Source organism: Thalassotalea sp. Sam97 (assembly GCF_041379765.1).
GTDB classification, from domain to species: domain Bacteria; phylum Pseudomonadota; class Gammaproteobacteria; order Enterobacterales; family Alteromonadaceae; genus Thalassotalea_A; species Thalassotalea_A maritima.
Genome location: NZ_CP166919.1, coordinates 1729392 through 1844734 on the forward strand (window position 1 = coordinate 1729392; position 115343 = coordinate 1844734).

Here is a 115343-nt window from a genome sequence, read left to right on the forward strand (position 1 = left end):
AAAAACAAAAAGCCTCGCAATGCGAGGCTTTTTGTCTTCAGCGTTGATGATCGGTTATGCCTTTTTGACAAACTTAGCCGTTATCATCATCTCGCCTGCACCATCGACTTTACAGTCAAGTTCATGGTCTTTTTTATCAAGAACACGCCTAACAACCGCTTTTGTGCCGATCTTAAGTACCAAAGAGCTGCCTTTAACCTTAAGGTCTTTTACAAAGGTAACTTTATCACCATCTTGTAACAAGGTGCCGTTGGCATCATAAACAGTTGGCTTGTCTTCGTCGACAACCACCTCTGACGGGTTCCATTCATGACCGCATTCAGGGCAGATAAGTTGATCTTGATCCGGGTATACGAACTCGGATTCACATTTTGGGCAAGGAGGAAATGACATAAATTTTTAAAGGATTGCTTTCGAGACTCTAATGGTAAACCCTTTATCATAAATTTACGAGGACTTTTATCGCTTGGCAAGCCGACGATATCACCTTGCATAATACCTGAACTCGGCCTACCTAAGACAATAATCAATACTTAGCTATTCAATTTACAATCATAATGTTGTTTAAGATATTGGGCAAACTGACTGGTGATATCTTCTTGAACCTCTTCAATAGTCAGGCTATCACTAAATTGCGAAGCAATTGTTGCCACATCTAACTGCTGTGGAATACAAATGGCGGTTTGTTGATTGTGTTGTAAACGTCGGTAACTGCCTCGCGTGGTGTATGCACGTTGCTCATAATCACTTGCTAATTCGTTAACCGAAAAATGACTAATATTAGCCGTTTTGCTGGCAAGATAGCCTTCGACGATGCCTTGGATATAAATTTGGCACATTTGCTCTTGATCAGGCGCACGACACAGCGTGCGTGCGCCATCACTTATTGCAGTCAACGGATAACATGTGAGCGCTAAGCTAACGAGTAGAGTGGTGTGTCTCATAATAAATCTCCCTGGTTGATTGTTGTGATATTTTTATCATCCAACCACCCCACAATGCTGCCAAGATAGATGATATCAATACGCCAAGTTTTACTTGGTCATAATAAATCGAATCGGCTCCTTCAAATGCTAACGAACCAATAAATAAACTCATGGTAAAACCAATACCGCATAATACCGACACGCCATATAGTTGCATCCAATTTGAACCACGCGGTAACTTAGCCAGCCCCAACTTAATCACCAACCAACACGCGCCGAATACCCCCAACTGCTTACCGATAAACAGACCAGCAATAATCCCTAAGGTCATCGGGTGTAGCAGATGTTCAACGCTGATCCCGTGTAAGCTTATCCCCGCATTAGCAAACGCGAATATTGGTAAGATGGCAAAAGCAACCCATGGTTGTACGGTATGTTCCATATGCAATAACATCGGCTTGCCCCATTTATTGTTCACATTTAACGGTACAAACAAGGCGATGACAAACCCGGCTAATGTTGCATGAACCCCTGATTTGAGTACCGCTACCCACACCATTAAGCCAATAAGCAAATACGCTCGCTGACGGGCGACGTTGTGACGATTACAGAAAAACAACAGCACTAACCCCAGTGCCGCTATTAACAGTGACGTTGTCGATAGATCTTGAGAATAAAATAACGCAATGATGATAATGGCACCAATATCATCGAATATTGCGACCGATAATAAAAATAACTTTAACGATAATGGAACTTGCTTGGCGAATAAGCTGAATATACCTAATGCAAAGGCAATATCGGTCGCCGATGGCACTGCCCAGCCCGCTATCGATTCTGGATTTTGCCAGTTAAACCCCAGATACATAAGTGCCGGAAATATAATACCCGCAAAGGCTGCAACCGCCGGCAAAACGATTTGATCTTTGCTTGATAAATGGCCCTCAATGATTTCCCGTTTGACTTCAAGACCGATTAAAAAGAAAAAAATTGCCATAAGCCCATCATTAATCCACAACAGTGATGGCTTAGCGATGGCAAACTCGCCTACTTTGATGGCAATGGGAAAATTGAGAAAGTCTTTATATAAGTCGCTCAGCCCCGTATTAGCAACAATCATTGCCATTAAAGAGGCTAAAACCAATAACACCCCACCTGCGGCGTCATGGTTAACCATTTGTCGGAAATCTTTTTTAGTCATACATCTCCTACGTTAAGCAAACAACGATTTTATACAGTACGAAACTTTGCTATAAATTAATATTCGAATTATACGTATTTCAACATCGATAAAATCGAATTAGAATTTTTGCTATAAAACAATAACTCACGGCGGCTAAAACGATGAAGCAACTAAATTATAATCATTTACATTACTTTTATCTGATTGCAAAAGAAGGCAGCATTGCCTCAGCCAGTAAACGCTTGCATCTAACCCCACAAACACTTAGCGGCCAATTGTCGACCTTAGAAAGTTACTTGGGTAGACGCTTATTCGATCGCCACGGAAAACGTTTATTGTTAAATGATCAGGGGAAAAAGGTGTACGCATACGCCGATGACATATTTAGCCTCGGCAATGAGCTATTACAAAGCCTTGAACCAGATCATCAACATCAAAAACTGACTTTTGCCGTTGGCGTAACCGACGTATTACCCAAGGCACTTATTTATGAGGTGCTCAAACCAGCGTTTGAACAGGATTTTGCAATAAAAATGATCTGTCGGGAGGGTCGACTAAAACAATTGTTAGCCGACTTAGCGCTGAATAAAATTGATGTCATTTTATCTGACAGTCCTATACCCGTAGGCCATAAGGTTAAAGCCTACAGTTTCAAAGCGATTGATAGTGGTATCAGCTTTTATGTTGCCAACAACCAACTCACATCGCTAAAAGGTGATTTCCCACAGAATCTACAGCACCAAAAATTATTAATACCAGGGGCACAATCATCACTTAAAAACGCGTTATTATCATGGCTTGATGATAAACAACTGTCACCTAACATCATTGCTGAGTTTGATGACAGTGCGTTGATCAATATCTTTGGTCAAGCAGGGTTTGGCATTTTTTGCACCCCGACATTAGTAGAGCAATACATAGTAAATAGCTATCCTGTAACAGTCATAGGCCGAACAGAAGAGATTGGTGAGCAACTATATATCATAAGCAACAAACGCAAAGTGACGCACCCTGCTCTTGCAGCCATTAAGCAACAGTTTTATCAAAATGATCACCCATCGTCTTAAATAACAACGTCGTTGGCTATGGCAGTTTTAACCGATGCTAAACTTGCCTGTTATAAGGTATTAGTCATTGCATCACAGCTGCTATGAGATAAGTCGTCGTTGCATGCTGGGGATGAGCCAAATCAGCATAAATACGATAAAGCCACACATTAACAACGCAACTTGTGCTGGAATAGGTAGCGGCAGTTGTTGTACAACACCGACCAACACGGCACTGCCTGCCATTTGTAAAAAGCCTAACATTGCTGATGCTGTGCCCGCTTTTTCTGCAAAAGGCGCGAGTGCTTGACCAGCACAGGTGCCCATCAGTAACGAAAAACCAACTGAGCTGAACATGACTGGGATCATAAATGCCCAGGCCTCCTTAATACTAAGTAAACCGTACATTAATATGCCGCCGAACATAAGCACGGTAAAAGCAATATGTAAGGTGAACGCAACCCCCCAGCGTGTCAGTAACTTGGGTGCTGTTAGACAAGCGATAATATTAACAACGGCATTTAAACTGAACCAAAAAATAAACTCATCTTGGTTTTGCTGCAAAGCCACCATTAGCCACGCTGGTGAGCTACTCACATAAGCGATGATCACCGCCATTGCCAACATGACAGCTAACGCGTGAAATACAAACATACGGTCTGTTATGACACTTTTATAGCGAGCCATAGAAAATAACGTAACCTGTGTAGGCTGTTTAGTGGAATTCGTCTCTTTTAAAAACAACGCAACTAAGGTACCCGCTCCAACCGCATAAGCTGCCATAAACGAAAACGTACTGCGCCAGCCGTACTCATGTGCTAACCAACCACCTAAAATAGGTGCTAGCGCTGGAATGCAACATATGACACCATTGAGATAGCTGTACATCATGCCACTTTGTACGGCATCAAAGCGGTCTCGTACAATGGCAAATGCACTGACAACAATGGCGCACGTACCTAAGCCATGCACAAACCTAGCAAATAAATGCCAACTTACGGTGTCGGCAGCAACGCAGGCCAAACAAGCAATAAAGTAAATAACAATGCCAATCATAGCGATTGGCTTTCGGCCGTATTTATCGGCAAGTGGTCCAGCAATTAACTGACCACAGCCCATCGCCAATAAAAAGCCACTGACGCTCCATTGCAATGTAGTTAGGCTAGTTTGTAAGTCGTTGGCCATGTCAGGCATAGCAGGCAAGAATATATCAATGGCTAACGGACTAAATACCACCATTAACATCAACACAGGTAAAAATGACAACATAAGGATTGTTTCTCAGCATATATACTTGATGCGCTCACGTAAGTGTAGGCTTTCAAGCGAAAAAAAACGGAGCCTAAGCTCTAATGCCGATCAGTTAGGCATTATTAAAAGGATCAGTTGAACGATCCGCACAGTATGTAAAAATCCGATAAACATCGTTTATCGGATTTTTTTATGCACGTATCTCAGGCTCTAGACATCATCAACAACTTCAAGCCCAATCAAGTTGAAACATTGGCAGACATGCTGCCGTTAAAACTCATCGAAGAGGCCTATCAGCTTTCGGATACTGTGACGCTGAGAAAGCGAAAGTTAACTTTAGAATCTATGGCATGGTTACTTGTCGGTATGGCTATTTATAACGACAAGTCTATGGCAGATGTAGTAAACATGCTTGATATTGTTGATAGAGAAGGTAAGCCTTTTGTTGCTCCAAGCGCGCTCACTCAACGTCGAAAGGATTTAGGAGAGGCGGCTGCCAAAGCTTTGTTTGAATGTACGGGACGTCATTGGTATGAACATGCAAAATTACCGACGTGGAATGGGCTAACGTTGTTAGGCGTAGACGGGGTAGTTTGGCGGACAGAAGATACGCCACAGAATAATGAATCCTTCCTTAAGCCAACTAACCGTGATGGTCTTGAAACCCAGTATCCACAAGTACGTATGGTCTGCCAAATGGAATTAAGCAGTCATTTAATTACCGGCAGCGCATTTGATTGTTATAGCGTGAATGAAATGGTACTGGCCCAGCAATTAATTGAAACGACACCAGATAATAGTCTGACCCTATTTGACCGTGGTTTTTACTCGCTTGGCTTGCTGCACAAATGGCAAACAACGGGGACTGAACGCCATTGGCTTATACCGTTAAAAAAGAATACTCAATATGAAGTTATACGTAAGTTAGGTCGTCAGGATAAGCTTATCAAACTGACAAGCAATCCCCGAGCGAGAAAACTATTTCCTGAGTTACCAAAAGAGCTTATTGTCCGACTGATATCCAGAACGGTAAAGGGAAAGCAATATGATGTGCTTACATCCATGGTTGACCCTATGCGCTATCCTAGTGCGGACATAGCCGATTTATATAGTCATCGATGGGAAATTGAACTTGGCTACAGGGAGCAGAAGCAATATATGCTTGGCAACAGATTGACATTGAGAAGTCGTCTACCCGAACTCGTCAAACAGGAGCTCTGGGGCGTACTGTTAACCTATAACCTCATTCGGTATCAAATGGTCCAGATGTGCTACAGTCTCAAAGGCGACTATTTACCGTATCAGCTCAGCTTTAATGGCGCGCTTGCTCATATTATGAGATTGCTAGTCGGTCTTCCTTACTCATCGCCAGGCGCAGTTCCACAGCACCTTAAAAGCTTCTATAGTATGGCTGGAAGCCTCATATTAGAACCGAGGAGACAAAGAACATTCCCAAGGAGTGTAAAAAAACGACCTAGTCGTTATCCTAGAAAAAACAATGCCGCTCACCTTAAGTGAACGGCATTAGAGCCTAAGCTCCGTTTTTTCATTTCATCGCTAGTGTGACACTAGCTCTTTTTTCGGTTCATAGGTAAACGTTAACGTCTGCTTGTCTTTGCCAACATCGACTCGGGCGATCCCCCCCTGCATCAACTCTCCGAACAACAGTTCGTTAGCCAATTGCTTTTTGACCTTCTCTTGAATCAATCGCGCCATCGGACGAGCACCCATCGACTTATCATAGCCATGCTCTGCTAACCAAGCCCGAGCACCATCGCTAATTTCAAGCGAGACACCTTTGGTATCTAACTGGGCTTGAAGCTCAACAATGAATTTATCAACGACTTGCTCAATAACACGACTGTGCAGGTGGTTAAACCAAATAATCGAATCCAAGCGATTACGAAACTCTGGCGAGAACACACGATTGATCTCACTCATCGCATCATGAGAATGATCTTGTTGTTGAAAACCTATTGATTTTCTCGTTGTCTCTTGTACACCAGCATTAGTCGTCAGCACCAAAATAACGTTACGGAAATCGGCCTTACGACCATTGTTATCCGTTAATGTACCGTGATCCATGACTTGCAATAAGATATTGTAAATATCGGAATGCGCTTTTTCGATTTCATCCAATAATACGACCGAATGTGGGTGCTTAATGACGGCATCGGTAAGCAAGCCACCTTGTTCATAGCCAACATAACCTGGTGGTGCACCAATTAAACGTGATACCGCGTGTTTTTCCATGTACTCCGACATATCAAATCGCAGTAGTTCGATCCCCATTTGCTTGGCTAACTGCTTTGTTACTTCGGTTTTACCAACACCAGTTGGCCCAGAGAATAAAAACGAGCCTATCGGCTTGTCTTCCTGACCTAAACCTGCGCGGTTTAAGCGGATCACCGAAGTTAAACCATCGATTGCTTCGTTTTGACCGAAAACCACCATTTTTAAATTGCGATCGATGTTCATCAAATTATCTTTCTCAGTCGACGATACCGATTTTTCCGGAATTCGAGCAATGTGCGCAACAACGGTTTCAATGTCGGTAACATCAATATCTCGTTTGCGTTTATCTGCCGCGAGTAATTGTTGTTTCGCGCCCGCTTCATCGATAACATCAATAGCTTTATCAGGTAAAAAACGATCGTTAATATATTTACTCGACAACTCAGCAGCCGCTCGTAATGCACTGTTGCTGTATTTCACACCGTGGTGCTGTTCATACTTTTCTTTCAAACCTTGCAAGATCTTTGTGGTCTCATCGATACTCGGTTCCACCACATCAATCTTTTGAAAACGACGCGCTAAAGCACGATCTTTCTCAAAAATACTGGCAAATTCTTGATACGTCGTCGAGCCCATACAGCGCAACTTACCTGATGATAGCAATGGTTTGATTAGATTTGACGCGTCCATCATGCCACCTGATGCAGCGCCTGCACCAATGATGGTATGGATTTCATCGATGAACAGAATCGCGTGCTTATCTTTTTCCAATTCTTTTAACAACGATTTGAATCGTTTTTCAAAATCGCCTCGGTATTTGGTGCCTGCTAATAAGGCCCCCATATCGAGAGAGTAAATGGTAGCGTCGCTTAACACTTCCGGCGCCTTACCTTCAACAATTTGTTTGGCTAGCCCTTCGGCAATGGCTGTTTTACCAACACCAGCCTCACCAACTAATAACGGGTTGTTCTTACGCCGGCGTGACAATACCTGAACGGTGCGCTCAAGCTCTTGGGTTCGACCAATCATGGGATCGATTTCGCCATTTTTTGCTAAAACGTTTAGGTTCGACGCATAGGTTTCGATGCTTTTCGCTTCTTCAGCGTTATTGGTACCTTGCTGCTCAATAGCCGATACCGGATCATCTGATGGTGTGTTTTTGGAAATGCCGTGAGAAATATAATTAACGATATCAAGTCGAGTGATACTCGACTTTTTCAGAAAGTAAGCTGCTTGAGATTCTTGTTCGGAAAAAATCGCCACCAGTACATTAGCGCCGTTTACTTCCGATTTGCCAGATGACTGCACATGAAATACGGCACGTTGTAGCACACGCTGAAAGCCAAGCGTTGGTTGTGTCTCGCGCTCTTCGTCACCAGCTGGGATCACGGGGGTTGTCTCACTGATAAAGTTAAGCAATTCCGTTTTTAGCTTCGAAATATCGCCACCACATGCATCTATGGCTTCAACAGCCTCGGGGTTTTCCAGCAACGCCAACAACAAATGCTCCACCGTCATAAATTCATGACGTGAATCCTTTGCTTGACGAAACGCTAAATTCAGCGATATTTCTAAATCTTTATTCAACATAGGCGTACTCCTGATACTACCAACCTGTAATAAACATTCCTTTGTCACACGCGCATTTTGCTGCTGTGCTTGAAATGTTGTTACATCCTATCATTTGACGTTATACCTTTTCCATCGTACACATTAACGGGTGCTGGTGCTCTCGTGCATAACCTGCAACTTGATCCACCTTAGTTTCCGCAACATCGGCAGTAAAAATGCCACAACTTGCTTTACCCTTATAATGTATTGTAAGCATGATTTGTGTGGCTTGATCACTATCCATGTTAAAAAATCGTGTCAAAACATCTACAACAAAGTCCATTGGCGTGTAATCGTCGTTCAACAAAATTACTCGGTACATCGATGGACGCTTTATATCTTGCTGTTCATCTTCCAGTAATTGTTGATCTGTGCCAATGTCTTCTTTGACCTTTCCCATACTTTACTATAGCCCTATGTTTCGCTTATGGAGAACAGTTTTTTCAAAAATTATTAAAAAAAACCAATAATTTATCTTGACTAATTACACAGATTATCTAAATTTTTACATATGGCTACTTTTTAGCCATAACTTGTGGATTTCACTGCGAATATCACAAGAACGATCTATACAGCGCTCGTTGCCGTCTCACGTTGGCAATTATACGCTAGCCAGATCGTAAATCATAACAAAATACCAAATGGGAAAGAAGGAAGTTAGAAGTATGGCACACGGCACAGTAAAATGGTTTAACAATGCCAAAGGGTTCGGTTTTATTCGTCCGGAGGACGGTGGCGAGGACATTTTTGCTCACTACTCGACGATTCAAATGGACGGATACAGAACGCTTAAGGCAGGACAACCTGTCGATTACGAATTAAACCATGGTCCAAAAGGCCAACATGCAGCAAGTATTACTCCTGTTGAAAATGAGTAAGTAACACCGATTGGGCAATGCAAATTAAGCGTAGCGCTTAATTTGTGCCCTTCCCAATAACCTTTCAGTGCGATTTTCTCGTGCAAGCATGTCTCTAACCGCTCGTCTTTTGCAAACGCTGTTTATACCACACGTTTATTTATGCCGAAAAATACCTTGTATTAACGCCTTGCGACAACGCATGCAAATGGTGCTAGCTTAAATCGTGGTGCGTAGATATTATTTGAACTAGGACGCAGCATAACTGCTGATCATATGACATAAAAAAAGCTGAGATCAGTCTCAGCTTTTTACCATTTCGCTACCTTTTACATAGATATCTAACAACATCGTATGTCGTCAAATATCCGCGCCAGTTGGCTAGATAGAATTAAAGTGATGCGATTGCGTCGTTAAACGTTTTACTAGGACGCATTGCCTGTGATGCTAACGCATCATTTGGCTTGTAATAGCCAGCAATATCTTTCGACTCACCTTGTGCTGAGTTCAATTCTTCAACGATGCGCGCTTCGTTTGCTGTTAATGTTTCAGCAAGTGGTGCAAAGCGTGATTTTAGCTCTGCATCAACATCTTGTGCCGCTAACTCTTGCGCCCAGTACATCGTTAGATAGAAGTGTGAACCACGGTTGTCAATTTGGCCTAACTTACGTGCCGGTGATTTGTTTTCAGCTAAGAAAGTCGCCGTTGCAGCATCCAGTGTATCTGCTAACACCTGGGCTTTTTTATTGCCATTTACATTGGCTAAATGCTCAAATGATGCAGCCAATGCTAAGAACTCACCTAACGAATCCCAACGCAAGTAGTTTTCTTTTTCAAACTGTTGTACGTGTTTAGGTGCAGATCCGCCAGCGCCTGTTTCAAATAAACCACCACCGTTCATTAATGGCACGATAGACAGCATTTTCGCCGACGTACCAAGTTCTAAGATTGGGAATAAATCAGTAAGGTAGTCACGTAAAACGTTACCGGTTACTGAAATCGTATCTTCACCATTTTTCATGCGTTCTAACGAGAACATGGTTGCTTCAACTGGTGCAAGAATACGAATATCTAAACCATCCGTATCGTGATTTGGCAAGTATGCGTTTACCTTTTTGATTAACTGTGCATCGTGAGCACGCGCTTCGTTTAACCAAAATACCGCAGGCGTGTTGCTTAAGCGAGCTCGATTAACCGCTAATTTTACCCAATCTTGAATTGGTGCATCTTTTACCTGACACATGCGCCAGATATCGCCTTGCTCAACATCGTGCTGCATTAGCACATTACCGTGCTCGTCTTCAACGCGCATAGTACCGCTTGCTGCTACTTGGAATGTTTTATCGTGTGAACCGTACTCTTCAGCTTTTTTGGCCATCAAACCAACGTTAGGGATAGTACCCATGGTACGTGGATCAAACGCGCCGTGCTCTTTACAAAAATCAATCGTCGCTTGATACACACCGGCGTAACAACGGTCAGGAATTACAGCAACAGTGTCTTGCAATTCGTCGTTTTTATTCCACATACAACCTGATGAACGGATCATAGCAGGCATTGACGCATCAATGATCACGTCAGATGGTACATGCAAGTTGGTGATCCCTTTGTGTGAATTTACCATCGCTAAATCTGGGCGTTGCTCGTATAGCGCTGCGAAATCCGCTTCAATTTCAGCTTGTTTTTCAGCTGGCAATTCACCAATCTTAGCAAATACATCGCCAATACCGTTGTTTACATCAACACCTAATTGTTCAAATAATTCTGCGTGTTTTTGTAAAACATCTTGATAGAAAACCGATACACAATGACCAAAGATAATCGGATCCGATACCTTCATCATGGTTGCTTTCATGTGCAATGAAAATAGAATACCTTGTTGCTTAGCAACGTCAATTTGCTCTGCTAAGAACGCGCGAAGTTTATTCTTATTCATACAAGATGAGTCGATGATTTCGCCATCTTCTAAGGCTAAGTCTGCTTTAAGCACTGTATCGTTGCCGTTAACATCACGATGAATGATGTTCACTTTTGTCGCATTGTCAATCGTCACCGATTGCTCTGAACCAAAAAAGTCGCCCTCAGTCATGCTCGCAACGTGCGACTTTGAGTCACTTTGCCACTCACCCATTGAGTGCGGATTGTTTTTGGCGTACTGTTTTACCGAAGCCGGTGCACGGCGATCCGAGTTACCTTCACGAAGTACCGGGTTTACCGCAGAGCCAAGCACTTTTGCGTACTGTGCCTTAATTGCTGCTTGTTCGTCGTTCTTTGGCTCTTCAGGGAAATTAGGTAACGCGTAACCTTGTTGTTGCAATTCTTTAATGGCTGCTTGCAATTGTGGAATAGACGCACTGATGTTTGGCAGTTTAATGATGTTCGCTTCAGGCTGCTTTGCTAACTCACCAAGTTCTGCAAGTGCGTCAGAGACACGTTGCTCTTCTGTTAAGTACTCAGGGAAGTGCGCTAAAATACGACCCGCTAAAGAAATATCTTTGGTTGATACATCAACACCAGCAGTCGAAGCATAGGCTTGCACGATAGGTAGAAACGAGTGAGTCGCCAGTGCTGGCGCTTCATCAGTGATGGTATAAATGATGTTAGAATGTTCCGTAGTCATGTGATTTCCTATTTGTTCTAGTCACCTAAACAAGTGACGGCATTCTTATAATGTCCTAAACAACATGATCCTGACAGATAATGCCGAAGCTCTGTCGCTTAGTTGGAATCTTGTTAGTGGCGAGGCAACTATACTGTATTGATGCGACACATCAACTCGTACCAGTCACTGTTGCCACGCTTTAGCGTAACGCTAATTTTATAGTACTTTGAAGACTATACAATGAATTTAAAGAGCATTTATTCTAATTAAATCCGACCGCTAGTATATCAACATCAATACAATTAACCTAGTCATGTAAGTGATATACACTATTCATTCTACTTATCTTATGAATATGTCATAATGATGGCTAGTCACAATTTGCAACTGTACCTATGCTCTATTAATAATGATTATGGGCCGCCTGGTACAGCATTGATTTAAGCCACTTTAGCAAGTCACGTTGATTTCTACATTAATGAATAGATCAAAACCTCAACACAGTAATCGAAACTCGACTTCGTCTTTTCGCATCAATAAAAAACAGCCCCGTAAACCGGGACAAGGTTATGGTAGCGACACCACCAGGGCACCCAAGTCAAAACAACACGGTAAGCAAAGCGATTCAAGGCCGCCCATTACCGAACAGATTGTCGTGCTTTTTAACAAGCCGTTTGACGTACTGACTCAGTTTAGTGACGATCAACATCGTAAAACGTTAAAAGATTTTATCGATGTTAAAGATGTCTACGCCGCTGGACGGTTAGACAAAGACTCTGAAGGCTTACTGGTGTTAACCAACGATGGTAAGCTACAACACAAATTAGCCAACCCTAAGCACGACAAACAAAAAATCTATTGGGTTCAAGTAGAAGGTGATGTTGATGATGAGGCCATCAGTGCTCTGCAACATGGGGTTACACTCAAAGACGGCCCAACGAAACCCGCCAAAGTACAACGGATTTCTGAACCAACTATCTGGCAACGCATACCGCCAATACGTGAGCGAAAAAATATTCCCACGACGTGGCTAGAGATCACGTTAAGTGAAGGTAGGAATCGACAAGTCAGGCGTATGACGGCCCATGTGGGCTTTCCAACTTTGCGCTTAATTAGAAAAAGTGTCGGTCATTATCAGCTGGGCGATCTGCAACCAGGACAGTATCGTATTATCCGTAAACAATTAGCCGATAAAATTCGTTGATAAATCAAAAGGCAGGCCATGTCCCAATTTAAACCAAACGCCACTATCGCAGCCATCATTCATTGCAATAACAAGTTTTTACTTGTTGAAGAAATTGATAATGGCAAACGCGTACTCAACCAACCTGCAGGGCATATGGAAGCCGGTGAAAGTATTGTTCAAACCTTTGAACGAGAAGTACGCGAGGAAACCGGATTACAACTTACTGCCGATAGCTTGTCAGGCATTTACTACAATCACCGTGCTGATCTTGATATTTACTATTTGCGCTTTGCCTTTGTGGTAGAGCTCGCCGAGCAAGTTCAGGGCACACCAGAAGACAGTGATATCATCACCACGCACTGGTTAAGCTACCAAGAAATCATCGACAGAGCGGACGAAATGCGAAGTATCATGGTTAAAAAATGCATCGATGATTACCTTACAGGGCAGCGTTATCCACTCGATATTCTAAAAAATCATTTATAGTGTTAACCGGTCGATTTAACATCACTTTGCGTTGTTGACGCATTAATAGGCCCATAACAAACAACTTTACGAAAATTAACATAGAAACCTAGAAAATTTAATGTCGTTTTAAGCTTTGTATGTTAAAATGCGCGCCATTTTTACTAGCCGTGGAACTATATCTCCTTGAACAGCGACTCAAATACAGATAACAGCCAAATTAAAGTTATCGTCGGTATGTCCGGCGGTGTTGATTCATCCGTTTCTGCCTACTTGCTTAAACAGCAAGGCTATCAGGTAGAAGGCCTTTTCATGAAAAACTGGGAAGAAGATGACGACGATGAATACTGTGCTGCAGCAGAAGACCTAAAAGACGCGCAACTTGTTTGCGATAAGTTAGGGATTGAATTGCACACCATTAATTTCGCTGCTGAATACTGGGATAACGTCTTTGAATATTTCCTTGAGGAATACAAAGCCGGTCGCACACCAAATCCTGACATCATGTGTAATAAGGAAATTAAGTTCAAGGCATTTTTAGAATTTGCTTGTGAAGACTTAGGCGCGGATTACATTGCGACTGGTCATTACGTGCAACGTCGTCAAAACGACAACGGCCAATATGAAATGCTACGTGGTCTGGATAACAACAAAGACCAGAGTTACTTCTTATATACCTTAAGTCATGAGCAAGTCGCCCGCACTCTATTTCCAGTAGGTCATATTGAAAAGCCAGAAGTTCGTGCAATCGCTGAACGTGAAGGTCTTGTGACCCACGATAAAAAGGACTCGACTGGTATTTGTTTTATTGGCGAGCGCAAGTTCCGCGATTTCTTAGGTCGTTATTTACCAGCGCAACCTGGTAAAATTGAAACGGCTGAAGGCAAAGAAGTTGGTGAACACCAAGGATTGATGTACCACACGTTAGGTCAACGCAAAGGCTTATTAATTGGTGGTATGGCGGATGCCGGTGACGAACCATGGTACGTTGTCGATAAAGACTTAAAACGTAACGTGTTAATCGTTGGCCAAGGTAAAAATCACCCACGCTTATTCTCAACCGGATTAATCGCTTCACAGCTTCACTGGGTTGATCGTCAAGCTGTGAACATCGGCCAAAGTTTTAGCTGTACAGTAAAAACGCGCTATCGCCAAGCCGATGTGGCGTGTACCGTAACACGCGTTGATGAACAAAACTACCGCGTAATGTTTGACCAGCCGCAAAGCTCAGTAACACCAGGTCAATCAGTGGTATTTTATCAAAATGAGGTTTGTCTTGGTGGTGGTATCATCGACACCTTGATCCGCGAATAAATATAAATAACAACATAAAATCGGACGCAATGAGTATTGAACAACAATCGTTAACGTTTGCAGCAATATGTCAAGCTGCAGCAATGGTACAAGGTATTGCTCGTAAAAATCATTTAAATGACGAGCAGTTTGCTCTGATGCTGAACAGTATCATCAACACCTCGCCTGATAACACACTTGATGTCTATGGTGGTGACGTAGCGAACCTAACTGACGGCCTAAAACTGATTGCCAGTCAGTTAGGTGATACTAATGCGGCAAAAGACCCTGAAATCACTCGCTATATTGTCAGCATCTTAAATATTGAACGCCGCTTAGCTCGTAACAAGCGGGTGATGCAACAACTTGGTGAACGTATAGAACAGTGCCAGCGTCAGCTACAACATTATGCGATTGACTCTGATGTGATGCAAAATGCATTTGCTAGCATCTATACCGATCTCATCAGTCCGCTTGCTCCGCCTATTCAGGTAGCGGGCGAACCAACAATTTTAAAACAACAAGGCAACCAACACCGAATTCGCGCACTGTTACTCGCAGCAGTTCGTGCAGCGGTATTATGGCGCCAAGTTGGTGGTAAGCGACGTACCATACTATTTAGTCGCCGCAAGTTCGTCGCTGCGGCACAACAACTCTTAAAATATTAATATCAACCTATCATTTTTGGGATAACCTATGGAACTTTCAAGTATTAGTGCAATTTCACCGGTAGACGGTCGCTATGGTAGCAAAGTTAAGGCCTTGCGCCCTATCTTCAGCGAATTCGGTCTGATCAAATACCGTGTCACAGTTGAAGTGCGCTGGTTACAAAAACTTGCTCAAACGGCTGAAATTGCTGAAGTACCAGCTTTTTCTGACGAAGCAAATGCCGTATTAAACGCCATTGTCGAGAACTTCTCTGAACAAGACGCTGCGCGTGTTAAAGAAATTGAAGCGACCACCAATCACGATGTGAAAGCGGTTGAATATTTATTAAAAGAAAAAGTTGCTAACAACGCTGAGCTTGCTGCGGTATCTGAGTTCATTCACTTTGCTTGTACCTCGGAAGATATCAATAACCTATCTCATGCGTTAATGCTTAAAGAAGCACGCGAGCAAGTTATTTTACCCGTTATGGACGAAGTTCTAGCTGCGTTGAAAAAACTGGCACTAGAGTACCAATCAATTCCAATGATGGCACGTACTCATGGTCAGCCAGCTAGCCCTACAACCATGGGTAAAGAAATGGCCAACGTTTACGTACGCTTATTACGTCAACGCGATCAAATCGCTAACGTTGAGCTATTAGGTAAGATCAATGGTGCAGTCGGTAACTACAACGCGCACTTATCAGCATACCCAGAAGTAAACTGGCACGAGTTCTCGGAATCATTCGTAACATCACTAGGTATTACCTGGAATGCGTTTACCACACAAATCGAGCCACACGATTACATCGCTGAATTATTTGACGCGGTAGCGCGTTTTAATACCATATTAATCGATTTTGATCGTGATATTTGGGCATACATCGCCCTTGGTCACTTCAAACAAAAAACGGTTGCTGGTGAAATTGGTTCTTCAACCATGCCACACAAAGTTAACCCGATTGATTTTGAAAACTCAGAGGGTAACTTAGGTATCGCTAACGCCCTATTCGCTCACCTAGCGCAAAAGCTACCTGTTTCTCGCTGGCAGCGTGACCTGACTGACTCAACGGTACTTCGTAACCTAGGTGTTGGTTTTGCACACTCTTTAATTTCTTACCAAGCGACGTTGAAGGGTATTAGCAAGTTAGAAGTTAACGAGAAGTCATTAGCAACTGAGCTGGATCAAAACTGGGAACTGTTAGCTGAGCCAATTCAAACAGTAATGCGCCGTTACGGTATTGAAAAGCCATACGAGAAACTAAAAGAACTTACTCGTGGTAAACGTGTTGATGCTGACTCTATGCGTGCATTTATCGATACCCTAGATATGCCACAAGACGCTAAAGATGAGCTGAAAAAGCTAACACCTGCTAGCTACATCGGTCGTGCAATCGAGTTTATCGCTGAAATCTAAGCATTAATTAAACGCCCGTTCGCGGCAAACTATGTAAAAGCCCAGCAAATGCTGTAATGCCGTTCACTTAAGGTGAGCGGCATTGTTTTTTCTAGGATAACGACTAGGTCGTTTTTTTACACTCCTTGGGAATGTTCTTTGTCTTCTCGGTTCTAATATGAGGCTTCCAGCCATACTATAGAAGCTTTTAAGGTGCTGTGGAACTGCGCCTGGCGATGAGTAAGGAAGACCGACTAGCAATCTCATAATATGAGCAAGCGCGCCATTAAAGCTGAGCTGATACGGTAAATAGTCGCCTTTGAGACTGTAGCACATCTGGACCATTTGATACCGAATGAGGTTATAGGTTAACAGTACGCCCCAGAGCTCCTGTTTGACGAGTTCGGGTAGACGACTTCTCAATGTCAATCTGTTGCCAAGCATATATTGCTTCTGCTCCCTGTAGCCAATTTCAATTTCCCATCGATGACTATATAAATCGGCTATGTCCGCACTAGGATAGCGCATAGGGTCAACCATGGATGTAAGCACATCATATTGCTTTCCCTTTACCGTTCTGGATATCAGTCGGACAATAAGCTCTTTTGGTAACTCAGGAAATAGTTTTCTCGCTCGGGGATTGCTTGTCAGTTTGATAAGCTTATCCTGACGACCTAACTTACGTATAACTTCATATTGAGTATTCTTTTTTAACGGTATAAGCCAATGGCGTTCAGTCCCCGTTGTTTGCCATTTGTGCAGCAAGCCAAGCGAGTAAAAACCACGGTCAAATAGGGTCAGACTATTATCTGGTGTCGTTTCAATTAATTGCTGGGCCAGTACCATTTCATTCACGCTATAACAATCAAATGCGCTGCCGGTAATTAAATGACTGCTTAATTCCATTTGGCAGACCATACGTACTTGTGGATACTGGGTTTCAAGACCATCACGGTTAGTTGGCTTAAGGAAGGATTCATTATTCTGTGGCGTATCTTCTGTCCGCCAAACTACCCCGTCTACGCCTAACAACGTTAGCCCATTCCACGTCGGTAATTTTGCATGTTCATACCAATGACGTCCCGTACATTCAAACAAAGCTTTGGCAGCCGCCTCTCCTAAATCCTTTCGACGTTGAGTGAGCGCGCTTGGAGCAACAAAAGGCTTACCTTCTCTATCAACAATATCAAGCATGTTTACTACATCTGCCATAGACTTGTCGTTATAAATAGCCATACCGACAAGTAACCATGCCATAGATTCTAAAGTTAACTTTCGCTTTCTCAGCGTCACAGTATCCGAAAGCTGATAGGCCTCTTCGATGAGTTTTAACGGCAGCATGTCTGCCAATGTTTCAACTTGATTGGGCTTGAAGTTGTTGATGATGTCTAGAGCCTGAGATACGTGCATAAAAAAATCCGATAAACGATGTTTATCGGATTTTTACATACTGTGCGGATCGTTCAACTGATCCTTTTAATAATGCCTAACTGATCGGCATTACAGCAAATGCTGGGCTTTTTTTTCATAACGTAAATGATTCTTAGTAACGGTACAAACCGAACATCAGTATGGTTTATAAAATATTGATGACATTAAATATTTTCAATGATAATGTAACTTTGTACAAACATTATACAGGGAGGTTTACCTTGAAAAAATTTATAATGACACTAACATCCGTCGCCGTTTTATCTGCTTGTACAAGCGCGACGCATCAAGTCGTTAATACGCCAATTAGCAATACTCCAACGGTTAGTAAAAGCATTTCGCAAGAAAGCGTGAAAGGATTAAAGCGAGTAGTCGCAATCGGTCGATTCTCCGATGAAACGAAACGTGGTAATACATTTCTTTTAGACCAAGATAATAATCGAATAGGCAAGCAAGCGTCCGATATATTGTCATCGAGACTGACGGATAGCGGACAGTTTTTAATGCTTGAACGTTCGGATTTAAATGCTTTGATAGCGGAAAACCAACTTGAAGGTAATGAATATGAAGCTGTTGGCGCTGATTATTTGATCATAGGCTCAGTATCAGAATTTGGTCGTTCAACAGAAAGTGATGTTGGGGTTTTCTCACGTAATAAAGTGCAAAAAGCAAACGTCACAGTAAACGTCCGCCTTGTCGACACGAAGACCTCACAAATAATTTTCTCTGAAGAGGCTTCTGGCGCAGCAACCTCTGAAGCTAACAGAGTACTTGGTGTCGGGAAGCGTGCAGGTTACGATACCTCCCTTGATGATGCAGCCTTATCAGCGGCAATATCCAAGCTTGTTTCAAATCTAATGGAAAATCTTATGGATGCTCCATGGCAAGCCTACCTTCTCGATCACCAAGAAGGCCAATATTTTTTATCCGGAGGTGAAGCTCAAGGTGTTCGCTTAAACGATACATTTAGAGTTTTAACGAAAGGTAAGAAAATCAAAAACCCTCAAACAGGGATGCTTATAGAGATGCCTGGTAAAGAAACCGCTCGCATTAAGGTGGTAGGCTTTGCTGGACAAGGGACGAACGCTCTATCTATAACCTCTCTTGAATCGGGCAATATCGACAATAATCAATTGTCAAACTACATCGTTCGTGAACTATAGGGAATTCAAATGAAGCCATTAAACATCATAATCGCATGCCTTTTTCTATTCACGTTGTGTTCATGTAGTTCTCATTATCGAAGTGTTAACCAAGTTAACGATCAGGCTTTACTTCAACTGTCAGGTAATTTTCTTAATACAGAGTTATCCATTGATGGCGGAGACAACGTGATCATTGATGAAAAGGTAAAAATTTACGAGCTAAATGATAAGCAAGTTGTTGAATTTCCAATTAGTACCGGAAAACATAGTGTAAAAATATTCAAGGATGGCTTAATGATCGTGAATCGAGTTTTTTACAGCAGTAACGGGAATGTATTTGAGGTAGTTGTACCATGAAACAAAGATTAATTTATACCATCGCCATAACATTATTTATTACCGGTTTATCGGGATGTAAATCAACAATGTATCATTGGGGTGACTATTCTAACACTTTCTATAACTTAAAAAATGAACCTACTGACGAAACAAGATCTCAGCATAAATCGGAGCTACGTAAGATAATAGAAATCGCAAAGCAAAAGAAAAAGAAAGTCCCACCGAGCATCCATTTTGAATTAGCTTTACTTGAACTGGCAGATGGTGAACAAGAAAAAGCCATTTCGTTGTTGAATACGGAAAAAGTGTTATTTCCAGAGTCGACGACCGCGGTTGACATGGCGTTAAAGGAGATTGAGAAATCATGAAAAAGTTTTTGACCATTATAACGGTAATTTTTCTGTCCGGTTGTCAAGCAACCATCACTAAAAACGAAGCTTTCCCTAAGTTGTATAGTGAGAAACCAAAAACAATTTTAGTTGTTCCAGCAGTAAACAATACCACTGCAGCAGATGCTGCTGAGTTGTATTCGACAACAATTGCTCAGCCGTTAAGTGAAGCTGGTTATTATGTTGTTTCGATACCATTTGTTGAGCACTTTTTGCAACGTGAAGGAATATCTGATGGAGAACAAGCTAAGCAAATTCCTCCTGAGAAATTTTTACAGTTATTTGGTGCCGATGCTGTTTTATTCGTAAATATAAACTCATGGGATACAAACTACTATATAACCGGTGGCAATGTTACGGTTTCAGCAAAATTCGAATTAATATCAACGAAAACGAACAATATGTTATGGCAATATGATGACATCATCGTTCATGATACGTCCGGAAATTCAGGCAACCTGCTCGTCGATGTCATTTCAACAGCATTAACAACAGCTTTGGTCGATTACGTGCCAATAGCTAGACAGGTTAACAGTCAAATCGTATCTTCACTACCAGTTGGGCAATATCACCCTAGACATGGTAAGGACAATAACGACTCAGGTATCGTTGCATCCAAAGTAACTAACTAACGAAGGTTTCTAATATTCTCAGAAAGGTCGAATTTCTAATTCGGCCTTTTTTATGCCAAGTAATTTTCTATTGATTTAAATAATATATTATCGGTGATACTAGGCCGATAGGAAGCTATAATAGCCAGCAAACTTTTGTTTACCTTATTATTATGAAATTACACTTGAACGACCTAACTCCTGAGCTATTCCTAGAAAAATATTGGCAAAAACAACCTCTCATCATCAAAGGTGCATTTCCAGATTTTGTCGATCCTATCGATGCCAATGAACTGGCAGGTTTGGCGATGGAAGAATTTATTGAATCACGTATTATTGCCAACAAAGACAATCAATGGCAGGTTAAGCACGGTCCATTTGAAGACTTTAGTGAATTTGGCGATAACAACTGGACCTTGCTGGTTCAAGCCGTAAATAACTGGTTCGCTGGGGTTAACGATCTTATTACACCATTTATGTTTGTACCGAAATGGCGTATCGATGATGTTATGGTAAGTTTTTCTACCCCAGGTGGTGGCGTTGGCCCACACTTAGATCAATATGATGTGTTTATTATTCAAGGTGAAGGCAAGCGACGCTGGCGTGTTGGTAAGCCAGATGACACCTTACAGCAGTTGTTACCACACGAAGATTTAAAACAAGTAAGTGACTTCGAGGCGATTATTGATGAAATTACCGAGCCAGGTGATTTACTTTACATACCACCGAATCACCCGCATGATGGTGTTGCAATCGATAACTCCTTAAATTATTCCGTGGGCTTTCAAGCACCGAATGCTCAAGAGCTCACATCGGGCTTTGCCGATCATTTACTGGATAATAATCTTTTTGAGCAGCGCTTCGATGACAGCGCGCGTATTGCGACAAAAACCCCACATATTTTAACTAGCGACGATATTAAACTTCTGACCAATGTTATGGTCGATGCATTGCAACATAACGATATTGTTGCTGACTTTCTTGGTAAGCAACTAACCAATGTTCACCATACGCTGAATCTATTGATCCCGACAGAACCACTATCCTTTGCGCTTATTTTGGACATATTGCAAGCTGGCGAAGAGCTCAATGCCGTCCTTGGATCAAAAGCATTGATTATTAACCAAGATACCTTTAAGCGTTTATATATCAACGGTGAGTCATTTGAGTTGTACGACGAAACCATAGAACTTGCTGAAAAATTAGCACAAACGGCGCCCCTGAACGCAGAAAACCTAGAAAGTTCGCTTGATTCGTTGAAAAATCAACAACTGTTAACTAGTGTTATAAATAAGGGGCTGTGGTCTTTCGAGTAGGTGTTTGCCTATTCTGAGTGAAATTTCTAAACGCTCAATCGCCAGTATCGTATAGGTAAATACTGGCGTTGAGTTTAGCAAAAATATTTTACATCCATTGCCTCGCACAGTTAACCGATGAATGTATCGATGGGGCAAACAATGTCTTACCAGATAAAAGTAGTCAATTGGGAAGACGCAGAGCAGCAACTAAAAACCGTTCGTGAAAAAGTATTCGTCTATGAGCGACGTATTCCACGTCATGTCGAGTTTGATAGGCGTGATCGTCGAGCCTTCCATGTATTGGTCATCGATAAAAAAAGCCAAGAGCCCATTGCAACAGGACGCATTACTAAACAAGGTGAAATATCCCGTGTTTGCGTGGTGATCTCGCAACGCAAATCCCCAGTAGGCCAAGAAGTTATTGCCACATTACTCGATATCGCTCGCAAAAATAACTTAAAAGAAGTGTTTATCAACAGCTCTCTTGATGCTGTTGATTATTTCGCGAAACATAATTTCCAGCCGGTCGGCGGTGTGTTTATGGAAGCGGGTTTGCCAAGACAGCGAATGATGTGCGATTTGGCCGATGCAAACATTAAGCGCTTTTACCTATCGCACTAAGCAAGCTGGTAAAAGCGCTGATTTATAGTTTTGTAGACTAACTCGGTTAGTTATTGTTCTTGCCAAAGGCGCTCATCATCAAATAATTGATATAAACCCTCCGCGCGACTGATCAAATAATGTGCGTACTGCATTTGTGCAGGCTCTTTCGCCGTTTGACGAATGCTCTCAGCTTGTAATTGCCATTTCATAGAAAAGTTACGCAGCGCTTCTCGAGCATCTGCTGCTGCGCTGGCACTGATATGGTCACAAGGCACATCACCGCTGATCACCCAAACTTTTTCTTTATTCATAGTTTGTAAACGCCAAACCGCAACAAGAGGTGCGATATAACGACTATCTTCAGGTGCGACACTTTCGGTAACAACACCTTTTTCGGCTAAGTAACGAGTGGCTTTTTGGTATTGCTCACGCACCCATTCAGCGCGTTGCTCTTCAGTTAACTGTGGTGACTGTGTTGTATCTGTCATGGTAGTACTTCTCTATCTATCTTATTATTTATATCGTCATAAAACACACTAAGCGCATGTAAATCACGTTATTTTTAGGTAAAACAATATGGCGGAATTAGCCAGTAAACACAAGTGTTAAGTGTTTGTATGGTTATTTTTACAACGAAACAGAAATATTCGAGAAAAAAACTACAATTTGAGACAGAAATCTACTGCGCCGTCTAGAGTCTTTCGTTTGAAAATGCTATGTTTGCGCCTCATTAGAAAACAGCCGTTATGGTCGTTTGATTTGCTCCATAACAACAAGACATATCGTGGGAGAATACGTTGTCAGTATTTAACTTAACAGACTTTGATCATCATGAGCAAGTGGTCTACTGCACCGATGAACAAACCGGTTTGAAAGCGATTATCGCCGTTCACAATACCAACCTTGGCCCTGCTGCAGGTGGTTGTCGATTCTGGGATTACCAAAATGAGGAAGACGCATTAAAAGACGTATTGCGTTTATCTCGTGGCATGACATACAAAAACGCCATGGCCGGTTTAAAGCTAGGCGGTGGTAAGGCCGTTATCATCGGCAACCCAAAGCAACTAAAATCGACCGAGTTATTTGAAGCGTTTGGCCGCGCTGTTAATCGTTTAGGTGGTCGTTACTACACTGCCGAAGACGTAAATATTACGACTGCCGATATGGCGATCGTTAATACTGTCACTGACTACGTGTCAGGCCTTGAAGGTAAAAGTGGTAACCCTGGGCCATTTACTGCACTAGGAACATTCTTAGGTATTAAGGCTGCGGTTAAGTACAAGCTTGGCAAAGATGATTTAACCGGTATCAAAGTGGCCGTTCAAGGTTTAGGCTCTGTTGGTTACTCGTTGTGCGAAAAGCTTCACGCTGCCGGTGCGTCGCTGATTGTCACTGACATCAACCCAGAAACCTTAGCTAAGGCAGAAAAGGAATTGAACGCGACTGTTGTGGGCCTCGATGAAATCTACAGCCAAGATGTTGACGTATTTTCTCCGTGTGCATTAGGTGCAAGCATTAACGACAGTACCATCAACCAATTGAAAGCAAGCATTGTTGCAGGTTGCGCCAATAACCAACTCGCCGAAGCTCGTCATGATAAAGCGTTGGCGGACTTAGGTATTTTGTATGCCCCTGATTACGTAATCAATGCTGGTGGTATCATTAATGTTGCGCTTGAAATTTATCCAGAGCCGTACTGTGCAGACGCTGCAACACGCCTTGTTGAAAACATTTACAACACCCTAATGGATGTATTTGTCAAAGCTGGTGAACTTAATCGCCCAACGGGTGAAGTGGCTGATGAAATGGCACGTGAAATCATTGCAACAGGCCACAAGTAATCTCGAAATGCTTTTGTAAAAAGCGTTGGTGAATACGCCGCTATAAAAAGGGAGCTCAGGCTCCCTTTTTGATTGTATCGTTTCAATACTAAACTTTATTACTTCACCAATATATTAAAAGCGTCGTTCTTAGTTTCAGGTTAACTTCCTAAACCTTGGCTGTTACCTTCATAGTCCAACAACATTGATAGACCAGAGTATGTGATCTATGCTGTGCATTAATCTAAATGGCTAAGTAGTGCTTGCAATGGGTGACGAAGTTGTTTTTGACCAAAGCGCTTCACTTGTGAGCGACAAGAAAACCCGGTTGCCAATTGATAATGACTGTCACCTGAGCTAATTGGTTGCTGCCAACTTAATTCATACAGGCCTTTAGAGTTTTGTTGATTTTGAACTTCATGACCATACGTACCAGCCATTCCGCAGCACCCCACGGCTACAGGGGTTAACTGCAGGCCAAAAAATTCAAAAATTCGCTGCCAATCTTGCTCTGATGACACCAATGCGGTTTTTTCAGTACAGTGACTGAATAACTGATAACTCGGAACCGACTTAGTCGATTGCTGTACTAACTCAGGTAAAATTGAGGTTATCCATTCATGCGCGAGTAGGACATTGAAGTCGCCTCGTCGCTCACCGAGCACTTGCTTATACTCGTCTCGATAGCAGAGCACCAAGGACGCATCGCAACCAATCATGGTGACCTTCAGCTTGGCTAGCTGATTAAGTAACTGTGCCGAATTTTCTGCTGTTTTCGCAAATTTTTTCAAAAAACCTTTGACATGTTCCGGTTTACCATTCGGCATAAATGGCATAAGCATCGGCTCAAAACCGAGTTTTTTAACTAACAACATGAGATCGCTGACAACATTGGCGTCATAAAAACTCGTGAACGGATCTTGAACAATCACGACCAGTTTAGCGCGTTCAAGCTCGGACATGGCTTGCAACGTTTGCAAGTCAAAGCGAGGGTAGTTGGTGCTTTTTAGTTGTTTCGCAAGTGTTGGCTTTGATAGTAGCGGCGTATCGACATAGCCCAATACATGCTTAGCAAATACCTTAAACACCCCGTTATCAATGGCAAAGTTGACCAGTGACGGCGCGAACGCTAATTTGGGCGCCAGCGTTTCAATATTAGCGACCACGTGATCTTTTGCAGGTCTTAAGTAGCGCGAATAATAAACTTCACTGAATTTTGCTTTAAATTCGGGTACATCGACTTTAACCGGACATTGGCTGGCACAGGCTTTACATGCCAAACAGCCATTCATGACTTCCATCACTTCGGTGCTAAAGTCATATTGACCAACTTTACCTTTTAAACTGTTCACAGTGCGCAGAGCGAGACTTTTTACGCTACTGTGCGATTGTTGGGAAAGTTCGTTAAAGTCGCTGCCTTTTGCTGCTAACTGGCGCAGCCACTCACGCATCAACCCCGCCCTTCCTTTAGGGCTATGACGACGATCACCGGTAATTTTACTCGATGGGCACATAGGCGATTTAGGATCGAAGTTAAAACACAAACCATTGCCGTTGCAATTGGTTGCAGCAGGCACGCTGTCACGCATTTGAATGGGTATTTGGCGATCAAAGGTAGCACGCTTAGTCGCATCAACGCTCACTAAGGGATCAGTCGACTCTATCGGTGTACATATTTTTCCAGGGTTCATTTTATTTTTAGGATCAAAGGCGGTTTTTATCACCCGCAATTGATGAAATAACTCTTCACCAAAAAATGTTGGTCCGTATTCACTACGATAGCCTTTTCCATGCTCGCCCCACATTAACCCGCCATATTTCGCGGTAAGAGCAACCACTTGATCAGAGATTTCGCGCATAACTTGCTCTTGTTTGGGATCGCATAAATCGAGAGCTGGACGAACATGTAAAACACCGGCATCGACATGACCAAACATGCCGTAATTTAAGTGATAACTGTCTAATAATTGACGAAACTCAAGAATAAAATCGGCAAGGTTTTCAGGTGGTACAGCGGTGTCTTCGGCAAAAGCAATCGGTTTAGCCCGCCCTTCTGTTGCGCCTAATAAGCCGACCGCCTTTTTACGCATGCCATACAAACGATTGATACTGGCTAAATCATAGGTATATTGATAACCAATAACACCAAAGTCGCGCTCCTCAACACAGCTGTCTAAGTGCCGTTGAAGTTTATCAATTGCATCAGCAACTTCTTGCTCGCTATCACCGGCGTATTCGACGATATTTAAGCCATCCATGGTTTTACCTGGCACGTCGGTAATAAGAGCTTTTACCGAGTGCCAAACAACGTCGCTTTTCGCTAGGTTCAATACCCGACTATCTATAGTTTCAACCGACAAGGCATCCGCTTTGACTAATTCTGGGGCATGGCGTAATGCTGACTCAAAACTTTCGTACTTAATATTAAGTAGTGCCCGCACCTTTGGAATTGGCGTAATATTCAATTTTGCTTCAGCAACAATCGCCAAGCTCCCCTCAGAGCCGGTGATAAGGCGGCCAATATCAAAACGGCTTAAATCGTCATTAAACACATTTTCTAAATCATAGCCGGTTAAAAAGCGATTTAATCTTGGAAATTTGGCGATGATTTTTTCACGATTTTCAAAGCATGCCTGGTAAGCGGTATTAAGAATATTTTGCTTATATGATGAAGCCGGTTCATGTCGGCTTACAGCGTCACTGCCAACCGCTTCCGTAGTTAGCTCTTCACCATTAGCCAAAACACAGCGTAATCCTAAGACGTGATCCGATGTTTTACCATAGACTAGAGAGCCTTGCCCTGATGCATCGGTATTGATCATGCCACCGATCGTCGCACGATTACTGGTCGATAAGTCCGGTGAAAAAAAGAAGCCTAACGGCTTTAAAAACGCATTCAGTTGATCTTTTACCACACCAGCTTGTACCCGAACCCAGTGTTCTTCACTGTTGACCTCGATGATCTGTTTCATATGACGTGATAAGTCAATGACAATACCCGGTGTTAAACTTTGACCATTGGTGCCGGTGCCACCGCCACGCGCACTAAATTGAATATCAACGAACTCATCTGTATTGGCGACCTGTGTTGCGATTTTAATGTCTTCGACCGATTTAGGGTGAATAACCGCTTGTGGGATCTGTTGATATACACTGTTGTCGGTAGCGACAGCTAATCGACTACTGTAATCGCAGCTTACATCACCAGAAAAGCCCTGCTTGATAATGGTTTTAAGGTACTTTTGATATATTGGTTGGCTAATATCGGAAATTTCAATTCGAGGTAACATGACTACGTAGCCTTTGAAAACGTGTAGGCGCTAATAATGCTAAATTTTACTCTTAAAAACAATGGCTTTATACCCGTATATTCGCTGATTGGATCATTTTAAAGCAAATTGTCTAAGCCATAATTAAATGCGTGACGAATTTATGGGTTAGTACTTAAATGTTATAAGTGATGAGTAGAATAATTAACGGATAGACAAAAAAGGCGCTCAATGAGCGCCTTCTATGATAATTTACAGATTATTTGTTTTGCTCTGCCAAATATAACCAGGTATCAAGAACGGTATCTGGGTTTAACGATACTGAGTCAATACCTTGGTCAACTAACCAAGCAGCAAAGTCTTTGTGATCTGACGGCCCTTGACCACAAATCCCTACATATTTACCACGCTCTTTACACGCTTTGATGGCCATTTCAAGTAGCACCTTAATGGCCGGATTGCGCTCATCAAACAAATGTGCAATTAAACCTGAATCACGATCAAGCCCTAAGGTTAATTGCGTTAAATCATTTGAACCAATAGAGAATCCATCAAAATGATCTAAGAATTGGTTGGCAAGTAAGGCATTAGATGGGAGCTCACACATCATGATCACTTTAAGATCGTTTTGACCGCGCTCTAAGCCATTTTCAGCCAAAATGGCAATGACCTGCTCCGCTTCCTCAAGGGTTCGAACAAATGGGATCATGATCTCCACGTTTGTTAAACCCATATCATTACGAACGCGTTTGATGGCTTCACATTCCATTTTAAAGCACTCACGAAAATCATCAGAAATATAACGTGATGCGCCGCGATAGCCAATCATAGGGTTTTCTTCTTCTGGCTCATAAATATCGCCGCCGACCAAGTTCGCGTATTCATTTGACTTAAAGTCAGACATACGAACGATAACTCGCTCTGGCGCAAACGCTGCCGCTAATGTCGCTATACCTTCTGTTAGCTTACTGACAAAAAACTCACGTGGGGTTTCATAACCCGCCATAATATCTTTGATTTCTTCTTGCAAGTCAGCAGATTCGTTTTCAAAGTTTAATAGTGCCTTAGGGTGCACACCGATCATTTTATTAATGACAAACTCAACACGTGCTAAGCCAATGCCTGCATGTGGTAATCGAGAAAAACTAAAGGCACGATCAGGATTACCAACGTTCATCATGACTTTAATAGGAACATTCGGCATGTCATCGATTTGCGATGTGGCGACGGTGAAATCCAACTGACCTTCGTAAATAAAACCGGTGTCACCTTCGGCACAAGATACCGTGACATCGCAGCCATCAGCAATTTTAGCCGTGGCATCGCCACAGCCGACGACTGCAGGAATGCCCATTTCACGGGCAATAATGGCCGCATGACACGTACGTCCACCACGATTTGTAACAATCGCCGAAGCACGTTTCATGATGGGTTCCCAATCAGGATCGGTCATATCCGTAACCAGCACGTCACCTGGTTGCACATTATCCATTTCGTCGATTGAATTAAGGATCTTAACCGTACCTTTGCCAATTTTGTTGCCAATTGCGCGACCTTCAACAATGACGTTTGACTTGTCTTGTAACTTAAATTGTTCAATTACATTGGCACTTTCACGAGAGCGAACGGTTTCAGGACGTGCTTGGACAATATACAACTTGCCATCGAGGCCGTCTTTTGCCCATTCAATATCCATAGGTCGTTGATAATGGTTTTCAATGATGACTGCTTGTTTGGCAAGCTCTTGTACTTCCTCATCGGTGATTGAGAAAGTATTCGAAACCGATTCATCGACATCAACAACATTCACTTGCTTGCCGTGCTCTTGGCTATCTGCGTACACCATTTTTATGGCTTTTGAACCAATATTACGGCGTAATACCGCTGGTCGCCCTGCACTTAAGGTTGGCTTATGTACGTAAAATTCATCTGGGTTTACTGCACCTTGCACCACCATTTCACCTAAACCAAAGCTTGATGTGATGAAAACAACGTCGTCAAAACCTGACTCTGTATCGATGGTGAACATAACACCGCTTGAGGCGATATCTGAACGTACCATGCGTTGAATACCAGCAGATAACGCAACACCTCGGTGGTCATAGCCCGAGTGCACGCGATAAGAAATAGCACGATCATTAAACAATGAGGCAAATACGTGTTTGATAGCGACTAATATGGCGTCTAAGCCGCGCACATTAAGGAACGTTTCTTGTTGGCCGGCAAACGACGCGTCTGGCATATCCTCAGCAGTGGCTGAAGAACGCACAGCAAATGATGCTTGGTCACCATGCTCTCCTGCAAGATGCTGATAAGCATGCTCAATATCCGCTTGCATCTGAGGTAGGAACGGCGTATCGATAATCCATTGACGAATTTTTGCGCCACATTCGGTTAAAGCTTGGATGTTATCAACATCAAGGGTATCTAGCTCAGCGTGAATTTTTTCATTTATTCCTGACTGCTCTAAAAATTCGTTAAACGCAAAGGCAGTTGTTGCAAAACCACCCGGTACCTGAACGCCAACATTAGCCAAATTTGAGATCATTTCTCCTAATGACGCGTTTTTACCACCGACTCGGTCGACATCACTCATACCAAGATCTTGGTACCAAAGTACATTTTCCTGCACGTTGTTCTCCTAACAAGAAAGTTCTAGTTGTAATAACGGGTATTTTTTACTTTTGTTTATTGAAATAAACCAGTAATTTACCTCTTAAATTCATCGACATTCTACACCGATAAGCGATAAACTAAAACCCATGATGTAAGTTTTTATTTTGAGTTACAAGGTTAATCTAAACATGCGCGCTGCATTTTATATATCTGATGGCACAGCCATTACTTCTGAAGTTTTTGGACACGCGTTGTTGTCGCTTTTTCCTGTTGAATTTGAACACATTACCATTCCCTTTGTAGAACGCGTTGAAAAAGCGGAGCAAGTAAAAAAGCAAATCAATTTAACCGCAAAGCGTACAGGACAAAAACCCTTTGTATTTTATACCTTTGTCACGTCTGAGATACGAGAGATCATCGACTCTAGCGATGCTATTATTTATAACTTCTTAGAGCATTTTGTTAGCCCGATTGAACGTGAGCTCGGCATTAGCGCTAAACCTAAATCTCACCGTACGCATTCTATCCACGAAAACAGTTACGATTACCGAATTGACGCAGTAAACTTTGCGCTCGCTAACGACGACGGCAGTAAAATAACCGATTATGAACACGCCGACGTGATCATCGTTGGCGTGTCAAGATCGGGAAAAACACCGTCCTCTCTGTATCTAGCCCTGCAATACGGGATTAAAGCGGCAAATTACCCATTTACCGAAGATGACATGGAAGATCTCAAACTTCCTGCATTTTTAAAAAAACACAAAAAGAAACTCTTTGGTTTAACCATAGATCCAAACCGTTTGCATGAAATACGCGATGGCAGAATGGCCAACTCCAAATATTCATCGGCACGGCAATGTCGTATGGAAATTAGAGAAGTAGAGAAATTATTTAAAAAAGAAAAAATCCCCTACATCAATACCACAAAGTTCTCAGTTGAAGAAATTTCCGCCAAAATCATCGCCGATACAGGCTTACAGCGTTATAAATACTAAAATATTGTTAACTGTACTGATTTAGTCATCATTATTATAAGAAAACGGTTTCAATAAGCGCTGTTTTTTCTTATATTTGCTGCATTGACATGAAGTGGTACAAATACATGACTTTAAAAACTGACGAATTGCGTACATCGCTTATCGATCATTTGATATCGCCGGCTCAATTAGCCCGCGATATTCCGTTAAGTGACAGCACGGCGCAATTCATCATCAACGCCAGGCACGATATTGAGCAGATCATTTGCGGCAAAGACAAGCGACTATTGGTTGTTATCGGCCCCTGCTCGATCCACGACCCGCAAGCCGCGTTAGATTATGCTGAAAAGCTTAAAGCTCTACAGCAGAAATACAAAAACGAATTGTACATCGTTATGCGAGTGTACTTTGAAAAACCGCGTACCACGGTCGGTTGGAAAGGCTTGATCAGTGATCCTGACTTGGACAAATCGTTCAATGTGGAAAAAGGTCTGCATCTTGCCCGCGATTTACTGGTGAAAATTAATGATATGGGATTGCCTGCCGCTACCGAATTTCTCGATATGGTTACCGGTCAATATATCTCTGATTTGATCAGTTGGGGCGCAATTGGTGCACGTACCACCGAATCACAAGTACACCGCGAGCTCGCCTCGGCTTTATCATGCCCTGTTGGCTTTAAAAATGGTACCGACGGCAATATCAAAATTGCCATTGATGCAATTCACGCATCACAGGTACCTCATGTATTGTACTCACCGGATAAAACCGGACAGATGTGTATTTACCGTACAACCGGTAATCCGTATGCGCACGTCATTTTACGCGGTGGTAAAAAGCCTAACTATTTTAAAAACGATATCGATAACACCTGTAAAAAGCTAGCACAAGCGAACATTACACCAAGTGTTATGGTTGACTGCTCACATGGTAATAGTGAAAAAGATCATTTAAAGCAACATAATGTCGCAACTGAGCTAGCCGAGCAAATTAAGGAAGGTTCACATGGTATTTTTGGCGTGATGATTGAAAGCTTTTTGGTTGAGGGTAAACAAAACGTTATTAATCCAAACGATTTAACCTATGGACAAAGCATCACCGATGCCTGCGTTAATTTAACCCAAAGCGAAACCATGCTCGATATTTTGCAACAAGCTGTTCAAATAAGAACGCAATAGATATTTCAGTTCAGCTTAAAATAACGTAAAAAACCACTGCTTTGGCAGTGGTTTTTTATTATAAAGATAACTAATTTCTAAACCGTTAGCTTCAATTTGCGAGAAGCTAATCCCGCTAGACCTAATAAAAACATTGCAATAGTTGAAGGCTCTGGAACGCCAGTCTTTGGGTCGCCACCGCCAGAATAATAAGTATATTCAACTTTAGCGTAACCTTTTAAGCTTGTATGAGGATCAATATCAGTCAATAGATTCACTCCTGGACCAAAATCTATTTTGAATGTAATTTGACCATCCGCTAAAAACTCGTTTGTTTTAATTGAGCCTAGACTCATGTCAATCCAAAATTCTTTAGCATACAATCCATTACCGTGTGAATCCTTACCTAAATAGTAGCTTTTAATTGGATTTACAGTATACCCTTTATCATTGGAGTAGTTTGTACCTCCACTAACATGCTCGGTAAGCCCATAGTATTGGTCATCTATAAAAACTGTAACGTTCTCGTCGACAACATTGGCGTCGAGATCGCCCATCACAAAGACTTTCAAAAATGAATCGGTATCATCTGCCCTATCGTCAATGTTAAACGTAAAAATAAAGTCTTCACCTTTGGTCTCTTGATGTTTTGATGCAGATACCATTTTAGGTTGAGGATCAGAAGTAATCATTTCTGCGTTAGCAAACGTTCCTGCGCAGCAAAGTACAGAAAAAAATGCCATTTTTATAAAATACATATTCATTTTCATGCCTTTTTACTCTTTAATGAGTCGGTTTATTCATGTGTTTGTTTCGATATAAATCAACACGCAAGATACAAGCCAATAAATTTTTACTTTTTAGAACAGCAACTTATGACAACATCAACTAGTAAAAAACAAGTTTTGTAAAGGTTCTCGACAGGAGAAAAGAGAAAGAAAGAGAAAGGACGCAGCTAAACAGAAACAATCTACAGCTACTAGATAAATATAACTAGCAGCTCTCGAATCCAGAAAACATTAGATATTATTTTCGTTTCTTACCAAGCTTTACAATGCCGTAAGCTAAAGCAGCACCAATCGCCATGGTAACTGCCAAGGGCATAAACCACATAAAAAAGGTTTCAAAAACACGCTGCCAAACCAAACCTTGTTCATTATAAAAAACATCATTGGCTGCTCGGTATACTTCTAGGGCCGTTGAAATAATGGCTAAAATCAAAGCCACAATTAAGGCGAAGTTAATTTGTTTGCGCATAACAAATCCTATCGTTGTAATTGACGTAATAGGCCTTCGCTGGCGTCCTCGATTAAATCAAGTACCAACTCAAAGCCGCGACTGCCGCCATAATACGGATCTGGCACTTCCTGCTCAACAAAATTTTCACTGTAATCAAGAAATAAACGTACTTTATGATGGTGTTCTTCAGGTGCCATCGCTAACAAGTTCTTCATATTATCCGTATCCATCGCTAGTATGAGTGAAAATTGCCCAAAATCTTCAACAAGCACTTTGCGTGCACGAATACCTTTGAAGTTATAACCGCGTTCACATCCAGCTTTTTGCGCTCTTGGATCGGGTTGTTCACCTTGATGAGCGCCTAACGTGCCTGCTGAATCAATCGTTACATCAATACCATACTCAAATGCTTTTTGACGAAAAACCGCTTCAGCTGATGGGGAACGACATATATTACCCATACACACAAACAGTACGGAATCAATTTTGTTATTATTAATATTATCAGACACTTACAAGAACCCTGTTCAATAAAAACACTAACTAACCTGCTAAAACCTTAACTTATTTTGGGGTAAATGCATACTTCTTTGGCGTATTTTTGGCGTATTTTTGGCGTACAAGACTTAAATAAATCTAAACAGATGGGCCAATATCAAGGTAAATCCCTGGCAAGGCTGTTTTGAAGATCACGCAAAGTAAAAAACGATTTGAAACAAATGTATCTGAATAGCCATTAACACAATGAAAAGCTATATAACGAGCGCGTCGGCGCTACCTGTGGATCTATTCATAGAGATATAAGAGCAGGCTCTTATTAACTCTATTGGGGTGTCGGTATCCATTCAAAACTTAAAGTGGATTTAATAAGGGCTTTGGATTAAAGATTTCACCCGACCGAGCCTGCCGTTCAATGTTATACGCTTCACGATTCGCGTTAGTAATTGCGAAATCATTTGCCGTTAGGTGGTGCAAATAACTATGTCACAACAGTTTTTGCACATACTTTCATCAATCAGGATGTATAAATTCCCTGTATATCTAAACACTTACGTTAAAAACCAACTTGTTACTATTACAGTTTTTTACATAAATTTTACATGCCCAGCATTGTTTAAATATCAAACAACACATATGATGCGGGCCTTGATTACTCGAGGATTGATAATGCTATGCGACATTCTTTAGTTGCCCTTACAATGGTTTCTGCAATCACAGGATGTGGGGGTGGAGATAGTTCTTCAAATGAGGACGTTAATAGCCCATTGAATAAGGCACCCGTTATACAAAAAATACCGGATCAAAGTTTTCATGAGAAATCGAGCCACACGATTATTGCAAATGCGAACGATCCTGATGGCAGTATAGTATCATACCAATGGGAAGTTATTAGTGGCCCTAGTATCACGCTTGCGGGCAACGATTCGAATCAAGTTACCATAACTATTGGTAATATCGATATTGATCAAAAAGTCACTTTGAAGTTATCAGTAACTGACAATGACAATCAAACCACAACGATAAATGTAAATGTAACCATATCAGCTTTTCCAATCGCAGTATTTGACGAAGAAAGGTTTGGTGAGATGGAGTTAGGATAGTGAAACGTTTAAGCTTACTTATTGCTTTAGCATTGGCAGGAACTGTAAATGCAGAAGAAATTAAAGAATTCAATAAAGGTGATATCGCTACAGCGGCAGACTTCAACAAAAACTTTAAAGTTTTGCATAAAGCTACCCAAGAAAACAAAGCTGCAATTGAGGCAAATAGAGACGACATTGCAATGTTGATTGACGAGGTTTCACAGGTCAATGCATTAGCTCAAGCTAACGCTTCATTTATACTGGTCAACAGCGATGGTGAAAAGATTGCTAATGTGCTTTTAGCAAGAGGTAGAGGTGGAAGGATTTATACTGACGACTTCATGGCGGATCTCGATGGCAATTATATTGAGTCATCATTTACAGATATTAAATATTTGGACAGTGATTGTAGCGAAGCGGTAGTATCAGAGCAGACATTTGGATTACAGAGATATTTGAATCTTTTCGGTTATGTCTTCACTGAAATTAATAATAGTCAAGTTTTTGTATTGAACGGTTCTACTGAAACTGTTAGCCCAAATACATTGTATCATTGGGTAGCAGAGTATGATCCTGAGGCAGAAACTGATATTGCTTATTGTAGACAAATTCCTCACTGGGATATCGAGTCGGGTTATTTAAAATTGACTCCTATTAGTCCACCTGATTTCTTAACATTGCGTGATGATGGGTACGGGTACGTAATTGCTCCGGGCCATTATATTAAGGCTAAATAACATTTTGAACGCCCCTGTAACACAATCTGTGTAACTAACTGATTTATATGTAATCTGTAATTCGGTCTTCAAATTCAATGATAAAGCGATTTGAGGCCGATTACAATTTCGAACTGGCATCGTCCACTTTTTCCATGCCTATTCAATAAACCCGCAAATATGTAGTGGTCAAGTTAAATTGGCCACGGTTTCATATTACCATGCCTGCATATAAAGTACCTAGACAGACAACGTCCACAATTCCAAAGTAATCTATTGATAAGGCAAGCATTTATAGTTTTTTTTAAAACGAAAATGCTTTCAAAAAGTATCAGAATTCTTATACTTAGTAAAGAAACCAAAATTTTAATCAGTTATTAAAAGGAAGGTGTTTATGGGGTTGTTCAATTTCTTGTTTGGTGGGATTTCTAGCTCTACTGATGTTGGTACAACAGGCTCTGTTGATATTACTAGTTCATCGGAGCCTAGCGTTAATATTGACGGTACGCCGATGGTAGGCTCGGTTGATATTAACGGTAACCCTTATGGTGTGACATCGGTAGATGATAGCTTGAATTCTTCGTGCTCAATTGACGATTCGTTTTCATCTATTGATAGTTCGAGTAGTTTTGATGACTCTTTTAGCTCTTTTGATTCAGGTTGCTCAGGCTTTGACGATTGGTAAAAATTTTAAATTTTTTTAATTTCAGCATAATTTTATGCAAGTTAAAAACAGCACTTAACTTATCATCTCCTTATCGAGCTGAAGGCAAAAGGTATCTGGGGCGCGCCTAATTAATTATCCCAGCAATGCCTTAAAAACGGACTGCCAAGGTCAGCGAGATACGCAGGGTTAACAAGGACAAGGAAGTACACGGTTAGCCAATATTAATCCCCTGTTTGACGTCGCAGGTACTTTTCGGAGATGAAAATATGACTATAAATAGCACCTAATTCCCCTCGTAAGTCGCTAGTTACCTTTAGGACTTTAAACTAAAGGTAACAACTATGAGCGACACAATAGAGTTTTACAAAAATTACTCTCGCCGAAGCAAATCCCCTTGGGATGATGCTGCGCGAGTGGCTATGCTGTGGCAACCAGAATCGAAACAAGGCATTTACTTGCATCTTGGCGCTTTTGGTATTAACGGGATTGGTTTAAGTAAAGCGTTTCAAGAAAAAATGCCAGATGGCTTACAATGCCAATACCTGGTATTCGAGCGTTTAGACATCGTCATGCATGTATTTGCAGAAGAAATACAGCAATACTGTATCGATAATGTGTCTACCAAAGATTTCAAAGAAGTGTTTTTGCTTAACCAAGATGCGTTCTTTAACGACGTATCCAAGTCCTATTGGGCGTTAGCATACAATAATTATGTAAAACAAATTAACTTCGAATAATCATCGAGAAAACTTACAGGAGCCATCATTGGCTCCTTTTTAATGAAACTGCATTAATTTCCAGTCCGGCATATATATATAAATAACTGGATATTACTTTCTCGCTGCTGCAAGCGGGGGCCTTATTTAGGCACTACTAAAAACTAGGTACGCAGAACCCTGGTCACTAGAGCGGTCTCGGCGGTACGCTGTTATTCGTTCCCCCAGTTATAAACGGACATAGATTAAAATCAGAGAACATCGAAATAAGCCGCTTGTTAGCGGCTTATTTCATTTAGTCTGCAATGTTGATAAAGCTTTTTACCAAAACTTGTTGTAGAGAATCGAAATGAGTTCTTTGCTATAAATGTATTTGATTGACTGTGAAAAAAACTCACGATCCAAATCATTCTCTGGCTTGTCAATCAGTTTGTTGTTTACCCTCTCGGCATCTTTAACAAATCGCCTTCTATGAGAAAATATAAGCACTTTGTTGAAGTTTTCTCCAGAATCAATGGCTCGTTTATAGCGCCTCAACAAATCTAAACGATGGATTATCGTCTTACTTGAGCATTCAACTTCAATGGCGACAACCTCGCCAGAATTATTGTCATCGTCCGACACTTGATAACAAATGGCATCGACCCGCCTTCTTTTTCCCTTTGAGTCTTTTACCTGCTCACGTTCCGTAATGAAGAAGGCATACTTACCTTGTTGAACACCTATAGCCACAATTGCTTGAGCAATGAGGTCATGGGTTACTGATTTTGGATTGATGGTACTTGGCTTGATATTGTATTTTAGATGTTCATTATGAAGCTCTTTCAACATTCGTACCGCTTTGGGCTTTAATAGAAAAATTCTTTTATCTCGTGTTGCATAGGTTGCAACTTCATTAATGACATCATCTTTAACTAATCGTTTGACCATTCGATTAACAACAGAACGGTCAACGTCCCAAAGCAACTCAATCACAGAGACCGACGTAAAACCAAAGCGATAAATCCAATCTAGCAAAGAGTATTGCTTCGCATTGTGGCGTGCTTGTGTCGAATTCGACTTTTGATATTTTTGCTGAAGCAGCTCAAGCCGGAGAAATTGATGGCAGCGTTAACCCTGCCACCGTCGTTAAAAATCCGAACGCCAAAATTACAAAATCTCGACTGACTCTTGAGCAGTTTACACAAATCGTTAAACATCAGAAGTATCTTCCGCATAAATACAGCTACTTATTAGCATTAGTAACTGCACAGAGACGCACAGATTTAGCGTTGCTACGCAAACAAAAAGGAACAGACTGGGAAGAAAAATATAAAGCTTACAGAGATAACCTTAATCACTTTATAAAAATCGGTGAAGACTACGGCTCTTTTGCAAGCTTAGTTGAACATGCACCCTACTCGTTTATTGACGGCGACTACTTGCATATATTTCAAATTAAAACCGGCAAGTTAATTAAAATTCCAATGGCACTAAAATTAGATGCGCAGGGGTTATCCATTGCCGATATAGTCGATAAGGCTATGCATTGTGATGAATCAGACTTTGTGCTTCACCACACAACAGCCAGAACCACAAACAAAGTAGGCGACCCGCTTCATCCCGACTCAATTTCACGTTCCTTTAAACGCGCTCGAGTTGATGCAAACATTGAGTGGCAAGGTCGCCCTGCCACATTTCATGAAATTAGATCATTAGCTGAGCGTTTATATCGCGAGCAAGGCGTCGATACTCGACTGCTATGCGGCCATTCTCAACAGAAAATGACCGACAGATACAACGATTTACGCGGGAGTGATTGGAAAACCATAACGATTCAGTAATAGTTTTAATCAAATTACAAGTTTACATGACAGTAAGATATATCAGATTTACTTACCCAGGTTATATTTGTTAGTGGCTCATAGTTAAAATCATTACCATCATACAAACTTTTTCCTCCAAAGAAGTAGCCAGCACTAGACTTTACTAATTTTCCTTTCCACATCACTTTTACTCTATCTCCCGATAACTGCTCCACAAAACCCATTTTGTTATCGTATGAACATATGCCTTGCCCTATGGTATAAGCATTATCCAAACGATTCTCCCAAAGTTTTTCAGCTCTAGCCTTAGCATCGAAATAATCTTGATTTTTTTTAATGAACTCTTGGCGCTCTTTTTCTTTCAAGTCTCTTTTTGCCTTAGTTTCGGTTTTGGCATATTCAAGAGCATCATTCAAATGAGATTGAATTGCCATATCCAAGAATGGTTCACTGATATATATAACATACAAATTTTTATCGGCACCAGTAGAAAAGGCTATCGATTCTTTAAATTTTCCACCATCTAAACAGGAATAAGTAGCCCTAGTTCCGAGAAAGAGACCGCGCTTTCTTCCCAACAACTTGTACGTATATGTGTTTATTCCATCATATCCCTTACCTCGATAGAATATATGTTCACCTAATGTACTGATTCTTTCTCCTGTATCCAGATCCTTATAAAGTACTCCTGAACCAGGAATATATTTTTTTAAGAACTCTAATTGATTATCATTAACACCATATAAATAAGGGTTAAACTTACCTTGTATATATGGGATTTCTATATCTTCATGATTTGAAAAAAATGATGAACAGCTATTTTTCATAGCACGAAATAAATTACTTTCTATATCCCACCTACCAATAGGCCCATAACCATCAAGTTCATTTGTCTTAATAACTTTGAAATTACCGTATATTGAAGATTTTTCCTCTACAGTAACACCTAGTTGTTCAGCTAGCTGTAAATGGAATTCTTCAAATGAATTACTGTTAGGGTAATCATACGTAAGCATACTTTTTTTGGGTTGAACGGGGGGAGATTGTTGTGGCTTCGTAGAAGAACATGATGTTAAAAATGCCAGCATACAAACCGATAAAGACAGATTATATTTCATACTTATTTCCATATATTATTTGAAGAAAGCATGCTACCTAAATTTCATGCTTCTTTCTATAACTTAATTTGATAGTTTACAAGTAACAAAAACTTTGGATATAGGTAGGATATAATTTAGGGAAAGCTCTACAGCCCCTGTAAAATAAGGGGTTGCATTACTGTTCTGAGATACCCATACACACAAAGAGCACGGAATCGATATCGTTATTATTCATGTTATTCTCCAGTTAACCCACTCTCTTATTGTTATTAAAGACAAACCTCCGTCAATATCTGATAAAGGTTTGGTAAAGGATTTTAGTGTCTAATTGATTATCCGCTAGTAGTTACCTTAGCCTTATCTATCAGCTAAGCCAAGTACAACATAGGCGTTATTTACGGATTATTTTAGCCGATACCTCACCGCCACAATGTTAATAAAATGTAAAATAAACAGTGACTTTCCATTATTTTGCCGTACACTGAATTCACTTGCTGTTACATTTTGTTACAAGTGTATTCGTGTGAATACTAGCAAGCACCATCCCAATAACACAGGAGACAATCAAGTGGCGTTAAAAACATTGATAAAAACTACGTTAGCTTTGGCAATCTGTTCAAGTTTTTCAGCACAAGCTGTTGACGACAGATATATAGTCCAAGTCGACAATAACAATAAAGGTGTCGTCAAGGCACTTGCTAAGCAACTTGGCGGTGATATTAAACTGGATGCAAATGGCTTTTTTGTAGCTAAATTTGTTGGCAAAGATCTGCAGACTGTACAAGGGTTACTGAACAACCCTCATGTTAAATTGGTCGAAGAAGACTTACGTCGCTACCCGACAGCGTTATATAACGATGACTTGGGCGATGCGATGCAACAGCAGCTTACGCCGTATGCTGTTTACCAATCAAAAGCTGATCAGTTGGGCTTTAATAGCCAAGCCGGTATGAAAGTTTGTGTGATTGATTCTGGCCTTGATCGCTCTAATCCTGACTTTAATTGGGGTGCAATAACCGGTGACAACGATATTGGCACCGGTAATTGGGATGAAAACGGTGGCCCGCACGGCACCCATGTTGCGGGTACTGTCGGTGCTGCTGACAATAACATTGGTGTCGTTGGTATGGCACCAGGTGTTGATATGCATATCATCAAAGTTTTTAATGCTGAAGGCTGGGGTTATTCTTCAGATTTAGCGCATGCCACCGATTTATGTGCTCAAGCTGGCGCTAATATTGTTTCAATGAGTCTTGGTGGTGGTGGCGCGAATAGCACCGAATCAAATGCCTTCGCCAACTTTGTTGCCAATGGTGGTTTAGTGGTTGCGGCCGCGGGCAATGATGGAAACAGCGTTCGTAGTTACCCTGCTGGTTATGAGTCGGTAATGATGATCGGAGCAAACGATGCCGATAATAACATTGCTACATTCTCACAATTTCCATCTTGTGAGTCAGGGCGTGGCAAACGAGCAACGTTTAACGACAGTATTTGTGTTGAGGTAACCGCCGGTGGTGTTGATACCTTGTCAACTTACCCTGCTGGTATGGCAACCGCGTCTAATGTTAGCGCCGATGCACAAGCATATGCATCAGCTGCCATGGAAAATTCTGGCTCAGCGTCCGGCAATACCTATTTTATGGGCACCGCCGAAGCCACAGATAGTAGCGCTAACGGCAAAATTTGTGTAATAGACCGCGGTAACATTAGCTTTCATGACAAAGTGCTTAATTGTGAAAACTCAGGTGGTTTAGGCGCGATCATCATCAACAACGAGCCTGGTATGTTATATGGCACATTAGGTGAGCCTAACAATACGACGATCCCTACCGTAGGTACCGACTTAGCCGATCGTGATGGACTCGTTAATGCAATATCTGCATCGGTATCCATTAGTAACAGTGATTATGGCTACATGAGCGGTACATCGATGGCAACACCTGCCGTATCGGGTATTGCTGCGTTAGTATGGTCAAACCACAACGCCTGTACGGGTAGCGATATTCGCAATGCGTTAAAGCAATCAGCTTCAGACGCGGGTGATGCCGGTCATGATGTTAAATTTGGTTATGGTATTGTCGATGCCGTAGCGGCAGATGCTTATTTAACCGCTAATGGTTGTGGTACAACGCCAGATCCTGATCCAGAGCCTGAACCGGAGCCGTGTAAAGGTAACGGGCCTAAGTGTCAATAGCACGAAATATGCGGGATAACGACTAAGTTATGTCGCAAATGATATAAATGGAGCTTTGGCTATGGCCTTAATAAGCTCCTTTTTTTCGCCTAGCTTACTATCTAAGTTATTATCTGAATTCAACACAGTGAAAGAAGCATTGCTCACGGTGATTTATAACAATGTCTATCAAGTTGGCCTCTATTAATAACACAGTTTCCTATAAAGCCTTGGCTTATAAAAACATTGATCCATCAGAATAAACAACGAATGTCATCAATATCACCAATCGCATCTTTATAAAGGGCTTGTTGCCGCTCGGCTTCCGTTAAAATACCAACAAAAGGGGTTTTGCGCCTGTAGCGTCGCATTTTTTCTGTATCGGCACTGATCTCTTGCAAGAACAATTTGCGATCATCTTTTAGCTCTAAAATGCTTAGCCAAGTGATGTAGGCTCCATAGCGTATTTTTCCCGTTTCTAAGTAATGCACTAAGTTTGCTTGACGCTATCGATAAGCTCGGGATGGTTTAATAGCTTGTTAGCAATCGCAATGTGCAATATGAGGATTTGTTTATCAATATAGGTATCTTTTATGCCCGTTTTTTTTATCTGGTAAGCTTTGTTTCGTTTTAAACGATGACGCTGCATCATTCCCCCTTAATCCAGTTAGATGTTATCGACAACCCAAGAATACGCTACCATACGCTATTTAGTGGAACTCACGAGATGATGAGTTGATGACTAACTTGTCGCTGATATCGGTTAATTTCCCTGCAATAACATGAATAACATTGCCATCGCGTTCTAGTACCCCTTTCACCTGTAAAACCTTCCCCTGCAGGAAAGCTTTTTTCTGTGCTCTTGCTGTTGCAGACCAAATCACGACATTGATATTACCCGTATCATCTTCCAAAGTGACAAATGTCACCCCGCTTGCAGTTGCTGGCGATTGCTTGCCTGTAACCAAACCAACAACGGTAACTAAGGATTTATGAGCTTTACTACGTAAATTTTGTGATCGCGTAACGTGTGTAAAAGGATAAGATTCAGACAATATGGTGATCGGGTGTTTATTCAATGTTAGTCCTGTTGAAGCATAATCTTCAATCACATTGGCCATATCATCAGGGGCAAAAAGGCAACCTTGAATATATTCTTCTTTGTCTTTATCTAGGAGATTGTTTTTTGCTAATTGCATCGTTGCCAATAACGGTAACTCATTATCTTTGTTCATTATCGCCCAACGGGTTTGATAACGATTACCAGCGATAGATTTAAAAGCATCGCTGCTGGCCAATTTCTCCATATCACCTTGATTTAAACGCAACGCTTTTATTTGCAGCATGCTCTTGTACCCCTGTTGTGGCCGAGCGGACAAAATACAACTAATCCCTTGTTTAGAAAGCCCTTTAACCAAACAAAAGCCTAACTGAATAGCATGCCCACAATGGTTACGCGTTACTTTTTTATGGTTATTTTCTACTAAAACATGCTCATAATTGGACTGATTGATGCAAACGGGCAATACGGTTATATTATGTCGCTTAGCATCTTGCACTAACTGCGAGGCACTATAAAACCCCATAGGTAAACTGTTTAAAATAGCGGTGTAAAAGGCGGCTGGATAATAGGTTTTAAGCCATGCAGAAACATACGCTAAAACCGCGAATGAAGCGGAGTGACTTTCGGGAAAACCATATTCTCCAAAACCACAGATTTGCTCAAACAAGCGTTCAGCAAAAGCACGTTGATACCCCCTATTGAGCATGCCTGTAATAAGCTTATCTTTAAACGGCATAAGCTTGCCAGTTTTCTTCCAATTCGCCATTGCCCGGCGTAACTGATCCGCTTCACCGCCACTAAAGCCAGCAGCTACCATAGCAAGTTTGATAACTTGCTCTTGAAAAATTGGCACACCTAATGTGCGCTCTAACACCGATTTAACCTCTGAAGAAGGATATTGCACGGCTTCTTGACCATTTCGCCGCTTTAAAAACGGATGAACCATGTCACCTTGTATGGGACCTGGGCGAACAATGGCTATTTGGATCACCAAGTCATAGTAAGTACGAGGCTTAAGCCTTGGTAGCATACTCATTTGCGCTCTTGACTCAATTTGAAACACACCTACCGTATCTGCCTTTTGTAACATTGCATACACGTTTTCATCATCCGCCATACGGGTGATATCGGCTATAGAGAGTTGACGATTATAATGTTTAGCAATCATGGCAAAGCACTTTTGAATAGCACTTAACATACCTAAGGCTAAAATATCCACCTTGAGTAATCCTAAGGTTTCTAAGTCATCTTTATCCCATTGAATGACCGTGCGCTCTGCCATAGCAGCATTTTCGACAGGGACTAATTCATATAACGGTCCGGCAGAGATGACAAAACCACCGACATGCTGTGATAAATGTCGCGGAAACGATAAAATATCTTCCACCAAGGTGATAAAGTTATGACTCTGCTTACTATTTGGCTCAAGGCCTAACTCGATAAGCTGGTTTTTCCAGGGCTGAGATTTATCACGGCGATTGATGTTTTTGATAAAAAACTCCAGTTGTGTATTGTGCATACCAAGGGCTTTACCGACATCACGAATCGCACTTTTTAATCGATAGCTGATAACCGTCGCCGCAATCGCAGTTCGCTCACGACCATACTTTTGGTAAATATATTGAATAACTTCTTCACGCCGTTGATGTTCAAAATCGACATCAATATCCGGAGGTTCATTACGTTCTTTCGATATAAAACGTTCAAATAAAACTGATATTTGCCGAGGATCAACGGCGGTGATCTGCAAACAATAACACACCACCGAATTAGCTGCAGAGCCTCGACCTTGATAAAGGATCCCTTGCTGCTGAGCAAATTGCACAACATCATGAATGGTTAAAAAGAAATAGGCGTAATCCAACTCTTCAATTAAACTTAATTCTTTGTCGATAATCGCTTGAATGGTGTCAGGTACGCCATCAGGAAAACGAACATTCGCACCTTGCTCCGTTAGTTTACGTAAGTATTGCATCGCCGTTAAGTTCTTTGGCACCAACTCGTTAGGATACTCGTAACGTAAACTCGCTAAATCAAAATGACATAAACCAGCTATATTTAGGGATTCATCTAACCAAGCTTTAGGGAAAAGTTTTTGTAATTTATCTTCACTTCGTAAGCTTCGCTCGGCATTAGCTTGTAACTTTTGGCCAAGTTGTTGCACCGTGTTTCCAGCTGCAATGGCAGATAATGTGTGCTGTAGTTTTAAACGTGATGGACAATGCATCAAAACACCACCACACGCTGTAATGGGCAAAGAAAGTTGCTCGCTTAATTGCTGACAATAGCGTCGATATTGCCCATCTTGTGATTGCAAATGTCGCGTAAAGCCAATCCATAATCGATCTTGATGATATTTTTTAAGCCATGGCCCCCAATGATTATCTTGCTCGTGCTGCTCAGGTAACCATAGGACTAAGCAATGCTTCACCGACATAAGGTCCCATTCAGATAACTGATACCCACCTTTTTCACTGCGGCGCCGAGCATTCGTGATAACACGGCATAGTTCAGCATAAGCTTTACGATCCGGAGCAAGCATGACAATACGTAACGTTGGCATACAAAACAAGCTACCAACGATAAGCTTAATATCAAGTTTTTGTGTTTTGATTTCACTATACGCACGAACCACACCAGCAATCGAACATTCGTCGGTTATCGCTAATGCTTGATAGCCTATTGAGCTCGCTTTAACGATCAACTCTTGGGGATGTGATGCGCCTTGCAAAAAAGAGAAATTACTTTGACAAAAAAGTTCAGCATACCCCATTAGCTAAACACTCCATGCACAAACCATTCATGCTCTGGCGTACGATATACCCACAACCACTGACCTTTGCAGGTTACAGCGACGAAATAATCCCGACACACCATATCATCATCCCACCAACCACTGACAATGCGTTCTGGGCCATGCTCAATACTGACATGCTCGTGCAGAGGTAAAGGGCTATTAAGTAACAATAAGGGGCGTAAGCTGGCATCCAATTGCGGTAATATTGTTGTCTGTGAAAGCTGAGGTTTGTTACTTTTCTTGATACCTTGCGGGACATTATGGTGAGTTAATGAGTTAGTTCGTTGCAATGGCTCACCATATTGTAATGCCTGCTCTGGACGATGATCATCGACAACGTTTATCCCGCGTACACTAGCCTGCCCAAGTTTTGCCGACAATCTAGATACCAAGTCAGCAACAGATACACTAGCGTGTTTGTGTTGAAGTAAATCCATTACTTGGTAATCATTGCCATGCACCTGTAATACTCGCACCTCAATCGCAATAATGGGCGCAGGCAAATACACGGATTGCAGTCGTAACTCACTTAAGGCTAACCATTTGTCAGCGCGATACTCCCCCTTAGCACTGTGAATATCAATACATAAAGGGGGGTGCTCAACATCGCGAAAATGTAGCATCAGTTGCAACTGATGACAGCATTGATCACGCAATGACAAAAAGCGTTGTAAAAGCCGGTAGACTTTTTCTAGCGGCTTTTGTAAACGTTGACAATTTGTTACCTCAAACCATAAATCAAGATGATGTTGAAACGTTTCATCTGGGTGATAAAACGTGACCGGATGTTGTAACTGTCCTGTCAATTGACCAATATAATTAACGAGTTCGATATCAAAGCGCTTGGCTATTTCGCTTAAAGACAGACCCAGCAGTTGAGACATATGGGAAATACCCAGCCGTTGCAAGGACTGTAATGTGGAACTCGCTAACCCAGTGAGGGTTAATGGTAGTTGTGCCAATTTTTGTTCAATGAGATGTTTATCATCACTGATTAAAGCGGCATTATGTTTCGCTAGCAAGATAGCGCTGTATACCGAATAGCCACAGGCATAGTGAAAACGAACGCTCATTGCCTCTAAATGCTCAGATATAGCTTCCCAGTAGCGTGCCAAATCATGATATAAGGTCAACATATTGGAGACTTTCAGTAAAATGCCATCAGGAGGATATACACAAATATCAGCACTCAATAAATACAGCCAACGAGCAATTCGTGTTAAACGTTGATACTCAAGATCTCGATTATAAGGGATTACTTGGAGATTTTGCGCTAAAGTAGCGGCACTGCCTAGCCCCATCCCCAGTTGAATGCCCTTCTCATGTGCCATATTATTTGCTTGTAACACATGATATTTTTTTTCATCAACAATAATAATCGGCGTTTGCTCGTTATTCGCATATAAGCTATCGAGCTGTAAACTAGGGAAATGTAAATACAACCAAAGCGTCATGACACGATTTTTTTTAGATCTGGAAAATAAACAATATTGTTTTGCTCAACCGGCTTACATAAATGTGGCCAATAATGCGCCATATTGACGATAAATGGCGCCGACGGCCAACCTCGTTTACGTTTATTAATCACTACTTGCAAACCCTGGCGATGCGCAAACAAAGACAGGCTCAAGTCAACGGGTAACGCGATATTGTCTTGCTTTGAGGTGCGCAAAATAAGTTGCCGACAACCGCCTTCTTCTGCAGCCATTTGCAAACGCTTTAACTGATGGATCTGGATAGCTTGTTCATGCCAAAGTAAAACATCAGAGCAACAGCCACTTTTTAAACATTGCTCTGCCGCCCACATAGCTTGATGGTGTTCATCAACATGAATAGACAATATACGCTCTAAATCAATACCCGCTTGCTCTAACAAACCGGCATTTAAGATGCCTGGCGAGTTTATATATACTAATAGCTGTTCATTTTGTGCTTGTTGCCATAAGGGCATCAACAAACGTAGCTCGCCAATACCTCGAGGAGATATCAGCTCAATGACACCAGATTTAACAAAGCCACCACCTAATTGCCGATCAAGCTCAACATAGCCTGTTGATTGTAAATCAGTTGCCAATAATGGTTCTTTTTTGGCTGACCAAAGTAGCTGCTTTTCTTTAAGACGTTCTATTATATTGTTCATAACCACACCAACTGTATATTTATACAGTATAGTTTTGTATGTTTATCAAATCAAGCGTCTCAAAAGAGGTTGCCGTATATCATGGGCCGTTTATGGTTTAAGTTTATCCGTCCATAATCGTAGGAGATAATAAAAAAACGCGGCCGTTTAATGCCGCGTTAGATTTTAGTGATCAAGATAAAAACATATGTTCTACATGGCGCGCAAAGCAAAGTAACGTGCTATGCCAGAATTGCTAAGCATTAAGCTTGGTTAACGCAACGCGCTAAGACGCTAATCACTGTCTTTTAACGTCAACCTTGCCGCTTCAACAACGGCAGAAATGGAACGTTTTTCCACTAACTTATGCGTTTCATGATCCGGTATTTCACCACGGTGACGATTAACAATAACGCCAGCTAAACAACCTGCCTTGAGTCCAGAGCTAGCGCACATGGTCAACAAGGTGGCGGATTCCATTTCATAGTTAAGCACCCCCATCGCTTGCCATTCTTTGGCTGAGCCGACAAAACGACTGAGCACGCGCCCCGAAAACGTATCGTAACGTTCTTGTCCTGGATAAAAGGTATCGCTTGATGCGGTAACACCAACATGCACATCGGCCTGTTGCTTTGCCGCCGTTATCATATGCTGACAAATATAAAAATCCGCAACGGCGGGAAACTCCAATGGAGCAAAGTGTTGACTGGCGCCATCGAGCCTGACGGAGCCTGTGGTGACGATAATATCTCCAACGTTAATCTCGGGCTGAATAGCCCCTGTTGTACCAATACGCAGAAATGAACGCACACCAATTTGCGCAAGTTCCTCCACGGCAATGGATGTTGATGGGCCACCGATACCTGTCGAGCAAACCACCACAGCTTTGCCATCTAAGCTACCCTTGTACAAGGTATATTCACGCTGAGCAATGATAAATTGAGGATCATCTAAATAAGAAGCGATACGTTCGACGCGATTAGGATCACCGGGAAGAATAGCGAGTGTTGCACCATCAATATCTTTTTGGCTAACACCTAAATGAAACACAGCGTCTGTCATTGTTATCTCCATTGCTAGGTATGATAACTAGAGTGTAGACGCTGTCACTGATATGATTAATTTTTACGGGCAAGTTTCGCCAATTTTTTGTTGATGGCATCGGCAAATTGCCACGGGTAAAGTAACTGTCCTGTTAAATTTTGATTAGGGAAAATAATCAAACAAAGATCATCCTCTTCCATGCCCGGTAACCAGCGTTGTTGAATTTCGTCCAATGTCAACTTAAGTGGCTGACAATGATCCCATTCATCGGTTGCCCAACCTTGTGCTGTTTCTTTTGTCGGCCAAAAAGGGACCAAGTCTTCCCCTTCTTCGGTTAACATAACAGCGCCATGCTCATCCGTTAATATCCACGCTTCACGCTCGGTCATCAATTGTTGCATGAACAACTCATAACGTTGCGTATCTGTTAAATTTAAACTGTATTTATCAATGGTAACCATAATTGCCTTACTTATTGATACGACAAGCACTTGCTTGCGCGAGTTTTTCTAATAACACTTCAGTATCTTGCCAACCAATACACGCATCAGTAATACTTTGACCGTATGTCAGCGCTTTATTATCGACCAAATCTTGGCGACCTTCCACTAAATGACTCTCGACCATCACACCAAAAATGGACTGGTTACCGTCTTTGATTTGTTGGCAAATATCATCACAAACTAACATTTGATTTTCAAACTTCTTGTTTGAATTCGCATGACTAAAATCGACCATAACCTTCTCAGAAAGCCCAGCTTTACTCAGTTGTTCAGTAATTTTATTAACATGCTCTTTGCTGTAATTAGGCTCCTTGCCACCACGCAAGATAATATGACAGTCACTATTACCTTTAGTTTCAACAATCGCTGAATGGCCAAGTTTGGTCACCGACAAGAAATGATGCGGTGCACTCGCCGCCCCAATTGCGTCGATAGCAATCTTTATCGTGCCGTCGGTACCATTTTTAAAACCAACTGGACACGACAAGCCTGATGCTAACTCGCGATGCACTTGCGATTCTGTTGTACGCGCGCCAATCGCTCCCCAGCACATTAAATCAGCCATGTACTGCGGGGTGATCATATCTAAATATTCGCCAGCAGTTGGTAAGCCCATATCATTCAAATCGAGCAGTAACTTACGGCCTTTGCGCAGACCTTCGTTTATTTTAAAACTACCGTCTAAATTTGGATCATTAATCAGCCCTTTCCAGCCGACCGTAGTACGTGGTTTTTCAAAGTACACTCGCATAACGATTTCTAAACTATCTTTGTACTTATTGCGCAATTTATTTAAGCGCGAGCCATATTCCAACGCAGCAATCGGATCGTGAATCGAACAAGGACCGATAACAACCAATAGGCGGTCGTCTTTGTTATTCAAAATGTCGCTAATCGCTTGGCGTGCCTGAAACACACTTTCAGAAATTTTTTCGTTATTACGATAACGTTCAAGTAATGCAACGGGTGGGAGAAGTTCTTTAAGACGTGAAATTCTAACGTCATCGGTTTGGTGTAGCATAATTATTATTATTGAAGTAAAGAATATTCCTAATCTAACAAGCTTTGTAATAAATGCAACGCAATTTTTCAGTAAATACTCTAATTGCATTACCTGTAATCAATGATATCCGCATACTATCTCGCAACAGAATCATTTAGCCCATAAAAAGACTTTTAGAAAATGAACATTCTCGTCATAAAACTACTGTAAACGAGCAAATCTGACCTATAGTTAAAACACAAAATCCATTAACAATACCATGCGAGCTATGCCTGCAAAAGATTTGCCTCTAATTGATCTGCATCGACATCTCGACGGCAATATTCGCCCGAACACCATATGGGATCTTGCCCATAAAAACGGAATAGCGTTACCTGCTGATAATCTTGATGCGCTAATGCCGCATATCACCATTGAAGATAAAGCCAATGATTTACTGGAATTTTTAAAAAAATTAGATTGGGGTGTTAAAGTCTTAAAGACTCTCGATGACGTAAAACAAGTCGCATACGAAAATGTTGAAGATTTAACCAAAGCTGGCATTGACTACGCTGAGTTACGTTTTTCCCCTCATTATATGGGCATGACTCACAAGCTAAACACCCAAGATGTTGTCGCCGCGATTATCGATGGCGTAGATCTTGCTCGCAAAGACTTTACTGTGAACGTGAATCTAATTGGCATTTTGTCACGAACTTTTGGTACTCACCATTGTCAATTGGAGCTGGATGCCCTGCTCGCTCACAAAGACAAGTTAGTTGCCATAGATCTTGCTGGAGATGAGTTAAATCAACCAGCAGAGTGTTTTGTTGAACACTTTAAACAAGTTGCTAACGCCAATCTCAATGTGACTATCCACGCTGGTGAAGCCGATGGCCCACAAAGTGTATGGAAAGCCATTGAAATGCTGGGTGCTGAGCGAATTGGCCATGGTGTTAATAGCTATAAAGATCCTAAGCTTATGGCTTATTTAGCAAAAAATAATATATGTCTTGAAGTGTGTCTCACATCAAATTATCAAACCGGCACTATTCGGAGCATTGCTGATCATCCGATACACACATTCATCAATAACGATATCAAAGTTTGTCTCAATACTGATGATCCCGGTGTCGAGGGGATTGAACTTGCCCACGAGTACGACATGGCAAGGCAACACCTTGGATTGACCGATAGTGAACTTCGCCAATTACAACTTAACTCTTTAGCCGCAGCGTTTCTTTCTGACTATGAACGAAAGCAACTGCTGCACAATAAACAAACCATTTAATACACATCAATTAGGAATCTACTATGGCCACACCACATATTGAAGCAAGCAAAGGTGACATTGCAGAAACCGTACTGTTACCAGGGGATCCGCTACGAGCTAAATTTATTGCCGATAACTTCTTAGAAGACGTTGTGCAATTTAATGGCGTGCGCAACATGCTTGGTTTTACCGGCACGTACAAAGGCAAACGCGTTTCTGTTATGGGCTCTGGTATGGGTATTCCATCGGCATCGATCTACGCAACAGAGCTATACAAATTTTATGATGTTGAGAATATTATCCGTATTGGGAGTTGCGGCGCAGTACGAGATGACGTCAATGTACGAGACGTGATTATTGGTATGGGCGCGAGTACCGATTCTAAGTGTAATCGCATGCGTTTTAATGATCACGACTTTGCCGCGGTTGCGGACTATGGCCTACTCAAAAATGTTGTTCAAGCAGCCCAAAATCATAACATCGATGTTAAAGTGGGTAATATTTTCAGTGCCGATCTATTTTATGCGCCAAATTTTGAGTTTTTCCATACCATGGCAAAACTCGGTATTCTCGGGGTTGAAATGGAAGGCGCAGGCTTATACGGCGCAGCTGCAGAATATGGTAAAAAAGCCCTGTGTGTTGCAACAGTAAGCGATCATATCATTCGTGGTGAAGAACTTTCAGCGGCAGAGCGACAAACCACATTCAAAGAAATGATGATCATGACCCTTGAATCGTTATTACTAGAGTAACGATTCAAGCAAAGCATCAAAAATTAAGGTTAATAAGTAGACTTTCAACGTTAAGTGAGTCTAAGCCCTTATAAACAAAGCCGGTTAAATAACCGGCTTTGTTTTTATAGCATTTGCAGTATCGAGTAGTTTCTTGGCAATCCAAGGCTTGTACATTAATTGATGTGTATTTATTTCGAAAACACCAATTCTCCAGGTTATGTAAACAGCGGTTAGCCAAGTTTGGATGCGAACGAGGTGCCATATTCAGGTGCGTCAACGCCAAACAACTCAGCTATTGTCGCACCAATATCGGCAAAGGTATCCCTCTCACCTAAATCAATGGATGGCATATTCCGTTTATAAGCCATCACCGGTACATATTCACGTGTATGATCCGAGCCGTGCCAAGTTGGATCACAGCCATGATCAGCCGTTAAAAACACATAATCATCATCCGTTAATTTATCACCAATATCGGTTAATCGAGTATCTAAATACTCTAAGGCCTTACCATACCCAACAGGATCGCGGCGATGACCATAGTCTTGGTCAAAATTCACTAAATTAGTGAAAATTAACGTGTTATCCGGTTGTGATATGAGTTGTTCAATACTGGTATTCACCAAATCTTCCAGACCGGTTGCCTTAAACTTTTCACTGATCCCTTGATGCGCAAAAATATCGGCGATTTTGCCAACGCTGACCACCTTACCGCCACTATCGACAATTTTATCCAGCACTGTTGGCGACGGGGGCAAGATTGAGTAGTCGCGACGATTGCCTGTTCGTTGAAAATCACTACTATTGCTACCAACAAACGGTCTAGCGATCACTCTACCAATGTTGAGATCCAACTCAGTCAGCAACTCCCTAACTTGTTCACAATACGTATACAGGTTATCGAGGCCAAATGACTCTTCGTGAGCGGCAATTTGAAAGACGCTATCAGCAGAGGTATAACAAATTGGTACACCACTGCTCATATGCTCCTCGCCTAAATTGGCAATAATCGTTGTTCCCGACGCATGACAATTACCAAGACAACCGTTAATACCGGTTTTGTCGTAAATTTTTTGCAATAAATCTTCTGGAAACGAGTTTTCTTTATCCCTAAAGTACCCCCACTCAAACAGCACGGGCACCCCCATCATTTCCCAGTGACCACTAGGGGTATCTTTGCCTGAGCTAATTTCTGCGGCATAACCGTAAGCGCCGGTTACTGGTCTAACACAGTTTACGGCAGGTGCTTGTTTTCCAGCAGCGATAGCTGCATTGATCAAACCAAGTTTGGATAATGTTGGTAAATTGAGTTTACGTCCTGAGTCTTTATAAAACTCATCCGCTAAATTCGCGAATGTATTACTGCCTACATCACCGAACTTTTCGGCATCGGGAGCTGCCCCAAGACCAAAACCATCAACGACCAAAATTAATGCACGTGTCATGATATCCCCTTATATTTGTCGCGTCGTTAAAACTTTTTAACAAAGCCGCGCAACGACATTTACCAGTTTGTAACTTTAGTATAGAAGCTTATGTTAAATCGTACGGAAAAAGACTTTTTCCTCCACTATTACTAGTTTTTAAGCCAAAATAAGCAATACTTTCTTCATACGAAAACATTTGAGATTCTGTGGTGTCTATCAACAATTTGACCATTATTGCAATCGTTGGCGCATCTGCATCCGGCAAATCTTTATTTGCTGAAACCATTTACAATGAGCTAACCGAAGAGCTTGGTACAAGCTCAATGACGATCATCAAAGAAGACTCATATTATCGCTGTCAAAATCACCTTTCGATGGAAGAACGTGTCAAAACCAACTATGACCACCCCAAAGCATTTGAGCACGAATTATTAGCTCATCACTTGTTTCAACTCAGTGAAGGTCATTCAATTGAAGTACCGACGTATGATTACAAACGTCACACCCGTAGTAAAGAAGTTGAAATCGTAAACCCAGCAAAAGTGGTGTTGGTTGAGGGGATCTTACTGCTTACTGATAAGCAGTTACGTAATCGTTTTGATATTAATATTTTCATGGACACACCTTTGGATGTGTGTCTAATTCGTCGCATTAAACGTGACCTCGAAGAGCGAGGTCGCGATCTCGATTCTGTGGTCAATCAATACCAGAAAACTGTGCGACCAATGTATTACCGATACATCGAGCCATCAAAAGAGCACGCTGATATCGTAATAACCAAAGGGGGCCGTAATCGTATGGCGCTCGAGTTAATTAAGTCAAAAATTCGCGAACTTGCGAATTAAACATTTGTGTTTAACAACCCATAGGTGCAATTATGGATTTTGATACATTACGTGGTGTTTTAGGGGTGGTGGTCATTTTGGCCGTTGCGTTTTTAGCAAGCTCCAACAAAAAGAACATCAATTGGCGTACCGTTATTGGTGCATTAGCGATTCAAATAACGTTAGCTGCTCTTGTTTTATACAGTGACACAGGACGTGGCATACTGGAAGCCGTATCTGGTGCTGTCGGTAGTATTATCGACTATTCTGCCGCCGGTATCGCCTTCCTATTTGGTGGCTTAGGTACTGATGCGATGTTCGCCAATGGCGTAGGCTTTGTATTTGCGATCCGCGTTCTACCGGTAATTGTGTTCTTTTCATCTTTGATAGCCGTGCTTTACTACCTCGGCATCATGGATAAAATCGTAACCGTATTAGGTGGCGCGCTAGCTAAACTTTTGAAAACATCGGACCCAGAGTCATTATCAGCGACAGCGAACATTTTCGTTGGTCAAACAGAAGCGCCACTTGTGGTTCGTCCGTTCTTACCAACCATGACTCGCTCTGAATTATTCGCGGTTATGACCGGTGGCTTAGCATCCGTTGCTGGTGCTGTATTGGTTGGTTACGCCGGTATGGGCGTAGAGCTAAAATATTTGATCGCTGCATCGTTCATGGCGGCTCCTGGCGGTCTACTAATGGCAAAACTTATCATGCCTGAGACTGGCGAGCCAAAGAATGAACTATCTGAGCTTGATGAAGTTGAGTTAGACAAGAAACCTGTTAACGTAATCGACGCAGCCGCTGAAGGTGCCTCTAAAGGTATGATGTTAGCGCTAAACGTTGGTGCGATGTTAATGGCATTCGTCGCTCTTATTGCCTTGTTAAACGGTCTTATCGGCTGGGTTGGTGGCTTCTTTGGTGCTGAAAACTTAACTTTAGAAATGATCTTAGGTTATGTGCTGCAACCGGTTGCGTGGATCTTGGGTGTTCCATGGGATGAAGCATTCAGAGCCGGTAGCTTCCTTGGCCAGAAGATTGTTGTAAACGAGTTTGTTGCTTATGTTGACTTTATTAAATACAAAGCAGACTTAAGCGCAGGTACACAAGCCATCATCACTTTTGCTCTGTGTGGTTTTGCAAACTTATCGTCAATTGCGATATTACTCGGTGGTCTAGGTACTCTAGCACCAAATCGTCGTCACGATATCGCGCAAATGGGTATGAAAGCCGTATTTGCTGCAACCCTAGCAAACTTAATGAGTGCTGCAATCGCTGGTGTGTTTATTTCACTAGCCTAATTAAATACAAACCCCGTCCTTGGACGGGGTTTCTTTTTTTGAGGTGTATATGACTGAGCAAACAATGCAAGATATAGCCAAACAAGCAATTAGCTACATGGACTTAACCACATTAAATGATACCGATACCGATGAGATTGTCGCCAATCTTTGTCAGCAAGCTCGCACACCTGCAGGTAATACAGCCGCTATCTGTATTTACCCTCGTTTTATTCCGGCCGCAAAGAAAAACTTAGCCGGCACAGGTATTAAAATTGCCACAGTGACTAACTTCCCTCATGGTAACGATGATATCGATATCGCTGTTACCGAAACCAAGGCGGCTGTCGTCTACGGTGCGGATGAAGTGGATGTGGTATTTCCATATCGTGCGTTTATGGCCGGTGATGAGCAAATCGGTTTCGATCTCGTAAAAGCCTGTAAACAAGCATGCCCTGACAATGTTATTTTAAAAGTCATTATTGAAACGGGTGAATTAAAGGATCCTGATCTGATCAAAAAAGCCAGCGAAATCTCAATTAACGCCGGTGCTGATTTTATTAAGACCTCTACAGGTAAAGTACCTGTTAATGCCACACCAGAAGCTGCTCGCATCATGATGCAAGCCATCGCCGACAATAAGCCAAGCGTGGGTTTTAAACCTGCTGGTGGCGTACGGACAACCGAAGAAGCAAAAATCTATTTAGATATGGCCCGTGAAATATTAGGTGATGACTGGTTGCAAGCTGGTAAATTTCGCTTTGGTGCGAGTAGCCTGTTAAACAACTTATTGGCAACCTTAGGACACAGTGAGATCAAAGAAAGCCAAGGCTACTAAAAGCGCAACATTGCATAAGACAGCCGTCATCACAAGGTAAACTCCGTTATCACATTAACAGATGACAGACCTTGGTAACAATGACTGTCAAAACTTATCTAAGCCCGCTACAATGCGGGCTTACTTTTCATAAGCGCAACCGCACAAGGCTATGGCACAACTATACTTTTATTATTCGACCATGAACGCTGGTAAGTCGACGTCACTGTTACAATCGGCGTACAACTACCAAGAACGTGGGATGAACGCCCTGATCTTTACCGCAAAAATAGACGACAGACTAGCGCAAGGCAAAGTCAGTTCTCGTATCGGTTTAAGCTCTGATGCCTTAGTATTTGACGAGCAAACCAACCTATATCAGGTTGTCGATAGATCACACACAAAACAGCCTGTTCATTGTATTTTAATTGATGAATCACAATTTTTATCTAAGCAGCAAGTAAAACAGCTTTCAGATATTGTTGATTATCTTAATATTCCGGTACTGGCTTACGGGATCCGCACCGATTTTCTTGGCCAAACTTTTGACGGCAGTGCCGCACTATTGGCATGGGCAGATAAACTTATTGAGCTGAAAACTGTTTGTCATTGTGGCAAAAAAGCCAATTTCGTTATTCGCCGTGATGAAAATGGTCAAGTTGTCCTTGAGGGCAGTAAAGTGCAAATCGGTGGTAACGATATGTACGAAGCATTATGCCGACGTCATTTTAAAGCGGCCGTTTGGGAAAAATCCGAATAAGCTACAGAAAAGCTCATAACGGCAACACATAAACAGCCTATTGCTCTGCGCACTGACGAAATAAATATTGATATGTTAATATCTGACTCACAATAAAAACAAAACAGAGTTAGTACGTGAAAAAATTAGTTAGTGTGATTACCGCCAGCCTACTTGTTGTTGGCTGCAACGGTGCAGAACAAAATCACAAGCAAGGCCAAGAACAAGACAACCCAAGCGCCTCATCGGCAACGTCTGTGACTATCGCGAGCAGCATTAAGCCGAAAAACATTATTATGGTCGTCGCTGATGGCATGGGCTACGCCTATCCGGTTGCTTATCGATACTGGCAAGATAACCCCACTACAGAGCATGTTGAAACAACCATCTTTGATCGCACATTAGTTGGCAGTTCCAGTACCTACCCATTAGCGGACAGCAAAACGTCATCATCGACTGAACGTGCAAAAGACAAGGTTTACGTCACCGACTCGGCCGCAAGCGCAACCTCTCTTGCGACAGGCGTAAAAACATTCAATGGTGCAATAGGTGTGGATATTAACGGCCAACCCCTGCCCACCGTATTGGAAGTAGCAAAATCCCTGAATATGAAAACGGGGGTTGTCGCCACATCGCAAATTGTTCACGCAACCCCGGCATCCTATATTGCGAAAAATGACAGTCGACGCAATTACAACGCCATCGCCGATGATTTTTTTGACTTACGAGTCAACGGTCAACTCAAAGCAGATGTTATGTTAGGTGGGGGTAGTGATTATTTTATTCGCCAAGACCGAAATCTTGTTGAAGCGTTTATGCAACACGACTATCGCCATTTAACCAACTTACAACAATTGAATACGGTTACAAACAACGAGAAATTATTGGGGTTGTTTGCGCCGATTGCCCTAAAGCCAAATATCAATAGTCCCGTTAAAAATCCGTTATTAGAGATGAGTAAAGCAGCGATAACTGCCCTTCAGAACGAGCAAGGCTTCTTTCTCGTAATTGAAGCATCACAAGTTGACTGGGGTGGTCACGCAAATGATATTGCCTATGCGATGGGTGAAATGCATGATTTGGCATTAACCATGGAGTACTTATATCAATACAGCCAACAGGATAATGATACCTTAGTGATAATGACGGCCGACCATGAAACAGGTGGCTTTAGTATCGCGGCAAATGGTCGTTACCAATTTAAGCCTCATTACCTCAATAACATCACTGCAAGCCCTAAATCGTTAGCAAATCAACTGGCAAATAACAGTATCGATAACGATATCTTACAGCAAAAACTTGGTTTTACTTTGGATGACAGTGAACGTAATCACCTGCCCACGCTACAACTTGAAAACCAACAGCAAGCCCAGCAACAACAATGGCCAAGCGAAAAACAACAACGTGATCTTAGTGATCGTTATTATAATTTCATTAAAGAAGTTATAGACAATCGTACTAACGCGGGGTGGACCACCTCCGGCCATACTGCGGTCGATGTGCCGGTTTTCGCATTTGGCCCTGGTGCACATACTTTCATCGGCCATCAAGACAACATTGATATCGCGGCAAAAATTTTTAACCACCTAAACAATTAAGCTCAGATATGGCGAAAACTTAATTTGAGCACTCAGCTTGAAAACTCGTTATTTTTTAATTACGTGGCTCAGAGCCTGAGCCACGTAATTAAAAACACAAATTTCCTATACCATATAACTCGCATGACTTCATGTATTCAATCGTCTACTCATGATCTTTTATACGACTTTATGTGACTAAAAATAGACAATTACTCAACACGGAATAGCCAATATAGCAACCACATTTTCACATCGTAAAGGGGATACGGATGTGCAAACAACAAAAGGCTATCGCATCAGTGTTCGGGATCTTCGTTAGGGGTGTGTGACGAGCATACCGTCGAAATAGCCCACTCCCTATCAGCAAACTGCTCATTTAGGGCGCCCTTACCCGCTATCCATACGAACCAACTGCCATCACGATTTGGGCTAACATACCCCAAATATAGCCCTTCTTTATTATATATTTTAATATCTGCTCCATTATCAGATACCGCAAGGGAGCAGCTGTCAGAAGCCGATGCAAAGCTCGTTGTACATAAAGTGAGTACCATTGCCAAGATTATATTCTTCATTACGCTCCTCAATTCACCGTTAAGACAACCGGAATTTCTCTAACAATCGCGACTTGATCGGCGTTGATCAATAATCTAAAAACAATCGTATGACTTTTCTCGTCATCAAAGTCGCCCTTACTGAAGGTGACATCAAAGCGAATGGTATCACCAGGATTTACATTTTCGATCGGCGTACCTGACAGTGCCAAAGGCATATCTGTTGGCCTTATACTTTTTATGGTATTTGCAAAGTCACCGACAGCAACCATAGATACCGTAATATTGCTTTCTATGCTGTTCACGGCAGAGAGTATCGCGTCAACAATCTCATCACTGTTGCGAGATAGGCTAAAAGACTCGCCGCCCGTATCATTTGCAATACGTACAACATCCTCAACCTCACCTCCTGACTGCAAACCAAACACCCTTAACCCACGAGAGCGCAACGTTGACAGCGTTTCAGTGTAGCCTGCGCCCGGATAACTGACATTGTCATCGGAATTGTGAAACATCGCATCAGTTGCTAAAAATATGATGGGCAGGGCCCCCGAACGCCAGCCGACAACGCTTTTCGATGTTTGATATAACGCTTCAAGTTGGCTTTCAGGAAAGTCGCTACCGCCTAGAGTTGCTAAATTATTTAAGGCTGCCGTAACTAAGGAATAATCACTGGTTAACGCCTGATCGAGACGATATTCATAATCTTTTTCGGTTCCATATGGCGCTATCGGGAAGTCACTGAAGCTTGATAAACCGATATGAACGTTTTTACCCGCGCTTGCGAACGCTTGCATTAGATCGTTGGCTTTACTTCGAAACGTTGCAATATCATCATCATAGCTCCCCGACACATCAACAACAAACACCACGTCAACCATATCAAACACACTGGTATCACTTGGGAAGGTTATCTCCACCGTTTGCGTGATTTCATCAATGTCGAGAGGAACCGAAACAGATAATGGCGTATCTTTACTGATTTCAACACTTTCTAAACTATCGATCGCTGCTTGAATTGCGCCTTCAACATTAAGTCTTGCCCCCTGATTGACATGGATTTCATTTTCTTGGGCCGTTAAAGAACGAGTGAATACCGTACTTTGATCATCAGTTAAGGTTACCTTGTTGGTTATCGGCAACGCCGACTGGCGCAGCAAATTTTTAATTTGACCAGGTATCAGGTTGGGGTTTATCGATTGCATTAACGCAACGGTTGCTGTGACCAAAGGAGCAGCATAAGACGTGCCTTGAATCTCAACTAGCGAACTATTTTCAAAGCCTACAATCGTGCCACTTGCTGCGATATCTACGTTGCTACCAAAATTCGAGTAACTCGAACGCTTAACATCAGCGACGACACTGCTATCAAAACAAGAATCCGTAAAACTGGTTGCCTCTGCATCATCTTCCGCTAGCGCATCAGTATAGTTTCCACCAGCACTATGCGCGCCCACCACAATCAACTGTTCACTGGTAAATGACGAAGGAATACGGTTGAGTTGATCACCAGAATCGGTAGCTCCATTCCCAGCTGAACTGACGATGACCACGTGCGGGTGATCTTTTTCTAACACCGCAAAAAAATTATTTAAGGCTATGTTATACGAATCGAATTGGACTTGGTTAACAATATTATTTCGAACAAATGCACCACTACATGTCAGTGGCCCATCACTGATTTCATCAATCGAAATAGCTCCGTCGCTGTTGATGTCTTCAGCGACCTGACGGTGAATGCCCCAACTCCAGTTTATAACCGTCGCACCGTTTTTAATCATTTCTAGGGTGCTGTTAAACGGGTCGCCACCTTGAATTTGAACATTGACCCCACCATGATGTTTTGCCACTGCCGCGACAAGTCCCGCATTACCCGCATCGCCGAGCTGGCCAATCATAATACCCGCAACATTACTGCCATGATTACCTATTTCAGGGCTACCCACAGAACTTGGCTGCTGAACACTATACACCGTAATATTTGACAAATCTGTGCGATTATTTTTTGTGTAACGTGAAAAATCAGGCAAGGTGAAGTCAATACCCTGCTCTCTAACACCAATGGCTGCAAAGTAAGGTAATATTTTTGCTGCTTCATAACCAACTTTTTCCGCATACAGCGTGGCTCCTTCCTCTACTCTGTTTCTATCTCGCTGCTCAGCAATGTCGGGGTCTTTACTCCAATCGATGGCATCAGGTTGCAATACATTCTCTATTCGCACATTGTCTACGGTTGGATCAGCCAATAACGTTTGCCTTAATGCCATTATTTCATCGATTGTGGTCGCATTAGTTGAAATTTGCCAATACCTTAAGGGGGAATACATGCCGATGATGTTACCGTTAACTAACGATGCAAGCCTTTCTGCGGTTGCCAATGTGTTATGCTCTGGCAATAACGTCACTATGAGGTATTCTAATACATACAAAGTCCCCGCGGCATCACTAACAACCGCTGCTGGGTCATACTTAACAAGGCCGTCATTTGTTGCACTAAAGAACACATCATTGGATACCGAAGCACCATCTTTGACATTCAGTGGCCCAGACGTCATGCTTGTCGTCACCGTAAATTCAAGTACATTCGAGTCGATTAAATCAGGCGTTATTACCTCACCTGATAAAGTAATTTTAGTATCGGCTGACACCTTGTCATTCACAACAATGGTAATCTTTTCACCAACCGTACCGAATTCTGGCGATATCGAAGTAATAAAAAATGTCTTTAAATTATTCACACTGACGTTAACACTATCCGAGGCGCTGGCGCCGTCATTGTCAGTGACGGTTAAACGAAACGTCAATAGCTCTTGTGACACCACTTCTGGGGCCGCAAATGTAGGTTGGGCAATGGTATCATCGGAAAGAGTAACCAAATTACCAGCAGTCTGAGTCCACTGATAGGAACGAATAGAGCCATCCAAATCATTGCCCGCTCCCATCAGTGTAACCTTGGTATTTTCATTTACAACTTGGTCCAAACCGGCGTCCGCTGTAGGTAATTTATTGATGTGTAAAATAGAAATATCGACATTATCTGATGCAACGCCTCCGTCATTATCGGTTACTGTTAATGTGAATGATAATGTTTCGTTCGCAACAACATCTGGCGCGGTAAACGTGATATTTGCAGAGGTTGTATCCGACAACAACACCGATGTCCCGGATACCTGTTGCCAGAGATAGCTGGCAATGGCGCCATCTTCATCTGTACCGACTCCGGACAGTGAAACGACAGTATTTTCATCAACGACTTGATCGTCACCCGCATTCGCCGTCGGTAATTGATTGACCTGGCGAACGAAAACATTAATTGTATCCGACGCCGTAGCGCCATCATTATCGGTAACAGTTAAACTAAATGTTAAGGTTTCGTCCGCTGATACATCTGGCGCAGTGAAACTTGAGGACGCATTCGTGTTATCAGATAACGCCACAGAGGTACCCGCAGTCTGGGTCCAGCTGTAACTCGAAATAGAGCCATCTTCATCTGAAGCTGTGCCAGACAAAGATACTGATGCGTTTTCAGTGACAGTTTGATCAACTCCTGCGTTTACGGTAGGCGCTTTATTTGTTTGCCCACCGCCACCAGATCCCCCTCCGGAACCACCGCCAGAGCCCTCGTCCCCCCCTCCACCTCCACAAGCAGACAAAGAGAGTACGAGCCATAATGACACAAGCCATTTCGTGCGTTTGAATTTAAACCCAGTCATCCTATTCCTTTGTTACTATTAGTAAGAATTTTAGGAACACCAACACTCAAATTCTTTTGTATGTCTATAAATTTAAGGACAAATTTCTGATCATGTCCATTTTCTATAGGCAACTCGACTGGTTAAAGAGAGGTATTTGTAATACCGCTACCAACGATTAAGTAGCAAGTCATTAAAACGCTAAGAGCTCGATTATATAAGGCCTTGATAGACAACACCTTGTTCATGAAATGTCAAAAAATGTTACTTTTGAAATATCTCATTACCATTTACAGCGTTCTATTTTTAACGTAAAAACGCTATAACTTTTAATACGTTACGATCAGAATACAAAATCCCATCATGTGAATGATTAAATTTTTATAAACGGATATAAAAAAAGACCTTGTCACATCAAACTTTAATGTGAAAAGGCCCTTTCTATAACATTAATTTATTTACAATATCTTGATTCTGCCGCTATGTATGTACTTCTGGCTTTGCCGCTGCCACAGCTTCTGGTTGTTTTTTTAGTGACATTCGCAATACAACAAAACCAATAACACCGGATAACAGTGAGCCGACGATGATACCTAACCGCTCATCGAACAGCTTGGTAAAGTTAACCGAATCAAATGACAACGACCCAATGAATAAACTCATGGTAAAACCAATCCCACACAAGGCAGACGTCCCATAAAGTACTTTGTAATTCATGCCGTTAGGAAGTTCGGTTAATTTCATCTTGACCGCCAACCAGCAAAAGCCAAAAACCCCAACTTGCTTACCAATAAGCAAACCTAAGGCAATACCGATTGGCACTGGGTGTAATACATTATCCATGGTTATCCCGGTTAAATTTAATCCTGCATTGGCAAAGGCGAATACGGGTAAAACAAAGAATGCCACAACCGAATGTAAATCATGCTCCAATGACTTTAATGGCGAATAATTGGGTCTTGTATTCGATTTTAGAGGAATAAACAGCGCCAGTAACACGCCGGCTAAGGTCGCATGAACACCCGATTTTAACATCGAAACCCACATAATAAGCCCAATCACAATATACAAGCTACGTGCTTCCACTTTACGGTTATTAAGCAACGCTAAAATCGGTACACAGGCTGCGACAATCATTAAGCTGGTCATTGAAATATCGTCGGTATAAAACGCTGCAATAATAATAATGGCGCCAATATCGTCGAATATAGCCAACGAGGTTAAAAATATCTTTACCGTTGCTGGTACACGAGAGCCAAGTAATGACAACACACCTAATGCAAAGGCGATATCGGTTGCCGCTGGTATTGCCCACCCTTGAACGGCTTGCGGATCATCGTAGTTAAAATACACATACACCAGCGCAGGTACCAACATACCACCTATGGCGCCAACCCCTGGCAGAATAATATTTTTTTTATCAGACAGCTCGCCTTCAACAAGTTCGCGCTTTAATTCTAAACCTACAAGGAAGAAGAAAATCGCCATCAAACCATCATTAATCCATAGCAATAACGGTTTCGCGACTTCCAATGGACCAACCCGAACCTCAACCGGGGTATTCAAAAACAAATCATAATAGGTGGACAAGGCGGTATTGGCACAAATCATCGCCAATATAGCGGCTAGCATAAGAATAATACCACCAGCAGATTCCAGTTTGAAAAAACCGGTTATGTAGTTCTGTTCTGTTTTCATAGAGCTCCGAAATGATTATTAGCAGTGATTTATGTTGCCACAATCACCTTATTTTTCTCTGTTATAAAAGATTTGATATTAAAAATCAAAGCAATGCCGCATTGTTTGCACGAAATACGAACAACTATGTCACATAAAATAACATTATTAACATATTCATAAAGAACTCAAACGAATACAATAGCGCTGATTTAGTGACTCCGTCACCTCAATTCACTTGGCATCGTAATACCAAGTAGCAGAGGAACTTGCTTTTGTCGGACAGGCAAGCTACGACGTACGATGAATGTCCTGACATGCCCTATTGCTTTGTGCAATATATTTAGTTATCGAGATATAAAATGTTTGCTGATATAGTCGGCATGATTGGTACCGTACTTACCGTCGCCGCGTTTTTCTTAAACCAAGTTGATCGCATTGACCCTAAAGGTCTTCCGTACAATATAATGAATTTAGTTGGTGCAATTTTATTGCTGATCAGCTTATCTATTCACTTCAACTTAGCCAGCTTTGTGATTGAAGTGTTCTGGATATTCGCCACCATCGTTGGGTTATATCGCTACCATCAACGTAATAAGCGCATTAAAGAGTTGCAAATGCAAGCAGATAGCTTGCCGTATATCTAACGGCAAGTAGCCGCTAGGGCTTGGTTAAAACGCTCAAGCCCTTGCTCTAGATCATCAATTAAGTCTTCGACGTCTTCTAAGCCAACATGTAAACGGACCAGCGTAACATTTTTTGGCCACGTTGTCGCCGTGCGCATAGTATCAATATGGCTATTGGCAAGAATTAAGCTTTCATATCCTCCCCAAGAAAAACCCATTTTAAAATGTTGCATGTGATCAAGCATTGCCGCTATGGCTGTGGGATCAGAGTCTTTCAAGACAAACGAGAATAAACCATTGCCCCCCAAGTAATCGCGCTTAAAAAATTCATGCCCTGGACTCGATGCGAGCATGGGATGCAGCACCGTTTCGACCTCATCCCGTTTTTGTAGCCACTTAGCCACCTGCAACCCTGCCTGTTGATGCTGTTTCAAGCGCACGCCGAGTGTTCGTATTCCTCGCATCGCCAAATAGATATCATCCGGCGATGCACATTGTCCGAGCAAATAGGAATGTTCGCGTAAGGTCGGCCAGCATTTTTCATTCGCTGTTGCCGTGCCTAACATACAATCTGAATGACCAACTATGTATTTCGTTGCTGCTTGCACTGAAACATCAACGCCATAATCAAACGGTTGAAAATGAAGTGGCGATGCCCAGGTGTTGTCCATGATGACGGTAATATCAGGGTTACACTGTTTAGCCGCAGAGCAAATTCCTGGCACATCTTGCACTTCCATCGTTAATGAGCCAGGTGACTCTAAAAATATCACCTTAGTATTGTCTCGAATAAGCGTCGATATGTCAGCACCAATCATCGGATCGTAAAACGTCACTTCGATACCTAGATTAGCTAAGGTCTTGCTACAAAAGTCACGAGTTGGCTCATAGACATTATCAACCATTAACAAGTGATCGCCATTTTTTACAAACGCTAAAATCGCGCTAGTAATTGCTGCCGTGCCACAAGGGTAAACATAACAGCCCGCTCCCCCTTCGAGCTCACACATTGCTTCTTGAAAAGCAAACGTTGTAGGGGTGCCACGACGCCCGTAAAAAGGTACTCGCTCAGCACGTTTTGCAGTCGCTTGTTTCATCTCGCGAACACTATCAAACACCACCGTTGATGCACGATATACTGGAGGATTGACCATACCTTGCGTCCACTGTTTGCTACGCCCCGCGCTGACAATCTTAGTATCTTTTTTCATAGTCATTTATCCCCAAAACAAACACTGATAATTATACGTGAGCTTTTGATTCACAATAATTGGCAATCTAGCCATCTAAACAACTCTTATTTTTATACCGAACATCATAGTAAAAAGCACGAATTTTTATTGTTTATTAAATAGAGGGGTTATTTCACGTTAACATTTGACGTTCAAAATAGCTGGATATGGCAACCTAGCAACAACCTTTACATTTGCATTGCTCTGAAGGGTTGCAGTGAAGCATTGCTAGGAAAATGCTCAATCGGCCCCCCTTTTCACGATCCTCCTATTTATCGGAACATCCCACGGTAACAGCCAAGTCATACGTCAGTGTTGGTCATTTCCTACACCTGAGCAAGGTGCCTCGATTACGTGATGACGAACCACCGTGAACTAAAATAGAGACATTTGCTCATCAACAATTTGCGCAAATTGTTTACCAACAAACGGTAAAATACCATCAGCGACAGCACCTAACTGGCGTTGAATATACAGGGGGTAATCAATCGCCGCGTCAATGTGTTCTATTGCTTGGGGTCCATCAACCGTGTACACATATTCAATCCAGGTGCGCTGTTGATAGCGAAGTGGCTTCCCTAAAGTGGCATTTTTATCATCGGCATGACGCGCTGCTTTAACATGTGGTGGCACATTTTTTTGATATTGGGCTAATTCTCGCCTGATCCGCTTGCGATAAACCAAGTTTTTGTCAAAGTCACCTCGTAAGGTTTTTTCCACAATATCTCGAATATACTCTTCAACAGCTTCCCCTTTAAACACCTTCATATAAAGCGCTTGCTGGAAATCTTTCGCCAATTGCGTCCAATCGGTACGGACGGACTCTAAACCTTTGAAAATCAAGCGTTCATTATCACCTCGGCCGACAAGGCCGGCATATCGTTTTTTCGTGCCAATATCTTGGCCTCGCACCGTCGGCATCAAAAATTGATGAAAATGAGTTTCAAACTCAATTTCTAGTTTGGAAGTGATACTATAGTGCTCTTGCAAATGCGACGTCATTTTATCGTTTATTAAGGCCATCATCTGTTCGCCAATATCCATACTTTCGGCATCACTTTTATCATCGCCGGCATGAACAAATATCGAATCGGTATCGCCATAAATCACGTTATAGCCCAGTACTTCAATCCATTGTTTGGTGAGTAACAATAATTGATGTGAACGTTTAGTAATAGAGCCCGATAGACGCGGATCGAAAAATCGACACCCAGTTGATCCTAACACCCCATAAAAACTATTCATGATGATTTTTATGGCTTGTGACAATGGCGCATTATTGTCAGCTTTGGCTTTATCACGTTCCTGCCACAGGGTTTCGATGATTTTTGGTAAAAAATGTTTATCTCGTGAGAAATACGCGCCATCAAAGCCGGGGATCGGTGAATAGCTTGCCACATCTGACATCATCTTTGACGCGTGAGTCAAATCGATGGAGTCCTTATCCACCATTAACTCATTACCAGGGTCACTATTCGTCTTTACATGCTCTTTTATGCCTTCGATCATCCCCATCGGATCAATCTTAAAGGTGCGAATAATACTTGGATACAAGCTTTTAAAATCAAGTACCAGGACATTTTTATAGAGCCCAGGAATTGAGTCCATAACAAAACCACCTGGTGAGACCAAATCACTCTCACCATCCCCCATATTTGGCGCCACATAGCCAGCCCGGTGCAGTTTGGGTAAATAAAGGTTGGTAAATGCCGCCACACTGCCACCAATCCGATTAAGCTCAAGTCCGGTTAATTGAGTGCGTAAAATAGCGTATTGCAGTAGTTGTGTCTTTTCAAAAATAAGCCACACTAAACGACAATCTTCAAGGTTATATTCCGCAAGCGCTTGCTTTTGATATAAGAATTTCCGAGTGATTTCCGCCATGCGGTTATCGACATCATCAATCGCCTTACCAAGCCCTAGCAGTGATTGGGCGACATTTTCAAGCGCGAAACTTGCAAAGCTATAGGTGGCCGACTTAAGCATATCAATGCCGTCAATGACCACACGCCCTGCAATATCCATAAATGATTGTTCAGGGCTTAATCGATTTTGTCGCCAATGCGGCGCACTGCCATCACGTCCAATCGCAAACTTAATGTTATTTAAATCAAAGCGACGTTGTAATACCTTAAAGTCAAAATTAATGACGTTCCAACCAATCATGACATCGGGATCGAGCTCACTTATCAGACCAATAAAGCGCATTAGCAGACTGTATTCATCGTCAAGCCATTCTATGTAATCGCTAGCATCGGCTTCTTTCTCGCCAATCATCAATACTTTTTCAATATTGGCACCGTCAGCTGTTTGACCATAGAAACCAATAGAGTACAACTCACCGTCAAACGCGCATTCAATATCTATTGAAAGCATCAATAGCGAGGGTTTATAGTTTGCACGGCGCATCTTAGCTTTTGTTATTCGTGAAAAGCCATGAGCAACGCTTGCAAAACCGGTAAATTCACATCCACCATTAATAAAGCGCTCCATAACATAGCGATCTTCAGGACGGATATCGTCCTCATAACATTTTATCGACGCCTGGCTCAGTATGTCCCGAGCACGAAAAAAACTGGTCAGAGTCTTGAAATACAGTGCGTAGACAGGCTGTTCAGAGAATGTGCTCATCGGTACGGCTTTATCTTTAACGGCAATGTTGGCATTAAGCAAATATTGGCGAGCATTATCAATGCTGACCGACTCGACAAAAAATACCGCCTGTTGATCAGCAATAACAAGCTCAACGGGTCCTATATCGGTTTGTAACCAATAGGTAAGTTGTAATGCCCCGTTAACGTCTCGGGCTTGGCGAGTGAGTACAAAACCTTTTTCGATGCGTGACTGCATTTTGGCTCGAATTAAAATAAAAACCTGTTAATATATACAGCACATGGTAACGGTTTATGGCGATAAAAAAAAGCGCCGCGGAAATTGAAGTTGTATGTTAGGTGAAAAAACCAAGGAAACCATTCGCAGCGCCTATAAAAATATTGGCAAAAGTCTGGAAAATTTTAGTCCTCGTAAAGAGCAGGCATACCTGATTGCTGAAATTGCAAAAACGTTGGCCGGTGAATACAGTAAAGATACCCGTCACATCGTCATTGAAGCCGGCACGGGGACAGGTAAATCGTTAGCATACTGCCTGGGTACCATACCGCTTGCGTTGAAACGCAAAAAAAAGGTCATCATCTCCAGTGCAACCGTTGCTCTTCAAGAGCAGCTGGTTGATAAAGACTTGCCTTTCATTTTGAAACACGCAGGTATCAGCTTTAACTATTGCTTGGTTAAAGGACGTCAACGTTATGTCTGTAGACAAAAACTGGCACTCGCCAATCATGGCAATGCTGATGACGAGGACATAAGCCAAACCGTCATGTTTGAGCAAAAGCCCAATAAACAAGACATCAACCTATTAAGGCGTTTAGACAAAGCCCTTAATGAGGGTAAGTGGCAAGGCGACCGCGATACCTGGCCAACGCCTATTCCAAATCATATTTGGCAACATATTCAGTGTGATAAACACAGTTGCTTGCGCCACTTACCAGAGCACAGTCATTGTCCGTTTCATAAAGCTCGTGAACTTATGGATGTTGCCGATGTATTAGTGGTCAATCACAGTTTGTTATTAGCCGACCTTGAATTAGGTGGGGGAAAAATTCTGACTGATCCTGAAGACAGCATCTACGTGATAGATGAGGCACATCATTTACCTGATATAACCCGGGATCATGCGTCAGCCATGGCAACCGTGAAAGGCGCCATTGAGTGGCTCCAGCGTGTCGCCGTCACCAGCGATAAAATCAATAAACTATGTAGCTCGGATCGTAGCATATCACCGAGCATCAAACTGGCGGACTTTTCGGATGAGATGATCGCTGATTTACGAAAAGTAAATGAATTTTTTGACGCCAACCAAAACCTATTTTTTGCCCAAGACAGTCAATACCGCTTTGAAAATGGCGTCATTCCCGATGAGCTAAGACATATTGCTGATGATATTCAAACCGTAGCGCATAAAGCACTGGCTGAAATAAACAAACTCTATAATTTGTTGCTTGAGGAAGTCAAAGACGGCAATGTGCAAATGCACAAAGCCGAGCCGTTACTCGGTGAAGCGGGTTTTGAAATTCAGCGCTTAGAAAACTTAGAGAAAATTTGGCAAATGTACGCCAAGCAAGACTCAGATAAAGGGGCGCCGTTAGCACGCTGGATTGAGAAAACCAGCGGTAAGCGCGATGACTATTTAGTCAGTGCTTCCCCCATTGACGTCGGGTTTATGTTACAAGATGCCTTATGGAATAAATGCGATGGTGCAGTGTTATGCTCAGCAACGATTTGCGCGCTGAACTCCTTTGAACATTTTCGCCGTCAAGCTGGCCTTGGCATCAACGATGGTACCCAATACAAGAAGTTAAATTCACCGTTTAATTATCAAGAAAATGCCGTATTGTTTATCCCTAAAATGCAATATGAGCCAACCGCTAGCGATGCATTCACCCAAGAGCTGATCAGTAAACTGCCTAAACTGCTGCGTGAAAAACAAGGCAACCTAGTACTATTTTCATCTTACTGGCAAATGCAGCAGGTTGTCGACGCGCTGAGAAAAAAGAAAAAGTATCAAGATATTTTGGTCCAAGGTGAAGAATCACGACAGCAAATCATTGATACCCATAAGGCCCGCTGTAATAAAGGCGAAACAAGTATTGTTTTTGGCAGTCAAAGTTTCAGTGAAGGGTTGGACTTACCGGGTAAATACTTAACCAACTTGATCATTACAAAATTGCCATTTGCCGTACCAACCTCGCCCGTTGAACAGGCTCAAGCGGAATACATAAAACTCAAAGGTGGTAACCCGTTTATGCAAATTGCTGTACCTGATGCATCAAAAAAATTGGTGCAGTCTTGTGGGCGCTTACTGCGTAATGAAAAAGATACCGGTATGATCACCATTTTAGATCGACGCTTAGTGACCAAGCGTTATGGCAAAGAATTGATTAACTCACTGCCCCCTTACCGCTTAAATATTGAGGCGTGAGTTTACCTCGAACGCTTACCGATACATATCTGATTTATCATAATAAAAACACGTAGTGCTGTCTGTACGAGCTCATGTTTGCTGACAAGCATGAGCTAGCGTAGACGCAAATACCAGCTATAGGACGTGGCTCACCATTTTCGCGCTGATTAGCATAACAAAAACAGCAAAGACTTTGCGTAGCGTATTTATCGGTAAACTGTGTGCCAATTTCACGCCCACCGGTGCGGTGAGATAACTGGTAAACGATAATACGATCACAGCGGGCCAATAGACAAAGCCCCAATGATTATCAAGGTTAATCGTCACCGGCCAGCCATTAACGATATAGCCTAAAGTACCAGCTAAGGCGATAGGAAATCCGCAGGCCGCTGAAGTACCAATCGCTTGCTTGATATCAACATTACGATTAGCAAGATATGGTACGGTTAACGTCCCCCCCCCAATGGAAACAAGTGACGAAATAGCACCAATGCCCGCTCCAGCAGAAAACAATGAGCGCCTAGAGCCCAGTTGTTTTGACTCAACAACGGGTTTATTGATAAATAAATTAATGGCAACGTACGCCATAAACAGAGCGAAAAATACCGCTAAATATATCGGCTTGCTGTAAGCGGCGATATAGGTGGCAAAGAACGCACCTAATAAAATCCCCGGCACCATTGATTTCACGACCGGCCAGAGTACACCTTGTCGTCTATGATGTGCTTTCAAACTTGATATTGACGTCACTATGATACATGCCATCGACGTACCAAGCGCTAAATGAACAATGTGCTCGCTACTCACGCCCATCATAACAAAAATGCTGGTCAGCATCGGTACCATAATGGCACCGCCGCCAATGCCAAGTAATCCAGCAAGCACACCCGTAACCGAGCCGAGTAATAACAGTAAAACGACAATTTCTAACGTCACAGGTGGATATCCTTATCGTTGCAAATGTGCTGACAATACGTTGAGCTATATAAACCCTGATTGGATTAGCCGATATTACTCAATACCAATGTATTTGTGAACTTGAATCGACAAACGCCAGTTATTGGCAATGCACGTATCAATGGCAAGTTTCGTCGCTCGCTCTTTTTGACTGATTGGTTGAAGATAAACTTGAGTATTTTCTACGTTATGCTCTTTTATCAACGCTTTTAAATCATTAACGTGTTGCTCTGTTGCTACTGGATGCTTAATTTCATTGGCGCGTTGCATCGCGCTTGCAAGCACCTCATAGCCTCCACGCATATTCACTTTGGGAGATACCGTTACCCAACATGCGTCGGTTGTGTTAATTTCAAAGGTCCCCGATGTTTCAATTTGTGTCGAGTAACCTTGGCGCTCAAATAAAGTGCACAACGGTGTTAAGTCATACATCGCTGGCTCGCCACCGGTAATAACAATATGACGTGCATGATAACCTTGATCTTGTACGGTCTGGAGAATATCCTCGCTCGTCATTGCCACCCACTCTTCCGTCTCTGATGATTTATTAAGCACCGTTTGAGCAGAGACTTGTTTGTCAAGATCAATTTCCCAGGTATGCTTAGTATCACACCAACTACACCCTACGGGGCAGCCTTGTAAGCGAATAAAAATAGACGGCTGCCCAGTAAACGAGCCTTCACCCTGAATGGTTTCAAATAATTCATTGATTTTATAAACAGTCATAATATGTTTTTCAAAAATGGGACATTTCGAGTAAAATTATGCTTTTAGCAGAACTTTTTTGCAGATGTCGGTCAGTATACCTTATCTGCGACTAAGTTGATTAACTATTTCATCAAAATGCTTACTAAGCAAAAGGCGTAATTATGTCAGACACTCCTTCAAACAACGTAGTGGTCATTTATTCAGGCGGGATGGACTCGTTTACCGTTCTTAACAGGGCTTTAGAAGACGGTAAAAATGTCTACGCACTAACTTTTGATTATGGACAAAAGCACGTTAAAGAAATTGAATACGCACGGAATGTCTGTAATGAACTAAACATAGAGCACAAAGTCATTGATATTACTGCGATCAACCAATTGCTTGCCGGATCGTCACTTACCGATAGCATTGATATCCCGGAAGGTCATTACGAAGAAGAGTCGATGAAATCGACTGTAGTACCCAATCGCAATATGATCCTATTGTCGCTTGCAGTTGGCTATGCCGTTTCCGTTGGTGCATCACAAGTATACTACGGCGCCCATTCAGGTGATCATGCGATATACCCAGATTGTCGACCTGAGTTCGTTGAAAAAATGAATGACGTGTGCCAAATAGCCAATTACGAGCCAGTAACAATCCATAGTCCATACCTGCTCCAATCAAAAATTGAGATTTTAACGGACGGTCTGCGCATGGGCTTAGATTATAGTAAAACGTGGACGTGTTATAACGGTCGTGAAAAAGCCTGTGGTAAGTGTGGGGCGTGTCAAGAGCGTCTCGAGGCGTTCAGCGAAAATAATCAAACCGATCCGCTCGCTTACGAATAGTCATTAGCTGGCATTGTTAGACCCATAGACACAGTGCCCGCGAAAAGCGATAACTGTGTCTGGTTGGATTTTAACCCTCTCCTCAATAATCCTCTATGAGACGATATGGTTTTTACGTATTGGGCAATGCTAATGCAATGGACTCAGTGATATCTGCCGTTAATGACCAACGGTATCTTTACCTTCACCACCAAAGTGAGTTGCTAAGTAACCAATAATAAAACCGATAATCGCCCCTTCCAGCGTCAACCAAAACGGTGAAGAAAACAAACCGGCTTCATCAAACACCGCTAACAGTAGGGCTTGCATCGTATCATAAGCAAAAAACACTAAGACAAAATTCATCCACGCGCCAATTAACGGTGCCCTAAACCACCATGGCATAGGCAGTTTTAAAATAGGATGATAGGTAAATACACCAAACACGCCAATGATAGCGCCTACCGTCGTATACCAAAACAACAGCCCCCATCGCAACAATTCATTTGCATCGGGTAAGAAATACGGTAAACAAAAAAAGCCGACTAAACCAAACAAAAATCCGAGAAACTTACCTATGGCAATGCGTGTCATTAATGATGGCGTAGTAAACATCATTTAAGTCTCCTATTGGCTTGTCACGTTAACGAGTAAGTCCATTGATATACAACATAAATACACAGTATGTGTTAAGCATAAGAGGAAAATACGTTATCGCCAATGATGGCCTTATAAAATCATTGCACCATGCATCGCAAAACCCCCTATTGCGACAAAGAACAGCCACTGAAATAACTTAAGCAACGGTTTTTCTAATCCGGATCTCAAGGCGATGATGATCTGCCAAAGTGCAAACGCTAAGTAATTACTCGCAATGAACGTTGCCAGAACTTTACCGCTTGCCACGGAAATAACTCCGAATCCAGCGAGTAGCAATACAAGTGTTGACAATAACAGAAAAACCGATACGTAATGAAACACGCAATGCATCACATGCTTAGCAACGGTTGGCACATTCGCCGTTAACATTGGCGTTAAAAACTGTTTTTTCCCCACAGTAAAATGGCCAACAACCGTAAATAACGCTAACATCCCAGATAATACAAACCATAGATTCATCAGATCTTCTCCAATTGAGTCAAGATAGATGGGTAATGCCCAACGATATTTAGCGTAAATTCCAGTCCTTGGCAGGAACCGTGTAGACACGCTTTATTTCTACAACCTCTACACGGTAGGAGTCATACCACCGGTCTTGGCCATTGTGTTGTGCTAACCAATGTTGGGGATCATTCTTCCAATGTTTTATTGATTGTTCATTCGGCCAATAAGAAATGGCTATTTCTTTCATACCATCACTTAATGCAACAAAATCTAAGCAACCATATTTTGTCATCGCCAGATCCCGCATTATCGCCACAGTTGAATGATATTCATCATCCAAAACGGCCGTTGTCGCAGTAAAAATAACCGCATACATCGTTGCTACCCCTTTTCGATAATAACAGCTATGCCACCAAGTAAGATTTTAAAGATATATTGTTTTTCGACATCATTTGTTTTTTTTAAACACACCTAGCCAAAACGCCAATTCAAACACCCCACCAACAACAGTAAATATCAACATGCCCTTTCGACTACCAACAAGGTAAAAAGCAAGCGCAACAACGAATAAAACGACCAAAATAAGCCAACGGGTAACATTACTCATCATCATATTCCTATAAGTATAGATTTACTTCTCTGCTACTGGGACTCAGGTTATCAATAACACAGCGCTAACGTCGCTCATTCATCATGGTTGGTGATGCAGTGAACTACCCATCGACGCCACTACGTGTCGATCAATGGGCTTCAACAGTCTAGCTTTTAAAGCTAGGCTGCTTCATTTTTCTCAGTTCCAACAGCAAACTCCGATAGCTCGAAGACTTTCACTTTACTAGCTGATTTCTGCTGAGACGTGGGTCTTACCCTAGCGACGATTCCAGCCGCAATTAAGTCAGTTTCACCTGTTTTGGCTATGCTTTTAGCCGCTGATAGGTCACGGCTTTGGTGGGTTCCGCAAGTCACACAGGTGAAATATCTTTCGCCCAATGTTAAAACATGGTGCTGACCGCATTCCGCGCAAATCCCAGTGGATTTCTCGAATCGACCTATTTCGTGATACAACTTGCCTTCTAACTCTGCTTTATATTTCGTAAGCTGAGTTATCAAGCCCATCACATTGTCGGCCACCATGTAACCATTGAACTTCTGCATCGCCTTAACGTTTAAATCTTCAAAACACGCAATATCATTTTCATTGATTATCTGTCGTGATACTTTGTGCGCAAAGTCGAGTCTTTGACTTGCGATTTTACCGTGTAATTTATTGATGCGTTGCTTGGTTTTGTGCCAGCGATTTGAGCCTTTAATCCGGCGTGCAAGCTGACGTTGTAGTTGATTTTGCTTATCTATCGATTGCTTTAAAAACTTCGGGTTGTCGGCCACATATCCGTTCGAACCGACAACTGTTTGTTTCGAGTTGATATCAAAACCCGTGATGGTCTTTAAAACTCGCAGCGCTGTTTTGCACTCAACTTCCTGAGTGATGCTACATTCCCATTTACCGTGGCGGTATTGAACTGTGACAGTTTTAATTTTGCTCGCTAGTTCACGATGCAAAACGATTGGCACCTTGCCAACTTTAGGGATGCTGATTGTGCCATCCTCAATGCGGATGCAGTTTGAATTGTTGACAGCACGAAACGAGTCATTGTGAAGTTTTTTCTTTTTGTAAGATATTTTATGCTTTGGAAATCGTTGCAAACGCTTCTTTGAAAATGCGCTCTTTAATGCCACCTCCAAGTCACGTGCAACTTGTTGTCCTGCCGCGGAGTCAAACGCTTTAATCCAAGAAAACTCTTCGAATGGCTTTAACTCTTTGAGTAATGAGGCCATGTCTTTATAAAATAGAAAGGTTTTGTCGTACTCATATCGGCGGATATTCTCAGATAACAGCAAGTTCCAAATCCCACGTGCTGTCGCGCCAAACTCAACGAGTTTAACTTCCTGCTCCAGCGTAGGGTTAAGCCTATAGTTGTATCTAAGCGTCTTTTTCATATACTGTATAAGATACTGTGTATGGCGAGGTTGTCAAGATGGAATATGAAACAAAGTCACACTGTAAATATCTAATAGCGTTACATTTAATCTTAGTTGTGAAGTATAGAAAAAAATTACTGCAAGGTGATTTAGGTGAATTTGTAAAACAAAAATATCTGAACTTGAAGCGCGTTCAGAGTTTAATATTGAAGAGTTCGAGGTGGACAAAGATCATATACACATATTGTTGACGATATCGCCCACCATCTGCGTTGCGAGTTACGTTCGCAGGATCAAACAATCGACGACGCAAAGCCTATGGTCGAAATTTAAGTGGTTAAAAAAGCAATTCTGGATTGAAAAAACATTTTGGTCTGACGGGTATTTTGTTTGCTCTGTTGGTAATGCATCTGCTGATACAATTAGAAAATACATTCAAGAGCAAGGTTAGCCATTCCGATTCATCCCATCGACGCCGCTACGCGTCGATCAATGGGTTTTCTCGGAAAAATTCGATAAAACAGTTCTGCGTACAGAAACAACAAAATAAAGTATGCATGAGAATAGCGATAGGCAACCACCATGCTCATGCATTAACGTTTTAACGCCATAGGTATGAGTGAGGCGTAAGCATTATCACCTGACTATCTTTTTTTATCGAGCGCTTGCTGAATTTCATCAAGTTGCTCAGTCGTAAACGTGCCATGCTCAAGGATATTCGTTATGGCGGCCACCGGTGAACCGTTATCGGCGAACTTAACCACAAAGTTTTTATCGGCGTTAATGTGTTTTATAAATTTCTTTGCTTTTGCTGTGTCACCATCGGTGTCGATGTCTATGACCATCACATTATCAACATCGCCAAGTTGACTTGTCCAGGCAAATGCTTCACCTTCTTCACCTTGTTTAATAACGTGTTTATGCTTACCCATCAGCATCACTTTTTTACCATCGACCTCTTCAAGTACTGGCATATTCGTTAGTGTGCGGATCAGTAGATCTTGCGTCTCTTTTGATAAATCGGCTACTGCTGCACGCAACTGCTCTTCATCGTGAATAGCATCTTTGGGTATTTCAAAGTTTTGCGTATTGCCATTTTCAACAACAATGACTTGGGCATAGTCACTATTGTCATTGACTATCTCCATTTTAAGCTGAACATCATCCTTTGCATGAGTAAATGACGTCGTAAACGCCAGTGTCGCTAAAATCGACGTCAACCACTTTTTACGCGAACGGCGTTGCACATAACCGGTATTATCAGACGGTTGCGTGCTTTTACTCGCCCTATTTATTGTGTTTATAGCTCTCATCGTTTTCTCCATACTAGATATTATTCGTTAAGGGATTCGCCCTACAAGGCGCTCTCTGTTTCAATCAAAGTTCGTACCAAGTTTTACTTAGTAACTAAAACTGATCATTAATCGGCCTAACGTCAGTCACTTGGGGCTACTCGTCTAACACTATGCGAGCAAAGATTATCATCACCAAGAGCTATTCATAGGCACAATACTTTCGCAATTGCGGATAATCTATCCCCATATGGGGAAATTTACCTTTACCTAAAACGAAGCATGCTTTATATGCTATATAAGCCAATGTATTTATTAGAAAATATAAATACTAGAAAATGGCATGGATGTTGTTATATAACTAGGGTCTGTTGGCCGTTTCTGTATATTTTCACAGCAGGTTAGTGAGTGTTTTTAAAACGTAGGGCTTATGATGTGCGGTTATTCCACATGAATGAGTAATAACGCGGTAAACATTTTCAACAAACGCTGTCCTATGGATTCGTTTACAAGGCATTGTATCTTTGTTGCAGTTCGTTCGTATGAAATAACCCTACGGCGCTTACCGCACGTTGATTAAAGCTTTTTAATTCGAACAAAATTCATACCGAAAAGATCAAAATCCTCTAGGGAACACCATTAATAAGAGAGAACTATGTCGTTACAGCGTTACCTATTTTTGCTCATTTCCACGTTAATTGTGCTCTTGATTGCTAGCCAAGTCTTGCTTCTTAATTACTTGCAAAGTAATTATCAACAGCAAGTGAACACCCAAGCAAAGAAACTATCTAAGCAAGTCATCGAGTTTGCTAGCGAACGTTTTCAAGACACCAATTTTGTCATTCGCTTAAATAACGGTACGTTAACGCCCTACCAAGCGCCGGTTATAAAACTGGATATAAGTGCTGATGAAAGTCGCAAATTTATTGAGCTTAGAGAGCGAGTCCTAGCCCAACAAACGACACAGTTATCAGAGAATGAGGTCGTAATTCATACTGGCAACAGCAATGCATTGAATTTCGCCATTGGCACATCACAAACCGATACAGCAATAAAGCGAATAGACGTTTCAGAACACCAGGACTCAAATCAACGCAGTCAACCGACGTCACCAACAAAGTCGGTTTATACTGGAGCACCTCTATCGCAACAAAACCACCAATACGTTACTCAAATCGATACCGATAAGGCCAACAACTATTTTTATGTAAAACAGTTTTCGCAAGTCGTCGCGCAATTGCATCAACAAGTCGATGATCCGCTGCAGCCTCAAAACGCAACCTTTGAAACCAGTTTTGTCACATCCGTGGATAACGATGACAACGGTGTATCCCATCTCGTCAGCAATATCATATATATGCTTATCCTGTCTGCTGTTGTCGCGATAAGCTTTGCATACTGGGTAAGTGATAAATTCAATCGTCCGCTAAAAGCACTGGCAACGGGTTTTGAAAATGTCGCCAACGGTAATTATCAGCATCAAGTGACACCGCAAGGCGTTGCTGAAATACGTAAGGCCATGAACCAGTTTAACGACATGGTTCATCGTGTCGATGCGTTATCCAAAGCCCAAGTAAAACAAGAGCAGATACAACAAATTGCTGAACTTAACGAGGTATCAAAAGGCCTAGCCCATGCCTTAAGAAACCCGATACACACCATAGGCTTGAGTCTTGAGCAATTACACATCAATGACTCTGGCTCAGCAAATGACAAGCAAATGCTGTTGAATATAAAACAAAAAATAGCCCACATTAACAACACCATCAGTGCGATGTTGCGATTGACCACGACCGGTATGAGTCGAGAGCAACAAGTGCCTATAAAAGCGGTTGTACAAGACATTATCATGGAATATAAAAGTTTTGATGAAAAAGCCTTAACCTTCACTGTTGATATCGATAATCAATTACATTTACAAGGAAATGAGTCTGAAATACGCAGTATTATCCATACCGTGCTGATCAATGCGTGTGAAGCTTCCGGCAAAAACAATGTCATCGATATAAAAGCCGAAGTTAAGGACGATGATCTGAGCGTTTGGGTACAAGATCATGGTACAGGGATCAGTGACCACATCTTGGCCAATCTTTTTACGCCACATTGCACCAATAAACCTGAGGGTGCAGGAATGGGACTATATATCGCCAAACGCGCTATTGGAATTAATTATGGCGGCAACATCACCTTAAGCAATAATGCTAAAGGTTGTTTAGCGCATCTTCAGTTTATAAACACCACCACAGAGCACAAATAATGAGCATCAATGATAATCAAACCACACAAATACTCGTAGTTGAAGATGATCCCGTACAACGACAAATTATCGTAGAGCTATTGCAAGCATCTCAGTTTCAGGTTTTAAGTGCGGATAGTTGTGAGCAAGCGATGTTGCTGCTCAAGGATAATCATATCGATGTTGTCTTTTCAGATTGGAAGCTAGGTAATTTATCCGGTATTGATTTACTTAAGTTTTGTCGTAATCAACAAAGCGTTAAATTAACGCATGATCCAGGTTTTGTGATCGCAACGGCACATGGCACCATCAGTCATGCGGTCGAGGCATTACAGCTCGGTGCGGACGATTATTTGGCCAAGCCATTTCAACGCCAAGAGCTATTACTCACCATAAATAAAGCCCTTAAAGCCACACAACTTCGAGGCCAAAACAAGCACTTAAGCTCACAACTTTCAGAGCAAACGTCGTTGGTTGGCTTAGTCGGCAAAGCCAAATGCATGCAAAAAGTCTATCAGCGTATTGATCGGGTATCGCAGACTAATGCGTCAATTCTTATTCATGGCGAGACGGGGACCGGTAAAGAGCTTGCAGCTCGTGCATTGCACAGTCAATCAAATCGCTGTCATCAACCTTTTATTGCCATTAATTGTGGCGCTATTGCTGAAGATATCGCCGAAGCTGAACTATTTGGTGCTGAAAAAGGTGCATATACAGGTGCTAACGCACTAAAAATAGGCAAGTTTGAGGCTGCTCATAACGGAACCATTTTCCTTGATGAGATCGCCGAATTACCGTTAACATTGCAGGTTAAACTGCTACGATTTCTACAAGAAGGTACCATCTGCCGTCTAGGCTCACATCAAGAAATCAGTCTTGATGTCAGGGTGATCGCTGCAACCCACCGTTCTTTGAGCGAAGAAGTAAGCAAAGGTAGATTCCGAGAAGATTTGTTCTATCGTTTAAATGTGGTACCGATCACCATGCCAGCGTTGCGTGAGCGCCAAGAAGATATCCCCCTGCTGGCAGAGCACTTTATAAAACAACATGCAAAAAATCACAAATTACCAACCTTGACACTGTCACCTAATGCCATGCGTTTTCTCCTCGATTATCACTGGCCAGGAAATGTACGGGAGCTATCAAATCGCTTAGAACGTTATCTGCTGCTTGATGATGAACGTGAACTCATTATCACCGCAAATAATCTAGCAAACACAACAATCCCCTTACCTGAATTACGCTTTCCTGATTCGGGCTTTGTTTGGGATGAATTTGAAAAATATTGTTTATCACAAGCACTCAGTAAATGTCGTGGCAATAAGACTAATGCAGCTAAATTCTTACATATGTCGTATAAAGCTTTTTTATATCGACTAGATAAATATCAGCTAACCTCTTAATAAATGAAGATAAAACGCTACAGCCCTTATATAACAAGCAATACAGCGATATTTAACCTATGCTTAAAGATGACTCAACGGTCGTATTGGAGGGTGTATGGGGTCAATTTGGATTCACCATGCTGAGCGGTTACACAGTATACTTAATGCGAATGATGAACTTCAAGCGCACTTATATTTGGAGCAATTAATGCTGTTTCCTGTCGATATACAAGACAAGATCATCGAGGATATCTCAAACTTAGCAACCTGCAATAACGAAGACATTGCTAAAATCATCGCTTTTTATGTCAGCCGAGCATAAAAGGTACTATACCCACACTCGGCGCATAAGATAAAGTTATCACGGCAAGGTCAGAGTAGGTGCCCTTGCCTACTCAAATAGTTAGCTCACCAGTTGCTTATCGCGCAATTTAGCGATTTTGTCACGACATGCCGCGGCCTGTTCAAATTCTAAATTTCGCGCGTGTTCGAACATCTCATTTTCCAAACGTGCTACCTGTTTATCGATTTCGTCTGTTGATAAGTATTCCATATCCGCTTTCGGAGCAGCCACCTGCCCCAACGCTCTATCAGGCTTCACCGACGTATCAACGCCCATAACATCGGCAATTTTCTTAACCAAGCCTTTAGGTGTAATACCATGGGCCACATTAAAGTTATGCTGTTTTTGTCGGCGTCGTTCTGTTTCATCGATGGCGCGCTTCATGGAACCGGTGATCCTATCCGCGTATAAAATTGCCCGACCGGTTAAGTTACGAGCAGCACGACCTATGGTTTGAATAAGCGAGCGTTCAGAACGCAAGAAGCCTTCTTTATCCGCGTCAAGAATGGCTACCAGGGAGACTTCGGGCATATCTAAGCCCTCTCGCAATAAGTTAATACCGATCAGTACGTCAAATTTACCCAACCGTAAATCACGAATAATTTCCATTCGCTCAACGGTATCGACGTCCGAATGCAAGTAACGGGTGGCAACACCATGTTCCGTTAAATAATCGGTTAAATCTTCAGCCATACGCTTAGTCAATGTCGTCGCTAAAACGCGCTCGTTACGTTCAACACGTATGCGAATTTCACTGAGTAAATCATCTACCTGCGTTTCCACTGGACGAACTTCAATTTCTGGGTCTAATAATCCCGTTGGCCGTACAACCTGTTCGGCCACTTCATCACCGCTTTTCTCCAGTTCGTAATCACTTGGCGTCGCCGAGACATAAATGGTTTGTGGGGCTAACGCAGTAAATTCATCAAACTTCATCGGTCGGTTATCAAGCGCGCTAGGTAATCTGAAGCCATACTCCACCAAGTTCTCTTTACGAGAACGATCGCCTTTATACATTGCTCCAAGCTGCGGAACAGTGACATGCGACTCGTCAATGATAAGTAGACCATCATCAGGCAGGTAATCGAATAACGTCGGTGGCGCGTCACCGGGTTCGCGTCCAGACAAATACCTAGAGTAGTTTTCAATACCCGAGCAATAACCAAGCTCTGTCATCATTTCGATATCGAACTGGGTACGTTGAACAATACGTTGCTCTTCGACTAGGCGGTTATTCTCTTTAAGTTGCTGCGCTCGCTCTTTTAACTCAATTTTAATTTGTTCAACCGCTGCCAATATACGTTCACGCGGCGTCGCGTAGTGGGTTTTAGGGTAAACGGTAACCCTTGGCAACACATTTTCAATTTCACCGGTGAGCGGATCAAATTGGCTAATACGTTCAACTTCCTCGTCAAATAACTCGACGCGTAAGGCCAAACGATCAGATTCCGCAGGAAAAATATCAATCACATCACCGCGCACCCGATACGTTGCTCGCTGAAATGCGACATCGTTACGCGTATATTGCAACTCTGCTAGTCGACGCAGAATATCACGCTGATTAATGATGTCGCCTTGCCTTAAATGCAACATCATTTTTAAATAAGAATCTGGATCACCCAAACCATAAATCGCCGAAACCGAGGCGATGATGATCACATCACGACGCTCCATCAGTGCTTTGGTTGCTGACAACCGCATTTGTTCTATGTGATCGTTAATCGACGCATCTTTCTCTATAAAGGTATCGGTCGTTGGCACATAGGCTTCCGGCTGGTAGTAATCATAATAAGAAACAAAATACTCCACCGCGTTATGCGGAAAGAACTCTTTCATCTCACCGTACAACTGCGCCGCTAACGTTTTATTGGGCGCTAAAATCATCGTCGGGCGATTTTGTTTGGCGATCACATTAGCCACAGTAAAGGTTTTACCCGACCCTGTTACCCCTAATAGGGTTTGATGAGCAAGGCCAGCATCTAAGCCATCAAGCAATTGAGTAATGGCTGTCGGCTGATCGCCACTGGGTTGATAATCTGATACAAGTTGAAAATCTTTACTCATTTGCCCCTCCTAGACACTCGATGCTAATGATTTATCGCTGTCAAATTGTTTGCGAAACATAACATAAGACACGATAGCCATACATAAATTACCCACTACAGCGCCAACAAATAAGCCTGTAAGATCAAACAGCACGCTACCTAAATAAGCAAGTGGAACATAAAATATAAATAAACGTAATACCGACAGCACCAGTGCCATCATAGGCTTGTGTAACGCATTAAAAGACGAGTTAGTTAAAATAATAATACCTTGTAAGCCATAACCGAGCGGTAATATCCATATAAACAACTTGATCATATCCGCCACAGCCTGCTCTTTAGCAAACGCGGCGGCAATCAGTGGTGCTGTAGCCAGTAACACAAGATAGATACCGAATTGCCAAATCATCACAAAGCGGATAGATACTCGATACGCCTCTTCAACACGATGCAACTTTTCTGCACCAAAATTTTGGCTAATAAATGGTGGTAATGTCATCGACATAGCTAGCACCACTAAGCAAGCGATTGACTCTATACGTGAACCCACACCAAATGCCGCCACCGCCGACTCGCCATAACCTGCGACAATTGCCGTCATAATCGCCGCGGCAATGGGTGTTAACATATTTGCCCCAGCCGCAGGTAAACCGATTTTCAATATTTGGCGAGTCGAGTCTGTCACTATCGCAATGGATGGTAACGTTAAATGAATAAGCTGACGCTTCACCCCCAATATATAGGTAATAAACACTAAACCAAAAGCCCATGACACGAGAGTGGCAATTGCTGCTCCCTTAATACCCATCGCAGGTATTGGCCCAAGGCCAAAGATAAAAAGCGGATCAAGAACGGCATTAATTAACCCAGCCGCACCCATAATCATACTCGGGGTATGGGTATCACCGGAGGCTCGCAACACCGCATTACCTATCATAGGTCCGACCAAGCCGACACTACCTAAAAACCATAAATCCATATATTGATGAATAAGTGGCAATAAATCAGTCTTTGCACCCAGTAGAGTAAATATTTGCTCGGAAAAAGCGTAACCCAATAAAGATAAGACAATGACGATTAAGGAAGAGACAAGTAACGCCACGGTAGCAACATCACGTGCTTCATCTTTATTGCCTTTACCAAGCGTTTTGGCAATGACCGCTGATGTGCCAATCCCAAGTCCTATTGCCATGCTAATCACGGTAAAGGTAATTGGAAAGGTAAAGCTGATCGCCGCTAACGGCGCGGTACCCAATAAACTAACGAAAAACGTATCAACTAAGTTGAACGTCATTAACAAAATCATGCCCCAAATCATGGGTACGGTCATTTGCTTTAACGTCAGGCTCACAGAGCCGTTAAGCAAATCACGTTGCCTTCGTTTATTTTTATCGGTTTGTTTGGTCATGAAATGCTGTAACCAGATGAGAAAAGTACCAAGATGGTTATTGTAAAAGATTGTGATTGTTGTGGCTAACAAAAATCACCGTTCTACCCTTTACTATGAACCATAACACCTAATATTTACATAAATCATGGCAAACCCATACAAGTCCCAAACGTAAAGTAGTTAATTAAATTTTATCGAAAGGTGACAAAATCGCCACTTTGTAACAAAAAACAGCAAAGCCACTGTAATACATTGATTTTAAAGTACATTAAAATTAAAGAGGATAAACTTGATATTTATAAACACCAATAAAAACAATAGGATAGGATTAGCGCCCGCTTATATTCACATAGTTATCCACAAATTCAGTGGATAACTGATTAAGATATTGAATAACTAACAAGTGTTTAATTTGCCAACGAATTGTATGTAAAATCAGCATGCGATCGCAATGTTAAATATATTATCATTTTTAGTGTTGACAGGCTGTGATGAGATATATAATATTCCGCTCCGTTAACGCTTAGCGCGTAACTACTCCCCTGTAGCTCAGTTGGTTAGAGCGGTGGACTGTTAATCCATGTGTCGTCTGTTCAAATCAGACCAGGGGAGCCATATTAAAGATAATGGCTTCTATTATATAAAGCGGTTATCAAAAATTATTCCCCTGTAGCTCAGTTGGTTAGAGCGGTGGACTGTTAATCCATGTGTCGTCTGTTCAAATCAGACCAGGGGAGCCATATTTAGATAATGGCTTCTATTATATAAAAGCGGTTATCAAAAAATTATTCCCCTGTAGCTCAGTTGGTTAGAGCGGTGGACTGTTAATCCATGTGTCGTCTGTTCAAATCAGACCAGGGGAGCCATATTTAGATAATGGCTTCTATTGTATAAAAGCGGTTATCAAAAAATTATTCCCCTGTAGCTCAGTTGGTTAGAGCGGTGGACTGTTAATCCATGTGTCGTCTGTTCAAATCAGACCAGGGGAGCCATATTTAGATAATGGCTTCTATTGTATAAAAGCGGTTATCAAAAAATTATTCCCCTGTAGCTCAGTTGGTTAGAGCGGTGGACTGTTAATCCATGTGTCGTCTGTTCAAATCAGACCAGGGGAGCCATATTTAGATAATGGCTTCTATTATATAAAAAGCGGTTATCAAAAAATTATTCCCCTGTAGCTCAGTTGGTTAGAGCGGTGGACTGTTAATCCATGTGTCGTCTGTTCAAATCAGACCAGGGGAGCCATATTTAGATAATGGCTTCTATTATATAAAAAGCGGTTATCAAAAAATTATTCCCCTGTAGCTCAGTTGGTTAGAGCGGTGGACTGTTAATCCATGTGTCGTCTGTTCAAATCAGACCAGGGGAGCCATATTACAAGGCCTGCTTTGCAGGCCTTTTTTATGTGATAAATTTCACCACAGATTGTCCCCTTAATAGCGCCTGTATCCCCTTCTCTATAGCGACATAACAGCAAACAGTGATTGTTCCGTACTGAAAATGCAACCATGCAAAGGTAAATCTTTGATTAATATCATTATGGGAAGCTGCTTTTACAGACAATGACATAGGATACAAAAGACACCATTATAGGTGTCGACAAATTTTACATGCCGATAGATTTCCCCTTGTTATTACACATAAGCCATTGATATAAAGCTTAAATCATATTGGAATGATGCTTGCTTAAGTTAGTCAAAGGTGAGCATTATCTTTAATTGAAAAATCAGAAGGTAATATGAAATTCTACATTATTATAATATATGTCGCTGTGTGCCTACTTTCAGGTGCTAGCCAAGCGAATTCTTCAAAAACAGAGAATGACCCAAAAATTCAAGATCTTAACTTTCAAAATCGCGATAAACTGAATCTAGACTTTAACAGCAATAGTTTTAACCAATCCTCATCAAATATCAGAAGTCTGTTATTTGATGAGGCGCCTGCGAACACTACATCAAAACCTGATGATCAAATCGATTTACTTGTTACTGATATGATAAAAGGTAACAACAATACTCAATTGCGCATGAAAACCAGTGGGGTTAATGCTTCCATAAATTTAAGTGATGGGCTTGCCGATAGCAATACGCCGATAGAGGAAACAGATCAACACCCCCTAGAATATATGGATGTGTTGGGCAACGTTATAGAATCCGATTATGATCGCCTTAAAGAACTGTCACACGAAAAAAAAAGTCGTCAAGCCGAAACCTCACCAACCGATTTATTAGAAGGGTTACGTAACGAAGCAGATAATGCGCTCAAGTTTAACGAGATCAGCCCTCAATTAGACGAGGATAACCGTCGTTTAAACGATACTAACCCTAAACTCGCTATGAGCTCTGACGCTCAGCCTAAAAAAGTACCTAACGCTACTCAAGAGGCTGGTATTACGACACTGCAATCGACTGGCCCACTTCATAACGTAATGAGTTTCTTATTATCTATAGTAACCTTCTTCACTGCCCCTGACGCTACCAAAATTGCAATGATAGCTGCGGCATTATTGTTGATTCACTTAATTGCGACATTTATTTCAACTGTGCGAAAAAAATCGTAAGTGGTAACCAACGACATCACTCACGTGCCTTTTAATCACAGGGTTTTGCTTAATCCTGAGTACATTTGCAAATAGTGCCGCGTCAGTAAAGATAAACATCTCAGCTATCATTAACGAACCGCTCAACAAACAATATGAATAGTGTAAAGAACATGACATTTAACGATTAAATTTTTAGGGCGGAAAGGGCTCATATCGTTAATAACGTATTCTAGTGCATTGCTAAATAATGATATGACCATAATATCTTCAGCTTAATCCATAGAGACCGTTAACAAATTCAAGCAAACCTTTTAATTTTTTTTGCCAATAAACCATTGTACAATCCCCGTCTTATATCGATGCAAATTATCGGCGCGTATCACTGATAATCTTGATGCATATTATCGAGTTTTGCCCTTATCTAGGCGCTGAACGAGCGAAATTTGAAGTTACGAGGATAAGTATCTACATATGGACATTACCCAGCTAACACTTTTTGTTACCACATTTTTCTTTGTCAGTATCACCCCTGGGATGTGTATGACACTGGCGTTAACGTTAGGTATGAGTGTTGGTATTCGTCGCACTATGTGGATGATGTATGGTGAATTGTTAGGCGTTGCCAGCGTTGCTATCGCCTCTGTACTAGGTGTGGCGACCATGATGCTCGCCTTTCCAACATTCTTTACGGTATTTAAATTCTTAGGCGCCACTTATCTCATCTTTTTGGCCTATCAGATGTGGTTAAGCAAAGGTAAGATGGCAATTCAATACAGCCTTGATGAGAGGCAGTCAGTGTCTCGTAAAGGCTTATTTAGCCAAGGCTTTTTCACCGCAATCGCTAACCCCAAAGGTTGGGCGTTTATGATCTCATTATTACCGCCCTTTATCAATCCAGGGCAGGCATTAACACCACAGCTTAGCCTACTCGTTAGCATCATTTTACTGTCAGAATTTGTCTGTATGATGATTTACGCCAGTGGCGGCAAAAGCTTAGGTTTATTGATCGCAAAATCGGAAAATGTCCGTATGGTAAATCGCCTGTCAGCGCTATTAATGGCCCTTGTGGCACTGTGGTTGTTACTCAGTTAATCAGTTACCATGGTGTTATAAAAATGATACCAAGTAACGTAAACCAACTAAGCGACAACGACTGAACCATATCGATGCAGGTAAAAGGTTGTCTGGGCTAGCCAATCAACCTGCGCCTGCATCAACGCGAAATCAAGGTATCGGTTATTGATAACTCATGAACTCGTAGGACACTGACGACACATGGCCTGAACCGTCGTCAATGGTTAATTGCATCTGCCAAATCATGCTCTGCTCAATACAAGCACCAATCATAGTTTTGGCGTAAAACAGCCCATTTCGGAAGTGAAACACGAGTGGGATTTTCCCCATGTACATATCTTTGCCTTCCAAATACCCCTCTATACGAACCGACTCATCGAAACGCTCAGACACCAAGTAGAACACAACCTCGCTTTCCGACTTTATCACATCTGGCTCAGCACTTAATTCAATCGGTGCCAACCATTGTTGGTTTATACACGAGCCTTGTTGAAAGTCACAACCTTCAAATTGTCTATCATCAGATAGGCCAGGTAACGATTGGTGATTGTTCACCACAGCCCATAGTAACGCCAATAAAATAACGCCAACCGCATAATTTTTAAACAAATTATATTCCTCTAATACTGCATATACTGACTTAGCGCAGGGGATTTTCTACATTTTAATTACAAATTACAACGATTTGTTGATCTAGGTCATAATTTCCTTAGACATGACGTGACATTGCCTAGCAAACTCTATATCATCGCCTCCGAAAAATAACAATATGCGTGTGTTGTTTTTTTGAACTATAACTATAGGTTAACAAATAGTGTGTGGCCCTGTGTTTACGCCGATTTAAGTAACCTTTTATGCTCACATCAACTTAATAACTATAAGTGTGGAACCTTTAATATGAGTCAAAGCAATCTGACAGAAATGGATTACAACTACAAAGTTGTGCGCCAGTTTACTGTAATGACTGTAATTTGGGGTATAGTTGGCACATTTGTAGGTGTGTTAATCGCTGCTCAGTTAATCTGGCCAGAGCTTAATTTTGAAACACCTTGGCTAACGTACTCTCGCTTACGTCCATTACATACCAATGCGGTGATTTTCGCTTTTGGTACCAGTGCGTTATTTGCAACGTCTTACTACGTTGTACAACGTACCTGTAAAACCACCCTATTTGGTGGCGCTCTTGTGCCATTTACCTTCTGGGGCTGGCAAGCCGTTATCGTGCTTGCTGCTATCACATTACCTTTAGGTATTACCTCTTCTAAAGAATACGCTGAGCTAGAATGGCCAATTGATATTCTTATCACCTTAGTATGGGTATCTTACATCATCGTTTTCTTTGGTACCTTATATCAACGTAAGACGTCTCATGTTTATGTTGCTAACTGGTTCTTCGGCGGCTTCATCATTACCGTTGCAGTATTGCACATTGGTAACTCAATGGCTGTGCCATTAACCTTCACTAAGTCATACTCGCTATACTCAGGTGCAATCGATGCGATGATGCAATGGTGGTACGGTCACAATGCCGTAGGTTTCCTTTTAACCGCAGGTTTCCTTGGTATGATGTACTACTTTGTACCAAAACAAGCTGAGCGTCCGGTTTACTCTTACCGTTTATCAATTGTTCACTTCTGGGCATTGGTATCACTATATATTTGGGCTGGTCCTCACCACTTACACTACACAGCACTACCTGACTGGACGCAAAGTTTAGGTATGGTGATGTCAGTTGTTCTATTCCTACCGTCTTGGGGTGGTATGATCAACGGTATCATGACCCTGTCTGGTGCATGGCACAAACTTCGCCATGACCCAATTTTACGTTTCCTAATCGTGTCATTGTCTTTCTACGGTATGTCTACCTTCGAAGGTCCAATGATGGCGATCAAATCGGTAAATGCCTTATCTCACTACACTGACTGGACCGTTGGTCACGTTCACTCTGGTGCACTTGGTTGGGTTGCGATGGTATCTATCGGTGCGATGTACCACTTGATCCCTGTCCTATTTGGTCAAGGTCGTATGTACAGCGTGAAACTTATCAACGTTCACTTCTGGATGCACACAACAGGTATCGTTCTATACATTGTTGCGATGTGGATTTCAGGTGTAATGCAAGGTCTAATGTGGCGTGCGGTTAATACCGACGGTACCTTAACCTACAGCTTCGTTGAGTCGTTACAAGCATCTTACCCATTCTACTTCATGCGCTTTGTTGGTGGCTGTTTCGTAGTGGCTGGCTTCTTGTTAATGGCTTACAACATGTTTAAAACTATCGGCGCCAAAGAAGGTAGTTTACAAAAAGAAGCTATCGCTTAAGGAGTTGAACGATGCAAAATAAACATGAAAAAGTTGAAAAGCACATTGGTTGGTTCTTTACAGCAACTATCGCTGCTATCAGTATCGGTGGTTTGGTAGAAATCACGCCATTGTTCTTCCAAAAAGAAACGACTCAGCCGGTTGACAATTTACGTCCTTATACCGCGCTTGAAATGGAAGGTCGTGATATATACATCCGTGAAGGTTGTAACAACTGTCACTCACAAATGATCCGTCCATTCCGTGCTGAAACCGAACGTTACGGTCACTACTCTGTTGCTGGTGAATCTGTTTGGGAACACCCATTCTTGTGGGGTTCGAAACGTACTGGTCCTGATCTAGCCCGTGTTGGCGGTCGTTACTCAGATGACTGGCATTATGCTCACTTGATGGATCCTCGTTCAGTTGTACCTGAGTCAAACATGCCATCGTACAAGTGGTTAGCAGAAACTCCTATCAGCAACAAGTTATCTGCTGATAAGATGGAACTGTTTAACATGTTAACGAAAAATCGTAGCCATAAAGACTCGGATGGTAACCCTATCCCACTTTACTCGGCTGAAGATATCGCTAACGCTGGTAAAGAGTTTGCTACCACAAAGAGTATTACTGGTAAGGAAGGTCTAACTGAAATGGACGCCCTTATCGCTTATTTACAATCACTTGGTCACGCGTTGAAATAATTATGGATATAGGCACCTTACGAGGCATTTTTACGGTTCTGATTTTTGTGTTGTTCATTATCATTGTGATTTGGGCATTCAGTAAACGCCGTAAATCATCTTTTGATGAGGCCGCCAATTCTATTTTTGAAGACGACGATAAAAAGCAAGTGAAAGAGAAACAGGAGACTAATAATAATGTCTAGCTTCTGGAGTGCATGGATAATCGTTCTAACCTTAGGTACTTTGGTTGGTTGTTGGATACTGTTACGCTGGTGTTTGAAAAACTTTGCGGGCGTTCCTGAAGGCGAACCAATGGATCACGAGTTTGACGGAATCCAAGAACTAAACAACCCACTACCAAAGTGGTGGAGTACCTTCTTCTTAGTAACCATCATCTGGGGTTTCGGCTATTTATCCCTATATCCAGGTTTAGGTAACTTCCAAGGTCTACTAGGTTGGAAGAGCTCGAACCAAGATGTAATGAGTTTAGAAGACTCTGCCGTGAAAAACGCAGCTGCAAAAGAAAACGGATTAGCGATTCAATACGACCGTGAAATCGATGCGGCTAACGAGCGTTTCGGTCCTATCTTCGCGCAATTTGCTGAACAAGAGATTGTTGACTTAGCGCAAAATGAAGAAGCTCTGAAAATCGGTCAGCGTTTATTCTTACAAAACTGTTCGCAATGTCACGGCTCTGATGCCAAAGGCACAACAGGCTTCCCTGACTTAACTGACAATGCTTGGTTATATGGTGGTTCACCGGAAGCGATCGAGCATTCACTACTGTACGGCCGTCAAGGCAAAGGTATGATTGCTTGGGAAACCATGTTAGGTGGCGAACAAGGCGTTAAAGAAGTTGCGGCTTACGTACTTAGCCTGAACCCTGATCGCGCTGATAACGTTGATGCAACATTAGCGGCCGCCGGTAAAGATAAGTTTGCTATGTGTGCAGCGTGTCACGGCGCAGACGGTAAAGGCTCTGCAGCTATGGGTATTGAACTCGGCGCACCTAACCTAACCGATAACTACTGGTTATACGGTGGTAGTGAGCGAGCGGTACAAGAATCTATCCGTAACGGTCGTGCTGGTGTCATGCCTGCGTGGAAATCTATCTTAGGTGAAGATAAGATCCGCGTGATCAGTGCTTACGTTTACAGCTTATCGAATCAACCACAGTAATTTTTTATTACTAATGCAAAACCCTGCATGACATTGCTCTGCAGGGTTTTATTTTGTAAGCGAGCCAGTTTTCACAGGTTTAATAATATGCAATGTTGTTAAACCTGTATAAATTGACTGTTTTGAACGCGTGTAAAGCGCAATGTTTGCTAACATTTGCATGCTTTACCTGCTCGCAAAGCTGATCAGAAAATAATATCACTACGTAGTACTATTTGATTAGAAGTTGGAACACTTACATGAAAACACCTTGGTATAAAGAGCCTTGGGCTTACCTCGTCTTTGCACTTCCTTTGTCAGCGGTTATCGCTGGTATCACCACCCTAATTATCGCCAATACAGGTGCCGATACGGTTGTTGTGGATGACTATTACAAAAAAGGTAAAGCAATCAACCAAGATATCCGCAAAATCAAACTGGCAGAAAAGCTAGGCATCCGCTTTGACATCAAAATCACTGACCAAGAGGTAATTTTCAAACCAACAGGTATTGAAAAATCGTTCCCACTCCTTAACGTTCATTTTTATCATGCCACCCTAGCCGATAGAGACTTTAGTTTAAAATTGACCCCTGACGGTAATGGTTGGATGCGTCAAAGCATAAATACCAACATTGATGGTAAATGGCGCATTGTCGTAGAGCCATTTGATGACAAATGGAAAATGCAAACAATTGTTGCGTTACCACAAGCTAACTTTAGAGAATTTGAATTGCGTTACTGATCACGATTCAATACATTGTCACACAATAACATAAGATGTTCGTTCGTTTTTAATAGGGTTTGTTGAGTCTATGACCGCTGTAGCTAAGGACTGTTTCCATTGTGGCGAGTTAATTCCACCAGGTATAAATTTATCGGTCGCCATTGAAGGCCAATTACGAGACATGTGTTGCGCTGGTTGCCAAGCTGTCGCTGAAACCATCGTCGCGAATAGCTTAGAAGATTATTATCGTTTTCGCAGTGAAAAAGGTAACAAAGCCGAGGCATTGGTACCCGATGCCCTAAAAGCTAACCAATTCATCGATGACGCCAACTTACAAAACGAATTCACCTTTGATGTCGATGATCACAAAGAAACCATCTTATCCATCGACGGCATGAGCTGCGCGGCCTGTGCTTGGTTAATCGAAAAGCGCCTTGGAGATAAAGACGGCATAGCTAAAGTGCAAGTCAATGCTACAACTCAACGCGCCACGATTGCTTGGGATAACGAAAAACTTAGACTCAGTGATATCATCACAGATATTGCTCGCATTGGTTATCAAGCCCTGCCCTTTAAGGCCAATCAAGTTGAACAAAACAATATCAAGCACAGCAAACAATTCATCCGTCGCCTAGGCGTTAGTGGCATATTAACTATGCAAGTGATGATGATTGCCGTTGGGTTATATTTTGGTGCATTTTCCGACTTAGCCGAGCATAATTTAACGTATTTGCGCGGTACCAGCTTTGTATTAACCTTACCGATCGTGACTTACGGAGCCTGGCCATTTTATACCGGTGCGATAAGTGCCCTGCGTGCACGCCGACTATCCATGGATGTGCCTGTATCGATTGCCATTATACTTGCGTTTTGTGCCAGTGCATGGGCCACTTTTTTCCAAACCGGTGAAGTCTATTTCGAATCACTGGCTATGTTCACGTTTTTACTGTTAATCGGTAAATTCTTAGAGTTTCGTGCCCGAGCCCGTGCCGCAGAAGTGTCGGCCAATTTACTCAAACTGATGCCACTTAGTGCTATCTTACTCAATGATGAACAAGAATCCGTTGTCAGTGCCAAAACACTGCAAGCAGGTGATCGCGTATTGGTAAAACCAGGCGAAACCATTCCTGGTGATGGTACCATTTACCATGGCAAGTCCAGTATCGATGAGTCGATGCTAACCGGTGAACATGAGCCCGTCAGTAAAGCGATAGGCGAGCAAGTATTTGCAGGTACGGTCAATGGCGACGGTAACTTGCAAATTGAAATTAATAAAAGTAATTCCGATAGCTTTTTAACCAACCTTATTCGCTTGAGCGAACACGCACAAGCACATAAGCCGGCAATCGCTCAGCTTTCTGATACCATAGCCCAATATTTCGTTGCTATCATCTTATTAACGGCGATAGGCACATCCATTTATTGGTATCAGCATGAGCCAAGTGAAGCATTTTGGATAACCTTATCGGTACTGGTGGCGACCTGCCCTTGCGCTTTATCGCTTGCCACGCCAACGGCGCTTACTTGCGGCACAATTCGGTTAAATCGCGACGGTATCATGATCAAATCGGGTCACGTACTGGAAAGTATGCCGAAAATCGACACGATCGCGTTTGATAAAACCGGTACGCTAACCAACGGTGAATTCAGTCTAACCGATGTCAAACTGCTCGCCCCCGATCTTGATAAGCAACATCTATTGACACTCATTGCCGCCATGGAAAGTCATTCCGAGCACCCTATTGCAAAGGCATTTAGCCAATATCGAGATTTTTCAGTTCAAGTTGATGATGTGGAGATTGTTCCTGGCTGTGGTATCAAGGCGCGCTACCACGATGCAGAGCTGAGCGTAGGTAAAGTGAGCTGGATTAATGAATCAGCAGCAGTAAGTGATGACATCGCCAATGCGCAATGTTTATTCACCTGTAACGGTCAACTGCTTGCAGCACTGTATCTTGACGACGTCATACGCGACGATGGCAAAACGGTTCTGCAGGCAATCAAAGCCAAACACATTTACACTTTAATGATCAGTGGTGATAACGCCGGTGGTGTTAATAAGTTTAAACACCATATAACCTTAGATGAATATCACCATACCTGCACGGCCAACAACAAATTAGCGATTATTGAGCAACAACAGGCCTCTGGGCGTACGGTTGCTGTGGTCGGTGATGGTGTAAATGACTCCCCTGTTTTTGCCAAAGCGCACGTTGCCATTGCCATGGGTAGCGGTACACAAATTGCCAAAAGTGGCGCAGATGTTATTCTGTTAAACAATAAGCTAAGCAGTCTCTTACAGTTGTTTAATGTATCGAGCCAAACCGGACGTATCATAAAGCAGAATTTCGCTTGGGCGTTTGCCTACAACGCGATTGTCTTACCGCTTGCTGTCTCTGGTTTTATCACCCCATATATGGCAGTATTGGGCATGTCGGCCAGTTCGATTATCGTTGTTACTAACTCATTACGATTGTTGAGAAAATAAACCCATGAGCGTTATTTATATTCTGATCCCTATTGCGATTTTATTTACTGCGATTGCTATTTATTTGTTTTTTTGGGCGGTAAAAACGGAGCAATTCGACGATTTAGAAAAGCAAGGTATGAGTATTTTGTTTGATGATGAAAAAAGCAATAAACAACAAACCGCCAAAGACGCACCTCAATCGTCAGTAAAACACAGTAACCACTACGATGCATCGGAAAGTGGTAACGAAAAATCACCGCAACAAGCGCAAGATTCGGATCAAACGCGCTAATGCCCCTTGATTTTATATCGGCACTGTTAATAGGCTTAGCTGGTGCAGGCCATTGTATCGCCATGTGCGGCGGTATATCGTCATTACTTGTTAACCCCAATAACCATGCCCGCAGCCAACGCCTGTATATTGTTTGCTATAACATGGGGCGTATTACCTCATACACCTTAATTGGCGCGGTTGTTGGCTTTAGCAGTTCTCTCGCGGTAAAGTCGATTGGTGCACAAGTGATTTGGCTCAAGGTTATTGCTAGTGTGTTTTTGATTCTGCTGGGCTGTTATGTCGCACGAATTTGGTTTTTGTTAACCCATATAGAATCCATTGGCAAAGTCATTTGGCGCTACATTCAACCATTGAGTAAGCCCCTTCTCCCCGTTGACTCGCCGTTAAAAGCGCTCGCTTTGGGTTCTATTTGGGGGTGGTTACCCTGTGGCTTAGTATACTCTACCCTAACCTGGTCAATGGCCAGTGGCAATGCGATTGATGGCGCGTTAATTATGCTTGCTTTTGGTCTTGGTACCTTACCAGCGTTGCTTGCCGTCTCCACCTCGTTGCAATCTGTCACACAAGTACTACGTAATGATAGATTCCGTAAGCTAACTGGATTGCTATTGATTTTTTATGGCTTTTACAGCTTATTAATTGCGTTAAATCAAATTCTTTAGTAGTCTGTCGCCAGTTAATTTTATAGCTGGTGATATAAACTTATGGCATCGTCGATTGCTCCAAACATCAAATGTCAAAACTGCAGTATCAGTGAATTGTGTTTACCGTTTAGTTTAAATGAAAACGAACTAAATCTATTAGATGAAATCATTGAGCGTAAAAAACCAATACAAAAAAATACGCAAATTTTTAAAGCCGGTGAGCCATTAAAAACGCTTTATGCAATTCGCTCAGGCACTTTCAAAACCTTTGTGATTTCTGAACAAGGCGAAGAGCAAATTACAGGTTTTCATTTAGCGGGCGATTTAATGGGCTTTGATGCCCTAGCGAGCCGAACCCACCCTAGCTTTGCTAAAGCATTAGAGACATCGATGGTTTGTGAAATACCTTACGAAGTTCTCGATAGCTTATCAAATAAAATTCCGCGTTTAAAAGCGCAAATGCTGAACTTAATGAGCGATGAGATCTCCTGTAATAATGAGATGTTGCTATTGCTAAATCGTAAAAATGCCGAAGAAAAATTAGCGACTTTTTTGGTTAAGTACGGTCGCCGCTTGGGTAACCGTCATTTGTCGTCACTGCAATTTAACTTGCCAATGACTCGCAGTGAAATAGGCAACTACATTGGTTTAACCATCGAAACCATTTCTCGTCTCATGACACGTTTTCAAAAAGATGGCTTAATTCAAGTGGAAAACAAACTTATCACCATTATTGATAAAGACGGCTTAGCTCGATTAGCGGGTATACAAAAATAACCCAAAATTATTAAGTGGACGTTATAAGGTGTTGATTTATATCAACACCTTTTTTATTTTCTAGCGTTTTACCATTAACAAATTTGTAACCCTCTAGCTAACACGTTAAGCTTACTGATATTCATTAGTTGAGTATTTCACGACAACAGCGCGAGCAACAGGTAGGTAATGGTTATGGAAACGTATCAAAATATCTTAGTGGTCATCGATCCCGACACAGACGAGCAAAAAGCGCTCGCGCGTGCATGTACCCTTGCCAAGCATAATGGCGCTAAAATCACGGCATTATTAGTGATATATGATTTTTCTTACGAAATGACCACTATGTTGTCGGTTGATGAACGTGAAGCAATGCGAGAAACGGTACTAAAGGGTCGTAACGCTTGGCTCAATAATCTATTAAATCACTATACCCAAGAAATTGATACCAAAGTCATTTGGCACAATCGTCCGTTTGAAGCGACATTATCTGAAGTTCGAGATCATTATTATGATTTAGTGATCAAAAGCACCCATGAGCATCCGACATTAAAGTCAGTGATATTTACCCCTACCGATTGGCATTTAATTCGCAAGTGCTGGGTGCCGTTATTACTGGTTAAAGATCATAGTTGGCCTAAAGACGGTCATATTCTCGCTGCCATCAATGCGGGAAGTGAAGAGCCAGAGCACCAATCGTTAAATAACAAAATTACCGAAGAAGCCTTACAGCTGGCAAATCTACTTAGCGCCAACGTCCACCTCGTTAATTCTTATCCTGGCACCCCTGTCAATATTGCCATAGAAATTCCAGAGTTCGACCCTCACGAATACAACGAGACAATGAAGAAGCATCATTTTGAAGTGATGCAACAGCATGCGCACAAATATGGCATCGATGCCGAGCACTTGCATGTTGAAGAAGGCCTACCAGAAGATGTGATTGATCACGTCGCGAAAGAAATTGATGCCGAATTGGTGATCCTCGGCACCATTGGCCGTACCGGCTTATCTGCGGTATTAATCGGCAACACCGCTGAGCAGGTCATTGATAGACTTAATTGTGACTTGTTAGCGCTCAAACCCAACGGTTATGAATCGCCATTTTTAAAATCGTAGCCGACAACAAACCAACACTTAACGTTCAAGTTATAACCAAACATTGGGCAACTGTTGAACGAATGCAACACATGTAAGGTAAGCCTCATATAAATGTTAGCAAAACATGAAATAAGAGTAACCACCTTGTATCCCAGATGCTTTTGATGAAATTTAACGACATTTTAATTACATTTAGTAACAAGATGTCGTAAAATGCGTGCGTTTTTAATCGAACCTGGCACACCAAGAAAGCGCTTTATAAAATGCGCCACAGCGGTAAGCGTAACAGGTCGAAAACCACACAATTTTTGGGATACTATACATGTTTGAAAAACTGTTCAAACTTGCTGAACATGGCACCAATGTCAAGCAAGAGATTCTGGCAGGTTTTACTACCTTCTTAACCATGGGTTACATCATCTTTGTTAACCCATCAATGTTAGCAATGACCGGTATGGATCAGGGTGCGGTATTTGTTGCAACCTGTTTAGCAGCCGCGATTGGCTGTTTAATCATGGGTCTATACGCTAACTACCCTATTGCCTTAGCACCGGGTATGGGCTTAAACGCCTTCTTCACGTTCACCGTGGTGATGGAGCTAGGTTATAGCTGGAACGTCGCATTAGGTGGCGTATTTATTTCAGGTGTGATCTTTACCTTGCTAAGTGCATTTAAAGTACGTGAATGGGTAATCAACTCAATTCCGCATGCACTACGTTACGCTATCGCGGCGGGCATTGGTATGTTCTTAGCGCTAATTGCCTTAAAGAACTCAGGTATCATTGTTGCCAGCCCTGCCACCTTAGTTACGCTAGGTGACATTACCTCATTTGGTCCATTAATGGCGATTTTAGGCTTATTCTTAATCGTTGGTTTAATAAGCCTTAACGTACAAGGTGCGGTAATGATTGCGATTTTAATCGTCACCATTTTAGGTATCATTTTTGGCGATGTTGCCTACACGGGTATCGTGTCTATGCCACCATCAATTGCACCTACTTTTATGGCACTTGATATCTCAGGTGCGTTAGAAGTCGGCATGATCAGCGTTATCTTCGCCTTCTTATTTGTCGACTTATTCGATACCTCTGGTACTTTAGTCGCCGTTGCCCAACGTGGCAACATGCTAGATAAAAACGGTAACTTACCACGCTTGAAAAAGGCACTATTTGCCGACTCAGGTGCAACTGTTGCTGGTTCTCTACTAGGTACTTCAACAACAACCAGTTATGTTGAAAGTGCTGCGGGTGTTGTTGCCGGTGGCCGTACCGGTCTTACTGCGGTAACCGTTGCTGCATTGTTTATTTTAGCGCTGTTCTTCTCACCACTTGCTGGCATGATCCCAGCGTACGCTACCGCAGGTGCATTATTCTTCGTTGGTGTGCTTATGATTGGCAGCCTTGCGCAAGTTAAGTGGGATAACTTAATGGATGCCGTGCCAGTTGCCGTTGTATTGCTGAGCATGCCATTAACCTTCTCGATTGCTGATGGTATTGCCTTTGGCTTTATCAGCTACGCGGCTGTGCGTTTATTTGCCGGTCGTCTTAATGAAGTAAGCGCCAGCGTTTGGGTACTGTCTGCTCTATTCGTTGCTAAATTCGCTTTTTCATAAACTCAATTTAGGTAGGGTGTCATCACCCTACCATCGTTTAGGCAAGGTGTTTACATCACCTACGCCACCATTTGTTGTAATATCTAGGTAATACCATGAAAAAAATTTTATCTTTATTTGCATCTGCAATGATTGCAGGCGCAGCCTTCACTTCGTCTGTTGCTAACGCTGAAATGTTCTGGAGCGACAACTCGGTATCATTGCTTAAAAACGCCAGCGAATACGAAGTAAACACTCATGATGACGTTGTTACGGTAACACTTGAGCACGCATCAGGTCACAACTGGGGTGACTTATTCTTCTTTGCTGATCGTCTTGATTACAAACAAGATGCCAACCACGATGGCGCAAAAGAAACCTACTCTGAATTGTCACCACGTTTTAGTCTAAGCTACTTAACTGGCTCTGAGCTAAAGTACGGTGTGATCTCTGACGTTTACGTATCAACCACATGGGAACACTCTACGTTCGTATCAAATGGTTTCAACAATACATTTGATAACTACCTAGTAGGTTTTGGTGCTGACATCGCCGTTCCTGGCTTTGCTTACTTCAATGTTAACGTTTACCAAGCGAACAACGAGCTAGTAGACAACGACCAACAATTGACTGTAGTTTGGGGTTTACCATTTAGCGTAGAAAATGCGGATTTCATGTTTGACGGTTACATTGATTGGTCTTCAGCTGAAGAGACTCACGCATCAGATTTCCACTTCAACCCACAATTACGTATGGATGTTGGTAAGTTCTTCGGTGTACCGAAGAAATTTGAAGCAGGTGTTGAATACTCGTACTGGGTTAACAAGTTCGGTTTAGACTTCCCTGGTCTTGATACTGAATCGACCTTCAGCTTTATGGTTAAAGTGCACTTATAATCATCACAATATAAGTAAACCTTATCTTTGTGCTTGTGCACAGTTACTAGCTCCACGATGGAGCTAGTAAAGCCTGAAATATTGCTGTCTCGATTACAATCATCATACTACACGCCAACATATCTACGTTGACTTTAATGACTTCCTAACGACCGGCAAAAGCCGACGACTCACTGGCACCTGATAATCGTTCTGTAAGCACAAGACATTTTGACTAGCGCTCATCTTATCGCTGCTCTCTAATGAGACAACCTGCGCGAGGTTAACCACGTAGGAGCGATGCACACGTATAAACGTGCTTGGTAAATGTTGCTCTAATTGCTTTAAAGTACCTGTAAACAGTTTACTTGCACCATCGGTTAAATGTAATTCAACATAATCCCCCGCCGCTTTCGCATACGTGATATCCGAAGTTACAATGAACTCAGTCTTTCCTTGCCAATTAATTTCGATGTTTGTAGGCCGTTGCACTTGTGCATTTTGCGCGAGCGAGTATTCCAACTTGGCAATACGAGATTGTTCACTGGCTAATAGCTGTTGCTGGGCACGATATTCACGAGCCTGTTGAATGAATAAGTAGCAAAGCAAAACAGCAATAACCGCAAAATACGTAATTTCGTGAAAACTCGACGCACTAATGAGTATCGTAACGCCAATAAGCATTTGTACGCAAAACCAGCGCAAAAGACGCGACTGTTTGTTTTGATACCAGTAAAATAATAACTGTAAAGAGCTCACCAGCAACGGGATAAATATCCCTAGCGTGGTTTTGCTATCAAACCCTTGAGCAAATAACACGGCGAGCACGCTAAGCATAATACCAATATAAATCCAATGAAGGGCATGCTTACCCGCCACCTTAAATGAACTGTATGCCAACAACAACACACCAAAAATAAACGAACAGGCAGTCACCGACACTAGTCGTACATCATGTATTGGGTAATCATAATTGATCAACCCCCGCGATAATTCAGTCAACAGTTGTATCGCCGCTAATAAGCAAAGCGCGGTCAAAATACGATGATCTGTGCTCCCCCGTTTACCGACACTCAGTATTAAGAAATACAATGCGCCAACTAAAAACGCACCAACCAGTACCAACCCAAACCCACTAAAGGTTTGGATAAACTGTTTGGTATCTCCATATTGACCAAATCCAATCAAATGCAGCGGATGATTCAACGCGATCAGGCTGTGTTGCGCTGATAGGTGCATCACCAATTCATTGTTATGTGCTTTTACTACGTGCTCAGGAACATAAAATGCGCTGTCCATTTTGCCGACTTGCTCAATGGACTTATTTCCAGGGCTACCATTTTTACCTAACGGCACGCCATTTAAAAAGACATTGCTTGAGGTTTTCGCAAAAACAAACAATCCGTATGGCGGGTCGATGTGTTGCCAGTGCTCGGAGCGTTCAAACGAGATTGACAGCCACAGCTCTCTACCTTGTGGATCGACTTGAGCTAAGCTCATGCTCTGACATTCGGGTTCATTAAACTGGGGGATATGTTGTTGTGATTTAGCAAATTCACAAACAACCACATCGTTATCGTGGCCAAGAGGGAGAATGATTGGCGCGGCAAAAGCCTTGTTTACCGTCAACACCAATATCATTAACATAGAGAACAAACTGGCCAATTTATAGGCTAAATTACGCATTTTTGTTTAACCGTTTACCGATTATTTACTACCTTTGGTCCATTAAAGCATTGTTTTTCCGCCTCTTAAAGAGTTTTTCTCGCTCTAAACATGAATCACCGATTTAATAAACGTAAATCAACAAAAATGGATATGGAGTCCCCCCCATGCGTAACTATCTTTCTTTAATGTTAACCGTATCACTAACTGCCTCTGCGTTGGCATATGCAGACAACGAAGCGTTATATACCAATGAGACACCAATCACGTTTAAAGCCAACAGTGGTGAAACCACCGATGCTATTGACGGGCATTTCTTTGTTCCAGAGAATCGCAATAATGCGAGCAGCCGTAACATTCGTATTAACTACGTGCGTTTTCCAGCGACAACCGATAAAAAAGGCCCACCGATAGTCTACCTTGCAGGCGGTCCTGGCGGCTCTGGAATAGGTACGGCAAAATGGCGCCGTTTTCCATTGTTTGAAGCACTAAGAGCACATGGTGATGTGATTGCATTAGATCAAAGAGGAACCGGTGCTTCCGAGCAAGCGGATTATTGTGTATCAGACGTAACACTTGACCACAGTAGCATAATCAGCAAAGTTCAACTGACAAATAGCTACCAACAAGCAGCACAGCAATGTTTCGCAAAATGGCAGCAACAAGGGGTTGATATTTACGGCTATACAACCGTGCAAAATGCGCTCGATATTAATGATTTACGCCAGCATTTAGGTGCTGAGAAAATCACGTTATGGGGCATATCCTATGGCAGTCATTTAGCGATGAGTGCAGTGAAACTGTTTCCAGAGCACATTGACAAAGTTATTATCGCGAGTGCTGAAGGGTTAGATCAAACCGTCAAATTGCCTGCACAAAACGACGCTTACTTTACGAAGGTTCAATCAATTATTAATCAGCAACCGTTAAAACAACAGGTGCCTGATTTAGCGGCGATGATGCGCCGTGTACATGCGTCGCTTGATAATAAGCCAGTGCGTGTAAAACCAACCTACCAAGATGGTAGCAACAATGACATTTTATTACAGTCTGTGCATTTAAAAATGCTGGCCAGTATGATGATTGCCGACCCCAATCAATACGTGGCGATGTTGATTGAAATGTACCGACAGCTTGACCAGGGTAACACCGAACTGATCACGCAAATAATCAGCCGCGGTATTTTTAAAGATGAGCCCATTGGCTTCAAACTGATGTCGTTAGCCATGGATGTCGCGTCTGGTGTATCAACACAGCGCCTTAGCCTAATACAAAAACAAGCAAAAAGCGCGATTTTAGAAGACTATTTGAATTTCCCTATGCCTATGCTCAATAATATTGACTCAAAACTCGACTTAGGCAGTGAGTTTCGACAAAAGCCTACATCTGATGTTCCTACGTTGTTGCTAACAGGCTCTCTCGACGGCAGAACTTACCCTCAAGAGCAATCTCAAGCAGTCAGTAATTTAACCAATGTGACGCAAATCATGGTTGAAAACGCCGGTCACAACTTGTTCCTATCCTCTCCTGATGTGTTAAAGCGTATGCAAGCCTTTTTAAGTAATGGACCGGTAGATAACAGCCCTATTATCTTGCCCGTTCCAGTATTAGCGATGCCCCAATAACACAGTAGATGGACATTGGATAATGCCCATATAGCACGCTACAAAAACGGAAAAGCCAGCGCATTAGCCAATGCACTGGCTTTTTTAATGGAAACTTTTTGTTGGCTTCAGGTATCGGGTACGTAACTCTGTCTAGTAAATTATCTGCACTTCGATTTTTTTGCCAATTTTGTTGAGTTAATCTTCTATCCAGGGAGATATCACTACTGGCGGTTTAGCAAAGCGAATTGCGGTTTGCTCACGCTCGTCATTTTGTTTCATCAAAAGCTGACATTTATCTTGCTCACAGCTTAGCTGTTGTTTCAGATCGCTAGCGATATAAGCCACGTCTTGCTGGTTTTGCAACTGAATATGCAAACCTTGGACATCGGGCATCATAAACGACAAGAAGCCGCCAAATTCATCCACCAATTCCTGTAGCTGCCAAGTAATCGTCGCCAACTGCTGATAGCTAAATTCCGTCTGTTGTTTATCTCTTGCTTGCATCTGCATTTGCAAAATACAATTTTGACGGTCATCACTTTGCTCAACTCTTAACAGCGCAAATTCATCGTAGTATTGTTGCGATAACGGCACCATAAGCTGACCATCTGCGGCAATATCAATAGGGTCTTTACTACCATCTCTTTTAAGCATTTTTGCTCCAGTTAACGGGCAACGCTCACGCGTATAAGAATCCACTAAGTAAAAGCCAATGGTAATTTTATCTAGGTTATTTTCTTCGATTAACGTCAGGCGTTGGTAAAATCCTTTATATTCCAAATCAACCGCTTGCACCGAACTAGCAAACAAACCTAAAGATAACAACAGTAATTTTTTCATGATTTTATATACTTTTCATTGTGGCGGAGCATGGTATTGATTTCAACAACGTAATCAATACCACGTTCGGAGTATGGTAATAAGCCCGTTGCTAACACGCTGGGGCGCAACGGAAGGTTATGTTGACGTAACTGAGCTCGTATTTTTCTCAGCATATTATACGCGCCGTTGGTGTTTAAATTGTGGAAATAATGGCGGATCATTTGTTCTACTGACGAAAAACTAGCCACTTCATGCTGTAATCCCGATTCACGCCCTTTCGGCACCAGACCGCAGCCCTTTTTAAAGCACCAAATCCCGAAGAAATTCAAACCGATGCGGGCAAAGCGAGAGCTTCCCCAAGCGGACTCGTTTGCGGCCTGCACCAATACCAACTCGCGAGGAATTTCATCGACCCTTAGCAATAATTTCGCTATTGAAACGTCTATGGCATTGGCATCATCAAGTTTGTATTGTTTTGCAAGGTTATTAAGCCATTCTACCTGTACCGTGTCTAATGCCCGCTGTTGTTGATATTCGCTCTGTATCGACAACAAGCGGTTTCTAATCGTAGCCAAGCGTTGGTTTTCCGCATCAATTGCCGGCTTCAAAAAATTAAAGAACGCCTGCTTACGCTGATTTATATCAGCTATCGCCATAAAATCGGGGATGTCGACAGAATGTAATGGTCGCTCTTGCTTAGGTATCTTATCAACAATCTGCGCTTCACTAACCTCTATATCGACTTCCTGTGACTGATAGAATATAAATGGCGCCATCATCATGACGAACACCATTAATAGCAACACCCCTTTTATGGTTTTGTGGCGTCTGCGATTAACGTTAATATTTTTGTCAGAAGATAATACCTGCTTCATGGCGACTTTTATCCTTTATTTTAGCTTTTCTACGTCACAACATCGCTGCGTTTACGCAGAAAAGTATGTATCCTGTTTGCCATTATTATCAACGACTTGCATTGATATACCAAAAATTTCTCGATATAAAATGCCTTTTACATTGTAAAAATACGGGCCCAAAAATACTAATGCGATGACCAATACTGGCACTGAAACAACAATTGGCGCACCACTAAATGCTGGAACTAAAGCAAGCAATAACAATGTAAATAGCACGCAATATATCTGAAAAATTCTCAACCACTGAAAGCGTGTTGCCTTAAACGCCACAATAATAGCGGCCATTGGCGACATATTTTTTTCGATTAATAACGGAATGGTTAAAGACTGCGCCACGGCGATATAAATGCCTGGTAAAATTAACATAAAGCCAAGAGAAGATAATGAACTGATAATTAGCGCGGCAATAGCAACAAATGCACTGCGCTTTAAAAAAGCAAACACAAATCCTGTACGGGTTTTGATACCCACTGCGTGCGACAGCCCCATCATTTCAATACCCGCTAAAAATGGCCAAATAATAATGGTCGCCAACAAGTTGGCTAACACTTGCGCCTGTGGGTCGTTTTGCACAGCCTCAACGCCACCCATATATTGGATTATCACTGAGGACACAAAAATACCAATCAACAACACCAGCATCAACCCCGATACAATGGGCATTTTGTGCACTTTAGTTAACGCCCAGCCTTCCTTTAACACCTTGCTTACGTTAATGGTGTACTCACCGCGCTGAGCTTTTTCTAGGGTTGAACCAACGTGAATAATTTTTTTATCTGTCACAACAACTAACTACAATAAATTCAAATAAGCGGTGATTATATCAAATGTCAGCAAAACTCGATAGCGTGGTGAAAACCTCGGCACATACTTACTAAGCAATGACGATATTAACGGCTAATATAATTAACACCGCGCCCATCAATCGCTCAATCCAGTAGCCATTATTTTGTAACGCCGAACGAAAACGAGGTATGGTAAGCATCGTTGATAAAAACGCAAACCACGCAAAGGTGGCGAGCGCCATATATAGCCCATAAGCCGATTTAATCAACATAGGGGTGTCGGTTGAAATGATGACACTAAACAATGATAAAAAGAAAATGGTCGCTTTCACATTCAAGCCATTCACTAAAAAACCGGTCATATATGCTCGCCACGGCGTTTGTTCCGTAACGCGTTGCGTCTCAGTGGCGTTAGCCGAGGGCTTAGATGGAGACGCCTTCAACCCCATCACACCGATATAAAATAAATACGCGGCGGCGACATACGTTAAGTAGGTAAACAACTGAGGATTACTTTTAATGATGATGGCGATACCAACCAACGAATAAAACACATGCAACAAAATTGCCGTACCTATCCCTGCGCTTGTATAGAGGGCGGCTTTGCGCCCACGAGATAAGCTTTGTTTAACCACCACAGCAAAATCAGGCCCAGGGCTAGCAACAGCCAATAAATGAGCGATAGCGATGGTTATAAACTCAGCGCTGTATTGCATCAACTGCATATCAATTTACGTCCTTGTGAGGTTAATTTTTATGATTGTGATTTAAGTTATTAAGGATTGTTGCGAAAAACTCAGCGCCCTTTTGTTCGCACACCAACATATTCGTCTCTGGAATAGATTCGGGATCTGGGTGCAAAGCAACAACCTTTTCCACCATATCTTCGCGAATTAAATGCAAAATAGGCCAAGGTGCACGGTTGGTATAATTGGTTACATCATCCTTAGCGACGCCTTCAAAACAATAGTTGGGGTGAAAACTCGCTAATTGATAAACCCCTTCAAAACCTTCATCGCTTAGTAATTGATTCGCGTAATCGAGCAAATCAAGATAGCGGTCGAAGGATGCAAAGCCTTCACGGAAAATAACTAACGTCGTTGCCGTTTCAGGATGCGTTTGTAAATGATGCATTTCATCAAGTACCGCCTGCAGCGCATGGTCAATACCTGACGTTTCAACAACACGATAGCGGACTCGATTATTGACGTAGTCTTTTTTGGCAAAAGGACAAAAATTGAGGCCAATAATCACTTTCTCTATCCATGTTTTGCACTGGGAAATAACTTGTTGCTCTGTATACGGGGAATTCATGCTTACCAAAACTCTATGATCAGCCGCTGCTGCGTTTAAAAACCTTGACTGAAGATGGTCGCTTTAACGTAAAAGCATTAACACCATCGCGGTCAGTACCTCAATACCTGCTAGAGTATGGTTTTAAGTCATTAGGATCAAGTCATGTTTGGACTTAGGTAATCAATCGTGAGTGTATTCTAACTGCCTGGATGCTTAGCAAATACGTCAATAAGCGTTGGGAACTATATCAACACACTCACGCCATTGGGATAGCTAGTTGAGCCTATCTAATGATGAATCCATAATATTCAGCTGTGAGCATAAAATGGTCCGGCTATGTTAACTGAAGCTAACAAGAGCCTATATTCCCTACATAGCAAACACCAAGAATCGTTACTCATATCGACCAAGACTTTGAATTAACGTGTTTTTCTGATACTTTCAAATCAATGTTAACCGCTTGTTAAGCATCTACATTGTTACCGTGCTTTACTATCAACCAATAGGGTTAAAAGGAAAATAAAAATAATGCCTACATCACACATAACGAAAATCATGATATTACTTTTGATAGCGTTAGGTATCAGCGGATGCGCTAGCCAACGTGCGAGTACAAAAAGTAGCGTCATGGATTACTTATATCCAAAAACTGTAGAAACTTATGTTGAACCCTCAATTCCAAACTTAACCATCCCATTACGGGTGGGCATTGCCTTTGTTCCTGAAAGCACTAGTGGCTCTTATGCACAAAATTTTTGGACAGGAAAGCAGTATTCAAGCGCACTAACTGAAGCACATAAAAACCAATTATTGCAACAAGTTGCGGACAATTTTAAAGAATTAGATGTCGTTAGTGATATTGAAGTGATCCCGACCGCTTATTTAACGCCGCAAGGCAGTTTTGCCAACCTTGAGCAAATAAAAACAATGTACGGGATTGACGTCATCGCGCTCGTTTCCTATGACCAAGTACAGTTTACAGATGAAAGCATGTTATCTCTTAGTTACTGGACCATTGTCGGTGCTTATGTCGTTTCAGGCGAAAAAAATGATACCAGCACATTAATAGATACGGTTGTTTATGACATTGATAGTAAAAAACTGCTGTTTCGAGCACCTGGAACCAGTAAAGTAGTTGGTAGCGCAACGCCAATTAATCTTAGCCAAGAATTGCGAGCCGATAGCCTTGAAGGGTTCGAACAAGCGACAAATGCCATGATTGGCAATCTAAAGTTACAGCTTGAAAAATTTAAGGCTTCTTTGAAGTCAAATCCAGAAACAGCTAACGTAACGTTTAGAGAAGGATATCGTGGCGGTGCATTAGGTGGATTGGCGCTAACCTTTATGGTGTTTTTTATCGCTTTATTTCGTAAAAAATAATGCCATTATCAATCCCATTGTATTGGTTATACAGTGGGATTGATACCTGCGAAGATAACTTCACTCTGTATCAAAATAACCTGAACCATACCTGCTCCATTCGTGATAACTGTATATATCACTTCATAACTGCTCTGAATAATAATTATTGCCACCATCGTGGTTTATTCATGCCAGTAAATATTTTTATCCCTTCACAACGAAACGATCGCAACGCAAATACGAGTCACGCGTGTTTACTGCTCGATGAACAACCTTCGCTTTTGCATAACAACCATTCATTGCGCTCAAGCATCACCATAAGTCACCCACTACTTACTGTATAAATGTTCAACAAAAAGCTTGACGACTAACCAAAACAGATATACTGTTTATTTATACAGTATATCTAATCACTTATTGGGATGCACTATGAACCAACTCACATTGAAAAAACAAAAGGTTAATAGAACAACAAGCAATCATTGGTTGCCAATACAAGCTGACCTTAAATACTCAGCGATTGACTTCGATATCAATAAGGTGTGTAAACAAAATCAACATCAACGGAGATGGATTCTGTGTATTGACCTTGAGAGTAATGATGTACAAGGGCTAGCCAAGCATGTTGATCATGGTAAATTATTGCGAGTAAACGGTGAGGGGAAACCCATATCATTTGAAAAAATAATGACGACATTGCAACGGGGTAACTGCTCAACCGTCATCATCGGTAGTGCTCACTTTAGCCAAAGCCAGTTAGCGATTTTACAACGTTGTGCTGAACATGGCAGGACGGAGTGCATCATAAAGCGTCAAAATCGACTTCATTAATGGTAAAAATAAGCGGCTACTGTTAACACGACCTGACTCACAGCATGTTACTAAGCTTATATTTAACACGTCGATAGGTGTAACGTAGGCAACGCAAGATACTAATACATAAACAATACATTGCGACCTAAAGGCTAGATAACAATGCAACTCATACCATTGAATATCAGTATTGCTATTGATCGTTAACGGTGGTTTGCTATAGTTCGCTAAATTCCGTTTCAAACAAACTTTGCGATGACAAACAACCTATGCCCGTGTGGTTCAAACCGCCCATTTTCCGAATGTTGCTCACCGATTATCGATGGTTTACTCAAGCCCAACCATAGCGAAGCATTAATGCGTTCTCGTTACACGGCGTATGTACTTGGCAATGCACAATATGTTGCCGATACGTATGCCAGTAGCAAGCAAGCAGACAACTCCGTCGATGATATCTCAGATTGGATGAAACAAACAAAGTGGTTAAAATTAGAGGTCATCGCCACTGAAGAAGATAATCACGCAACACAACAGTATGTCGAATTTAAAGCGTATTACCTGCACCAGAGTGAACTTTGCGTGATGCATGAGAAATCTCGCTTCGTTATCGAGTCAGAACACTGGCGCTATATCGACGGCGACATTATTGAACACAACGTCATTAAAAAAATTGGCCGAAACGAAGATTGTCCCTGTTTAAGTGGTAAGAAATTGAAACGCTGCTGTGGTAAATAACCGCTTTGCCTAATCAGTCGAGACTATAAACTAGCCGTACCAATATAGTTCTATGCACTCATTACGGGTAAATATAGGCTAAATCTTGCACCACCTAGTTCACTGTCAGAAACATCCACTTTGCCTTTGTGCCACAACATAATTTTGCTAACGATAGCTAACCCCAAGCCAAAGCCACCGGTATCTTTACCGCGACTTTGATCAAACCGTGAAAATGGATCAAAGATTATTTTTTTGAAGCTATCATCGACCCCGTCGCCATTATCTTCCACATCGATTCGACAATACCCATCAACAACAGACACTTTTATGCGCACTTCACCTCGCCCATATTTAATGCCATTACGGAGTAAATTAGCAACCGCACGGTTAACATAGTGAGGATCGCATCTAACCATAACATCATGCTTTGGAGTTTCGATGTGAACGTTCGCCGGTTGATCAGCAAACTCCACAGCTTGATAATTAACCAAGGCAATGATATCCGTTGCTTGCAGGGCCATATTTGGTTGCTGGCTATCAAATGATGCGTACATCAACAGTTCGTTGACTAAGGTTTCCAGTTCACAAATATCGTTATCAATAGAGTCTGTATATTTTTCCCGAACTTGTGCCTCGTTGGCGCTGCGCAGTACCTGAAGCGCAAATTTACTGCGTGCCAAGGGCGTTCGTAACTCATGAGAAACCGCATTGGTGAGCTCTTTATGTGCGCCAATTAAATGATTAATGCGCCTCGCCATCATATTAAAGGTTTCAATCAAGGGCTGAACAAGGGACGAGTCGGCTTTATTCACAGTGGCATTAAACTCACCATCGCCAAAGGCTTTCGCCGCAACGGCTAAGCGGTCTAAATCTCGTGACACAGGCCATATCCAAAAAAACACCACCACAGCCAGTAGTAATAAAATAGCAACACGAACGAGAGCTTCGGTTTTTGGCCGCGTTGGCGATTGTACCGGACCTAATATCAGTACCCGTTCACTGTTCGCTATGGGTAAGAACAAGGTAACGTAGTCATCATCGTAATAAACCGTGACATCTTCGCCTTTAATGAACTGGAGACTGGGGTTTAAGGTCTCCACGTCCGCTTCATCTACCAACGTCATGGTTAACTGATAACGCTGACTGGCGGTGCTGACAAGTTGTTCCCATTGCTCATCGTTGTGCGCTAGCAATTGCTCTCGAATTGCCATAAGAAAGGTTTTATAACCGGTATATGACTCAACGTCTTGCTCAACGTTTTTACTCCATAGTTCATCAAGGGCATAACTTAACACGCCAAAACAAGCAATAATGAGAAAATATAAAGTGAAAAAAGATCGGCTCAACTTCACGCTAACACTCTACTTTAGCGAACATGATCTTTGAACATGGCAATGCATGTTCAAGTTGGGACGATGTGTCATTTTAGGCGATACCCCCAAAAGTACTTCACGATGATCCAAATAATTCATAGTTTGAATGACATAGTCACACTAGATACTAACCATCTAGGGCTCTGCGAACTAGGTGAAGCTCGATCGAAAAATACCTTAGTTCCACGCATCGGGTACAAATAAATACCCTTGACCCCAAATGGTTTTAATGCGAAATGGTGTTTCATTAGAATCATGCAATTTTTTGCGTAATCGAGAGATCCTCACATCAACGCTACGATCCATGCCGTCATACTCACGACCAACAACCGCTTTATAAATATAATCGCGATTTTGTACTTCGCCTGCACGAGTAGCGAGTAACCACAATAAGTCAAACTCTTGGCTAGTTAGTTCAATATTTTCAGCGTCTAAGGTCACTTGTCGTGAGTTACGATTGATATGTAATTTACCAATGGTGATCGCTGCCTTTTCACTGCCACCTTTGGGTAACTGACCGCGACGCAGCAATGCGTTTATTCGCGCTAATAGCACCCTTGGCTCAACGGGCTTTGCTACATAATCATCTGCACCGATTTCTAAACCAAGTACTTGATCAAAATCGGTACTTTTGGCAGTAAGCATTAATATCGGGCTACTGTAAGTTGGTCGCAATTCTCGACATACTGTAAAGCCATCTTTACCTGGCAACATCACGTCCAATACAATTAAATCTGGCGAGAAATTTTCTACGGTTTTTGCTACCGTGTCGCCGCGAAACTCTTGTTTAACATGAAAGCCCTCACTCACCAGAAAATCTTTGATCAAATCTGACAACTGACGATCATCTTCAACCAACAATATTTTTTTCAAGCTCGGTTTATTGTCTGCCATGGTCATCGCTCCACTAAGTTATGTTATCATTATCCTGATATTCGCCGACTGCACGAATGATTACGCCTCTCCTACCGCTACTACATCCTAAGTTTTCTCAACCAAGTTATCCGTTCGTTAGACCAACACCGAAAAAGAAAACATCAAAACAACACCGTTACATCGCCTTATTGCGATACGCCCTATCACGCTGCTGACGCTCACCTAGGCAAACGCATCATAGTGACACGTTAACAAGGCAACCGTAAGGGGAATCAAGTGTGTTTGCTTTGTTCTTGGTTACATTT

The 115343-nt window shown here is 42.0% G+C and carries 102 protein-coding genes and 7 tRNA genes; 61 read left to right on the top strand and 48 right to left on the bottom strand.

Annotation, left to right across the window (positions count from 1 at the left end; all coding sequences use genetic code 11):
- Positions 1-54 precede the first annotated feature (54 nt).
- The 3 genes from ACAX20_RS07775 to nhaA (ACAX20_RS07785) all read right to left on the bottom strand — a co-directional run bounded on the left by ACAX20_RS07775 (position 55) and on the right by nhaA (ACAX20_RS07785) (position 2127).
- Entirely contained in the window at positions 55-393 is a 339-nt protein-coding gene (locus tag ACAX20_RS07775; protein ID WP_371185173.1) for a zinc ribbon domain-containing protein YjdM, read from the bottom strand.
- A gap of 140 nt (positions 394-533) precedes the next feature.
- Positions 534-944, bottom strand: a complete 411-nt coding sequence (locus ACAX20_RS07780; protein ID WP_371185175.1) for a hypothetical protein — start codon at positions 942-944, stop codon at positions 534-536.
- Entirely contained in the window at positions 919-2127 is a 1209-nt protein-coding gene (nhaA, locus tag ACAX20_RS07785) for a Na+/H+ antiporter NhaA (protein WP_371185177.1), read from the bottom strand. The genes ACAX20_RS07780 and nhaA (ACAX20_RS07785) overlap by 26 nt, the downstream gene beginning before the upstream one ends.
- Before the next feature lie 143 nt (positions 2128-2270).
- Here nhaA (ACAX20_RS07785) and nhaR point away from each other — a divergent pair, with 143 nt between their 5' ends.
- A complete protein-coding gene (gene nhaR, locus ACAX20_RS07790; protein WP_371185179.1) occupies positions 2271-3176 on the top strand; it encodes a transcriptional activator NhaR in 906 nt (301 codons plus the stop codon).
- Positions 3177-3257: 81 nt separating this feature from the next.
- On the opposite strand, the gene ACAX20_RS07795 is transcribed toward nhaR, so the two are convergent.
- Positions 3258-4424: a multidrug effflux MFS transporter gene (locus ACAX20_RS07795; RefSeq protein ID WP_371185181.1), complete on the bottom strand. Its 1167-nt coding sequence runs from the start codon at positions 4422-4424 to the stop codon at positions 3258-3260.
- A gap of 174 nt (positions 4425-4598) precedes the next feature.
- Between ACAX20_RS07795 and ACAX20_RS07800 the strand changes: the two genes are divergently transcribed.
- Positions 4599-5924, top strand: coding sequence for an IS4 family transposase (locus tag ACAX20_RS07800; RefSeq protein WP_371185183.1), 1326 nt, complete (start codon positions 4599-4601; stop codon positions 5922-5924).
- Between the two features lie 39 nt (positions 5925-5963).
- Here ACAX20_RS07800 and clpA read toward each other — a convergent pair whose 3' ends face one another.
- Entirely contained in the window at positions 5964-8231 is a 2268-nt protein-coding gene (gene clpA / locus ACAX20_RS07805) for an ATP-dependent Clp protease ATP-binding subunit ClpA (RefSeq protein ID WP_371185185.1), read from the bottom strand.
- Positions 8232-8331: 100 nt separating this feature from the next.
- Positions 8332-8652 carry an ATP-dependent Clp protease adapter ClpS gene (gene clpS, locus ACAX20_RS07810; protein WP_371185187.1) on the bottom strand — a complete coding sequence of 107 codons (321 nt, stop codon included), beginning with the start codon at positions 8650-8652 and terminating at the stop codon, positions 8332-8334.
- 265 nt (positions 8653-8917) lie between these two features.
- Between clpS and cspD the strand changes: the two genes are divergently transcribed.
- Positions 8918-9130 (top strand): cold shock domain-containing protein CspD, encoded by a 213-nt coding sequence (cspD, locus tag ACAX20_RS07815; RefSeq protein WP_371185189.1) that lies wholly within the window; start codon positions 8918-8920, stop codon positions 9128-9130.
- Positions 9131-9500: 370 nt separating this feature from the next.
- On the opposite strand, the gene ACAX20_RS07820 is transcribed toward cspD, so the two are convergent.
- A complete protein-coding gene (locus ACAX20_RS07820; protein ID WP_371185191.1) occupies positions 9501-11729 on the bottom strand; it encodes an NADP-dependent isocitrate dehydrogenase in 2229 nt (742 codons plus the stop codon).
- 460 nt (positions 11730-12189) lie between these two features.
- On the opposite strand from ACAX20_RS07820, the gene ACAX20_RS07825 reads away from it, so the two are divergent.
- The 5 genes from ACAX20_RS07825 to purB all read left to right on the top strand — a co-directional run bounded on the left by ACAX20_RS07825 (position 12190) and on the right by purB (position 16719).
- The gene (locus ACAX20_RS07825) at positions 12190-12915 is read left to right on the top strand and encodes a pseudouridine synthase (RefSeq protein ID WP_371185193.1); all 726 of its coding nucleotides are present in this window, start codon (positions 12190-12192) and stop codon (positions 12913-12915) included.
- Positions 12916-12933: 18 nt separating this feature from the next.
- Entirely contained in the window at positions 12934-13383 is a 450-nt protein-coding gene (locus ACAX20_RS07830; RefSeq protein ID WP_371185195.1) for an NUDIX hydrolase, read from the top strand.
- Between the two features lie 165 nt (positions 13384-13548).
- Entirely contained in the window at positions 13549-14676 is a 1128-nt protein-coding gene (gene mnmA, locus ACAX20_RS07835; protein ID WP_371185197.1) for a tRNA 2-thiouridine(34) synthase MnmA, read from the top strand.
- Between the two features lie 29 nt (positions 14677-14705).
- Positions 14706-15323: a high frequency lysogenization protein HflD gene (hflD, locus tag ACAX20_RS07840; RefSeq protein WP_371185199.1), complete on the top strand. Its 618-nt coding sequence runs from the start codon at positions 14706-14708 to the stop codon at positions 15321-15323.
- Positions 15324-15351: 28 nt separating this feature from the next.
- Complete coding sequence (purB, locus tag ACAX20_RS07845) at positions 15352-16719, top strand: adenylosuccinate lyase (RefSeq protein WP_371185201.1); 1368 nt, start codon at positions 15352-15354, stop codon at positions 16717-16719.
- 63 nt (positions 16720-16782) lie between these two features.
- On the opposite strand, the gene ACAX20_RS07850 is transcribed toward purB, so the two are convergent.
- Positions 16783-18108, bottom strand: coding sequence for an IS4 family transposase (locus ACAX20_RS07850; protein WP_371185203.1), 1326 nt, complete (start codon positions 18106-18108; stop codon positions 16783-16785).
- A 161-nt stretch (positions 18109-18269) separates the two neighbouring features.
- On the opposite strand from ACAX20_RS07850, the gene ACAX20_RS07855 reads away from it, so the two are divergent.
- From ACAX20_RS07855 to ACAX20_RS07875, 5 genes are all read left to right on the top strand, one after another.
- A complete protein-coding gene (locus ACAX20_RS07855) occupies positions 18270-19292 on the top strand; it encodes a CsgG/HfaB family protein (protein WP_371185205.1) in 1023 nt (340 codons plus the stop codon).
- A gap of 335 nt (positions 19293-19627) precedes the next feature.
- Positions 19628-19981, top strand: coding sequence for a DUF4810 domain-containing protein (locus tag ACAX20_RS07860; RefSeq protein WP_371185207.1), 354 nt, complete (start codon positions 19628-19630; stop codon positions 19979-19981).
- The gene (locus ACAX20_RS07865; RefSeq protein ID WP_371185209.1) at positions 19978-20634 is read left to right on the top strand and encodes a GNA1162 family protein; all 657 of its coding nucleotides are present in this window, start codon (positions 19978-19980) and stop codon (positions 20632-20634) included. The genes ACAX20_RS07860 and ACAX20_RS07865 overlap by 4 nt, the downstream gene beginning before the upstream one ends.
- Before the next feature lie 164 nt (positions 20635-20798).
- The gene (locus ACAX20_RS07870) at positions 20799-21929 is read left to right on the top strand and encodes a JmjC domain-containing protein (protein ID WP_371185211.1); all 1131 of its coding nucleotides are present in this window, start codon (positions 20799-20801) and stop codon (positions 21927-21929) included.
- A 141-nt stretch (positions 21930-22070) separates the two neighbouring features.
- On the top strand, positions 22071-22532 hold the full coding sequence (locus ACAX20_RS07875) for a GNAT family N-acetyltransferase (protein WP_371185213.1): 462 nt from the start codon (positions 22071-22073) through the stop codon (positions 22530-22532).
- Positions 22533-22582: 50 nt separating this feature from the next.
- On the opposite strand, the gene ACAX20_RS07880 is transcribed toward ACAX20_RS07875, so the two are convergent.
- Positions 22583-23002 (bottom strand): DUF4826 family protein, encoded by a 420-nt coding sequence (locus ACAX20_RS07880; RefSeq protein ID WP_371185215.1) that lies wholly within the window; start codon positions 23000-23002, stop codon positions 22583-22585.
- Positions 23003-23311: 309 nt separating this feature from the next.
- On the opposite strand from ACAX20_RS07880, the gene ACAX20_RS07885 reads away from it, so the two are divergent.
- Positions 23312-24355 carry a Leu/Phe/Val dehydrogenase gene (locus ACAX20_RS07885; protein ID WP_371185216.1) on the top strand — a complete coding sequence of 348 codons (1044 nt, stop codon included), beginning with the start codon at positions 23312-23314 and terminating at the stop codon, positions 24353-24355.
- Between the two features lie 218 nt (positions 24356-24573).
- Here ACAX20_RS07885 and ACAX20_RS07890 read toward each other — a convergent pair whose 3' ends face one another.
- Both ACAX20_RS07890 and ppsA read right to left on the bottom strand, forming a co-directional pair.
- Positions 24574-27624 (bottom strand): FAD-binding and (Fe-S)-binding domain-containing protein, encoded by a 3051-nt coding sequence (locus ACAX20_RS07890; RefSeq protein WP_371185217.1) that lies wholly within the window; start codon positions 27622-27624, stop codon positions 24574-24576.
- A 238-nt stretch (positions 27625-27862) separates the two neighbouring features.
- Positions 27863-30235, bottom strand: a complete 2373-nt coding sequence (gene ppsA, locus ACAX20_RS07895; RefSeq protein ID WP_371185219.1) for a phosphoenolpyruvate synthase — start codon at positions 30233-30235, stop codon at positions 27863-27865.
- 172 nt (positions 30236-30407) lie between these two features.
- Here ppsA and ACAX20_RS07900 point away from each other — a divergent pair, with 172 nt between their 5' ends.
- Both ACAX20_RS07900 and ACAX20_RS07905 read left to right on the top strand, forming a co-directional pair.
- On the top strand, positions 30408-31217 hold the full coding sequence (locus ACAX20_RS07900; protein WP_371185221.1) for a pyruvate, water dikinase regulatory protein: 810 nt from the start codon (positions 30408-30410) through the stop codon (positions 31215-31217).
- A 107-nt stretch (positions 31218-31324) separates the two neighbouring features.
- Complete coding sequence (locus tag ACAX20_RS07905) at positions 31325-32377, top strand: 3-deoxy-7-phosphoheptulonate synthase (RefSeq protein WP_371185222.1); 1053 nt, start codon at positions 31325-31327, stop codon at positions 32375-32377.
- A gap of 77 nt (positions 32378-32454) precedes the next feature.
- On the opposite strand, the gene ACAX20_RS07910 is transcribed toward ACAX20_RS07905, so the two are convergent.
- From ACAX20_RS07910 to ACAX20_RS07920, 3 genes are all read right to left on the bottom strand, one after another.
- Entirely contained in the window at positions 32455-33126 is a 672-nt protein-coding gene (locus tag ACAX20_RS07910; protein ID WP_371185224.1) for a PEP-CTERM sorting domain-containing protein, read from the bottom strand.
- 256 nt (positions 33127-33382) lie between these two features.
- Complete coding sequence (locus ACAX20_RS07915) at positions 33383-33613, bottom strand: hypothetical protein (protein WP_371185226.1); 231 nt, start codon at positions 33611-33613, stop codon at positions 33383-33385.
- An 8-nt stretch (positions 33614-33621) separates the two neighbouring features.
- Positions 33622-34107 (bottom strand): low molecular weight protein-tyrosine-phosphatase, encoded by a 486-nt coding sequence (locus ACAX20_RS07920; protein ID WP_371185228.1) that lies wholly within the window; start codon positions 34105-34107, stop codon positions 33622-33624.
- Between the two features lie 660 nt (positions 34108-34767).
- On the opposite strand from ACAX20_RS07920, the gene ACAX20_RS07925 reads away from it, so the two are divergent.
- The 4 genes from ACAX20_RS07925 to ACAX20_RS07940 all read left to right on the top strand — a co-directional run bounded on the left by ACAX20_RS07925 (position 34768) and on the right by ACAX20_RS07940 (position 37298).
- A complete protein-coding gene (locus ACAX20_RS07925) occupies positions 34768-35196 on the top strand; it encodes a PKD domain-containing protein (RefSeq protein ID WP_371185230.1) in 429 nt (142 codons plus the stop codon).
- Positions 35196-35915 carry a hypothetical protein gene (locus tag ACAX20_RS07930; RefSeq protein ID WP_371185232.1) on the top strand — a complete coding sequence of 240 codons (720 nt, stop codon included), beginning with the start codon at positions 35196-35198 and terminating at the stop codon, positions 35913-35915. Before ACAX20_RS07925 ends, ACAX20_RS07930 begins: the two co-directional genes overlap by 1 nt.
- A 373-nt stretch (positions 35916-36288) precedes the next feature.
- Positions 36289-36579 carry a hypothetical protein gene (locus ACAX20_RS07935; RefSeq protein WP_371185234.1) on the top strand — a complete coding sequence of 97 codons (291 nt, stop codon included), beginning with the start codon at positions 36289-36291 and terminating at the stop codon, positions 36577-36579.
- A 323-nt stretch (positions 36580-36902) separates the two neighbouring features.
- A complete protein-coding gene (locus ACAX20_RS07940; protein WP_371185235.1) occupies positions 36903-37298 on the top strand; it encodes a hypothetical protein in 396 nt (131 codons plus the stop codon).
- A 300-nt stretch (positions 37299-37598) separates the two neighbouring features.
- On the opposite strand, the gene ACAX20_RS07945 is transcribed toward ACAX20_RS07940, so the two are convergent.
- Positions 37599-38294 (bottom strand): MarR family transcriptional regulator, encoded by a 696-nt coding sequence (locus ACAX20_RS07945; protein ID WP_371185236.1) that lies wholly within the window; start codon positions 38292-38294, stop codon positions 37599-37601.
- Positions 38295-38323: 29 nt separating this feature from the next.
- Between ACAX20_RS07945 and ACAX20_RS07950 the strand changes: the two genes are divergently transcribed.
- On the top strand, positions 38324-39100 hold the full coding sequence (locus tag ACAX20_RS07950) for a tyrosine-type recombinase/integrase (protein ID WP_371185237.1): 777 nt from the start codon (positions 38324-38326) through the stop codon (positions 39098-39100).
- A gap of 14 nt (positions 39101-39114) precedes the next feature.
- On the opposite strand, the gene ACAX20_RS07955 is transcribed toward ACAX20_RS07950, so the two are convergent.
- Positions 39115-40200 (bottom strand): hypothetical protein, encoded by a 1086-nt coding sequence (locus tag ACAX20_RS07955; RefSeq protein ID WP_371185239.1) that lies wholly within the window; start codon positions 40198-40200, stop codon positions 39115-39117.
- 565 nt (positions 40201-40765) lie between these two features.
- Between ACAX20_RS07955 and ACAX20_RS07960 the strand changes: the two genes are divergently transcribed.
- Complete coding sequence (locus ACAX20_RS07960) at positions 40766-42376, top strand: S8 family serine peptidase (RefSeq protein ID WP_371189613.1); 1611 nt, start codon at positions 40766-40768, stop codon at positions 42374-42376.
- 233 nt (positions 42377-42609) lie between these two features.
- Here ACAX20_RS07960 and ACAX20_RS07965 read toward each other — a convergent pair whose 3' ends face one another.
- The 7 genes from ACAX20_RS07965 to aroG all read right to left on the bottom strand — a co-directional run bounded on the left by ACAX20_RS07965 (position 42610) and on the right by aroG (position 50902).
- Positions 42610-42846, bottom strand: a complete 237-nt coding sequence (locus tag ACAX20_RS07965) for a hypothetical protein (RefSeq protein ID WP_371185241.1) — start codon at positions 42844-42846, stop codon at positions 42610-42612.
- A gap of 219 nt (positions 42847-43065) precedes the next feature.
- On the bottom strand, positions 43066-46191 hold the full coding sequence (locus tag ACAX20_RS07970) for an error-prone DNA polymerase (RefSeq protein ID WP_371185243.1): 3126 nt from the start codon (positions 46189-46191) through the stop codon (positions 43066-43068).
- On the bottom strand, positions 46191-47669 hold the full coding sequence (locus tag ACAX20_RS07975) for a DNA polymerase Y family protein (protein ID WP_371185245.1): 1479 nt from the start codon (positions 47667-47669) through the stop codon (positions 46191-46193). The genes ACAX20_RS07970 and ACAX20_RS07975 overlap by 1 nt, the downstream gene beginning before the upstream one ends.
- Positions 47666-48355, bottom strand: a complete 690-nt coding sequence (gene imuA, locus ACAX20_RS07980) for a translesion DNA synthesis-associated protein ImuA (protein ID WP_371185247.1) — start codon at positions 48353-48355, stop codon at positions 47666-47668. The genes ACAX20_RS07975 and imuA overlap by 4 nt, the downstream gene beginning before the upstream one ends.
- Before the next feature lie 273 nt (positions 48356-48628).
- Positions 48629-49396 (bottom strand): uridine phosphorylase, encoded by a 768-nt coding sequence (gene udp / locus ACAX20_RS07985; RefSeq protein ID WP_371185249.1) that lies wholly within the window; start codon positions 49394-49396, stop codon positions 48629-48631.
- Positions 49397-49452: 56 nt separating this feature from the next.
- Entirely contained in the window at positions 49453-49839 is a 387-nt protein-coding gene (locus tag ACAX20_RS07990) for a DUF2750 domain-containing protein (protein ID WP_371185251.1), read from the bottom strand.
- A gap of 7 nt (positions 49840-49846) precedes the next feature.
- On the bottom strand, positions 49847-50902 hold the full coding sequence (gene aroG / locus ACAX20_RS07995) for a 3-deoxy-7-phosphoheptulonate synthase AroG (protein WP_371185253.1): 1056 nt from the start codon (positions 50900-50902) through the stop codon (positions 49847-49849).
- 250 nt (positions 50903-51152) lie between these two features.
- Between aroG and add the strand changes: the two genes are divergently transcribed.
- Together add and deoD are read left to right on the top strand one after the other, a co-directional pair.
- Positions 51153-52154 (top strand): adenosine deaminase, encoded by a 1002-nt coding sequence (add, locus tag ACAX20_RS08000; RefSeq protein WP_371185255.1) that lies wholly within the window; start codon positions 51153-51155, stop codon positions 52152-52154.
- Between the two features lie 23 nt (positions 52155-52177).
- Complete coding sequence (deoD, locus tag ACAX20_RS08005; RefSeq protein WP_371185257.1) at positions 52178-52888, top strand: purine-nucleoside phosphorylase; 711 nt, start codon at positions 52178-52180, stop codon at positions 52886-52888.
- 212 nt (positions 52889-53100) lie between these two features.
- Here deoD and ACAX20_RS08010 read toward each other — a convergent pair whose 3' ends face one another.
- Entirely contained in the window at positions 53101-54315 is a 1215-nt protein-coding gene (locus tag ACAX20_RS08010; protein ID WP_371185259.1) for a phosphopentomutase, read from the bottom strand.
- 197 nt (positions 54316-54512) lie between these two features.
- Between ACAX20_RS08010 and udk the strand changes: the two genes are divergently transcribed.
- The 5 genes from udk (at position 54513) to ACAX20_RS08035 (ending at position 59555) form a co-directional block, all read left to right on the top strand.
- Positions 54513-55142 (top strand): uridine kinase, encoded by a 630-nt coding sequence (udk, locus tag ACAX20_RS08015; protein WP_371189615.1) that lies wholly within the window; start codon positions 54513-54515, stop codon positions 55140-55142.
- 32 nt (positions 55143-55174) lie between these two features.
- Positions 55175-56422 (top strand): NupC/NupG family nucleoside CNT transporter, encoded by a 1248-nt coding sequence (locus ACAX20_RS08020; protein ID WP_371185261.1) that lies wholly within the window; start codon positions 55175-55177, stop codon positions 56420-56422.
- Between the two features lie 64 nt (positions 56423-56486).
- The gene (gene deoC / locus ACAX20_RS08025) at positions 56487-57239 is read left to right on the top strand and encodes a deoxyribose-phosphate aldolase (protein WP_371189617.1); all 753 of its coding nucleotides are present in this window, start codon (positions 56487-56489) and stop codon (positions 57237-57239) included.
- Positions 57240-57390: 151 nt separating this feature from the next.
- On the top strand, positions 57391-57978 hold the full coding sequence (locus ACAX20_RS08030; RefSeq protein WP_371185263.1) for a thymidine kinase: 588 nt from the start codon (positions 57391-57393) through the stop codon (positions 57976-57978).
- A 116-nt stretch (positions 57979-58094) separates the two neighbouring features.
- On the top strand, positions 58095-59555 hold the full coding sequence (locus tag ACAX20_RS08035) for an alkaline phosphatase (protein ID WP_371185265.1): 1461 nt from the start codon (positions 58095-58097) through the stop codon (positions 59553-59555).
- A 278-nt stretch (positions 59556-59833) separates the two neighbouring features.
- Here the strand turns inward: ACAX20_RS08035 and ACAX20_RS08040 are convergent, their stop codons facing one another.
- From ACAX20_RS08040 to nhaA (ACAX20_RS08050), 3 genes are all read right to left on the bottom strand, one after another.
- On the bottom strand, positions 59834-60112 hold the full coding sequence (locus tag ACAX20_RS08040; protein ID WP_371185267.1) for a hypothetical protein: 279 nt from the start codon (positions 60110-60112) through the stop codon (positions 59834-59836).
- Between the two features lie 8 nt (positions 60113-60120).
- Positions 60121-63768, bottom strand: coding sequence for a PKD domain-containing protein (locus ACAX20_RS08045; RefSeq protein WP_371185269.1), 3648 nt, complete (start codon positions 63766-63768; stop codon positions 60121-60123).
- Between the two features lie 495 nt (positions 63769-64263).
- The gene (gene nhaA, locus ACAX20_RS08050; protein ID WP_371185271.1) at positions 64264-65481 is read right to left on the bottom strand and encodes a Na+/H+ antiporter NhaA; all 1218 of its coding nucleotides are present in this window, start codon (positions 65479-65481) and stop codon (positions 64264-64266) included.
- Positions 65482-65822: 341 nt separating this feature from the next.
- On the opposite strand from nhaA (ACAX20_RS08050), the gene ACAX20_RS08055 reads away from it, so the two are divergent.
- Positions 65823-66107, top strand: coding sequence for a CBU_0592 family membrane protein (locus tag ACAX20_RS08055; protein ID WP_371185273.1), 285 nt, complete (start codon positions 65823-65825; stop codon positions 66105-66107).
- Here ACAX20_RS08055 and ACAX20_RS08060 read toward each other — a convergent pair.
- Both ACAX20_RS08060 and ACAX20_RS08065 read right to left on the bottom strand, forming a co-directional pair.
- Entirely contained in the window at positions 66104-67297 is a 1194-nt protein-coding gene (locus ACAX20_RS08060; RefSeq protein WP_371185275.1) for a cystathionine beta-lyase, read from the bottom strand. The genes ACAX20_RS08055 and ACAX20_RS08060 overlap by 4 nt on opposite strands.
- Positions 67298-67693: 396 nt before the next feature.
- Positions 67694-70168 carry a DNA polymerase II gene (locus ACAX20_RS08065; protein ID WP_371185277.1) on the bottom strand — a complete coding sequence of 825 codons (2475 nt, stop codon included), beginning with the start codon at positions 70166-70168 and terminating at the stop codon, positions 67694-67696.
- A 94-nt stretch (positions 70169-70262) separates the two neighbouring features.
- On the opposite strand from ACAX20_RS08065, the gene dinG reads away from it, so the two are divergent.
- Positions 70263-72356, top strand: coding sequence for an ATP-dependent DNA helicase DinG (gene dinG / locus ACAX20_RS08070; RefSeq protein ID WP_371185279.1), 2094 nt, complete (start codon positions 70263-70265; stop codon positions 72354-72356).
- 117 nt (positions 72357-72473) lie between these two features.
- On the opposite strand, the gene ACAX20_RS08075 is transcribed toward dinG, so the two are convergent.
- Both ACAX20_RS08075 and queE read right to left on the bottom strand, forming a co-directional pair.
- Positions 72474-73274, bottom strand: a complete 801-nt coding sequence (locus tag ACAX20_RS08075) for a sulfite exporter TauE/SafE family protein (RefSeq protein ID WP_371185281.1) — start codon at positions 73272-73274, stop codon at positions 72474-72476.
- A gap of 75 nt (positions 73275-73349) precedes the next feature.
- Entirely contained in the window at positions 73350-74021 is a 672-nt protein-coding gene (queE, locus tag ACAX20_RS08080; protein ID WP_371185283.1) for a 7-carboxy-7-deazaguanine synthase QueE, read from the bottom strand.
- Positions 74022-74164: 143 nt separating this feature from the next.
- On the opposite strand from queE, the gene queC reads away from it, so the two are divergent.
- Positions 74165-74833, top strand: a complete 669-nt coding sequence (gene queC, locus ACAX20_RS08085) for a 7-cyano-7-deazaguanine synthase QueC (RefSeq protein ID WP_371185285.1) — start codon at positions 74165-74167, stop codon at positions 74831-74833.
- 159 nt (positions 74834-74992) lie between these two features.
- Here queC and ACAX20_RS08090 read toward each other — a convergent pair whose 3' ends face one another.
- From ACAX20_RS08090 to ACAX20_RS08110, 5 genes are all read right to left on the bottom strand, one after another.
- The gene (locus ACAX20_RS08090; protein WP_371185287.1) at positions 74993-75430 is read right to left on the bottom strand and encodes a hypothetical protein; all 438 of its coding nucleotides are present in this window, start codon (positions 75428-75430) and stop codon (positions 74993-74995) included.
- Between the two features lie 111 nt (positions 75431-75541).
- Entirely contained in the window at positions 75542-75931 is a 390-nt protein-coding gene (locus tag ACAX20_RS08095; protein ID WP_371185289.1) for a hypothetical protein, read from the bottom strand.
- Positions 75932-75980: 49 nt separating this feature from the next.
- Positions 75981-76292, bottom strand: a complete 312-nt coding sequence (locus ACAX20_RS08100) for an antibiotic biosynthesis monooxygenase (RefSeq protein WP_371185290.1) — start codon at positions 76290-76292, stop codon at positions 75981-75983.
- A 72-nt stretch (positions 76293-76364) separates the two neighbouring features.
- Positions 76365-76523, bottom strand: coding sequence for a hypothetical protein (locus tag ACAX20_RS08105; protein ID WP_371185292.1), 159 nt, complete (start codon positions 76521-76523; stop codon positions 76365-76367).
- Positions 76524-76687: 164 nt separating this feature from the next.
- Entirely contained in the window at positions 76688-77914 is a 1227-nt protein-coding gene (locus ACAX20_RS08110; RefSeq protein WP_371185293.1) for an RNA-guided endonuclease InsQ/TnpB family protein, read from the bottom strand.
- 202 nt (positions 77915-78116) lie between these two features.
- Between ACAX20_RS08110 and tnpA the strand changes: the two genes are divergently transcribed.
- Positions 78117-78347, top strand: coding sequence for an IS200/IS605 family transposase (gene tnpA / locus ACAX20_RS08115; RefSeq protein ID WP_371185295.1), 231 nt, complete (start codon positions 78117-78119; stop codon positions 78345-78347).
- Between the two features lie 193 nt (positions 78348-78540).
- On the opposite strand, the gene ACAX20_RS08120 is transcribed toward tnpA, so the two are convergent.
- A complete protein-coding gene (locus ACAX20_RS08120) occupies positions 78541-79209 on the bottom strand; it encodes a hypothetical protein (RefSeq protein WP_371185297.1) in 669 nt (222 codons plus the stop codon).
- Between the two features lie 634 nt (positions 79210-79843).
- On the opposite strand from ACAX20_RS08120, the gene ACAX20_RS08125 reads away from it, so the two are divergent.
- From ACAX20_RS08125 to ACAX20_RS08135, 3 genes are all read left to right on the top strand, one after another.
- The gene (locus tag ACAX20_RS08125) at positions 79844-81445 is read left to right on the top strand and encodes an ATP-binding protein (RefSeq protein WP_371185299.1); all 1602 of its coding nucleotides are present in this window, start codon (positions 79844-79846) and stop codon (positions 81443-81445) included.
- Positions 81445-82827: a sigma-54-dependent transcriptional regulator gene (locus ACAX20_RS08130; protein WP_371185301.1), complete on the top strand. Its 1383-nt coding sequence runs from the start codon at positions 81445-81447 to the stop codon at positions 82825-82827. Before ACAX20_RS08125 ends, ACAX20_RS08130 begins: the two co-directional genes overlap by 1 nt.
- A gap of 97 nt (positions 82828-82924) precedes the next feature.
- On the top strand, positions 82925-83131 hold the full coding sequence (locus tag ACAX20_RS08135) for a hypothetical protein (RefSeq protein WP_371185303.1): 207 nt from the start codon (positions 82925-82927) through the stop codon (positions 83129-83131).
- Between the two features lie 81 nt (positions 83132-83212).
- Here ACAX20_RS08135 and uvrB read toward each other — a convergent pair whose 3' ends face one another.
- Positions 83213-85216, bottom strand: coding sequence for an excinuclease ABC subunit UvrB (gene uvrB, locus ACAX20_RS08140; RefSeq protein ID WP_371185305.1), 2004 nt, complete (start codon positions 85214-85216; stop codon positions 83213-83215).
- A gap of 9 nt (positions 85217-85225) precedes the next feature.
- Positions 85226-86605: an MATE family efflux transporter gene (locus ACAX20_RS08145; RefSeq protein ID WP_371185307.1), complete on the bottom strand. Its 1380-nt coding sequence runs from the start codon at positions 86603-86605 to the stop codon at positions 85226-85228.
- A gap of 520 nt (positions 86606-87125) precedes the next feature.
- Here ACAX20_RS08145 and ACAX20_RS08150 point away from each other — a divergent pair.
- From ACAX20_RS08150 to ACAX20_RS08190, 9 genes are all read left to right on the top strand, one after another.
- A tRNA-Asn gene (locus ACAX20_RS08150) sits at positions 87126-87202 on the top strand.
- Positions 87203-87250: 48 nt separating this feature from the next.
- A tRNA-Asn gene (locus ACAX20_RS08155) sits at positions 87251-87327 on the top strand.
- A gap of 49 nt (positions 87328-87376) precedes the next feature.
- Positions 87377-87453 (top strand) — tRNA-Asn (locus ACAX20_RS08160).
- 49 nt (positions 87454-87502) lie between these two features.
- Positions 87503-87579 (top strand) — tRNA-Asn (locus tag ACAX20_RS08165).
- Between the two features lie 49 nt (positions 87580-87628).
- Positions 87629-87705: transfer RNA gene (locus ACAX20_RS08170), tRNA-Asn, on the top strand.
- 50 nt (positions 87706-87755) lie between these two features.
- Positions 87756-87832, top strand: a tRNA-Asn gene (locus tag ACAX20_RS08175).
- 50 nt (positions 87833-87882) lie between these two features.
- A tRNA-Asn gene (locus tag ACAX20_RS08180) sits at positions 87883-87959 on the top strand.
- Positions 87960-88325: 366 nt separating this feature from the next.
- Positions 88326-89147: a hypothetical protein gene (locus ACAX20_RS08185; RefSeq protein ID WP_371185309.1), complete on the top strand. Its 822-nt coding sequence runs from the start codon at positions 88326-88328 to the stop codon at positions 89145-89147.
- A 453-nt stretch (positions 89148-89600) separates the two neighbouring features.
- Positions 89601-90221: a LysE family translocator gene (locus ACAX20_RS08190; protein ID WP_371185311.1), complete on the top strand. Its 621-nt coding sequence runs from the start codon at positions 89601-89603 to the stop codon at positions 90219-90221.
- A gap of 144 nt (positions 90222-90365) precedes the next feature.
- On the opposite strand, the gene ACAX20_RS08195 is transcribed toward ACAX20_RS08190, so the two are convergent.
- Positions 90366-90812, bottom strand: a complete 447-nt coding sequence (locus tag ACAX20_RS08195; protein ID WP_371185313.1) for a hypothetical protein — start codon at positions 90810-90812, stop codon at positions 90366-90368.
- 288 nt (positions 90813-91100) lie between these two features.
- Here ACAX20_RS08195 and ccoN point away from each other — a divergent pair, with 288 nt between their 5' ends.
- The 12 genes from ccoN to ACAX20_RS08255 all read left to right on the top strand — a co-directional run bounded on the left by ccoN (position 91101) and on the right by ACAX20_RS08255 (position 102826).
- Entirely contained in the window at positions 91101-92525 is a 1425-nt protein-coding gene (gene ccoN / locus ACAX20_RS08200; RefSeq protein WP_371185315.1) for a cytochrome-c oxidase, cbb3-type subunit I, read from the top strand.
- A gap of 11 nt (positions 92526-92536) precedes the next feature.
- Positions 92537-93208 carry a cytochrome-c oxidase, cbb3-type subunit II gene (gene ccoO, locus ACAX20_RS08205; RefSeq protein WP_371185317.1) on the top strand — a complete coding sequence of 224 codons (672 nt, stop codon included), beginning with the start codon at positions 92537-92539 and terminating at the stop codon, positions 93206-93208.
- A gap of 2 nt (positions 93209-93210) precedes the next feature.
- On the top strand, positions 93211-93393 hold the full coding sequence (locus ACAX20_RS08210; protein WP_371185319.1) for a cbb3-type cytochrome oxidase subunit 3: 183 nt from the start codon (positions 93211-93213) through the stop codon (positions 93391-93393).
- On the top strand, positions 93386-94369 hold the full coding sequence (gene ccoP, locus ACAX20_RS08215) for a cytochrome-c oxidase, cbb3-type subunit III (RefSeq protein WP_371185321.1): 984 nt from the start codon (positions 93386-93388) through the stop codon (positions 94367-94369). The genes ACAX20_RS08210 and ccoP overlap by 8 nt, the downstream gene beginning before the upstream one ends.
- Before the next feature lie 239 nt (positions 94370-94608).
- Positions 94609-95091, top strand: a complete 483-nt coding sequence (locus ACAX20_RS08220; RefSeq protein WP_371185323.1) for a FixH family protein — start codon at positions 94609-94611, stop codon at positions 95089-95091.
- A gap of 70 nt (positions 95092-95161) precedes the next feature.
- On the top strand, positions 95162-97561 hold the full coding sequence (locus ACAX20_RS08225; protein WP_371185325.1) for a heavy metal translocating P-type ATPase: 2400 nt from the start codon (positions 95162-95164) through the stop codon (positions 97559-97561).
- Positions 97562-97565: 4 nt separating this feature from the next.
- Positions 97566-97835, top strand: a complete 270-nt coding sequence (gene ccoS, locus ACAX20_RS08230) for a cbb3-type cytochrome oxidase assembly protein CcoS (protein ID WP_371185327.1) — start codon at positions 97566-97568, stop codon at positions 97833-97835.
- A complete protein-coding gene (locus ACAX20_RS08235) occupies positions 97835-98500 on the top strand; it encodes a sulfite exporter TauE/SafE family protein (protein WP_371185329.1) in 666 nt (221 codons plus the stop codon). Before ccoS ends, ACAX20_RS08235 begins: the two co-directional genes overlap by 1 nt.
- 42 nt (positions 98501-98542) lie before the next feature.
- A complete protein-coding gene (gene fnr, locus ACAX20_RS08240) occupies positions 98543-99259 on the top strand; it encodes a fumarate/nitrate reduction transcriptional regulator Fnr (RefSeq protein ID WP_371185331.1) in 717 nt (238 codons plus the stop codon).
- 174 nt (positions 99260-99433) lie between these two features.
- Positions 99434-100357, top strand: a complete 924-nt coding sequence (uspE, locus tag ACAX20_RS08245) for a universal stress protein UspE (protein WP_371185333.1) — start codon at positions 99434-99436, stop codon at positions 100355-100357.
- 304 nt (positions 100358-100661) lie between these two features.
- The gene (locus ACAX20_RS08250) at positions 100662-101951 is read left to right on the top strand and encodes an NCS2 family permease (protein ID WP_371185335.1); all 1290 of its coding nucleotides are present in this window, start codon (positions 100662-100664) and stop codon (positions 101949-101951) included.
- A 95-nt stretch (positions 101952-102046) separates the two neighbouring features.
- The gene (locus ACAX20_RS08255; RefSeq protein WP_371185337.1) at positions 102047-102826 is read left to right on the top strand and encodes an outer membrane protein OmpK; all 780 of its coding nucleotides are present in this window, start codon (positions 102047-102049) and stop codon (positions 102824-102826) included.
- A 123-nt stretch (positions 102827-102949) separates the two neighbouring features.
- Here ACAX20_RS08255 and ACAX20_RS08260 read toward each other — a convergent pair whose 3' ends face one another.
- Entirely contained in the window at positions 102950-104491 is a 1542-nt protein-coding gene (locus ACAX20_RS08260; protein ID WP_371185339.1) for a LytTR family DNA-binding domain-containing protein, read from the bottom strand.
- Positions 104492-104637: 146 nt separating this feature from the next.
- Here ACAX20_RS08260 and ACAX20_RS08265 point away from each other — a divergent pair, with 146 nt between their 5' ends.
- Positions 104638-106095, top strand: coding sequence for an alpha/beta fold hydrolase (locus ACAX20_RS08265; RefSeq protein ID WP_371185341.1), 1458 nt, complete (start codon positions 104638-104640; stop codon positions 106093-106095).
- A 177-nt stretch (positions 106096-106272) separates the two neighbouring features.
- Here the strand turns inward: ACAX20_RS08265 and ACAX20_RS08270 are convergent, their stop codons facing one another.
- The 5 genes from ACAX20_RS08270 to ACAX20_RS08290 form a co-directional block, all read right to left on the bottom strand.
- Positions 106273-106917, bottom strand: coding sequence for a DUF2987 domain-containing protein (locus ACAX20_RS08270; protein ID WP_371185343.1), 645 nt, complete (start codon positions 106915-106917; stop codon positions 106273-106275).
- Positions 106914-107774, bottom strand: coding sequence for a glucosaminidase domain-containing protein (locus tag ACAX20_RS08275; RefSeq protein WP_371185345.1), 861 nt, complete (start codon positions 107772-107774; stop codon positions 106914-106916). Before ACAX20_RS08275 ends, ACAX20_RS08270 begins: the two co-directional genes overlap by 4 nt.
- Before the next feature lie 51 nt (positions 107775-107825).
- Complete coding sequence (locus ACAX20_RS08280) at positions 107826-108599, bottom strand: hypothetical protein (RefSeq protein WP_371185347.1); 774 nt, start codon at positions 108597-108599, stop codon at positions 107826-107828.
- Between the two features lie 91 nt (positions 108600-108690).
- Positions 108691-109317 carry a LysE family translocator gene (locus ACAX20_RS08285; protein ID WP_371189618.1) on the bottom strand — a complete coding sequence of 209 codons (627 nt, stop codon included), beginning with the start codon at positions 109315-109317 and terminating at the stop codon, positions 108691-108693.
- 31 nt (positions 109318-109348) lie between these two features.
- The gene (locus ACAX20_RS08290; protein WP_371185349.1) at positions 109349-109915 is read right to left on the bottom strand and encodes a DUF1415 domain-containing protein; all 567 of its coding nucleotides are present in this window, start codon (positions 109913-109915) and stop codon (positions 109349-109351) included.
- A 537-nt stretch (positions 109916-110452) separates the two neighbouring features.
- Here ACAX20_RS08290 and rhlP point away from each other — a divergent pair.
- The 3 genes from rhlP (at position 110453) to ACAX20_RS08305 (ending at position 112807) form a co-directional block, all read left to right on the top strand.
- A complete protein-coding gene (rhlP, locus tag ACAX20_RS08295; RefSeq protein WP_371189620.1) occupies positions 110453-111277 on the top strand; it encodes a rhombotarget lipoprotein in 825 nt (274 codons plus the stop codon).
- 411 nt (positions 111278-111688) lie between these two features.
- Positions 111689-112090 carry a hypothetical protein gene (locus ACAX20_RS08300; protein WP_371185351.1) on the top strand — a complete coding sequence of 134 codons (402 nt, stop codon included), beginning with the start codon at positions 111689-111691 and terminating at the stop codon, positions 112088-112090.
- 237 nt (positions 112091-112327) lie between these two features.
- Positions 112328-112807 carry a YchJ family protein gene (locus ACAX20_RS08305; RefSeq protein ID WP_371185352.1) on the top strand — a complete coding sequence of 160 codons (480 nt, stop codon included), beginning with the start codon at positions 112328-112330 and terminating at the stop codon, positions 112805-112807.
- Positions 112808-112857: 50 nt separating this feature from the next.
- On the opposite strand, the gene ACAX20_RS08310 is transcribed toward ACAX20_RS08305, so the two are convergent.
- Complete coding sequence (locus ACAX20_RS08310) at positions 112858-114141, bottom strand: ATP-binding protein (protein WP_371185354.1); 1284 nt, start codon at positions 114139-114141, stop codon at positions 112858-112860.
- Between the two features lie 198 nt (positions 114142-114339).
- On the bottom strand, positions 114340-115035 hold the full coding sequence (locus tag ACAX20_RS08315; protein ID WP_371189621.1) for a response regulator: 696 nt from the start codon (positions 115033-115035) through the stop codon (positions 114340-114342).
- Positions 115036-115343 lie beyond the last annotated feature (308 nt).

Excerpts from the sequence above, each read along its gene's own strand:
- ACAX20_RS08010 (WP_371185259.1), bottom strand. The coding sequence starts at position 54,315 with ATGACACGTGCATTAATTTTGGTCGTTGATGGTTTTGGTCTTGGGGCA.
- ACAX20_RS08135 (WP_371185303.1), top strand. The coding sequence starts at position 82,925 with ATGGGGTCAATTTGGATTCACCATGCTGAGCGGTTACACAGTATACTT.
- ACAX20_RS07780 (WP_371185175.1), bottom strand. The coding sequence starts at position 944 with ATGAGACACACCACTCTACTCGTTAGCTTAGCGCTCACATGTTATCCG.
- nhaR (WP_371185179.1), top strand. The coding sequence starts at position 2,271 with ATGAAGCAACTAAATTATAATCATTTACATTACTTTTATCTGATTGCA.
- clpS (WP_371185187.1), bottom strand. The coding sequence starts at position 8,652 with ATGGGAAAGGTCAAAGAAGACATTGGCACAGATCAACAATTACTGGAA.
- ACAX20_RS08250 (WP_371185335.1), top strand. The coding sequence starts at position 100,662 with ATGTTTGAAAAACTGTTCAAACTTGCTGAACATGGCACCAATGTCAAG.
- dinG (WP_371185279.1), top strand. The coding sequence starts at position 70,263 with ATGTTAGGTGAAAAAACCAAGGAAACCATTCGCAGCGCCTATAAAAAT.
- udp (WP_371185249.1), bottom strand. The coding sequence starts at position 49,396 with ATGACAGACGCTGTGTTTCATTTAGGTGTTAGCCAAAAAGATATTGAT.
- ACAX20_RS08110 (WP_371185293.1), bottom strand. The coding sequence starts at position 77,914 with ATGAAAAAGACGCTTAGATACAACTATAGGCTTAACCCTACGCTGGAG.
- ACAX20_RS07850 (WP_371185203.1), bottom strand. The coding sequence starts at position 18,108 with ATGCACGTATCTCAGGCTCTAGACATCATCAACAACTTCAAGCCCAAT.
- ACAX20_RS08120 (WP_371185297.1), bottom strand. The coding sequence starts at position 79,209 with ATGAGAGCTATAAACACAATAAATAGGGCGAGTAAAAGCACGCAACCG.
- ACAX20_RS08065 (WP_371185277.1), bottom strand. The coding sequence starts at position 70,168 with ATGCAGTCACGCATCGAAAAAGGTTTTGTACTCACTCGCCAAGCCCGA.
- ACAX20_RS08125 (WP_371185299.1), top strand. The coding sequence starts at position 79,844 with ATGTCGTTACAGCGTTACCTATTTTTGCTCATTTCCACGTTAATTGTG.
- ACAX20_RS08260 (WP_371185339.1), bottom strand. The coding sequence starts at position 104,491 with ATGCGTAATTTAGCCTATAAATTGGCCAGTTTGTTCTCTATGTTAATG.
- ACAX20_RS08060 (WP_371185275.1), bottom strand. The coding sequence starts at position 67,297 with ATGAAAAAAGATACTAAGATTGTCAGCGCGGGGCGTAGCAAACAGTGG.
- ACAX20_RS08090 (WP_371185287.1), bottom strand. The coding sequence starts at position 75,430 with ATGATGTTTACTACGCCATCATTAATGACACGCATTGCCATAGGTAAG.
- ACAX20_RS08100 (WP_371185290.1), bottom strand. The coding sequence starts at position 76,292 with ATGTATGCGGTTATTTTTACTGCGACAACGGCCGTTTTGGATGATGAA.
- ACAX20_RS07890 (WP_371185217.1), bottom strand. The coding sequence starts at position 27,624 with ATGTTACCTCGAATTGAAATTTCCGATATTAGCCAACCAATATATCAA.
- add (WP_371185255.1), top strand. The coding sequence starts at position 51,153 with ATGCCTGCAAAAGATTTGCCTCTAATTGATCTGCATCGACATCTCGAC.
- imuA (WP_371185247.1), bottom strand. The coding sequence starts at position 48,355 with ATGAACAATATAATAGAACGTCTTAAAGAAAAGCAGCTACTTTGGTCA.
- ACAX20_RS08030 (WP_371185263.1), top strand. The coding sequence starts at position 57,391 with ATGGCACAACTATACTTTTATTATTCGACCATGAACGCTGGTAAGTCG.
- ACAX20_RS07990 (WP_371185251.1), bottom strand. The coding sequence starts at position 49,839 with ATGGTTACCATTGATAAATACAGTTTAAATTTAACAGATACGCAACGT.
- purB (WP_371185201.1), top strand. The coding sequence starts at position 15,352 with ATGGAACTTTCAAGTATTAGTGCAATTTCACCGGTAGACGGTCGCTAT.
- ACAX20_RS08265 (WP_371185341.1), top strand. The coding sequence starts at position 104,638 with ATGCGTAACTATCTTTCTTTAATGTTAACCGTATCACTAACTGCCTCT.
- ACAX20_RS07795 (WP_371185181.1), bottom strand. The coding sequence starts at position 4,424 with ATGTTGTCATTTTTACCTGTGTTGATGTTAATGGTGGTATTTAGTCCG.
- ACAX20_RS07775 (WP_371185173.1), bottom strand. The coding sequence starts at position 393 with ATGTCATTTCCTCCTTGCCCAAAATGTGAATCCGAGTTCGTATACCCG.
- ccoP (WP_371185321.1), top strand. The coding sequence starts at position 93,386 with ATGTCTAGCTTCTGGAGTGCATGGATAATCGTTCTAACCTTAGGTACT.
- fnr (WP_371185331.1), top strand. The coding sequence starts at position 98,543 with ATGGCATCGTCGATTGCTCCAAACATCAAATGTCAAAACTGCAGTATC.
- ACAX20_RS08290 (WP_371185349.1), bottom strand. The coding sequence starts at position 109,915 with ATGAATTCCCCGTATACAGAGCAACAAGTTATTTCCCAGTGCAAAACA.
- ACAX20_RS07830 (WP_371185195.1), top strand. The coding sequence starts at position 12,934 with ATGTCCCAATTTAAACCAAACGCCACTATCGCAGCCATCATTCATTGC.
- ACAX20_RS08210 (WP_371185319.1), top strand. The coding sequence starts at position 93,211 with ATGGATATAGGCACCTTACGAGGCATTTTTACGGTTCTGATTTTTGTG.
- ACAX20_RS08300 (WP_371185351.1), top strand. The coding sequence starts at position 111,689 with ATGAACCAACTCACATTGAAAAAACAAAAGGTTAATAGAACAACAAGC.
- ccoS (WP_371185327.1), top strand. The coding sequence starts at position 97,566 with ATGAGCGTTATTTATATTCTGATCCCTATTGCGATTTTATTTACTGCG.
- ACAX20_RS08235 (WP_371185329.1), top strand. The coding sequence starts at position 97,835 with ATGCCCCTTGATTTTATATCGGCACTGTTAATAGGCTTAGCTGGTGCA.
- ACAX20_RS07800 (WP_371185183.1), top strand. The coding sequence starts at position 4,599 with ATGCACGTATCTCAGGCTCTAGACATCATCAACAACTTCAAGCCCAAT.
- nhaA (WP_371185271.1), bottom strand. The coding sequence starts at position 65,481 with ATGAAAACAGAACAGAACTACATAACCGGTTTTTTCAAACTGGAATCT.
- ACAX20_RS08020 (WP_371185261.1), top strand. The coding sequence starts at position 55,175 with ATGGATTTTGATACATTACGTGGTGTTTTAGGGGTGGTGGTCATTTTG.
- queC (WP_371185285.1), top strand. The coding sequence starts at position 74,165 with ATGTCAGACACTCCTTCAAACAACGTAGTGGTCATTTATTCAGGCGGG.
- ACAX20_RS07915 (WP_371185226.1), bottom strand. The coding sequence starts at position 33,613 with ATGCGCAAACAAATTAACTTCGCCTTAATTGTGGCTTTGATTTTAGCC.
- nhaA (WP_371185177.1), bottom strand. The coding sequence starts at position 2,127 with ATGACTAAAAAAGATTTCCGACAAATGGTTAACCATGACGCCGCAGGT.
- ACAX20_RS08055 (WP_371185273.1), top strand. The coding sequence starts at position 65,823 with ATGTTTGCTGATATAGTCGGCATGATTGGTACCGTACTTACCGTCGCC.
- ACAX20_RS07955 (WP_371185239.1), bottom strand. The coding sequence starts at position 40,200 with ATGAAATATAATCTGTCTTTATCGGTTTGTATGCTGGCATTTTTAACA.
- ACAX20_RS07820 (WP_371185191.1), bottom strand. The coding sequence starts at position 11,729 with ATGACTACGGAACATTCTAACATCATTTATACCATCACTGATGAAGCG.
- ACAX20_RS08185 (WP_371185309.1), top strand. The coding sequence starts at position 88,326 with ATGAAATTCTACATTATTATAATATATGTCGCTGTGTGCCTACTTTCA.
- hflD (WP_371185199.1), top strand. The coding sequence starts at position 14,706 with ATGAGTATTGAACAACAATCGTTAACGTTTGCAGCAATATGTCAAGCT.
- ACAX20_RS07860 (WP_371185207.1), top strand. The coding sequence starts at position 19,628 with ATGAAACAAAGATTAATTTATACCATCGCCATAACATTATTTATTACC.
- clpA (WP_371185185.1), bottom strand. The coding sequence starts at position 8,231 with ATGTTGAATAAAGATTTAGAAATATCGCTGAATTTAGCGTTTCGTCAA.
- ACAX20_RS07855 (WP_371185205.1), top strand. The coding sequence starts at position 18,270 with ATGGTTTATAAAATATTGATGACATTAAATATTTTCAATGATAATGTA.
- ccoN (WP_371185315.1), top strand. The coding sequence starts at position 91,101 with ATGAGTCAAAGCAATCTGACAGAAATGGATTACAACTACAAAGTTGTG.
- ACAX20_RS07900 (WP_371185221.1), top strand. The coding sequence starts at position 30,408 with ATGCGCGCTGCATTTTATATATCTGATGGCACAGCCATTACTTCTGAA.
- ACAX20_RS08220 (WP_371185323.1), top strand. The coding sequence starts at position 94,609 with ATGAAAACACCTTGGTATAAAGAGCCTTGGGCTTACCTCGTCTTTGCA.
- rhlP (WP_371189620.1), top strand. The coding sequence starts at position 110,453 with ATGATATTACTTTTGATAGCGTTAGGTATCAGCGGATGCGCTAGCCAA.
- ACAX20_RS07935 (WP_371185234.1), top strand. The coding sequence starts at position 36,289 with ATGGGGTTGTTCAATTTCTTGTTTGGTGGGATTTCTAGCTCTACTGAT.
- ACAX20_RS07910 (WP_371185224.1), bottom strand. The coding sequence starts at position 33,126 with ATGAAAATGAATATGTATTTTATAAAAATGGCATTTTTTTCTGTACTT.
- uvrB (WP_371185305.1), bottom strand. The coding sequence starts at position 85,216 with ATGAGTAAAGATTTTCAACTTGTATCAGATTATCAACCCAGTGGCGAT.
- ACAX20_RS08275 (WP_371185345.1), bottom strand. The coding sequence starts at position 107,774 with ATGAAGCAGGTATTATCTTCTGACAAAAATATTAACGTTAATCGCAGA.
- ACAX20_RS08040 (WP_371185267.1), bottom strand. The coding sequence starts at position 60,112 with ATGAAGAATATAATCTTGGCAATGGTACTCACTTTATGTACAACGAGC.
- ACAX20_RS07925 (WP_371185230.1), top strand. The coding sequence starts at position 34,768 with ATGCGACATTCTTTAGTTGCCCTTACAATGGTTTCTGCAATCACAGGA.
- ACAX20_RS07865 (WP_371185209.1), top strand. The coding sequence starts at position 19,978 with ATGAAAAAGTTTTTGACCATTATAACGGTAATTTTTCTGTCCGGTTGT.
- deoC (WP_371189617.1), top strand. The coding sequence starts at position 56,487 with ATGCAAGATATAGCCAAACAAGCAATTAGCTACATGGACTTAACCACA.
- ACAX20_RS08270 (WP_371185343.1), bottom strand. The coding sequence starts at position 106,917 with ATGAAAAAATTACTGTTGTTATCTTTAGGTTTGTTTGCTAGTTCGGTG.
- ACAX20_RS07880 (WP_371185215.1), bottom strand. The coding sequence starts at position 23,002 with ATGACAGATACAACACAGTCACCACAGTTAACTGAAGAGCAACGCGCT.
- ccoO (WP_371185317.1), top strand. The coding sequence starts at position 92,537 with ATGCAAAATAAACATGAAAAAGTTGAAAAGCACATTGGTTGGTTCTTT.
- ACAX20_RS07875 (WP_371185213.1), top strand. The coding sequence starts at position 22,071 with ATGTCTTACCAGATAAAAGTAGTCAATTGGGAAGACGCAGAGCAGCAA.
- ACAX20_RS07970 (WP_371185243.1), bottom strand. The coding sequence starts at position 46,191 with ATGGGGTATGCTGAACTTTTTTGTCAAAGTAATTTCTCTTTTTTGCAA.
- ACAX20_RS08225 (WP_371185325.1), top strand. The coding sequence starts at position 95,162 with ATGACCGCTGTAGCTAAGGACTGTTTCCATTGTGGCGAGTTAATTCCA.
- ACAX20_RS08305 (WP_371185352.1), top strand. The coding sequence starts at position 112,328 with ATGACAAACAACCTATGCCCGTGTGGTTCAAACCGCCCATTTTCCGAA.
- ACAX20_RS08145 (WP_371185307.1), bottom strand. The coding sequence starts at position 86,605 with ATGACCAAACAAACCGATAAAAATAAACGAAGGCAACGTGATTTGCTT.
- ACAX20_RS08255 (WP_371185337.1), top strand. The coding sequence starts at position 102,047 with ATGAAAAAAATTTTATCTTTATTTGCATCTGCAATGATTGCAGGCGCA.
- ACAX20_RS07825 (WP_371185193.1), top strand. The coding sequence starts at position 12,190 with ATGAATAGATCAAAACCTCAACACAGTAATCGAAACTCGACTTCGTCT.
- ACAX20_RS08095 (WP_371185289.1), bottom strand. The coding sequence starts at position 75,931 with ATGAATCTATGGTTTGTATTATCTGGGATGTTAGCGTTATTTACGGTT.
- uspE (WP_371185333.1), top strand. The coding sequence starts at position 99,434 with ATGGAAACGTATCAAAATATCTTAGTGGTCATCGATCCCGACACAGAC.
- ACAX20_RS08130 (WP_371185301.1), top strand. The coding sequence starts at position 81,445 with ATGAGCATCAATGATAATCAAACCACACAAATACTCGTAGTTGAAGAT.
- deoD (WP_371185257.1), top strand. The coding sequence starts at position 52,178 with ATGGCCACACCACATATTGAAGCAAGCAAAGGTGACATTGCAGAAACC.
- ACAX20_RS07940 (WP_371185235.1), top strand. The coding sequence starts at position 36,903 with ATGAGCGACACAATAGAGTTTTACAAAAATTACTCTCGCCGAAGCAAA.
- ACAX20_RS07975 (WP_371185245.1), bottom strand. The coding sequence starts at position 47,669 with ATGACGCTTTGGTTGTATTTACATTTCCCTAGTTTACAGCTCGATAGC.
- ACAX20_RS07905 (WP_371185222.1), top strand. The coding sequence starts at position 31,325 with ATGACTTTAAAAACTGACGAATTGCGTACATCGCTTATCGATCATTTG.
- ACAX20_RS08105 (WP_371185292.1), bottom strand. The coding sequence starts at position 76,523 with ATGAGTAATGTTACCCGTTGGCTTATTTTGGTCGTTTTATTCGTTGTT.
- aroG (WP_371185253.1), bottom strand. The coding sequence starts at position 50,902 with ATGCTACACCAAACCGATGACGTTAGAATTTCACGTCTTAAAGAACTT.
- queE (WP_371185283.1), bottom strand. The coding sequence starts at position 74,021 with ATGACTGTTTATAAAATCAATGAATTATTTGAAACCATTCAGGGTGAA.
- ACAX20_RS08190 (WP_371185311.1), top strand. The coding sequence starts at position 89,601 with ATGGACATTACCCAGCTAACACTTTTTGTTACCACATTTTTCTTTGTC.
- cspD (WP_371185189.1), top strand. The coding sequence starts at position 8,918 with ATGGCACACGGCACAGTAAAATGGTTTAACAATGCCAAAGGGTTCGGT.
- ACAX20_RS08285 (WP_371189618.1), bottom strand. The coding sequence starts at position 109,317 with ATGCAATACAGCGCTGAGTTTATAACCATCGCTATCGCTCATTTATTG.